The 113,408-nt window shown below is 53.6% G+C and carries 113 protein-coding genes (2 of these 113 running past the window's edge); 66 read left to right on the forward strand and 47 right to left on the reverse strand.

Going from position 1 to position 113,408, the window contains the following annotated elements:
- A protein-coding gene (locus G3I67_RS07335; RefSeq protein ID WP_163653522.1) for a response regulator crosses the window boundary here: on the reverse strand, positions 1-281 show its beginning. Its footprint begins 418 nt before the window's first position; 281 of the gene's 699 nt are visible here — the first part of the coding sequence; the start codon lies at positions 279-281; its stop codon lies off the left edge, out of view.
- 75 nt (positions 282-356) lie between these two features.
- Between G3I67_RS07335 and G3I67_RS07340 the strand changes: the two genes are divergently transcribed.
- Both G3I67_RS07340 and recQ read left to right on the forward strand, forming a co-directional pair.
- Positions 357-1,508: a hypothetical protein gene (locus G3I67_RS07340; RefSeq protein ID WP_163653525.1), complete on the forward strand. Its 1,152-nt coding sequence runs from the start codon at positions 357-359 to the stop codon at positions 1,506-1,508.
- Entirely contained in the window at positions 1,509-3,344 is a 1,836-nt protein-coding gene (recQ, locus tag G3I67_RS07345) for a DNA helicase RecQ (RefSeq protein ID WP_163653528.1), read from the forward strand.
- Positions 3,345-3,381: 37 nt separating this feature from the next.
- On the opposite strand, the gene ruvB is transcribed toward recQ, so the two are convergent.
- On the reverse strand, positions 3,382-4,449 hold the full coding sequence (ruvB, locus tag G3I67_RS07350; protein ID WP_163653531.1) for a Holliday junction branch migration DNA helicase RuvB: 1,068 nt from the start codon (positions 4,447-4,449) through the stop codon (positions 3,382-3,384).
- A gap of 76 nt (positions 4,450-4,525) precedes the next feature.
- Between ruvB and G3I67_RS07355 the strand changes: the two genes are divergently transcribed.
- From G3I67_RS07355 to G3I67_RS07370, 4 genes are read left to right on the forward strand one after another with little or no spacing between them, the layout of a single operon-like run.
- Positions 4,526-5,494 (forward strand): threo-3-hydroxy-L-aspartate ammonia-lyase, encoded by a 969-nt coding sequence (locus G3I67_RS07355; RefSeq protein ID WP_163653534.1) that lies wholly within the window; start codon positions 4,526-4,528, stop codon positions 5,492-5,494.
- A 27-nt stretch (positions 5,495-5,521) separates the two neighbouring features.
- Positions 5,522-6,436: a complex I NDUFA9 subunit family protein gene (locus G3I67_RS07360; RefSeq protein WP_163653537.1), complete on the forward strand. Its 915-nt coding sequence runs from the start codon at positions 5,522-5,524 to the stop codon at positions 6,434-6,436.
- A gap of 60 nt (positions 6,437-6,496) precedes the next feature.
- Positions 6,497-7,522: an NAD-dependent epimerase/dehydratase family protein gene (locus G3I67_RS07365; protein ID WP_163653540.1), complete on the forward strand. Its 1,026-nt coding sequence runs from the start codon at positions 6,497-6,499 to the stop codon at positions 7,520-7,522.
- Between the two features lie 14 nt (positions 7,523-7,536).
- On the forward strand, positions 7,537-8,505 hold the full coding sequence (locus G3I67_RS07370) for a Bug family tripartite tricarboxylate transporter substrate binding protein (protein WP_235931779.1): 969 nt from the start codon (positions 7,537-7,539) through the stop codon (positions 8,503-8,505).
- Between the two features lie 22 nt (positions 8,506-8,527).
- Here G3I67_RS07370 and ruvA read toward each other — a convergent pair whose 3' ends face one another.
- Genes ruvA through G3I67_RS07400 form a run of 6 tightly spaced genes read right to left on the reverse strand, consistent with a single transcriptional unit; the run spans position 8,528 to position 13,855 of the window.
- A complete protein-coding gene (gene ruvA / locus G3I67_RS07375; protein ID WP_163653546.1) occupies positions 8,528-9,100 on the reverse strand; it encodes a Holliday junction branch migration protein RuvA in 573 nt (190 codons plus the stop codon).
- 35 nt (positions 9,101-9,135) lie between these two features.
- The gene (gene ruvC / locus G3I67_RS07380) at positions 9,136-9,687 is read right to left on the reverse strand and encodes a crossover junction endodeoxyribonuclease RuvC (RefSeq protein ID WP_163653549.1); all 552 of its coding nucleotides are present in this window, start codon (positions 9,685-9,687) and stop codon (positions 9,136-9,138) included.
- 15 nt (positions 9,688-9,702) lie between these two features.
- Positions 9,703-11,292 carry a bifunctional phosphoribosylaminoimidazolecarboxamide formyltransferase/IMP cyclohydrolase gene (gene purH, locus G3I67_RS07385; protein ID WP_163653552.1) on the reverse strand — a complete coding sequence of 530 codons (1,590 nt, stop codon included), beginning with the start codon at positions 11,290-11,292 and terminating at the stop codon, positions 9,703-9,705.
- A 58-nt stretch (positions 11,293-11,350) separates the two neighbouring features.
- A complete protein-coding gene (locus G3I67_RS07390) occupies positions 11,351-11,596 on the reverse strand; it encodes a helix-turn-helix domain-containing protein (RefSeq protein ID WP_163653556.1) in 246 nt (81 codons plus the stop codon).
- Positions 11,597-11,612: 16 nt separating this feature from the next.
- Complete coding sequence (dusB, locus tag G3I67_RS07395) at positions 11,613-12,659, reverse strand: tRNA dihydrouridine synthase DusB (protein WP_163653559.1); 1,047 nt, start codon at positions 12,657-12,659, stop codon at positions 11,613-11,615.
- Between the two features lie 35 nt (positions 12,660-12,694).
- The gene (locus G3I67_RS07400) at positions 12,695-13,855 is read right to left on the reverse strand and encodes an FAD-dependent monooxygenase (RefSeq protein WP_163653561.1); all 1,161 of its coding nucleotides are present in this window, start codon (positions 13,853-13,855) and stop codon (positions 12,695-12,697) included.
- A gap of 84 nt (positions 13,856-13,939) precedes the next feature.
- Between G3I67_RS07400 and G3I67_RS07405 the strand changes: the two genes are divergently transcribed.
- Entirely contained in the window at positions 13,940-14,434 is a 495-nt protein-coding gene (locus G3I67_RS07405; protein WP_203583574.1) for a hypothetical protein, read from the forward strand.
- A 3-nt stretch (positions 14,435-14,437) separates the two neighbouring features.
- Here G3I67_RS07405 and G3I67_RS07410 read toward each other — a convergent pair whose 3' ends face one another.
- Entirely contained in the window at positions 14,438-15,784 is a 1,347-nt protein-coding gene (locus G3I67_RS07410) for an aminopeptidase P N-terminal domain-containing protein (RefSeq protein WP_163653576.1), read from the reverse strand.
- Between the two features lie 102 nt (positions 15,785-15,886).
- Here G3I67_RS07410 and G3I67_RS07415 point away from each other — a divergent pair, with 102 nt between their 5' ends.
- A complete protein-coding gene (locus tag G3I67_RS07415; RefSeq protein WP_163653578.1) occupies positions 15,887-16,735 on the forward strand; it encodes a cytochrome c oxidase assembly protein in 849 nt (282 codons plus the stop codon).
- Between the two features lie 38 nt (positions 16,736-16,773).
- Here G3I67_RS07415 and galU read toward each other — a convergent pair whose 3' ends face one another.
- Positions 16,774-17,610, reverse strand: a complete 837-nt coding sequence (gene galU / locus G3I67_RS07420) for a UTP--glucose-1-phosphate uridylyltransferase GalU (protein ID WP_163653580.1) — start codon at positions 17,608-17,610, stop codon at positions 16,774-16,776.
- A 95-nt stretch (positions 17,611-17,705) separates the two neighbouring features.
- On the opposite strand from galU, the gene G3I67_RS07425 reads away from it, so the two are divergent.
- Positions 17,706-19,241: a M48 family metalloprotease gene (locus G3I67_RS07425; RefSeq protein ID WP_163653596.1), complete on the forward strand. Its 1,536-nt coding sequence runs from the start codon at positions 17,706-17,708 to the stop codon at positions 19,239-19,241.
- Positions 19,242-19,244: 3 nt separating this feature from the next.
- On the opposite strand, the gene G3I67_RS07430 is transcribed toward G3I67_RS07425, so the two are convergent.
- From G3I67_RS07430 to G3I67_RS07440, 3 genes are read right to left on the reverse strand one after another with little or no spacing between them, the layout of a single operon-like run.
- On the reverse strand, positions 19,245-20,366 hold the full coding sequence (locus G3I67_RS07430; protein WP_163653599.1) for a YheT family hydrolase: 1,122 nt from the start codon (positions 20,364-20,366) through the stop codon (positions 19,245-19,247).
- A 15-nt stretch (positions 20,367-20,381) separates the two neighbouring features.
- Entirely contained in the window at positions 20,382-20,804 is a 423-nt protein-coding gene (locus G3I67_RS07435; RefSeq protein WP_163654097.1) for a YybH family protein, read from the reverse strand.
- 21 nt (positions 20,805-20,825) lie between these two features.
- Entirely contained in the window at positions 20,826-21,041 is a 216-nt protein-coding gene (locus G3I67_RS07440) for a zinc-finger domain-containing protein (protein ID WP_163653601.1), read from the reverse strand.
- A 147-nt stretch (positions 21,042-21,188) separates the two neighbouring features.
- On the opposite strand from G3I67_RS07440, the gene G3I67_RS07445 reads away from it, so the two are divergent.
- From G3I67_RS07445 to G3I67_RS07455, 3 genes are all read left to right on the forward strand, one after another.
- On the forward strand, positions 21,189-21,875 hold the full coding sequence (locus G3I67_RS07445) for an AzlC family ABC transporter permease (protein WP_235931805.1): 687 nt from the start codon (positions 21,189-21,191) through the stop codon (positions 21,873-21,875).
- Positions 21,872-22,207 (forward strand): branched-chain amino acid transport AzlD family protein, encoded by a 336-nt coding sequence (locus G3I67_RS07450; protein ID WP_163653604.1) that lies wholly within the window; start codon positions 21,872-21,874, stop codon positions 22,205-22,207. Before G3I67_RS07445 ends, G3I67_RS07450 begins: the two co-directional genes overlap by 4 nt.
- A 74-nt stretch (positions 22,208-22,281) precedes the next feature.
- Positions 22,282-23,754 (forward strand): DEAD/DEAH box helicase, encoded by a 1,473-nt coding sequence (locus tag G3I67_RS07455; RefSeq protein WP_203583575.1) that lies wholly within the window; start codon positions 22,282-22,284, stop codon positions 23,752-23,754.
- A gap of 34 nt (positions 23,755-23,788) precedes the next feature.
- Here the strand turns inward: G3I67_RS07455 and G3I67_RS07460 are convergent, their stop codons facing one another.
- The gene (locus G3I67_RS07460) at positions 23,789-24,175 is read right to left on the reverse strand and encodes a thioredoxin family protein (protein WP_163653607.1); all 387 of its coding nucleotides are present in this window, start codon (positions 24,173-24,175) and stop codon (positions 23,789-23,791) included.
- A gap of 106 nt (positions 24,176-24,281) precedes the next feature.
- Here G3I67_RS07460 and G3I67_RS07465 point away from each other — a divergent pair, with 106 nt between their 5' ends.
- From G3I67_RS07465 to G3I67_RS07475, 3 genes are read left to right on the forward strand one after another with little or no spacing between them, the layout of a single operon-like run.
- Complete coding sequence (locus G3I67_RS07465; RefSeq protein WP_163653610.1) at positions 24,282-25,085, forward strand: EI24 domain-containing protein; 804 nt, start codon at positions 24,282-24,284, stop codon at positions 25,083-25,085.
- 24 nt (positions 25,086-25,109) lie between these two features.
- The gene (locus tag G3I67_RS07470; protein ID WP_163653613.1) at positions 25,110-25,934 is read left to right on the forward strand and encodes a competence/damage-inducible protein A; all 825 of its coding nucleotides are present in this window, start codon (positions 25,110-25,112) and stop codon (positions 25,932-25,934) included.
- A gap of 50 nt (positions 25,935-25,984) precedes the next feature.
- On the forward strand, positions 25,985-26,788 hold the full coding sequence (locus G3I67_RS07475) for an IclR family transcriptional regulator (RefSeq protein ID WP_163653616.1): 804 nt from the start codon (positions 25,985-25,987) through the stop codon (positions 26,786-26,788).
- On the opposite strand, the gene G3I67_RS07480 is transcribed toward G3I67_RS07475, so the two are convergent.
- On the reverse strand, positions 26,775-27,779 hold the full coding sequence (locus tag G3I67_RS07480; protein ID WP_235931781.1) for a tripartite tricarboxylate transporter substrate binding protein: 1,005 nt from the start codon (positions 27,777-27,779) through the stop codon (positions 26,775-26,777). The two genes, G3I67_RS07475 and G3I67_RS07480, sit on opposite strands and share 14 nt — an antisense overlap.
- Before the next feature lie 182 nt (positions 27,780-27,961).
- Here G3I67_RS07480 and phaP point away from each other — a divergent pair, with 182 nt between their 5' ends.
- Positions 27,962-28,537, forward strand: coding sequence for a TIGR01841 family phasin (phaP, locus tag G3I67_RS07485; RefSeq protein WP_163653631.1), 576 nt, complete (start codon positions 27,962-27,964; stop codon positions 28,535-28,537).
- A gap of 78 nt (positions 28,538-28,615) precedes the next feature.
- Here phaP and G3I67_RS07490 read toward each other — a convergent pair whose 3' ends face one another.
- On the reverse strand, positions 28,616-29,539 hold the full coding sequence (locus tag G3I67_RS07490) for a LysR substrate-binding domain-containing protein (RefSeq protein WP_163653634.1): 924 nt from the start codon (positions 29,537-29,539) through the stop codon (positions 28,616-28,618).
- Between the two features lie 117 nt (positions 29,540-29,656).
- Between G3I67_RS07490 and G3I67_RS07495 the strand changes: the two genes are divergently transcribed.
- From G3I67_RS07495 to G3I67_RS07520, 6 genes are all read left to right on the forward strand, one after another.
- The gene (locus tag G3I67_RS07495; RefSeq protein WP_163653637.1) at positions 29,657-31,180 is read left to right on the forward strand and encodes a D-arabinonate dehydratase; all 1,524 of its coding nucleotides are present in this window, start codon (positions 29,657-29,659) and stop codon (positions 31,178-31,180) included.
- Between the two features lie 45 nt (positions 31,181-31,225).
- Positions 31,226-32,197 (forward strand): hydroxyacid dehydrogenase, encoded by a 972-nt coding sequence (locus G3I67_RS07500; RefSeq protein WP_163653640.1) that lies wholly within the window; start codon positions 31,226-31,228, stop codon positions 32,195-32,197.
- Complete coding sequence (locus tag G3I67_RS07505; RefSeq protein WP_163653643.1) at positions 32,197-33,360, forward strand: sialidase family protein; 1,164 nt, start codon at positions 32,197-32,199, stop codon at positions 33,358-33,360. Before G3I67_RS07500 ends, G3I67_RS07505 begins: the two co-directional genes overlap by 1 nt.
- The gene (locus tag G3I67_RS07510) at positions 33,357-34,052 is read left to right on the forward strand and encodes an SDR family NAD(P)-dependent oxidoreductase (protein ID WP_163653646.1); all 696 of its coding nucleotides are present in this window, start codon (positions 33,357-33,359) and stop codon (positions 34,050-34,052) included. Before G3I67_RS07505 ends, G3I67_RS07510 begins: the two co-directional genes overlap by 4 nt.
- Before the next feature lie 74 nt (positions 34,053-34,126).
- A complete protein-coding gene (locus G3I67_RS07515) occupies positions 34,127-35,071 on the forward strand; it encodes a Bug family tripartite tricarboxylate transporter substrate binding protein (RefSeq protein WP_235931807.1) in 945 nt (314 codons plus the stop codon).
- Between the two features lie 60 nt (positions 35,072-35,131).
- A complete protein-coding gene (locus G3I67_RS07520) occupies positions 35,132-35,971 on the forward strand; it encodes an EamA family transporter (RefSeq protein WP_163653653.1) in 840 nt (279 codons plus the stop codon).
- 6 nt (positions 35,972-35,977) lie between these two features.
- Here the strand turns inward: G3I67_RS07520 and G3I67_RS07525 are convergent, their stop codons facing one another.
- Positions 35,978-37,534 (reverse strand): DUF3612 domain-containing protein, encoded by a 1,557-nt coding sequence (locus G3I67_RS07525; protein ID WP_163653656.1) that lies wholly within the window; start codon positions 37,532-37,534, stop codon positions 35,978-35,980.
- A 154-nt stretch (positions 37,535-37,688) separates the two neighbouring features.
- Between G3I67_RS07525 and aceA the strand changes: the two genes are divergently transcribed.
- Positions 37,689-38,999 carry an isocitrate lyase gene (gene aceA / locus G3I67_RS07530; protein ID WP_375539304.1) on the forward strand — a complete coding sequence of 437 codons (1,311 nt, stop codon included), beginning with the start codon at positions 37,689-37,691 and terminating at the stop codon, positions 38,997-38,999.
- A gap of 31 nt (positions 39,000-39,030) precedes the next feature.
- Here aceA and G3I67_RS07535 read toward each other — a convergent pair whose 3' ends face one another.
- Positions 39,031-39,294: a hypothetical protein gene (locus G3I67_RS07535; RefSeq protein ID WP_163653662.1), complete on the reverse strand. Its 264-nt coding sequence runs from the start codon at positions 39,292-39,294 to the stop codon at positions 39,031-39,033.
- A 406-nt stretch (positions 39,295-39,700) separates the two neighbouring features.
- Between G3I67_RS07535 and G3I67_RS07540 the strand changes: the two genes are divergently transcribed.
- A complete protein-coding gene (locus tag G3I67_RS07540; RefSeq protein ID WP_163653665.1) occupies positions 39,701-40,594 on the forward strand; it encodes a transporter substrate-binding domain-containing protein in 894 nt (297 codons plus the stop codon).
- Positions 40,595-40,761: 167 nt separating this feature from the next.
- Positions 40,762-41,235, forward strand: coding sequence for a GNAT family N-acetyltransferase (locus G3I67_RS07545; protein ID WP_163653668.1), 474 nt, complete (start codon positions 40,762-40,764; stop codon positions 41,233-41,235).
- Here G3I67_RS07545 and clcA read toward each other — a convergent pair.
- On the reverse strand, positions 41,183-42,583 hold the full coding sequence (clcA, locus tag G3I67_RS07550) for a H(+)/Cl(-) exchange transporter ClcA (RefSeq protein ID WP_163653671.1): 1,401 nt from the start codon (positions 42,581-42,583) through the stop codon (positions 41,183-41,185). The genes G3I67_RS07545 and clcA overlap by 53 nt on opposite strands.
- 76 nt (positions 42,584-42,659) lie before the next feature.
- On the opposite strand from clcA, the gene G3I67_RS07555 reads away from it, so the two are divergent.
- Genes G3I67_RS07555 through G3I67_RS07570 form a run of 4 tightly spaced genes read left to right on the forward strand, consistent with a single transcriptional unit; the run spans position 42,660 to position 49,083 of the window.
- Positions 42,660-43,262 carry a LemA family protein gene (locus G3I67_RS07555; protein ID WP_163653674.1) on the forward strand — a complete coding sequence of 201 codons (603 nt, stop codon included), beginning with the start codon at positions 42,660-42,662 and terminating at the stop codon, positions 43,260-43,262.
- Between the two features lie 59 nt (positions 43,263-43,321).
- Positions 43,322-44,143, forward strand: coding sequence for a TPM domain-containing protein (locus G3I67_RS07560; protein ID WP_235931783.1), 822 nt, complete (start codon positions 43,322-43,324; stop codon positions 44,141-44,143).
- 22 nt (positions 44,144-44,165) lie between these two features.
- The gene (locus tag G3I67_RS07565; protein WP_163653680.1) at positions 44,166-47,969 is read left to right on the forward strand and encodes a response regulator; all 3,804 of its coding nucleotides are present in this window, start codon (positions 44,166-44,168) and stop codon (positions 47,967-47,969) included.
- Between the two features lie 13 nt (positions 47,970-47,982).
- Positions 47,983-49,083 (forward strand): response regulator, encoded by a 1,101-nt coding sequence (locus tag G3I67_RS07570; RefSeq protein ID WP_163653684.1) that lies wholly within the window; start codon positions 47,983-47,985, stop codon positions 49,081-49,083.
- A gap of 5 nt (positions 49,084-49,088) precedes the next feature.
- Here G3I67_RS07570 and G3I67_RS07575 read toward each other — a convergent pair whose 3' ends face one another.
- The 6 genes from G3I67_RS07575 to msrB all read right to left on the reverse strand — a co-directional run bounded on the left by G3I67_RS07575 (position 49,089) and on the right by msrB (position 54,224).
- Entirely contained in the window at positions 49,089-50,084 is a 996-nt protein-coding gene (locus G3I67_RS07575) for a Bug family tripartite tricarboxylate transporter substrate binding protein (protein WP_163653687.1), read from the reverse strand.
- An 18-nt stretch (positions 50,085-50,102) separates the two neighbouring features.
- On the reverse strand, positions 50,103-52,076 hold the full coding sequence (locus G3I67_RS07580; RefSeq protein ID WP_163653690.1) for an aconitase family protein: 1,974 nt from the start codon (positions 52,074-52,076) through the stop codon (positions 50,103-50,105).
- Between the two features lie 136 nt (positions 52,077-52,212).
- Positions 52,213-52,989: a peptidylprolyl isomerase gene (locus G3I67_RS07585; RefSeq protein WP_163653693.1), complete on the reverse strand. Its 777-nt coding sequence runs from the start codon at positions 52,987-52,989 to the stop codon at positions 52,213-52,215.
- Positions 52,986-53,264 carry a BolA family protein gene (locus G3I67_RS07590; RefSeq protein ID WP_163653696.1) on the reverse strand — a complete coding sequence of 93 codons (279 nt, stop codon included), beginning with the start codon at positions 53,262-53,264 and terminating at the stop codon, positions 52,986-52,988. Before G3I67_RS07590 ends, G3I67_RS07585 begins: the two co-directional genes overlap by 4 nt.
- Complete coding sequence (locus tag G3I67_RS07595; RefSeq protein WP_163653699.1) at positions 53,257-53,829, reverse strand: septation protein A; 573 nt, start codon at positions 53,827-53,829, stop codon at positions 53,257-53,259. Before G3I67_RS07595 ends, G3I67_RS07590 begins: the two co-directional genes overlap by 8 nt.
- A complete protein-coding gene (gene msrB, locus G3I67_RS07600) occupies positions 53,826-54,224 on the reverse strand; it encodes a peptide-methionine (R)-S-oxide reductase MsrB (protein WP_163653702.1) in 399 nt (132 codons plus the stop codon). The genes G3I67_RS07595 and msrB overlap by 4 nt, the downstream gene beginning before the upstream one ends.
- A 53-nt stretch (positions 54,225-54,277) precedes the next feature.
- On the opposite strand from msrB, the gene G3I67_RS07605 reads away from it, so the two are divergent.
- From G3I67_RS07605 to G3I67_RS07635, 7 genes are all read left to right on the forward strand, one after another.
- Complete coding sequence (locus tag G3I67_RS07605) at positions 54,278-54,955, forward strand: energy-coupling factor ABC transporter ATP-binding protein (RefSeq protein ID WP_163653705.1); 678 nt, start codon at positions 54,278-54,280, stop codon at positions 54,953-54,955.
- Positions 54,931-55,554 (forward strand): energy-coupling factor transporter transmembrane component T family protein, encoded by a 624-nt coding sequence (locus G3I67_RS07610; protein WP_163653707.1) that lies wholly within the window; start codon positions 54,931-54,933, stop codon positions 55,552-55,554. The genes G3I67_RS07605 and G3I67_RS07610 overlap by 25 nt, the downstream gene beginning before the upstream one ends.
- 15 nt (positions 55,555-55,569) lie before the next feature.
- On the forward strand, positions 55,570-56,136 hold the full coding sequence (locus G3I67_RS07615; RefSeq protein ID WP_163653710.1) for a biotin transporter BioY: 567 nt from the start codon (positions 55,570-55,572) through the stop codon (positions 56,134-56,136).
- A 115-nt stretch (positions 56,137-56,251) separates the two neighbouring features.
- Positions 56,252-57,418, forward strand: coding sequence for an ABC transporter substrate-binding protein (locus G3I67_RS07620; protein ID WP_163653713.1), 1,167 nt, complete (start codon positions 56,252-56,254; stop codon positions 57,416-57,418).
- A 67-nt stretch (positions 57,419-57,485) separates the two neighbouring features.
- Complete coding sequence (locus tag G3I67_RS07625) at positions 57,486-58,523, forward strand: branched-chain amino acid ABC transporter permease (RefSeq protein WP_163653716.1); 1,038 nt, start codon at positions 57,486-57,488, stop codon at positions 58,521-58,523.
- A 5-nt stretch (positions 58,524-58,528) separates the two neighbouring features.
- A complete protein-coding gene (locus G3I67_RS07630; protein WP_163653727.1) occupies positions 58,529-60,364 on the forward strand; it encodes a branched-chain amino acid ABC transporter ATP-binding protein/permease in 1,836 nt (611 codons plus the stop codon).
- A 2-nt stretch (positions 60,365-60,366) separates the two neighbouring features.
- Entirely contained in the window at positions 60,367-61,134 is a 768-nt protein-coding gene (locus G3I67_RS07635) for an ABC transporter ATP-binding protein (protein ID WP_163654109.1), read from the forward strand.
- A 9-nt stretch (positions 61,135-61,143) separates the two neighbouring features.
- Here the strand turns inward: G3I67_RS07635 and G3I67_RS07640 are convergent, their stop codons facing one another.
- From G3I67_RS07640 to fdxA, 11 genes are all read right to left on the reverse strand, one after another.
- Positions 61,144-61,893: an SDR family oxidoreductase gene (locus tag G3I67_RS07640; protein WP_163653730.1), complete on the reverse strand. Its 750-nt coding sequence runs from the start codon at positions 61,891-61,893 to the stop codon at positions 61,144-61,146.
- 2 nt (positions 61,894-61,895) lie between these two features.
- Positions 61,896-62,900 (reverse strand): branched-chain amino acid ABC transporter permease, encoded by a 1,005-nt coding sequence (locus G3I67_RS07645; protein ID WP_163653733.1) that lies wholly within the window; start codon positions 62,898-62,900, stop codon positions 61,896-61,898.
- Positions 62,897-63,784 (reverse strand): branched-chain amino acid ABC transporter permease, encoded by an 888-nt coding sequence (locus tag G3I67_RS07650; RefSeq protein WP_163653735.1) that lies wholly within the window; start codon positions 63,782-63,784, stop codon positions 62,897-62,899. Before G3I67_RS07650 ends, G3I67_RS07645 begins: the two co-directional genes overlap by 4 nt.
- A 97-nt stretch (positions 63,785-63,881) precedes the next feature.
- A complete protein-coding gene (locus tag G3I67_RS07655) occupies positions 63,882-65,093 on the reverse strand; it encodes an ABC transporter substrate-binding protein (RefSeq protein ID WP_163653739.1) in 1,212 nt (403 codons plus the stop codon).
- A gap of 51 nt (positions 65,094-65,144) precedes the next feature.
- Positions 65,145-65,855: an ABC transporter ATP-binding protein gene (locus G3I67_RS07660; RefSeq protein ID WP_163653742.1), complete on the reverse strand. Its 711-nt coding sequence runs from the start codon at positions 65,853-65,855 to the stop codon at positions 65,145-65,147.
- Positions 65,852-66,625: an ABC transporter ATP-binding protein gene (locus G3I67_RS07665; RefSeq protein ID WP_163653743.1), complete on the reverse strand. Its 774-nt coding sequence runs from the start codon at positions 66,623-66,625 to the stop codon at positions 65,852-65,854. Before G3I67_RS07665 ends, G3I67_RS07660 begins: the two co-directional genes overlap by 4 nt.
- A 115-nt stretch (positions 66,626-66,740) precedes the next feature.
- Positions 66,741-67,379 carry an endonuclease III gene (nth, locus tag G3I67_RS07670; RefSeq protein ID WP_163653745.1) on the reverse strand — a complete coding sequence of 213 codons (639 nt, stop codon included), beginning with the start codon at positions 67,377-67,379 and terminating at the stop codon, positions 66,741-66,743.
- Positions 67,380-67,394: 15 nt separating this feature from the next.
- On the reverse strand, positions 67,395-67,970 hold the full coding sequence (locus tag G3I67_RS07675) for an RnfABCDGE type electron transport complex subunit B (protein WP_163653750.1): 576 nt from the start codon (positions 67,968-67,970) through the stop codon (positions 67,395-67,397).
- A gap of 12 nt (positions 67,971-67,982) precedes the next feature.
- Positions 67,983-69,209, reverse strand: a complete 1,227-nt coding sequence (locus G3I67_RS07680) for a polyhydroxyalkanoate depolymerase (protein ID WP_163653752.1) — start codon at positions 69,207-69,209, stop codon at positions 67,983-67,985.
- 196 nt (positions 69,210-69,405) lie between these two features.
- Positions 69,406-70,248: a ferredoxin--NADP reductase gene (locus G3I67_RS07685; RefSeq protein WP_163653755.1), complete on the reverse strand. Its 843-nt coding sequence runs from the start codon at positions 70,246-70,248 to the stop codon at positions 69,406-69,408.
- Positions 70,249-70,266: 18 nt separating this feature from the next.
- The gene (fdxA, locus tag G3I67_RS07690) at positions 70,267-70,590 is read right to left on the reverse strand and encodes a ferredoxin FdxA (RefSeq protein WP_163653758.1); all 324 of its coding nucleotides are present in this window, start codon (positions 70,588-70,590) and stop codon (positions 70,267-70,269) included.
- Between the two features lie 133 nt (positions 70,591-70,723).
- Between fdxA and pncB the strand changes: the two genes are divergently transcribed.
- The 6 genes from pncB to accD all read left to right on the forward strand — a co-directional run bounded on the left by pncB (position 70,724) and on the right by accD (position 77,578).
- Positions 70,724-71,899 carry a nicotinate phosphoribosyltransferase gene (gene pncB, locus G3I67_RS07695; protein WP_163653761.1) on the forward strand — a complete coding sequence of 392 codons (1,176 nt, stop codon included), beginning with the start codon at positions 70,724-70,726 and terminating at the stop codon, positions 71,897-71,899.
- Between the two features lie 27 nt (positions 71,900-71,926).
- Positions 71,927-72,277, forward strand: a complete 351-nt coding sequence (locus G3I67_RS07700; protein ID WP_163653764.1) for a RidA family protein — start codon at positions 71,927-71,929, stop codon at positions 72,275-72,277.
- The gene (locus G3I67_RS07705; RefSeq protein ID WP_163653767.1) at positions 72,277-74,499 is read left to right on the forward strand and encodes a RelA/SpoT family protein; all 2,223 of its coding nucleotides are present in this window, start codon (positions 72,277-72,279) and stop codon (positions 74,497-74,499) included. Before G3I67_RS07700 ends, G3I67_RS07705 begins: the two co-directional genes overlap by 1 nt.
- A 98-nt stretch (positions 74,500-74,597) precedes the next feature.
- A complete protein-coding gene (gene trpB, locus G3I67_RS07710) occupies positions 74,598-75,797 on the forward strand; it encodes a tryptophan synthase subunit beta (protein ID WP_163653770.1) in 1,200 nt (399 codons plus the stop codon).
- A gap of 15 nt (positions 75,798-75,812) precedes the next feature.
- Positions 75,813-76,700: a tryptophan synthase subunit alpha gene (gene trpA, locus G3I67_RS07715; RefSeq protein ID WP_163653774.1), complete on the forward strand. Its 888-nt coding sequence runs from the start codon at positions 75,813-75,815 to the stop codon at positions 76,698-76,700.
- Positions 76,697-77,578 carry an acetyl-CoA carboxylase, carboxyltransferase subunit beta gene (gene accD, locus G3I67_RS07720; RefSeq protein WP_163653776.1) on the forward strand — a complete coding sequence of 294 codons (882 nt, stop codon included), beginning with the start codon at positions 76,697-76,699 and terminating at the stop codon, positions 77,576-77,578. Before trpA ends, accD begins: the two co-directional genes overlap by 4 nt.
- A gap of 76 nt (positions 77,579-77,654) precedes the next feature.
- Here accD and G3I67_RS07725 read toward each other — a convergent pair whose 3' ends face one another.
- Positions 77,655-80,561, reverse strand: coding sequence for an Rne/Rng family ribonuclease (locus G3I67_RS07725; RefSeq protein ID WP_163653779.1), 2,907 nt, complete (start codon positions 80,559-80,561; stop codon positions 77,655-77,657).
- A gap of 564 nt (positions 80,562-81,125) precedes the next feature.
- Between G3I67_RS07725 and G3I67_RS07730 the strand changes: the two genes are divergently transcribed.
- From G3I67_RS07730 to msrQ, 4 genes are all read left to right on the forward strand, one after another.
- Entirely contained in the window at positions 81,126-82,106 is a 981-nt protein-coding gene (locus G3I67_RS07730; protein WP_203583576.1) for an RluA family pseudouridine synthase, read from the forward strand.
- Positions 82,103-82,765, forward strand: a complete 663-nt coding sequence (locus G3I67_RS07735) for an HAD-IIIA family hydrolase (RefSeq protein WP_163653782.1) — start codon at positions 82,103-82,105, stop codon at positions 82,763-82,765. Before G3I67_RS07730 ends, G3I67_RS07735 begins: the two co-directional genes overlap by 4 nt.
- Before the next feature lie 74 nt (positions 82,766-82,839).
- A complete protein-coding gene (msrP, locus tag G3I67_RS07740) occupies positions 82,840-83,805 on the forward strand; it encodes a protein-methionine-sulfoxide reductase catalytic subunit MsrP (protein WP_163653785.1) in 966 nt (321 codons plus the stop codon).
- A 23-nt stretch (positions 83,806-83,828) separates the two neighbouring features.
- On the forward strand, positions 83,829-84,461 hold the full coding sequence (gene msrQ / locus G3I67_RS07745) for a protein-methionine-sulfoxide reductase heme-binding subunit MsrQ (protein WP_163653788.1): 633 nt from the start codon (positions 83,829-83,831) through the stop codon (positions 84,459-84,461).
- Here msrQ and G3I67_RS07750 read toward each other — a convergent pair.
- From G3I67_RS07750 to G3I67_RS07760, 3 genes are read right to left on the reverse strand one after another with little or no spacing between them, the layout of a single operon-like run.
- Positions 84,407-85,225, reverse strand: coding sequence for an N-acetylmuramoyl-L-alanine amidase (locus tag G3I67_RS07750; RefSeq protein ID WP_375539305.1), 819 nt, complete (start codon positions 85,223-85,225; stop codon positions 84,407-84,409). The genes msrQ and G3I67_RS07750 overlap by 55 nt on opposite strands.
- A complete protein-coding gene (locus G3I67_RS07755) occupies positions 85,222-85,947 on the reverse strand; it encodes an SAM-dependent methyltransferase (protein WP_163653791.1) in 726 nt (241 codons plus the stop codon). The genes G3I67_RS07750 and G3I67_RS07755 overlap by 4 nt, the downstream gene beginning before the upstream one ends.
- Positions 85,944-86,552 carry a Maf family nucleotide pyrophosphatase gene (locus G3I67_RS07760; RefSeq protein ID WP_163653794.1) on the reverse strand — a complete coding sequence of 203 codons (609 nt, stop codon included), beginning with the start codon at positions 86,550-86,552 and terminating at the stop codon, positions 85,944-85,946. Before G3I67_RS07760 ends, G3I67_RS07755 begins: the two co-directional genes overlap by 4 nt.
- Before the next feature lie 75 nt (positions 86,553-86,627).
- On the opposite strand from G3I67_RS07760, the gene G3I67_RS07765 reads away from it, so the two are divergent.
- The 18 genes from G3I67_RS07765 (at position 86,628) to recO (ending at position 102,148) form a co-directional block, all read left to right on the forward strand.
- Positions 86,628-87,206: a YceD family protein gene (locus G3I67_RS07765; protein ID WP_163653797.1), complete on the forward strand. Its 579-nt coding sequence runs from the start codon at positions 86,628-86,630 to the stop codon at positions 87,204-87,206.
- 60 nt (positions 87,207-87,266) lie between these two features.
- Complete coding sequence (rpmF, locus tag G3I67_RS07770) at positions 87,267-87,449, forward strand: 50S ribosomal protein L32 (protein WP_163653799.1); 183 nt, start codon at positions 87,267-87,269, stop codon at positions 87,447-87,449.
- Between the two features lie 50 nt (positions 87,450-87,499).
- Complete coding sequence (gene plsX, locus G3I67_RS07775; protein ID WP_311197063.1) at positions 87,500-88,570, forward strand: phosphate acyltransferase PlsX; 1,071 nt, start codon at positions 87,500-87,502, stop codon at positions 88,568-88,570.
- 8 nt (positions 88,571-88,578) lie between these two features.
- On the forward strand, positions 88,579-89,553 hold the full coding sequence (locus G3I67_RS07780; RefSeq protein ID WP_375539306.1) for a beta-ketoacyl-ACP synthase III: 975 nt from the start codon (positions 88,579-88,581) through the stop codon (positions 89,551-89,553).
- A gap of 22 nt (positions 89,554-89,575) precedes the next feature.
- Positions 89,576-90,514: an ACP S-malonyltransferase gene (gene fabD, locus G3I67_RS07785; RefSeq protein ID WP_163653804.1), complete on the forward strand. Its 939-nt coding sequence runs from the start codon at positions 89,576-89,578 to the stop codon at positions 90,512-90,514.
- A 9-nt stretch (positions 90,515-90,523) separates the two neighbouring features.
- The gene (gene fabG / locus G3I67_RS07790) at positions 90,524-91,261 is read left to right on the forward strand and encodes a 3-oxoacyl-ACP reductase FabG (RefSeq protein ID WP_163653807.1); all 738 of its coding nucleotides are present in this window, start codon (positions 90,524-90,526) and stop codon (positions 91,259-91,261) included.
- A gap of 66 nt (positions 91,262-91,327) precedes the next feature.
- A complete protein-coding gene (gene acpP / locus G3I67_RS07795) occupies positions 91,328-91,564 on the forward strand; it encodes an acyl carrier protein (RefSeq protein WP_163653809.1) in 237 nt (78 codons plus the stop codon).
- Between the two features lie 144 nt (positions 91,565-91,708).
- On the forward strand, positions 91,709-92,938 hold the full coding sequence (gene fabF, locus G3I67_RS07800) for a beta-ketoacyl-ACP synthase II (protein WP_163653812.1): 1,230 nt from the start codon (positions 91,709-91,711) through the stop codon (positions 92,936-92,938).
- A gap of 47 nt (positions 92,939-92,985) precedes the next feature.
- Entirely contained in the window at positions 92,986-93,414 is a 429-nt protein-coding gene (locus tag G3I67_RS07805; RefSeq protein ID WP_163653815.1) for a hypothetical protein, read from the forward strand.
- Entirely contained in the window at positions 93,411-94,010 is a 600-nt protein-coding gene (gene rpoE / locus G3I67_RS07810) for an RNA polymerase sigma factor RpoE (RefSeq protein WP_163653818.1), read from the forward strand. Before G3I67_RS07805 ends, rpoE begins: the two co-directional genes overlap by 4 nt.
- A 12-nt stretch (positions 94,011-94,022) precedes the next feature.
- The gene (locus G3I67_RS07815; RefSeq protein WP_163653821.1) at positions 94,023-94,577 is read left to right on the forward strand and encodes an RseA family anti-sigma factor; all 555 of its coding nucleotides are present in this window, start codon (positions 94,023-94,025) and stop codon (positions 94,575-94,577) included.
- Positions 94,578-94,582: 5 nt separating this feature from the next.
- Positions 94,583-95,569, forward strand: coding sequence for a MucB/RseB family sigma factor regulatory protein (locus G3I67_RS07820; RefSeq protein WP_163653823.1), 987 nt, complete (start codon positions 94,583-94,585; stop codon positions 95,567-95,569).
- A gap of 30 nt (positions 95,570-95,599) precedes the next feature.
- Entirely contained in the window at positions 95,600-97,087 is a 1,488-nt protein-coding gene (locus G3I67_RS07825) for a DegQ family serine endoprotease (RefSeq protein WP_235931784.1), read from the forward strand.
- A gap of 84 nt (positions 97,088-97,171) precedes the next feature.
- Positions 97,172-98,962, forward strand: a complete 1,791-nt coding sequence (lepA, locus tag G3I67_RS07830; protein WP_163653827.1) for a translation elongation factor 4 — start codon at positions 97,172-97,174, stop codon at positions 98,960-98,962.
- 30 nt (positions 98,963-98,992) lie between these two features.
- Positions 98,993-99,892: a signal peptidase I gene (lepB, locus tag G3I67_RS07835; protein ID WP_163653830.1), complete on the forward strand. Its 900-nt coding sequence runs from the start codon at positions 98,993-98,995 to the stop codon at positions 99,890-99,892.
- A 21-nt stretch (positions 99,893-99,913) separates the two neighbouring features.
- The gene (gene rnc, locus G3I67_RS07840; RefSeq protein ID WP_163653833.1) at positions 99,914-100,672 is read left to right on the forward strand and encodes a ribonuclease III; all 759 of its coding nucleotides are present in this window, start codon (positions 99,914-99,916) and stop codon (positions 100,670-100,672) included.
- Positions 100,669-101,559, forward strand: a complete 891-nt coding sequence (era, locus tag G3I67_RS07845; protein WP_163653836.1) for a GTPase Era — start codon at positions 100,669-100,671, stop codon at positions 101,557-101,559. The genes rnc and era overlap by 4 nt, the downstream gene beginning before the upstream one ends.
- Positions 101,552-102,148, forward strand: coding sequence for a DNA repair protein RecO (recO, locus tag G3I67_RS07850; RefSeq protein WP_163653839.1), 597 nt, complete (start codon positions 101,552-101,554; stop codon positions 102,146-102,148). Before era ends, recO begins: the two co-directional genes overlap by 8 nt.
- 79 nt (positions 102,149-102,227) lie before the next feature.
- Here recO and G3I67_RS07855 read toward each other — a convergent pair whose 3' ends face one another.
- The 4 genes from G3I67_RS07855 to G3I67_RS07870 all read right to left on the reverse strand — a co-directional run bounded on the left by G3I67_RS07855 (position 102,228) and on the right by G3I67_RS07870 (position 107,395).
- The gene (locus G3I67_RS07855) at positions 102,228-103,289 is read right to left on the reverse strand and encodes an alcohol dehydrogenase (protein WP_163653842.1); all 1,062 of its coding nucleotides are present in this window, start codon (positions 103,287-103,289) and stop codon (positions 102,228-102,230) included.
- 34 nt (positions 103,290-103,323) lie between these two features.
- A complete protein-coding gene (locus G3I67_RS07860) occupies positions 103,324-104,529 on the reverse strand; it encodes an ABC transporter substrate-binding protein (protein WP_163653845.1) in 1,206 nt (401 codons plus the stop codon).
- 73 nt (positions 104,530-104,602) lie between these two features.
- Complete coding sequence (locus G3I67_RS07865; RefSeq protein ID WP_163653849.1) at positions 104,603-105,769, reverse strand: acyl-CoA dehydrogenase family protein; 1,167 nt, start codon at positions 105,767-105,769, stop codon at positions 104,603-104,605.
- Positions 105,770-105,784: 15 nt separating this feature from the next.
- Positions 105,785-107,395, reverse strand: coding sequence for an AMP-binding protein (locus G3I67_RS07870; RefSeq protein ID WP_163653852.1), 1,611 nt, complete (start codon positions 107,393-107,395; stop codon positions 105,785-105,787).
- 193 nt (positions 107,396-107,588) lie between these two features.
- Here G3I67_RS07870 and G3I67_RS07875 point away from each other — a divergent pair, with 193 nt between their 5' ends.
- Both G3I67_RS07875 and G3I67_RS07880 read left to right on the forward strand, forming a co-directional pair.
- The gene (locus G3I67_RS07875) at positions 107,589-108,536 is read left to right on the forward strand and encodes a Bug family tripartite tricarboxylate transporter substrate binding protein (protein ID WP_163654124.1); all 948 of its coding nucleotides are present in this window, start codon (positions 107,589-107,591) and stop codon (positions 108,534-108,536) included.
- Positions 108,533-109,255, forward strand: coding sequence for an SDR family oxidoreductase (locus tag G3I67_RS07880; RefSeq protein ID WP_163653855.1), 723 nt, complete (start codon positions 108,533-108,535; stop codon positions 109,253-109,255). Before G3I67_RS07875 ends, G3I67_RS07880 begins: the two co-directional genes overlap by 4 nt.
- On the opposite strand, the gene G3I67_RS07885 is transcribed toward G3I67_RS07880, so the two are convergent.
- The 3 genes in view from G3I67_RS07885 to G3I67_RS07895 are tightly spaced (at most 25 nt apart) and all read right to left on the reverse strand, a layout consistent with a single transcriptional unit that may run on beyond the window.
- Entirely contained in the window at positions 109,244-111,811 is a 2,568-nt protein-coding gene (locus G3I67_RS07885; RefSeq protein ID WP_163653858.1) for a cation-translocating P-type ATPase, read from the reverse strand. The two genes, G3I67_RS07880 and G3I67_RS07885, sit on opposite strands and share 12 nt — an antisense overlap.
- A 25-nt stretch (positions 111,812-111,836) precedes the next feature.
- Positions 111,837-113,216, reverse strand: a complete 1,380-nt coding sequence (locus G3I67_RS07890) for an ATP-binding protein (protein ID WP_163653861.1) — start codon at positions 113,214-113,216, stop codon at positions 111,837-111,839.
- Positions 113,213-113,408 carry the 3' end of a response regulator transcription factor gene (locus G3I67_RS07895; RefSeq protein WP_163653864.1) on the reverse strand. The gene runs 467 nt beyond the window's last position, so the window shows 196 of its 663 coding nt (coding positions 468-663); its start codon lies beyond the right edge, outside the window — the gene reads right to left on this strand; it ends in the stop codon at positions 113,213-113,215. Before G3I67_RS07895 ends, G3I67_RS07890 begins: the two co-directional genes overlap by 4 nt.

The raw sequence follows: 113,408 nt of genomic DNA on the forward strand, positions 1-113,408 counted from the left end.
CCAATAATCCTGTCCACTGCCTCATCGCGGGCGGTCAGCAGAATGATCGGAATGTCTTCGCCTTGGGCACGCAAGGTGCGGCAAGCCTCCGCCCCGTCCGTGCCGGGCATCATGCGGTCAAGCACGATCAATTCGGGTTCGAACCGGATAATCCTTGCGGCAAGATCGCTTGCGTCGGGAGCAAGAAGCGTGTCATAGCCATGCTTGTTCAGGTAGTCCGCAAGTAATTGGCGCAGCGCCGGGTCGTCATCGACAACGAGAAGTTTGGTACGTGTTTCCATGCGTGTCAGTGTGCATCCTGATGCCTATTTGGGCAAGTCGGTTGAAATCGTCTGAAATACTCTTAAACGATCGAAATGAGCCATATCGACAGAAAGTACAATACCGTTCTCATGATGTTTTATTTTTCGATGCGTCTCGTTTCTTCTGCTCATGGCGCGTTGCTGGCGCCATTTTGCGTCTTTCTGGGGCTTAATCTGGCGATTCAGGCCGAAGTGCTGGCGCAAGTCCCCGGCTCCCTAGCCAGTCAGCCAGTCACCATCACGCCTGACCGCCCGGGCCTGTCGGTGATTCTGCCTGCACAGTCTTTTCCGGTCGAATCCGAGACACTCGCAAACCGCGCGCAAGAAATGGCGCTGGATCCGCGTGATGAAGATCCGCTGACCGGCATGGTGATCGAACCCGAGCCGCAATATCAATTGGATTGGCAGGCGGGTGTCGACCCATTGCCTGCCGAATACCGTGTGGCGTTGACCGGCATGTTGGGGGTGGGGCCTGCCGTCAGGCTGAATTCAAGCCCTCGGGATGCCGGCTGGGTAAATCAGGCGGGATCGCTGAAGTATCAGCAGGACAATGGCAGCGCGGTGGTTCTGGGACAAATCACGGATTCGGGCGGTTTTTGGGGAAACGCCCCAAGACTAGGGGGCATTCAGGTGACGCGGTTGCCTAACGTCAGCAGTCGGGGCACGCTGATGCCGGGGTCTTTCGGGATGTCGGCCGAACTCGGGATGACGACGCAAGAAGATCTCGGCAGAATCGGTACAGGGGGACTGACTGTCGGGGCACCCTCCGGCCGAGGCAGTGTGCGATTTGGATTAACGCCTGATGTCACGATTGAAAGTCGGGTGCGAACCGGACTGGAAGATCACTCTGTCGGGTTGGGTGGCACCATGGCACTGAGCGACTGGGGATTGTTGCGGCTGAATACGACACAAACCAATCCAACTTCCCTGACACATGCGGAGGATATCGCGTCCTCATCCTGGCGAACCGGGCTCGGAATGCAAGTTAATTTCGATCGACACCAGCTCGAGTCAAGCTATGAGACCGTTCGTTACAACCAGAGCGCGATCGAACAGCGGCTGGGTGTCAAGCACAATTGGTCAGTTTCGCCCAATTTGAAAATGCAGTTTGGCGCCGAACGGGAGCTCGTCAGTGGTGGTTATTCTGCCAGGGTGCAGATGTCTGTTCCGCTGGATGCCGTGGTTAGCAAATGGTGGGGAAACTAAATGCACACTGATTCCCGCGCCGCCGAGGTGCTTGCGCGTGTATTCGGCTATGAGTCCTTTCGCGGCGACCAGCAAGCGATCGTCGATCATGTGATCAGTGGCGGGGATGCCTTGGTGCTTATGCCGACCGGAGGCGGTAAATCCCTTTGTTATCAGGTTCCCGCCTTGGTGCGGGCGGGTACGGGTGTTGTTGTTTCCCCATTGATCGCGCTAATGCAGGATCAGGTCGATGCACTAACCGAGTTGGGCGTGCGGGCCGCCTTTCTCAATTCGACTCAGGACTGGCAGGACGCGCGCGAGGTCGAACAGTCGTTTTTAACGGGTCAATTGGATTTGTTGTATGTTGCCCCCGAGCGCTTACTGACCGAAAGATGTCTTGCTTTGCTTGATCGGGGCAGGATCGCATTGTTTGCAATTGACGAGGCGCACTGCGTCTCGCAGTGGGGCCATGATTTCCGTCCGGAATATTTGGGCTTGTCGATGCTGCACGAGCGATGGCCCGATGTGCCACGCATCGCTTTGACTGCGACGGCGACGGATGCGACCCGTCGGGAAATCGCCGAAAGACTTTCACTGAACGATGCGCGGCATTTTGTCGCCAGCTTCGATCGCCCCAACGTTCGTTACCATATCGTCGAAAAGCAGGACGTGAGACGCCAGTTGCTCGATCTTTTGCGCCAGGAGCATCCGGGTGACGCAGGTGTGATTTATTGCCTGTCTCGCAACAAGGTTGAGGAAACCGCTGATTTTCTGTGCGCAAAGGGGATCACGGCGCTGCCTTATCACGCCGGATTGGGCACGGAAGTGCGTGCGCGCAATCAATCCCGGTTTCTGCGCGAGGATGGCATCGTGATGGTGGCGACCATTGCGTTTGGTATGGGTATCGACAAACCGGATGTCAGATTCGTCGCGCACATCGACATGCCTAAATCGGTCGAGGGGTACTACCAGGAAACCGGTCGCGCGGGGCGGGACGGCTTGCCCGCCACGGCGTGGTTGGCCTACGGATTGCAGGATGTGGTTCAACAGCGCAGGATGATCGACGAGTCGCAAGGCGATGATGCGTTCAGGCGACGAATGGGTAGCGCGCTGGATGCGATGCTGGGTTTGTGCGAAACGGTCTCATGTCGTCGCCAACGCCTGTTGCAGTATTTCGGTCAGACGCTAACGCATGCGTGCGGTAATTGCGACAATTGTCTAACCCCGCCTCAATCATGGGACGGTACGGTTGCCGCGCAAAAAATGCTGTCGGCTATTTACCGGCTCTGGAAAGAGCGGGGGCAGCGATATGGCGCCGGCCATTTGATCGATATCCTGCGTGGCAAGAAAACACCTCGCGTGATCGAAAACGGCCATGACACATTAAGCGTGTTCGGGATCGGTCTCGAATTGTCCGAGCAAGGCTGGCGCAGTCTTTTGCGCCAGCTGCTGGCGCAAGGGTTGCTGGCTGTGGATCACGAGGGTTATGGCACGCTTGCGCTGACCAATGAAAGTCGCGCGGTGTTGAAAGGTGAGCGCACCTTGATCTTGCGTCGGGAGACTGATCGAAAAGAAAAAAACAGCACGACAAATCGCGGCAAGAATTTGCAACCCGATTTGCCTGTCGGGGCACAAGCGATTTTCGAGGCTTTGCGTCAATGGCGTGCGGACATCGCACGCGATCATGGCGTACCTGCCTACGTGATTTTTCAGAATGCCACGTTGCGTGAAATCGCCTTGGCACGCCCCGATAGTCTGAGCGCCTTGGCGCATGTCAATGGCGTCGGAGTCAAAAAACTCGAATCTTACGGAAAATCGATTCTGGAATGCATCGCCGAGTTCGAGGCGGCAACGTGAAATTTGTTGCTTTAGCCAAAAAATTCAGTCAAACGCCTCAGTCAAACAGCGAGCCTTCGCTCGGACTGGTTTTTGGAGGCGTCAGCCCTAGGTGACGCCACGTTGTCTGGGTGGCGATACGGCCGCGCGGGGTGCGCTGCAGGTAGCCATGCTGTATCAAGTATGGCTCGATGACGTCTTCGATGGTGTCCCGTTCTTCGCCGATGGCTGCGGCCAGGCTGTCCACGCCCACCGGTCCTCCGTCAAATTTGTGAACGATCGCCTCGAGCAATTTGCGATCCATCAAGTCAAGGCCCTGCGGATCGACTTCAAGCATCGATAAGGCGGCATTGGCGACCTTGGCGTCGATGGTGCCGCTTGCTTTGACTTGCGCATAGTCTCGAACTCTGCGAAGCAGGCGGTTAGCGATGCGTGGGGTACCGCGCGAACGACGGGCGACTTCGGCCGCACCATCTGGTGTAATAGGTACATTAAGCAGTCCCGCGCTGCGAGTCGCAATGCGAGCCAATTCTTCAGGGGTATAAAACTCTAGCCGTGAAACGATACCGAAGCGGTCGCGCAACGGGTTGGTCAACATGCCGGCGCGCGTGGTCGCTCCCACCAGGGTGAAAGGTTGCAAATCCAGCTTGACGCTGCGCGCCGCGGGCCCTTCACCGATCAGGATGTCGATCTGGAAGTCTTCAAGGGCGGGGTAAAGGATTTCTTCGACCACGGGCGACAAGCGATGGATTTCGTCGATGAACAGGACATCGTTGCGCTCAAGGTTGGTCAGTAGGGCAGCCAGATCGCCTGGTCGCTCAAGCACCGGTCCGGAAGTGGACCTCAGGTTGACACCCATTTCGTAAGCGACGATATTAGCCAAGGTGGTTTTACCCAGTCCGGGCGGTCCGAAGAGCAAGACGTGGTCGAGCGACTCATTGCGATTGCGCGCCGCCGAAATGAAAATCTCGAGCTGGTCGCGCACTCGTTGCTGACCGACATATTCCTGCAAAGCTTTAGGCCTGAGCGCCCGTTCGATGTTTTCTTCGTTGGGCGTGGCGGCTTGGGGCGTCACGAGTCGTGAGGCTTCTGCGCGGGACGAGAGGGAGTCGGACTGGATGGCCATGAAAATTGTGTAATCTGCAGTGAGAACAATCGTACACTATCTGCCTCACTTTCTTCGGACTTGAACAAGGATTCCTATGTCTCTCGCGTTGCCCACCTTTGATGATGTCGTCCGGGCCTCTGAAACTTTAAAGGGTGTCGCACATCGCACCCCTGTCATGACTTCCGCTACCGCCGATCGTCAGACAGGTGCCAAGCTATTTTTCAAATGCGAAAACCTGCAGCGCATGGGGGCATTCAAGTTCAGGGGCGGGTACAACGCAATCGCTAACCTCACGCCCGAACAGAAAAAAACAGGGGTTCTGACCTATTCGTCCGGCAATCATGCCCAGGCGATTGCCTTGGCTGGCAAGCTGCATAACGTTGCCACTATTATTCTCATGCCCGAAGATGCGCCGGCCGCTAAAAAAGCGGCAACAGAGGGTTATGGCGCGACTGTCGTGACATATGACCGCTATACGCAAAGCCGCGAGGATATTGCACGCCAGATGCAAGAGCAAACGGGCATGATTCTGATCCCTCCTTACGATCACAAGGATGTGATTTCTGGCCAGGGAACCGCTGCCAAAGAGTTGTTTGAAGAAGTAGGCGAACTGGATTATTTGCTGGTGTGCCTGGGCGGCGGCGGTCTGTTGGCCGGCAGTGCGTTGGCAGCCAAGGCGCTTAGCCCGGGCTGCAAGGTGTATGGAGTGGAGCCTGAGCTCGGCAATGATGGGCAGCGATCTTTCAGGTCGGGTGAAATCGTTACGATCACTCCACCCAAGTCGATTGCCGACGGCGCGCTGACTCCGTATCTCGGTCAATTAACTTTTGGCGTGATCAAGCGGGATGTGACCGATATTCTGACGGTCACCGATGCGCAGCTTGTCGAAACGATGAAGTTTTTTGCCGAACGCATGAAGATCGTTGTCGAGCCGACCGGCTGTCTGGGTGCGGCGGCAGTGATGAAGGGCGAGTTGAATGTACCGCCCGGTGCCCGGGTCGGTGTGATTCTGAGTGGCGGAAACGTTGATCTGAAGCAGTATGGAGAGTTACTGTCCGCTTGAGTGTCGCCTTTTTTGGTTGAGGTGGATATGCGTATTCTTGTAATTGGTGGTACAGGGTTTGTCGGTCGCGCTGTCGTGTCTCGACTGGTTGCGGCCGGTCACGATGTGCGTGTGCCGACTCGACGGCTCGCTCACGCGCGCGAATTGCTTGTATTTCCTACCGTTACGGTGATCCGGGCTGATGTTCATGACGATGCGACTTTGTCGAATTTAATCGGCGACAGTGATGTCGTGATCAATCTGCCGGGTCTTTTGCATAGTCGGCCCGGCAAGCCTTACGGACCTGACTTCGATCGCGTGCATGTGCAGTTGCCGCGACGGGTTGCGCAAGCGTGCCTCCAGTTTGGCGTGAAGCGTTTAGTGCATGTGAGTGCGTTAGGGGCCGATATCCACGGTCCCAGTCAGTATCTAAGATCCAAGGCCGCTGGAGAGGCTGCGATCGTTGAGGTGTTTGCCGGCCAGGATCAATCTGGATGGACGATTATGCGCCCGTCCGTGATCTTCGGCCCGGGCGATCGTTTCATGAATATGTTCGCTGAGTTGGCCAGATATTTTCCAGTGCTTCCCCTTGCAGGCGCCGGTGCACGCATGCAGCCCGTGTATGTCGGGGATGTAGCGCAGGCTATCGTGAATGTGCTGACGCAACCTGCTTGTGCAGGCATGACTTATCCGTTGGTCGGGCCGCGCGTCTACACATTGGGCGAATTGGTTGGGTTGGCGGCAAAGTGGTCCGGCCACCCCAGAAAGGTGTGGAATATGCCGATGAGCATCGGCCGGTTACAGGCGTTGATGTTTGAATGCTTGCCCGGCGAGCCATTGATGTCTCGCGATAATCTGGATTCCCTCCGGGTCGCCAATGTCAGCCCGGATTCATTGTCGACGGATCTGGGAATCATATCGACGCCGCTTGAGCAGATTGCGCCCCAGTATCTTAGAAAGTAGTATTCAGGGCAGTCGATTAAGAATTCAAATATATATAAAAGAAAAGAGGGGACAAAAAGCATGGCAAATGTTAAGCAGGGCGTCGCTCTGGATATCCGGCAATCCCGGATATTGATTGCGGGTGCCGCCAGCCTGGTCGGATCGCACACCGCGGACTTATTGTTGAAGGAAGGTGCGCGCGAAGTCCTTCTGCTGGATAACTTTTCTTTCGGATCGATGGATGCGATCGCGCATTTGCAGAATGATCCCCGCATCAAGATCGTTCGTGCCGACATGATGCGTTTGCCGGATTTGTTGCAGGCGACTGAAGGGGTCGATGGCGTGATTCATCTGACGGCTTACATGACGCTAGGTTTTTCCCAAACACCATGGCAGGCTGTCGATGTGAATATACGTGGCGTGCAGAACATGCTTGAGGCTTGCCGCGTCAATCGCATCAAAAAAGTAATCTTTGCATCTTCGAATGCCGTTTATGGATACGGTCCCGGCATCAAGGGTGAACTGGTCGAGGAAGGTCCTTTCCATTCTGTCGGTGCGCCTCCTGCCGCAATTCTGTACGGCGCATCGAAAATCATGGGCGAGCAGTTATGCCGTCAATATCATCAGAGCTTCGGCCAGGATTATGTGGTTATGCGTTACTCGACGGTATACGGTGAGCGTCAGCATTATCGTGCCGCTAACTCGCTCTACATCATGGAAACCTATGATTTGGTTCGCCAAGGCAAGGCTCCTGTATTGCCGGGCGATGGTAAAGACACGAAACATTTTGTGCATGTTTCCGATGTCGCACGCGCCAATCTGGCGGCATTGCAAAGTACGGCAACAGATGTGGCGGTCAATGTCTCGGGGCCCGCGCCAATCACTACGGGTGAGCTGGTTCAGCTGGTGCTGGACTACTGCAAGAGCGAGCTCAAGCCTGAAATTCGGCCCGACCCCCCAGGTAAAGTGCGTTTGACCTCGGGTGGTGCGTTTAGCATTCCGCATGACAAGGCCGGGCAGGTGATCGGCTGGAAACCGGTTATCGAAATGCGGGAAGGGATTTCACGCTTGCTTGCCTGGCGCGAGCAACAGGAACGACATTCGTGATTGGAGAAAACTAAATGAAAATGCATTCTATGTTCTCAAAAGCGGTTCTCATTATCGGTCTCGCATTTGCCGGCATCGCTCAAGCGGCTTATCCCGAAAAACCTGTGACGATTGTGGTTCCTTATCCGGCAGGCGGCGCAACGGATGTGGTCGCCCGATTGCTGGCCGAAAAGCTTCCGAATGTCTGGGGACAGCCTGTGATGGTGGTCAATCGTCCGGGAGCAGGAACGACAGTCGCTGCCGAATCGATCGCGCGTGCTCAGGGAGATGGCTACACTCTTTACATGACGACTGCCGCTCATACGATTAGCGCGAGTCTTTACAGCAAACTAAGCTATGACCCGATCAAGGATTTCGCGCCGATTGATCTGGTGTCGACGATTCCCCTGGTGCTCGTAACCAATCCAGCTTTGCCTGCATCGACCTTGTCCGAATTGGTTGCATACGCAAAGAGCCAGAAAAATGGATTGTCGATGGCATCGACCGGAAATGGCACGCCTCAACATCTGGCCGGAGAGTTGTTCAAGGCCAGATCTGGTGCGCAACTAGTTCACATTCCTTACAAAGGCGATTCGCCGATGTTGACCGATTTGGTGGGTGGTCAGGTGCAGATGGCTTTTGTGACATTGTCGGCCGCTTTGCCTTTCATCAAGTCCGGCAAGTTGCGCGCCATTGCATTGGCAAGCGACCAGCGCGCCGAAGCGATCGCGAATGTACCGACTATGACCGAAGCCGGTTTGCCCGGATTTACCGCAGCGACTTGGTTTGGTTTGTTCGGCCCGGCTTCGATGTCAAGTGAACTGATCAACAAGATCTATTCGGATGTCTCAAAAGTGGTGGCCGAGCCTTCGACAACGCGTCGCCTGCTCGAAATGGGCGGCGTGGTGAACAATAGTTCGCCACAGGAATTCAAAAAAGTGATCGATGCGGAAGTTAAAAACTGGGGCGAAGCGGTTCGGTTGTCCGGCGCGCGCGTCGATTGATTTGCGCTGATGGGCCCCGCTCTTAACGGGACAGGCTTTTGAGCGCGAGCCTGATCCCGTCCGAGACACTGACGCCTTCGGGTAGTGTTTTAAGCGCGGCCAAGGCCTCGCGCTCCGAGTAACCCAGTGCGGTCAGTGCATGCAGAATATCTGTTTGACCCCCGTGTGCGATGCTGGGCGTGACGCCCAAGTCCGCGCCAAGCTTGCCTTTTAATTCCAGAAGCAGGCGTTCAGCTGTTTTCTTGCCGATGCCGGGCACCCTGACAAGCAGAGCGGTATCCTGCATCGTAATGGCTTGCGACAAGTCGCTGACGGATAGGCCCGAGAGTACGGATAAGGCGGTTCTGGCCCCGATGCCACTCACCTTGATTAATTCGCGAAACGCCGCGCGTTCTTCGGCTGAAGAAAAACCGAACAATATATGCGCGTCTTCGCGCACGGTTAAATGCGTGAGGAGCGTGACCTGACTGCCCAGCTCCGGCAATGCGTAGAACGTAGTCATGGAGACGTCTATTTCGTAGCCCACGCCTTGCACATCAAGGCCGATGCGCGGAGGTTGTTTTTCATAAAGCGTGCCGGTCAGTCTACCAATCATTGTTGCATCCTAAAGTGTGTCCGGTTATTCGGCCTTCAGCCCAATACGCGTCCTGCGCGCACCCGAGAGCGCCCACGCCAGCTGCGAGCGTGATTGTCGGTCGAGCCGAGTTTTTCGGTGATGGGCGCAATGTGCGCATGGCAAATCGCGCAGGCCAGCGCGTCGGCCGAATCGGGTGCAGGAACACCATCGAGCGAAAGCAGTCTTTGCACCATCATTTGCACTTGCTCTTTCGCGGCTTTGCCCGCGCCAACAACGGACTTTTTGATTTGCAGTGCTGTGTATTCGTGCACGGCAAGGTTGTGATCGGCCAGCGCGCAAAGCGCCGCACCGCGCGCCTGACCCAGTAAGAGCGTAGTGGCGGGGTTGGTGTTCATGAACACGATCTCGAGTGCGGCCACGTCAGGCCGGGTTTGCTCGACGACTTGTCGCAGATTGTCTAGAATCACTTTGAGTCGAAGCGGCAGCGTGATGTCACTGGGGACAACGATCGTGCCGCTGGCAACGTAGGTGAATCTGGATCCTTGTACGTCGATCACACCGAAACCGGTGCGGCGCAGGCCCGGATCGACGCCAAGGATTCGCATTTGGTCAATACCGGATTAGTGACGGAAATGACGCATGCCGGTCAACACCATGACGATGCCATGTTCATTGGCCGCTGCAATCACCTCGTCGTCGCGCATGCTGCCACCGGGCTGGATGACGCAAGTCGCGCCTGCGGCAACCACCACGTCCAGTCCATCACGGAACGGAAAGAACGCGTCGGACGCGACGGCGGAACCTTTTAGGCTCAAGCCGGCATTTTCAGCTTTGATCGAGGCGATGCGAGCAGAGTCGATGCGGCTCATCTGGCCGGCGCCTACGCCCAGTGTCATGCTGTTTGCGCAGAATACGATGGCATTCGATTTGACGAATTTTGCGACTTTCCAGGCAAACATCAGGTCGCGCATCTGCTCGGCGGTCGGTTGCTTGATCGTGGCAACACGCAAGTCGGATTCGGATACAGTATACGAATCTGGCGTCTGGATCAGCCAGCCTCCGCCCACGCGTTTGACATCGATGTCGTTCTGTCCGGCACCCATCGGCACGTGAAGCACGCGTACGTTCTTTTTAGCGGCAAGCAGATCCAGCGCGTCCTGATCGTAGCCTGGGGCGAGCAACACTTCGACGAACTGTGCGCTGACTGCCTGCGCAGTTGCCAAATCGACCTGACGGTTAAAGGCAATGATGCCGCCAAAGGCGGATGTCGGGTCGGTCTTGAATGCTTTCTGATAGGCCTCGACAGGGCTTGCCGCCGTTGCCACGCCGCATGGGTTCGCATGCTTGACGATGACGCATGCCGGCGCCTCGAAGCTGCGAACACAATCCCACGCTGCATCGGAATCAGCGATGTTGTTGTACGAAAGTTCTTTGCCCTGCAATTGCTTGAAGTTTCCGAGCAAGCCAACCGGAACCGTCGGGTCAACATAAAAGGCTGCGTGTTGCTGTGCGTTTTCGCCGTAGCGCAAAACTTGTTGTTTGTGGACTTGCAGTGTCAGCGTGTTTGGCCAGGGGCCGCGAGCCGGTGCGTCGTCCTGTTCTGGTTCGGCTTCGGTCAGGCTGGTCAGGTAGTTGGCGATCGCACCATCGTAAGCTGCGGTGTGTGCATAGACCTTGGTTGCCAGCGATAGACGGAAACCGTAGGTGGTCGAGCCAAGCGTATCCATTTCTTTCAGAACGTTGGCGTAATCGGCCGGGTCAATGACTACCGTCACGCCGCCTTCTTGCGTGCCGTGATTTTTGGCTGCCGCGCGCAACATGGCCGGACCGCCGATGTCGATGTTTTCGATTGCGTCTTCGAAATCGCAGTCGGGGTCGGCAACTGTTTGACGAAACGGATAAAGATTGACGACCAACAGGTCTATGCGATCGATGCCGTGTTCTTTGATTGTTTCGAGATGTTCATCGCTATCGCGGCGTGCCAGCAAGCCGCCGTGAATTTTCGGATGTAACGTCTTGACGCGGCCATCCAGGATTTCGGGAGAGCCGGTGTGTGCGGCCACTTCGGTCACGTTCAGCCCGGCCTGGGCGAGCAATTTCGCGGTGCCTCCGGTTGAAAGCAGGCGAACGCCGCGTTTAGCGAGTTCTTGTGCAAATTCGACGATGCCGGTTTTATCCGAGACGGAAAGCAGTGCGGTTTCGATTTTCATGGAGAGGTCAGGATGGAAAATTAAAAGATGAAATCAATAGGATCCGACTAACGCGAATTCAATCAGTCGGTAGAAGCTTGTATGCGAGCAGTTTTTTTCGCAGCGTGTTTCTCGTGATGCCTAAAAAATCAGCAGCGCGAGATTGATTGTGGTCTGCGCGTTCGAGTGCAAAGGCAAGCGTTGCGCGCTCGACGCAGGAAATCACCATTTCGTACATGCCGCTTGGATCGGCATCGCCGAGATCGTCGACATACTGCTCAAGACTTGCGCGTACGCATTCTTCAAGTAAATTTTTCTTTTTCATGATGGTGGATTGAAATTCAGGCAGCCTTTAAAACTGGCGCGCTTTTTTTGGCATTGTCGCAGTTTGTCGGGCTGGTGTCTGGATAAATTTCGCTTTGAGCGGTAAACCACCGGTCGACACAGGCAAATTGCTCGGAAGTGGATTCTAACCGGTTGATTTTGTCCCGAAAGGCTTGGCCGTCCGGCAATGCTTCCACATACCAGCCGATGTGCTTGCGAGCCGTGCGCACACCTGTCGACTCCCCGTAAAAACCGTAGTGATCCGAGAGGTGATGCATGAGCAAATCGCGCATTTCGCCCCAGGTTGGAGCGGGTAAATGCTCGCCTGTTCGCAAAAAGTGATCGATTTCCCTAAAAATCCATGGACGCCCCTGAGCCGCGCGACCGATCATGACCGCATCGGCCTTTGTGAAGTCGAGTACCTGGCGAGCTTTCTGGGGGCTGTCGATGTCGCCGTTTGCTACTACGGGAATGGTAAGAATTTCTTTAACTGAGCGAATGGTTTCGTATTCGGCCTGACCGTTATACATATCCTCGCGCGTGCGTCCGTGCAGAATCAGTGCGCTGATGCCGCTATCTTGCGCAAGCCTGGCGATGCGAAGTGCGTTGCGTTGCTCGCGACTCCAGCCGGTGCGCGTCTTCAGCGTCACAGGCACGCCAAGGGGGCTGCATGCGCTCACCACGCTGTCCAGAATACGGGCAATCAGGTCCTCATGCCTGAGCAATGCCGATCCCGAGGCGACCTGACAGACTTTTTTTACCGGACATCCCATGTTGATGTCGATGATGCGGGCGCCTTTTTCGATATTGAATATCGCGGCCTGAGCCATCATTTCGGGATCCGCGCCGGCGATCTGCACCGCGATCGGATCGATTTCTCCGTCGTGATTCAGGCGCCGTGAAGATTTGACGCTATTCCAAAGCTGAGGATTGCTTGCCGCCATTTCGGATACGGCGTAACCGGCACCCAGTCGCTTGCATAACTGGCGAAAAGGTCGATCCGTCACCCCGGCCATCGGGGCAACGAAGACATTATTCGGAAGGGACCAGGGGCCAAGTTGCATTTTGAAATTGTAATCGGTGGATTGCGCAGCGAAATTCAGGCGCGCAAACCTTGCAGAAGGTGTCGGGCCAACGGGGCGCGCAACGCGGGAAACATGTCCATTGCAAGCAGGGTTAAACCTGCGGCATGTTCGATCTGGGGCAATCCTGTGGTGAATGCACGTGACATCAGATCGGTCAGCCTGACAGTTACTTGCCTGTCGGATTTGCGCCTTTGCTGAAACCGTTCAAGGTCGCCGATAGGACTGCGCGTTGGATTGACGAGCCATGGCTTTAATGTTTGGGCGAGTGTCGCGGCATCGCGCAAACCCAGGTTCAACCCTTGTCCGGCGACCGGGTGCAAGGTTTGAGCGGCATTTCCGATCGCGACGATTCGTCCGTCCACAAGCTGATGATTCAGGTTGAGTGTCAGAGGGAAGGCCGTAACCGGGCCGTTGATCGTCAGTGTCCCCAGCCGTTCGCCAAACATGTGCGTCAGAGCACCTGAAAATTGATCCGCTGAAAGTGCCTGCAACTCTGCGGCACGAACAGGAGAGCAGCACCAAACGATGGATTGCTGATCGGACGCTTCCGGGTGCGGCAAAACAGCCAGAGGGCCTTCGCGAGTGAATCGTTCAAAGGCCCAGCCACTGCGGGGAAGGCCTGATTTGGCCTGGGTGACAAGCGCCATTTGGGAATAGGTGCGATCGGCTAGTTTGCCGGGACGTCCATCGGCCTGAACGGCCATGGCGGCGCTCACGCGGTTTTGATCTTGATCGATCCGCACACATAAGGAGTCCTGCCCGGTGATTTCGGCGACAGCGCCAGCGAAAATGCGTACGCCTGAAGTCTCGACCGCTTGTCGCAGCGCGGTATGCAACTGGCCGTAACGCACGACACAGCCAAGCTGCGGCACGTCAAAGTCGGTGTGCTTGATCAATGTGTTGCCGAGCCTGCCGCGCTGGGATACGTGAATTGTTCGAATGCCTGCGGCCACGTTCGGAAATCCCTTGAGCGATTCGAGCAATACGCGGCTGCCGTGGTTGATGGCCAGGACACGTGGATCTTTTTCGGGGACATAGCCGTAACTGGCGGCCTGATCGGACTGAAACAGTGCGATGCGATCCGGTCGATGCGTGGCGCGCGCCAGCATCAATGCAAGCGCACAACCGGTCGGGCCTCCGCCCAAAATGGCGATATCGAAATCGGGTTCAGACATAAATTCATTTTAACTTGCGCAAGGAACTACAATTCGGCCTGGTTCAAAATCAGATCAATCATCGAAATCCAGTCGAGTGTCGTGATGTCACAGTCAATTGATTCCGCCGCCGGTTCAGGCGCTACCCCTTCAGCACAACCAGGTTCCACTACTCGGGGCTTTGTCGGCAAAGTCAAACTTGGCCTGCTATCTGCATTGTTTGGCGTGATTGGAGCGCATTGGTGGTTTCTTGGGCGCAAGCGTGCCTGGTTGTTGACGCTGATAAGCATCGGTTTGATGGTGGCCAGTAGCTTCGCCACTGTCTGGTGGGAAAATCCCGCTTTCTTTTTGTTGTTGATCCCGATGGTGGCAGGATTCATCGAGGCCATTGTCTTTTGCCTGATGAGCGACGAGCGTTTCGATGCGCGCTACAACCCGGGCCTGGTTCGTCCGGCGCCTAGCGGGTGGGGCCCCGTTTTGGTTGCCGGATTCACATTGCTGATCGGCACCATCATCCTGATGTTCGGAATCGCGATGATCGTGCTGTATGTCTGGACCGAACTGGGTTGGCTCGACGGTCTGGACCTGACCGCGAATTGAAATTCATCCGCGAATCAGGGCTTCTATTTCATCGGGGTCGACCGGAACATCGCGCGTAATCAGTTCGCATCCGTTTGCTGTGACTATCGCGTCGTCTTCGATTCGGATGCCGATGTGCCAGAATCGTTCGTCCACTTCATCGGTCGGCCTGACGTACAAGCCGGGCTCGATAGTCAATACCATGCCTTCGCTAAGCATGCGCCAGGGCTGATCTTCGTTGGATAAGGGCGGAGTTCGATAGCTGCCCACATCGTGCACATCCATGCCTAGCCAGTGCCCTGTGCGATGCATGTAGAACTGTTGATAGGCGGCGGTTTCAAGCGCGTGTTCGAACGTGCCTTTCAATAGCCCCTCGTCCAGTAGTCCCCGGGTCAGGACCTGAACAGCGGCTTCATGGCCTGCGTTGAAGTGATGCGAAGCCGATGTGTTGGCGATGGCCGCTTGCTGCGCGGCCAGCACGATGTCATACAACGCGCGCTGAGGCCCACTGAATTTGCCGTTTGCCGGAAACGTGCGGGTAATGTCTGAAGCATAACCGTCAAGCTCGCAACCTGCGTCGATCAGCACCAGATCCCCATCGCGCATGATGTCGTGCCCCGCGCGATGATGCAAAATGCACGCGTTTGGCCCTGCCGCCACGATGCTTTCGTAAGCTACGCTCTGGGCACCGTTTTTTCTAAACACTTGCAGGATCTCGGCCTCCAGTTCGTACTCGTGACAACCCGGCCTGACAGCCTGCATGGCGCGTCTATGAGCCAGTGCCGAAATGGATGCGGCTTTGCGCATCGTAGCGAGCTCCACTTCATCCTTGATCAGACGCATCTCGGCCAGTACATCCGAAATATCCAGCCAGTTGGTCGGGTAGGCACGAGCCCCTCTGACTTGTTGGCCTGCCTGTTTGACCCATCCGCGAAGCATGCCGAAAAAGCTTTCATCGGATGGCCGAGACATGGTTGTCATCAGGCGAGGATGGCCAGCCATCAATCGGGGCAGTTCATCGTTGAGTCTGCCTGAGTCGAATGCGGCATCGAAGCAAAAATGCTTTGCCGCTTCTTCGGGTCCCCAGCGCAGTCCGTTCCAGATTTCCAGTTCCGGATGCTTGGGTTCACAAAATAAAATGGATTGGTCTTCGGTGCCGGCGATCAGCACCAGCCAGGCATTGGGTTGAGTGAAGCCGGTCAGATAGTAAAAATCGCTGTCATGGCGATAAGCGTAGTGACTGTCGCGGTTGCGTGTCTTCTCGGGCGCTGTGCCCAGCACTGCGATGCCGCCGCCATGGCGATGCATCCAGGCAAGCAGCTGTTTGCGGCGTTTAATGAAACAGGCGGGATCGGGGGCGAGAAGTGTCATATCGAATCTTTTTTAAATCGAGGCCAATTTGGGCCCCGTAGTCGACATACTACAATCTGATTGCCCGATCGATGCGATTGGGCACAATATTCAAGGTAAAAGATGGATTGGATCGACTGGATGCATTGGGCTGTGCCGTGGGAGTCATCGCCCACGCTGATCGTGTGTTTCGCACTCAGCGCATGGCTATTTGTCCGTGGCCAGCGTGTGCGCAAAATTACCGTCGCGCGTCAGATATTTTTCTGGCTTGGCTGGGTGTCGCTATATCTTTCACTGCACACCATGCTGGATTATTACGCCGAGCGCATGTTTTTCATGCACAGGATTCAGCATCTGGTGTTGCACCATGCCGGCCCCTTATTGATCATGGCGTCCTACCCCGGGTCGGTGATGCGTGCCGGACTGCCTTTAGCCTGGCGAGTCAAGCTGGCGCGATTCAACCGAACTCTTCCCGGACGCTCGCTAATTGCGGTGCTGACTAATCCGATCATCGTGCCGGCCTTGTTCGTGTTTTTGGTGATTGTCTGGCTGATACCCTCGGTTCAGTTCTATTCCATGCTGGACTGGCGTTTGTACCGCTTGATGAACTGGTCCGTGGTGGTGACGGGATTGATGTACTGGAATCTGATTCTTGATCGGCGCCCTTGTCCACCGGCCATCATGAGTCCGGGAGGACGGGTGATTTCACCGATTGTGACGATGGCGCCCCAGATGGTGGCCGGTGCGGTCATCGCGTTCACCGAGCGCGATCTTTATCCCTTATTTGATTTATGCGGCCGTGCGATTGCCATGTCCGCTCAAACAGATCAGATGATAGGCGGTTTGACTATGTGGATTCCGGCTGCGATGACCGAAGTGGTGGGCTTGCTGGTCGCACTGCGCAACATGATGCGCCTGTCGGCCCGGGGGCGATGGGGACTACCCAAGCCCCGCAATATTCCCAAAACCTGATTGACTGCCGGACTTAATCGACCGATGCAGACATCAGGTCAGGGGATCAGGCCGTGATATTTGCGCCCGAGTGCAACGGTTGCCCGGAACATGCCTTCCTTGTTGCCGCAGTCGTAACGAATCCCTTCGTATCGATGTGCGAATACAGGCTTTTCGGACATCAGTGATGCGATGCCGTCAGTGAGTTGAATTTCACCGCCCGCACCAGCCTGGGTCTGGCGCAGATGGTTGAAAATGCCTCCGTCGAGCACATAACGACCGACGACCGCAAGGGTGGAGGGCGCCACTTCGGGTTTCGGCTTTTCGACGATGTGAAGTACCCGCTCAGTGCGAGGGCTGACGGAATCTGTGGCAACGATACCGTATTTGCCGGTTTCGGCCCGGGGCACTTCTTGCACGCCCAGAATGCTTCCTTGGTGGGTCAGCGCAGCATCAATCAATTGACCGATCACCGGGCGATCCGCATCAAGCAGATCGTCCGCCAGCAAGACTGCAAATGGCTCGTCGCCAATGATCGGTGCCGCAGTCAGTACCGCATGACCCAGACCGAGAGGGGCGGACTGGCGGATGTAGATGCAACTGACGTTAGAGGGCAGGATTTCCTGCACCACGGCCAGTAGTTCGTCTTTGCCTTTTTTGGCGAGTTCCGCTTCCATTTCGGGAGCGGAGTCGAAGTGATCCTCGATGGCGCGCTTGTGACGTCCCGTCACGAAAATCAGATCGGTGATTCCGGCAGCCACCGCTTCTTCGACGGCGTATTGAATCAAAGGCTTGTCGACCACAGGAAGCATTTCCTTGGGCATTGCCTTGGTGGCGGGCAAAAATCTAGTGCCGAGGCCGGCAACAGGAAATACAGCTTTGCGAACTGGACGCATATAAAAAGTCAATCCTAGAAGAAGTTTTTGCCGATCTGAGGAACAAAAGGCAACTGCCGCTATCATAAGCGTATGCGATTATCTGCTTCAATTTTATGACATTTAGGTTTTCAAGCCTGATCTTCAAGCGTGGCGTGATTTCTTTGCTGATACCGGCGCTGCTGAATGCGCCGCTGGTTGTTGCGCCGGCGTTTGCCCAGCCCATGGGGGCGCCCACCCTGGGTCCGGCCTCGGCATCGGATTTATCTCCCGGTCTGGAGCGCAAGCTTGGCGAAGCGATCATGGAGCAGGGCAGGCGGGATCCCGATTACATCCAGGATCCTGATGTTTCCCAATATCTGAACAGAATGGCGCGCAAGCTGGCCGCCAATGCGCCAGGTGGCGCGCCCGAAATCGAGGCATTCGGCGTCAGGGATTCAACGATCAATGCATTCGCGATGCCGGGAGGGTTTATTGGCGTACACACCGGCCTGATTGTTTCGGCCGGTACAGAGGCTGAACTGGCAGGCGTGATGGCGCATGAAATCGCCCACGTCACCCAGCGTCACATTGCCAGAGGCCTGACTCAACAGTCCCAGAGCGGTCATATCGCGCTGGCCTCGATTGCAGCAGCACTGATGGCGGCCTTTATCCCCGGTGGTGGCGCCAATCTGGCCGCAGGTTTAGCGGCATTCGGCCAGGCTGCGGCGATTGAGCAGCAACTCGGCTTTTCGCGCGACGCTGAGCAGGAAGCGGATCGCACCGGCTTTGAAATGTTGCGCAAGGCAGGCTACGACCCTAACGGCATGGCTGTGATGTTCGGGCGCCTGATGAAGGCCTCCAATTTGAACGAGGGACGTGGAGGCGGTGTATACGCTTCAACCCATCCGCTCAGCATTCAGCGGATGACCGATATGCAAAATCGACTCAGGCAGTTTCCACAGACACGATATCAAGCCTCGGATGAATTCTGGTTTGTCCGCGCCCGCGCGCGGGTGCTGCAAGCCACCGATCCAAAGTCATTGCGTCTGGCGATCGACGCGATGGAGGAAGAGGCATTGGTCGCCTCACGCGAAAGTGGCTCATTGGCAGGTGTGCGACAGGCTGCCTCCTGGTACGGCATTTCGCTTGCGCAAGCGGCACTCAAGGATCACGCCGCATCCGTCAAATCATTTGCAAGAGCTCAGGGACTGGTGACCAGTTCTCCATTCATCGAACTGCAGAAAATCGATCTCGATATAGCGGGCAAAAACATTCCCGCTGCGTATGCATCTGCAGCGGCTGCAAATAAACGTTGGCCGGATCGTCGGTCCTTTGCGTTACGGGTTGCCCAAACCTTGCAGTTAATGGGCAAGGATCGCGAGGCGGCGACCTTTTTGAAAGAGCAAATCAAGCGTTGGCCTACTGACGAGCCTGTTCTTTACCAGATGCTGGCAAATAGTCTTGAAAAAACAGGCGATCAGGTGGCTGCGCGTCGACAAATGGCGCGTTACTACGAACTGATGGGGGCCTTGCCCGCCGCGGTGACCCAGTTGCAACAGGCCCGCACATTGTCCACCGACTTTTATGAACAGTCCCAGATAGATGTCGATGTCCGTCAGCTTTCGCAAAAGCTCGTCGATAATCGCCGGCAATTGGAAAAATTCAAATAGCGGTTAGCGCTTTTCTGCAAAAAAACGCGCAAGACGGTTAGGCAGCCAGTGCAGGTTACCGGGCATCATTCCCGTCACGAATCCCGTATGGCCTCCGGAGGAGGGTTGATGCAGCAACACGTGCGGCGATGCGTCTTTGGGGCCGGGCAAGGTGGGCTCAGGTAAAAACGGGTCGTTGCGGGCATTCAATACAAGCGTTGGGGTGGTGATGTGCGCCAGCCAAGGTTTGCTTGACGATTGGTGCCAGTAGTCCATAGCATCCCGAAAGCCATGCATTGGCGCCGTATATGCATTGTCGAAGTCGCGCAGATCCCGTGCATTGGAGATTCGGACTATGTCGATCACGCCGGGAAATCGCTGAGCCTTGGCCATGACTTTCGATTTGAGCGTTCTCAGAAAATGTCTGCAGTAGATGTGGCGGTTAAAGAAATTGTCCGACAAGTGATTTCCCGCTGCGACCAGATCAAGCGGAACCGATATACCCGCCGCGGCGGCAAGCCATGACTGATCGCCGGACTCTCCCAGGTATTTCAGTAGCGCATTTCCTCCGAGTGAAATACCGGCTGCATGCCAGGTCGCATTTGGCACCATTGAGCGGACTGTGTCGAGAATGAATCCAATCTCTTGCGTGTCACCTGAATGGTAGGCGCGTGCCAAACGGTTTTCGAATCCGGAGCAGCTTCGGAAATGTGCCACCACGACAACCCACCCCCGCGCCCTGAAATGCTGGGCGATGGATTGGGCATATCTGCTGGCGCTGTTGCCTTCCAGGCCATGCAATAACAATAGTGCCTGGGTGCCCGGTCCGGATTGCGCCAATACTGTTTTGTCTTGATCTGACATCCAGCGTGTCGCAGCCGTTTTTGCGATTAACTCGCTGTGTGACAACCCGGATGGGGTGGAGTCTGTGAGGGTGTTCGCATTATGTGCCTGAGGTTGCGCGATCAGTCCGGGTGCGCTCCAGTCGAAGTCGAGAAAATCGCCATCGGGAGTATCGACTCGGTCGCGAATAAAGCTGAGCCGACCAGTCGGGGCTGCGAGTGCTCCGTAAAGCGTCTGGATTTGTCTATCCGGCAGCCACCAGGGAACAGGGCAGGAAGAAGTATCGAGTTTTGCGTGATGCACAGCAGTGGCCGGTTCTTAATGCAGCAATCCGGGCGCATCGTGCACGTCATGCCTGCCCGCTTCGCTTGGAGCGGCAGAGGCGTGATGCATCACAAGCCTCCAGCCAGTCGGCCCCTTGTGGTAAACATTGGTTGCATAGCAGTACGCCACTTCGGGCGCATCGGTTCCTTGCACGGTGACCTGCTCAACTAATGTGTGCGTCGCGCTCATCATGCTGTGCAGAACGACTGTGCTTGAGGGTCGGATATGCAATCCGCCGTTGGAGAGGATTTCTTGCCAGGCTTCCTTTACAGCGTGCAGCCCAACCAGACGCAAGCCGCCTGGGTGAACGCAGACGATTTCTTCCTCATCGGACCAAATTTGCATCAATCGGGCCAGATCAGCGCGCTCGAGCGCATCGTAAAAAGCGAGTTCGGCTTCTTCGGATGTGGCAAACATCACCGGCATGATTGGGTCGCCCTAGTGGCCGTGAACAACGGCGCCCGGTGCGAGCTTGTAGTTTGTGCCGCAGTAGGGACAGCTTGCTTGACCGGTCTTGGCGACATCCAGAAATACGCGCGGATGCATGCTCCAGAGCGGCGCCTTGGGGCCGGGGCAGTAAATCGGCAAGTCGGCGGCTTCGACCTGCACAGGAGCAACGGATTGGCCCGAACCACCGGAAACTGCGTCAGTCATGACTACTCTCGTGAATGAAAACAATGACTTATTGTAACAAGGGCAGCGGTCTACAATAGCGAAATTCGAATGAATCAACTTAGGCAAATGCAGCAATCCTCAAATAATATCGACGCCCGCGAGCTTAGCCGGATTCGTCGAGCAGCAATGCTTGATGGCGCTCGAGCTGTTGCAACCGGTTTTGTCGCTTTCACGGTTTGGGGTGTCGTGACCGGCGTGGCCATGGTCAAGTCCGGTCTGTCGATCGGGGCGGCTTTGGCGATGAGTCCGATCGTTTATGCCGGCTCCGCCCAGTTGACTTCTCTGCCTTTGATCGCGGCGGGCGCACCGCTTTGGTTGATTTTCACCGCCGGTGTCATCGTCAATTTGCGGTTCGTGATTTTTGGCGCAGCACTGCACCCGTATTTCCGCAATATTCACTGGCCGAAAAGACTGTTGCTTGGTTATCTAAGTGTCGACGTTTCGTTTGTCGCATTTATGCCGCGCTACGTCGATGCATCAAATAAGGGGACAGTCGAGCAGCACTGGTTTTACGTTGGCGCAGTCGGTTCAACCTGGATTATCTGGCAAATCACTTCGGTGATCGGTATTGCATTGGCCAGCTTTGTGCCGACAAGCTGGTCACTGGACTTTGCCGCCATTCTGGCGCTGCTGGCGATTCTGATGCCGCTCGTGAACAACAGGCCGGTCTATGTGTCCATGTTGGTGACCGCCGTGGTTGCCTGGTTGACGCAACCTTTACCGCTGCGATTGGGGCTGCTGATTGCTGTCATTGCCGGCATTTTGGGTGGGATGTGGGCTGAGTCCCGTTTGCGTCGGGAGCGTGCGAAATGAGTTTCGAAGACGTCTACCCTTACGCAGCCATTGTCCTGTTGGGACTTGGTACGGTATTGACCCGTGCCGGTTTTCTGATGATCGGCGACTATATCCCCTTGCCGGAGCGGGTTCGCAGCGCCCTGCGCTACGCTCCGATTGCGGGGTTGACTGCAATCATTGTTCCGGTTTTGCTGCCTTGGGAAGCAGGCTCCCTGCCTCAGTTTGATTTGAAGCTGCTCGCAGCGGTTGTCTCTGTGTTTGTGTTTATCCGCACCCGAAACGCATTCATGCTGATTGCCTCCGGCATGATGGCTTTGTGGAGTTTTCGCTGGATTGTTAGCCTGTTTTAATGATGTCTAGGGGGAATCCCTGACTTTAATCCCCGGGCTGCGTTACACTTACGGGTGATTTCTCAAATAATTCAATGACTTCAAACATACAAACTCCCGTACAGCCCGCGGCTGCGACCCCCACGTTTGCCGACATCGGTTTGCATCCTTTGCTGTTGCAGGCTGTTGCCGATACCGGATATACGACTCCCACACCGATTCAGGCTCAGGCTTTGCCTGAAGTCATGTCGGGCAAAGACGTCATGGGCGCTGCCCAGACCGGGACCGGAAAAACCGCGGCCTTCACTTTGCCGATTTTGCATCGTCTGATGCCTTTGGCCAACACAAGCGCCTCGCCCGCACGTCATCCGGTGCGTGCGCTGATTTTGACGCCTACCCGCGAGCTGGCCGATCAGGTGTACGAGAGCGTGAAACGTTACAGCCTGCTGACCCCCCTGCGATCGACGGTCGTCTTTGGCGGTGTGGATATCGGTCCTCAAAAAGAAGCGTTGCGCAACGGTTGCGAGGTCTTGATCGCCACGCCCGGCCGACTGCTGGATCATGTCGAACAACGCAACGTCAACCTGAGCCAAGTCGGCATTCTGGTGCTCGATGAGGCGGATCGCATGCTGGATATGGGCTTTTTGCCCGATCTAGATCGCATTATGCGCCTGCTTCCGACGCCTCGCCAGACTTTGCTTTTTTCTGCGACTTTCAGCACTGAGATTCGTAAACTGGGCCGCACCTATCTAAATTCGCCTGTCGAAATCGAAGTCGCCAAACGAAACGCGACTGCGGATACGGTGACGCAAATTGCCTATGCGCTTCCCGCTGAATCCAAGCGTGCGGCAGTAGTCCATCTTGTGAAGTCCAAGGGCCTGAAGCAAGTAATTGTGTTTTCGAACACCAAAATCGGCACGGGCCGCCTCGCGCGTCAACTCGAACTTGATGGGGTGCGCGCCGAATCCATACATGGAGACAAGTCGCAGGCTGACCGAATGAAGGCGCTTGAGGCTTTCAAGGCCGGAGAGCTGGAAGTATTGGTCGCAACCGATGTGGCAGCTCGCGGTCTGGATGTAGCCGGCGTGCCTTGCGTGATTAATTACGACTTGCCGCATAGCGCAGAAGACTATGTTCACCGGATTGGCCGCACCGGTCGTGCCGGTGCCAAGGGTGAAGCGATCTCCTTTTTTGCCCCTGCGGAAGAAAAGCTTTTGCTCGAGATCGAAAAGCTGATCAAGGTACCTGTACCTCGCGGCAATCTGCAGATTCCCGAAGAGTTGTTGTCCCGCTCTTCATCGTCCCGTGAAGATAGGCGCGACCGGTCGTACGGCGATCGATCATCCGATCGTGGTTCAAGCCGCAGCTCGGGCTACGATCGTTTCGCTCGTTCCGGTCGCTACAGTGCTCCTGTGAAGCCGATAGACGAATTTTTCACTAAACCCTACGTGCCTTCGCCATCTTCCTCTGCGGCATCGGCGCAAGCTCCAACGCCTGCAACCAAGGCCGGCACGCCTGCCAAGCGCGCAGTCGGATTATTGCTCGGTGGTTCGGTCAAAAAGACCTAAGTGCCGCAGTGCTGATCAAACTCCCGGTTAGAATCTACGCGGTTTTAATCAGGAGCGTGAACAGATCTTCTGGCAACTCGGTCTCCTGCGGCTTGCCAGGCGCCTTCATCGCATCGATCAGTCGGTCCAGGTGTTCGATATGAGGCAAGATGGTTCCCAGGAATCGCACTTTGTCCCCATGCATGATCGCGATGGTCGGAAAGTTTTCGACGTCTTCGTCCCCTAACAATTCCGCATGATCTTCAATATCGATCCAGATGAAACTGGTTCGGTCATGCTTGTCTGAAAGTTCTTCGAATTTAGGCTGGTATTGTTTGCAAGTATCACACCAAGCAGCGCAAAAACAGATCACCAGCGTTTGGCCGGGATCCTGTTCCAGACGTTGCGCCAGCGCCTGCGCACCGGGAAAATAGAGTGTCACCGATTACTCCGTGAAGCGGCCGTACAGACGGGTATGCACACCATACCTGCACGACACTGAATGTTTGTCTATGATAGCTTGTATTTTTCGATAATTTGGATAACCGATGTCGCGACCAATCTCCTATGCCAATCAATCGAGCGACTCCGTCGGCGTGGCCGGCGTGATGACCGCCTTTGGCCGTGCGTTGCGATCGCAGTTTCATCCGCGCATGCTGTTTGCCATGCTGCTGCCCTTCTTTATCATTCTTGGCGCTGCGACTTTATTGCTGGTTTTTGCCATGGGGCCGTTGGCACAATATCTGGATCGCTTGATCAGCGAGTCGACGGTCATCACTGATGTCAATGAATGGTTGATTTCTATCGGTTTGTTTTCCCTGGTTGCATTAAAAGCCTGGCTGATTCCATTATCGACGCTTGTGATTTTGTTGCCATTGTCGGGAATCCTAGGGCTTGCCGTTGCCGCTGTCTGCGTGATGCCGATGGTGTTGACTCACCTGTCGCGCCGCGATTATCCAGACGTCACAATGATGGGACAAAACTCTTTCGTGGTCAGTCTCTGGAATGCGATCTGGGTCAGCGTGCTGTTTGCCGCAGGCTGGCTCCTGACGTTGCCGTTCTGGCTTGTGCCGCCATTGGGTTTTGTCGTTTCAATTTTCTGGTGGACATTCGCTTTTTCTCGCATGATGCGCGTTGACGCGATTGTCGAGCATGCCACCGCCGAAGAGAGACGCTTATTGATTCGTCGCAACAATATGGGTTTCTGGGTGATCGGCCTGGTTTGCGCATTGCTCAACCTGTTGCCCCCCGCCTGGATCGTCCTGCCTGTTTTTTCGGGACTGGTCTTTACGCACTTTGGCCTAGAGTCCTTGCGGCGCCTGAGACAAGAACAAACAACAATCGATGCTTGATGCATACGCCCCTTTGGAGATCTTATGTCAGTTAGTCAATCTCAAGCTCAAAAGTCTTCCAGGCTCGGATTAATCATTGTCGGAGACGAAATCCTGTCCGGTCGCCGCCAAGACAAGCATTTGTCAAAAATTATCGAAATGGTGGGTGCCCGGGGTTTGCAATTGTCCTGGGTGGAAATTCTGTCCGATGATCGGGCGTTGCTGACTGAAGCCCTGCGGCGAAGCTTCGCCAGCGGCGATATTGTCCTGAGTTGTGGAGGCATTGGTGCAACACCGGATGACCATACGCGCCAAGCGGCGGCGGCCGCTTTGGATTTGCCGCTTGAATTGCATCCCGAAGCCAGAGAACAGATCACGTTGCGATGTGCTGAGACTGCGGCGAAAGGACAGGGGTCGGCCGATATGAGTACTCCGGAGAATCTACAGCGCTTGAATATGGGTTATTTCCCGAAAGGAAGCGAAATCATCCCCAATCCCTACAATCGAATTCCGGGTTTCTTTATTCGCAACCATAGTTTTGTGCCCGGGTTTCCCGTTATGGCATGGCCGATGCTCGAGTGGACACTTGATACGCGCTATGCCGATCTGGTTCGCAGCAAACCCTCGGTCGAACAATCGTTCATCGTCTACAACATGCCCGAGTCGCGAATTACGCCGGCGCTTGAGGCCCTGGAGCAAAAGTGGCCCGGTGTGCGCGCATTCAGTCTACCCTCGGTCGGTGAGGGAGGAGGGGCGCCTCATATCGAACTGGGGGTCAAAGGGGACCAGGATTTGGTGGGGGCCGCACTGGAGTACTTGCGTAACGAGGCTGCCCGTCTGGGCGCGAAGTTCGAGCTTGGCTCTTCGTGATAACGTCTTCGTGATAAATTTCGGTTTCATTTCCAACGCAAAACACACACATGTCGCGATCATCGGAAGAACCTCAAGCTGTCGCATCCTCCGATGAGGGTGTGATGGCCATACAGGTGCTTGATCGTGCCACGCGTTTACTCGATGCGTTGGCGGCCGAGTCCGACCCAGTCGCCCTAAAGGATCTTGCCCGGTCGACCGGCCTGCATACATCCACAGCGCACCGCATTTTGAACGATCTGGTCATCGGCCGTTATGTCGACCGCGTCGATAACGGCATGTATCAGCTCGGGATGCGTTTGCTTGAACTGGGATCCTTGGTCAAAGGGCGGTTGAATGTGCGTGAAGCCGCGACTGATGCCATGCGCGCGTTGCATCAGCTGACGGGGCAAACCGTCAACCTTTCAGTGCGCCAGGGCGATGAGATTGTTTACATCGATCGGGCATGGAGCGAAAGATCGGGTATGCAGGTCGTTCGCGCGATCGGTGGTCGCGCGCCCTTGCATCTGACATCGGTTGGCAAGTTGTTTCTGTCCGTCATGGATTCGCGGCAAGTGAAATCCTATTGCGCCCGAACGGCGCTTGCGGGCAATACGGTTAACAGCATCGTCACACCTGAAAAGTTGGAGCAGGAGTTGAATTTCGTGCGCCAGCACGGATATGCGCGTGATAACGAAGAGCTTGAGATGGGGGTGCGCTGCATCGCCGCCGGCATTCACGACGATTCCGGAAAGCTGGTCGCGGGACTGTCGATTTCGGCACCCTCGGACCGTATGCAGGATGAATGGATAGCCCGGCTCACCGAAACCGCGAACCGTATATCCGAAGCCTTAGGTCACATTACTTCAGCGTGATGTTTCGCGACTTGACCAGTTTGCCCCATCTGGCTGTCTCACTTTCGATCAGTTGACCAAACTCAGCCGGCGTATCCGCGTTTGGCGTTAAACCGTCCGAGGCAAGCTGTTCGACCATTGACGGATCGCTCAGTGATTCACGTACCGCCAGATTCAATTTGTCGACGATATGAGGCGCGATTCCTTTGGGTCCAATCAGTCCATGCCAGACCGAAACTTCAAAGTCGGGATAGCCTGACTCCATGACGGTCGGAACGTCAGGCAACGCCGCTAATCTCTTGGCAGTCGTGACAGCCAGGCCTTTTAGCTTGCCGGACTTTACGTGCGGTACCGTGGAAGCTACGGTGCCGAAAATGATTTGAACCTGGCCTGACATGGTATCTGTCAAGGCTGGCGAGGTGCCTTTGTATGGAACATGCAGCACATCGATCTTGGCCGTAGTCAGAAAGTATTCGGTGGCGACGTGCGTGATGCTGCCGTTACCGGCAGAGGCGTAGCTTAATTTGCCCGGTTCTTTTTTGGCCAGGTCGACAAAAGCGGCCAATGATTGAATGTTGGTTGTAGGGTTGGCGGCTATGACAAACGGACCGCTTGCAAGGCGTGCAATCGGGGTGATGTCTTTGATCGGGTCAAACGGCAGCTTATACAGATTCGCATTGACGGTATAGCTGGTTGCTGCGAGAAAGAGCGTGTAGCCATCGCCCGGCGATTTCAGGGCAACCTCGGCGCCAAGGTTGCCGCCAGCTCCGGGGCGGTTTTCGACAAAAACGGTCTGGCCCAGTTTCTGGGTCAGTTTTTGAGCCACGATTCTGGCGATGAAATCGGATCCGCCCCCCGGTGCGAAGCCGACAACGATTTTGATCGGCTTGCTCGGATAGTTGTCGGTATTTTGCGCAAGTCCCAGAGCGGGAATGCACAACATACTGAACGCGACCAGACAAGCTGTCACGCGGGTGAACACACTGTTTTGGGCTGATAGAGGTGATTTCAATGTCTTTCCTTGAGATTTTCCTTAGTCTAAGACAGAAATCTTCAGGGGTCGAGTTGATCACGGTATAGCTATTTGTCGTTTTTTGGTGCAATGCAACAAAAAATTGTTGACTTCGGGTTGAATGCCCTTAAAATGACACTTGTGCAGTGCAACATAATTTACGTTTTCATCAGGAGAACACCATGTCCGCCATTCCTCAGCAAGTTTTGAATAGCCAGAAAGCCGCCATCGACACGCTGGTGGCCGTACAGAACTCCGTTTTCAACGGTTTCGAAAAACTGGTTGATCTGAATCTGAAAGTCATCAAAGCAACGATCGATGACGTTTCGGAAAAGTCGCAGCAAGTTGCTGCCGTTAAAGACGCGCAAGAAGCCGTTGCTTTGTCGTCAAGCTTGGTTCAGCCAGGTACAGACAAAGCCGTTGCTTACAGCAAGCATGTCTATGACATCATTTCTGCCGTGCAAGCCGATTTGGCCAAGCTGGGTGAAACTCAGGTTGCCGAAGCTCAAAAGCATATCAATGATGCTGTTGAGCAAATGACCAAGAACGCTCCTGCTGGTTCCGAGAACGCAGTCGCTATGCTGAAGTCTTCTTTGGCTCAGGCATCGGGCGCGTTTGACGCCATGACCAAGGCAGCAAAGCAAGCGACCGAAGCAGCCGAAAAGAATCTGACGGCAGCCACAAGCGCAACGCTCAAAGCAGCCGGTCAGGCAGCCGAGGCCGCCAAGACCGCAACGCGTGCCCGTCGCGCAGCCTAAGTTGCTGTAAGGTTGAACCGGACAGCCGAATGGTTGTTCGGGCAAAAAAGGCTTCCTGCGGGAAGCCTTTTTACTTTTTTACGCTCGATCCCTCAATATTTCGATCAGTCTTTGCGTGATCGGCGTCAGTTGCCGTCCGCGTACTGTGATCATGCCGACGGGCGGGACGTCGATATCGACATTAAGCTTGATCTGTTTGATGAATCCTTGAGTCGAAAAGTGTTCGGCAACTGATCGAGCCATGAGTGCGATTGCGCTTTGCTCCCTGACAATTGTGATCTGTCCTAAAAACGAAGCGGTTTCGATGACATCTTCTGGTGGTTGCAGCCCATGCCTGAAAAACTGTTGTTCTAGTTTGACTCTGAGTGATGCCCAGGGTGGGGGGACGACAAATCGACTTTCGGTCAGATCCTTCCAGAAGATAGATTTTTTAGATATCAATGGATGATCGGGCTTAGCCACCAGGCACATTGGCTCCTCGTACAATGTTTCGGTTAGCAGGTCCGGCGAGGCGTACCCAGGTTCCAGTCTGCCCACGAACAAGTCAAGTTCACCAATGCGCAATTTGGGTAACAGGTGAGTCAGGTCGCCTTCTTCAAGCAAGATGGTCGCGGCTGCAGATTCGGATTTGAGTCTGGCAATTGCGGGGGTAAGCAATGTCGGCATCGCGACGACCATGAAGCCGACTCGGGTTCGACCTGCGACACCTTTTTCAAGCGCGCTAATTTCATCGCGGGTGCGCTCGTACTCGGCCAATACGGATCGGGCAAAACGAATCAGGGATACGCCTGCGGGAGTGGGTTCGGTTCCGCGCCTTGATCGATCGAAAAGCTGTATGCCCAGCATTTCTTCGACTTCAGACAACATCTTCGAAACGGCGGGCTGGGTAACTGCCAGGAATTCGGATGTGCGGCCAAGGTGGCGAAACTCATCAAGGGCCACCACTAACTGAAGGTGCCTTAATTTAATGTTCGAACGAAGCGCCCGGTCAATTTGTGCCATGGGTAATGATTAATACATAACTTATCACTCATGATTCTATTACGATAAAACATTAGACGGTTATGTTTTAAGTCGGCAACATACCGCATCATCGAAATTCCTGGCATTGAATCCGGCATGACGCAAAACAATCTGATCCGACTGCATGACAACGATAATGTTCTGATCGCCAAAACACCTGTTTCGATCGGACAGGATTTACCCGGGTTGACCGCCAGAGCCCGTGCGCAGGTACCAGCCGGCCATAAAGTGGCCGCAACGCGAATACCCAAGGGTGATCCAATCCGCAAATACAATGCGATTATTGGTGTTGCCGCGCGCGATATCGAGCCGGGCGATTATGTTCACTCCCACAATATCGAGTTGATCGATTTCGAGCGCGACCCAGGGTTTGGCCAGGATGTGCGTGCGGTTGATTACTTGCCTGAAGCCCAGCGCGCCACATTTCAAGGCTATGTCCGGGAGGATGGTCGTGTCGGCACAAGAAACTTCATTGGCATCTTGTCGTCGGTTAATTGTTCCGCCACGGTCATTAGTCGGATCGCGGCACATTTCACCCCGGAGAGATTAAAGGACTATCCGAATGTCGATGGGGTGGCAGCTTTTCCGCAAACAACGGGCTGTGGCATGTCATCGCCAAGTCCTCATTTCGATCTGCTTCGGCGCACGCTGGCAGGATATGCACGTCATCCCAATATGGCGGGTGTGCTGATTGTCGGGTTGGGCTGCGAACGCAATCAGGTTGCTGATCTGGTTGAGTCTCAGGGCTTGGCGAGCGGCCGCATGATGCGAACCTTTGTCATGCAGGATGTGGGCGGAACACAGGAAACGATCGAAGCCGGGATACGCGCGGTTGAGGAGATTTTGCCGATCGCCAATGCATATCAACGCCAAACGGTATCGGCCAGTCATATCAGTATCGGCCTTCAATGCGGCGGATCGGATGGTTTTTCAGGAATCACGGCTAATCCGGCGCTGGGAGCTGCCATGGATATTCTGGTGCGCCACGGTGGCACGGCGATCTTGTCCGAAACGCCTGAAATTCATGGTGTTGAATATATGTTGACCCGACGCGCGGTGTCGCCAGACGTTGGCCAGAAATTGCTTGATCAGCTGGATTGGTGGGCGCAATACACGCGCGGGCATAATGGCCAGTTCAATGGCGTAGTCGGTCCGGGCAATCAGGCTGGTGGTTTGGCAAATATTTTCGAGAAATCGCTCGGATCGGCGATGAAAGGCGGCACGACTCCTTTGCAGGGCGTCTATGCTTACGCTGAGCCCATCGATAAAAAGGGGTTTGTGTTCATGGACTCTCCCGGCTATGACCCGGTGGCTGCGACCGGTCAAATCGCCAGTGGCGCGAATCTGATTTGTTTTACGACCGGACGAGGCTCGATGTTTGGATCCAAGCCCGCGCCGACCATTAAACTTGCCAGCAATACCCCGATGTTCGAGCGACTCAAAAAAGATATGGATATCAATTGCGGAGTCGTCATCGACGAGAACATTACTTTGCCTGAAATGGGCCAACGGATATTCGAAACCATTTTGCGTCACGCATCGGGCGAGCCGACTAAGAGCGAGCTGCTGGGACTGGGGGACAATGAGTTCGTACCCTGGCATATCGGCATCGTTAGCTAAGACCGGACCGGAATCGTAAAGCGTATAAACATAAAGAGAGACACCATGCCAACATTTAATGTTCTCGTGACATCGAAACATCTCGTACCCGAAGCGCGACAGATGCTGGAACGGGCGGGTGCTCAATTGAGTTTCATGGACGAGCCGATTAACGAGGACACCTTGATCGAACAGCTATCGGTCGGAGTGTTCGATGCGGTTTTGCTGCGGGGAAACAAGCCTTTTACCTCCAGAGTGTTAAGTGCCGCAAAGGGACTGAAGCTGATCGCTAAAAATGGAGCGGGTGTCGATAGTGTCGACCTGGATGAGGCCTCGCAAAGAGGAATCGCTGTTGCGGTTGCCGCAGGCGCCAATGCCGATGCGGTTGCTGAGCATTCGATCGCGATGATGCTGGCGCTGATCAGGGATTTACACACACTCAACGCAAAAATGCGTCAAGGCGGATGGGAGGGGACGTCATGGCTTGGGCGCGACTTCAGGGGTTCGGTTGTCGGCATTGTCGGATATGGCAGTATCGGTCGCGGCACGGCGCGCATGGCGCGTGCGTTAGGTGCGCAAGTGATCGTCTTTACGAGAAACGGTCGGGCAGCAGATGATTTCGAGGTCGAAAAAGACTTTGAAAAATTTCTTAAACGTCTGGACATACTTAGTTTGCATTGTCCCTTGACTGCGCAGACTCGCGGATTGATCGGGCGCAAAGAGATTGCAATGCTTAAGCCCGGAGCGTTGATTGTGAACACGGCGCGCGGTGCGGTGATTGATGAGGCCGCGTTGATTGATGCACTATCAGATGGACACTTGGGTGGTGCAGGTCTCGATACATTTCAGGTCGAACCGATCTCGGCCGACAACCCTTTGCTCAAGATGGATCATGTCATTCTGACTCCACATGTTGCCGGCGTGACGCACAGTGCCGCTCAGCGCGTGGCTACCATGACTGCGCAGAACATTATCGATACCTTCGCCGGCAAACCACTACCCGCCGCAAACGTGATGGTCGGCAAGGAGAAAGCATAATGCTGAGCGCGAAACTGAAAATTCACCCCGAAGATCCCGATCGTGAAGTTGCCGATATACCGTCCTTGCGCGTTCAGGCGCATGCGGCAAACCTGATGGTCCTGAAGGACGGCACGCTCGCCTGCGTCTGGTTTGGCGGATCGATGGAGGGGCGTTCCGATATTTCGGTCTTCATGTCCAAACTCGATCCTGTTAATCGTGAGTGGTCGAGTCCGGTTCAATTGTCGAACGATCAGGAACGCTCGGAACAGAATCCGCTTTTGTTTCCCGCACCGGATGGTTCGTTGTGGTTACTGCATACGGCCCAATTTTCCGGCAACCAGGATACGGCGATCGTCAGGCGCAGGATTTCACGGGATGACGGAGCGACCTGGGGAGAAGCGGATGTTTTGAAAGACTTGCCAATCGGCGCGTTTGTCCGTCAACCGATCCATGTCCATACCGATGGAAGCTGGTTATTGCCGGTATGGGACTGTCGCGTGATGCCGGGACAAAAATGGGACGGAAGTTACGATGAAAGCGCGGTGATGCGATCGACCGATCAAGGTGCGAGCTGGCAGCGCATTCTCGTGCCCGATAGCGTTGGTTGTGTGCACATGAGCATCGTGTCGGCTTCGGACGGGGGGTTGTTGGGATTTTTCAGAAGTCGCTGGGCGGATCACATATACAAGACGCGAAGCGATGACGGCGGTTTGAGCTGGACCTCGCCTGTGCAAACGGTGCTGCCAAACAATAACTCGTCGATTCAGGCGTTGCGATTGGCCGATGGACGCTTGGCCATGATTTTCAACGATAGCAGTGCTGCTGATGCGACAGAAAGACGTCAATCCCTGTATGACGAACTTGAAGATGATGAGCACAGCGAATCCAAAGATGCGCCTAAAACACAGCAAAATACGGAGCGTCGCGCATTCTGGGGTGCGCCACGTGCGCCGATGACGCTTGCGATATCAGAGGATGACGGGTTGACTTGGCCATGGCGTCGAAACCTGGAGGTTGGCGATGGGTGGTGCATGAGCAATGATTCGGCGCGCAGCTTGAATCGCGAATATTCATATCCCACACTCAGGCAGGCGGCAGATGGATCATTGCATGTGGCTTATACGGTGTTCAGAAGGCATATCCGTCATGCGCGGGTGATGCCGGATTGGATCCTGGCATGAATGCCCATCCGCGTGCCGTCATTACCGGATGTAGCTCAGGCATCGGGCTGGCGATAGTGCAACGTTTGATTGCCGATGGCTGGTCTGTTGTCGGTGTGAGCCGAACGATTCCGGACTTCAAGCATGCGCGTTTTAGTGTTGTGCAGGCCGATTTGTCGCATACAGAGAGTTTGCCCAATACTTGCACCCAAATTGTTAGTGATGGCGCACCGGTGCAGGCGTTCGTCCATGCCGCGGGGTTCATGCGCACTGCAGCCTTAGGCGATCTCGATGGTGAAGATGGCCGTGCGATGTGGAAAGTGCATGTGTTAGCTGCTGAAATCATGGCGAATCAATTGATTTCACGCATGCCCGATGGCGCCAGAATAGTTTTGATTGGCAGTCGTGTGGCCAATGGGGCGCCGACGCGAAGTCAGTATGCAGCCACCAAAGCTGCCATGATAGGCATGGCGCGATCATGGGCGGCCGAGCTCGCGCCGCGTGGCATCACCGTAAATGTGATCGCGCCGGGGGCAACGGATACCCCGTTTTTGCGAGATCCGGCCCGCGCGAACACGGCTCCCAAGATGCCGCCGATTGGAAGATTTGTACAAGTTGAAGAGGTTGCAGCGCTGGCCGCATTTGTTGTGGGCCCTCAAGGCGGAGCGATGACAGGGCAGCATCTTGTCATGTGCGGTGGTGCATCGCTTTGATGTTTTGATGTTGATGGTTTACGAAATTGATCAGGAGACACGATATGAAAAATAAATTTCTTGGATTGCTGGGCATGATTGGAAGTGCTTTATTCATTATGAATCCAATGATGGCTTCGGCGCAGAATTATCCGAACAAGCCTGTCAAAGTCATTATTCCTTTCCCGCCCGGCGGCACACTGGATGCGATTGGCCGTCAGCTTGCACAGAAATTGAGCACTCAACTCGGCCAGCAATTTATTGTCGAAAACAAGGCGGGAGGTAATGGCACGATAGGCGCCGATGCGGTTGCCAAGGCAACAGCCGATGGATACACGCTGTTGTTCAATGCTTCGACTTTCACTACCGCACCGATGACGATGAAGCAGGTGCCATACACCGTTGAAAAGGATTTTGCGCCGATTGCCCTGGTGGCAAAAGCACCTTTGACGGTCGCGATCAACAAAGACTTGCCGGTCAAGGATCTCAAATCATTGATGGAATATGCAAAAGCCAATCCGGGCAAGCTGGCATTTGCAGTCGGCTCGGTGGGGTCGGCCGGGCAGATGGCCACTGAGCTGCTTAAAAAGAACGGCGGGCTCGACTACACCATGATCCCTTACAAAGGCACTGCTCCGGCTTTTCAGGATCTGATTGGTGGACAAATCGATGGATTCATCGACCCCATTCTGGGTTCGTTGCAGTATCACAAGGGCGGCTTATTGCGTGTCGTGGCCGTGACTTCGGCCGAGCGCACTCCGAATCTGCCCGATGTGCCGACCGTTGCCGAAACGATTCCAGGATATGAGTTTTACAGCTGGTATGGATTGTGGGCGCCCGTTAAAACTTCAAGTGAAATTCAGTCGTTACTTAATGCCGAAGTGAATAAGGCATTGGCGTCCGACATGAAAGAAAAGCTGACTCAGCAAGGGCTGACCGTATCGGGCGGCAGCATTGAAGATTTCAAAAAGTTCCAGGCCGAAGACATGGTAAAGTCGAAAAAAATTATTGACGAGGCGAATATTCGACTTGTGCAATAAGCTTGCGATCCAGATTGAATGGGGGTGGCAAAACTGGATAGGGGCTGAATTTTGCTAAGCATGAGTTGGACCGTCATGATCGTCATTCTAGTCGGGGCGGTCCTTCATGCCTCATGGAATGTCTTGATTAAATCAAGCGAAGACAAGATTCTCGATACTGCGGTCATCCATCTGTTTTGTTCATTCATCGCGCTGCCGTTCTTTATTGCGTTCGGCTTTCCGTCGGTGGAATCCTGGCCCTATCTATTCGCATCGTGCGTCATTCATATCGCCTATTACTTCGCTTTGGCGCATGCCTATCATCACGGTGAACTCGGACTGACTTATCCCCTGATGAGAGGGGCCGCTCCACTCATGGTGGCGGTGGGATCCTATATATTCGTGGACGATGCGGCCATCTCGCTGAAGGGATGGTTTGGGGTTGTGTTCATTTGCATCGGCGTATTGGTGCTGGGCTTGTCGGCAGGGATGTTGCAACATCGTCGTGCGATCTTAACGGCGCTTGCGAACGCGGCAATCATCGCCCTCTACACCTTGTTTGACTCTCAGGGAGTGCGTCTTTCGGATCATCCCAGTCAATATATTGCCGCGTTATTCGCCTTGGATGGCTGGGCTTTCGCCTTGTGGGTCTTTTATATCCGCGGGGAAAAATCGATCGATTACCTGAAAAAGCGCTGGAAACTGGCATTTGGTGGAGCCATGGCATCGATCGGATCATACGCGATCGCGCTATGGGCCATGACCGTCGCGCCGGTCGCATCGGTCGCGGCTTTGCGTGAAACATCCGTGCTGTTCGCCACGCTTCTTGGCGCATGGTTTTTCAAGGAAAAACTAACTCAAAGAAGGATGTTCGCGGTATTAGTCATCATTGCCGGTGCTGTGATGGTGAGACTGGCCTGAGCGCGCTTATTTGGCTGTCTGAATCAGGATTTCTTTCTTGATGTCTTCGACTGTTTTATTGGATGATTTTCCGTGATGGTTGCATTGATGATCACGGGGACAATTCAAGCTGCGCGGACAGATGATCCGCGCAGGCTGAGCAAGTGCGTCTTCAATCCAGCCAATACTTAGAATATTTGCGATCGCACGAATCGAGTTGGCGGCGGCCACTCCCACTTTGGCTTCACCACTTTTTTTGACGCAGAGCTCACCGATTCCTTGCACGATATCGTTGCCATTTGCGTCATTGGAGATCAAAGCGGGTCCCAAATTGACTCCGACCGATAGAACATGCTGCAGTCCGGACATGTCTTTAGTGTGCAATGTATGGCAACAATAGAGTTGCCACTCATCGTTTTCGCGAATCACCGATAGTTGTGAGCTTGACGTATTCAAAGGTTTTTCGGTCATCCTGAACACCGCCCAGTTGGGGCAGGGATCCTTGGCTTCCGTCATGTTTCCCCATGGCAGGGGGATGCCATTGCCTCGATATACCGCCCGAAATCGGCCAGCGGATGTCGCGTCAAAAAAATGCCAGTGCGGATAGTTCGAGACTTTTGTCATCCGTCGCATCATGGCGGCGGGCGTGAGTTCTATCTTTTTGCCTGCCTCGAGACGATGTCGTTCGCGGTTCAGAAATCTTCGGAATGGAATTTTCGGGCAAAGCAGCGCGCCCGCAAAAAAACTGCATTCGAAATCTCGCCATGCAAGCAACACATCGCTTGCATCGATGTTCGTGTTGATGGGCAACCCGCTGTCCGGACTTTCATCGAATTCACCACCTGTTGCGTGTACGGATTTGAGTCCATCACCTCCGTGCAAGACTTTGTGTCCAAGATGTGATGCCAAGTCGAATTTGAGACGTGCCGGATCTTTTTCAAGCGCTTTATTCAGATAGATAATGCCGGGCGGTTCGTAGAACGAACGAATGACGCTTTTGACGCTTCGCTCTTTATCGCGAGCCATGACAGGCTTGCGCTCGAACCATCTGATTTCAAGGCCGTGCTGCTTGCATAATGTCATCAAGCGGTCTACAGACAAAGGAAATTCCCGATTGCCGATTTTTTCGGCCATACGTTCCAGGTCGGGATATTCGTTATGCGAAGTTTCCTGATGCGATCTGATAAGAAGATGTGCGAACTGACGTCCGGTTGTTCCGGTTTGCAGCAGCAATTCGGGAATGGCGGCCTGAAGCAGGTCTTTAGTAAATAGAAACGCCGGATCGAATGGGATGCGAGTCATGCCGCCAGTTGCGGGTTTGGGCGCAGATGGCAAAGCAGATGTGTTGTGATCGAGAAACCAATTGATCGGTCTTTGAAAAATGTCGGCAATGATCGACAGGATTTCGGGCGATGGATTGCGCGAGCCATTTTCGATCATGCTGAGATAGGAGGTCGAAGGTGCCTTTTGCGGATCGATTTCGGCGCAACGCGAAGATAATTCTTCAAGCGTAATGCGATGCTCTTTGCGTAGGTTGCGCAGCTTTGTACCCAGAAAATGGTTGTTTCGGTTGAGCTGATCCATGAGGGATTCACCTTCAATAAGTGAAAATATCTTTGTGAAATTTCTGAAAAATAATTTTGTGAAATTCACATTGTGAATTTTTATTATATGGAATTCACAATATTTTTACACTAATGTCTCTCCAACGATTTACACAACCTAGGAGATAGACATGTTGAAAAAGCACTCAGCCGCAATCGAGGCCATCAAGGAAGATTGGGATGAAAATCCACGTTGGCGCGGTATCAAGCGCGATTACAGCGCAGAAGATGTGTTTCGTTTGCGCGGTTCGCTCATGGTGGAACATACCTTGGCGCACCGTGGCGCCGAAAAGCTCTGGCGCCTGCTCAATGAAAAGCCCTTCATCAATACGCTGGGTGCCTTGACGGGCAACCAGGCCATGCAGCAAGTCAAGGCCGGACTGCAGGCTATTTATTTGTCTGGCTGGCAGGTCGCCGCCGACAATAACGATTCAGGGCAGATGTATCCCGACCAGTCTTTGTATGCTGCATCAAGCGTGCCTAGCGTAGTCAGAAAAATCAATAATGCCTTAATGCGAGCCGATCAGCTTCATCATGCCGAAGGGGATGATTCGATCGATTGGTATGTACCGATTGTTGCCGATGCCGAGTCGGGATTCGGTGGCGTGCTCAACGCCCATGAATTAATGAAGGCCATGATTACGGCAGGTGCGGCTGGTGTCCACTTTGAGGATCAGCTGTCGTCTGTGAAAAAATGCGGTCATATGGGTGGCAAAGTACTCGTGTCAACACAGGAAGCGGTGCAGAAACTCGCTGCGGCACGACTGGCTGCCGATGTCATGGGTGTGCCGACCATTTTGCTTGCGCGCACCGATGCCGAGGCAGCAACGCTTGTAACCAGTGATATTGATGAAAACGATAAACCGTTTTTGACTGGAGAGCGATCAAGCGAGGGTTTCTATCGTGTACGAAACGGTATAGATCAGGCGATTTCACGCGGGCTTGCTTACGCGGCCTATGCTGATATGGTCTGGTGCGAAACCGGCACACCTGATCTGGCATTTGCAAAGAAGTTTGCCGAAGCCATCCACAAAGTCTATCCCGGCAAGCTGTTAGCGTATAACTGCTCACCATCGTTTAACTGGAAGCGCCATCTTGACGATGCGACAATTGCAAAATTCCAGCGTGAATTAGGCGCAATGGGATATAAGTTCCAGTTCATTACGCTGGCCGGATTCCATTCGTTGAATTACGGCATGTTCGAGCTGGCACGCAAGTACGCAACGGATGGCATGGCGGCCTATGCCCCGCTTCAGCAGGCAGAGTTTGCCGCAGAACGCTATGGATACACCGCAACCAAGCATCAGCGTGAAGTCGGAACGGGCTACTTTGATGCGGTGACTCAGGTGATTCAGGGTGGAGCTTCATCGGTGACCGCATTGACAGGGTCAACCGAAGAAGAACAGTTTCATGATGCACCAGCGGTGAGCCTGGCGGTTGCTTGATGCAGCCAGCGTGATCAAGCGCGGTACGTTCTTAAACGTGAATGTATCGCGCGATGAAGAATACCCCCGCAAAGGAAATACAGATTACGCCCGTCATCCAGGTGATCATTCGCCAGGTACAGGCATTGATTTCCTGATGAATGGTGCCGGTCAGTTTCAGTTCAAGATTTTTCAGGTCCTCTTTGGTGGCAAGTGTCGGAAGAATCTTATCGAAACGGGTTTCGAGGTGCCTGACATCTTCTTTAGTAGCTAGTGTCGGCAAGATCGTGTCATAGCGAGTTTCGAGAGTGGCCATTCTGGATTCCATTTGCTGCCTGCGTATGTGAAAAAGTGCGCATGATAATCAAGTGCGTTAATCATAAGCACACTACAGGCTCAATATGTCCGCCTGCAAGCCATCGGTTACATGCGGTTTCAAAGTAAATAATTTTGTTATTAGATTTGTTCGTGAAATATTTATCCTGATGCATAGGATTGTCGCTAAAAAAATTAGTTTTTATATATCCTCTGATCAGTTGAAATATTGAGAAGATAATCGGATTTGATAAAAGTCAAATATGGGGACGAACAGTCCATTGACCGCTCAAAAATTAAGTCGCACCATCAAGTCACTTTGTATTGTTCGATGTGATCAATAAAGTCCGCATGGAACACACGAAGGTTGAAGCATAGAAAATATTCTTATCTCATGGAGAGTAAAAATGAATACTCGACAATTGAAATTTTCTGCGACGGTGATGACTTGTCTGGCTGCCGCAACGATGTCGGCTCAAGCGCAAACACTCAACAAGATCAATGATTCAAACAAGATCACGGTATCTTACAGAGAGTCATCGATCCCTTTCAGTTATGTTCCCGCGCCGGGTGCCAAGCCGGTGGGTTTTGCGGTGGATATGACGGATGTGATTGTGGCGGACATCAAGAATCAACTTAGAAAACCGAATCTTGAAGTTGGCCTTATTCCCGTGACAGGACAGAACAGGATTCCGTTGCTGGTCGATGGTACGTACGATCTGGAATGCGGGTCAACGACAAACACCGCAGCGCGTGGCAAGGAAGTTTCGTTCGCGATCAGTCACTTTTATGCCGGAACAAGATTGCTTGCGAAAAAAACTTCTAACATTAAGGACTATGCCGATTTGAACAAAAAGGTCGTATCCAGCACCGCTGGCAGCACGAATGAGAAGGTGTTGCGTCAGTACGCCACGGACAAAGGCATCGATGTGCAGATGGTATACGGCAAAGACTATGACGATGCATTCAGAATGGTCGAGTCTGATCAGGCTGTCGCCTTTGCAATGGATGACATCCTGCTGTTCGGCCTGATGGCCAATTCGAAAAATCCGGCGTTATTCGAAGTGGTGGGCACGACGCTTCAGCAGGAGCCCTATGGTTGCATGATGCGCAAGGATGATCCCGAGTTTAAAAAACTGGTTGACGGAACGATCTCGCGTTTGATGCAGTCTGGGGAGTTTGCCAAACTTTATGCGAAATGGTTTGAGTCGCCGATTCCGCCCAAAGGGATTGTGTTGAACATGCCCATGAGTGCGCAATTGAAAAGCAACATGAAGGCTTTGAGCGACAAGCCAATGTGAGATGCTCGACAAGTGATAGTTAGACCCGAGTGGCGTTGTCAGAAATCCCTTATGGTTGTGCGCATCAGATCCCTGTTAAGGCCTTCCCGAAGCACCAGCGCTGCAAGTGAAGTTCAAGGCCTTTTGTGTCATCATGTGGACACAAAAGGCCTTATTGTTTGATATCCATGTTAAGTGTTCGAATTGCACAATTTCCGGATGACCTGGAGCCTGTCAAAAAGCTGTTTCGCGAGTACGCCGATAGTCTTGATATCGACCTCGAATTCCAGGATTTCGAAACTGAGCTTGCTTCTTTGCCGGGTAAGTATGCGTCTCCCGAAGGGTGCGTGCTTTTGGCATGGCATGATGGCCAGGCGGTTGGCTGCATCGCTTTGCGACCAATTGACTCCGATACCTGCGAAATGAAGCGTTTATACGTCAGGCCGGACCGACGATCCCTGCAGTTGGGTCGCAAATTGGTGCAACAGTTATGCGACGAGGCTCGCGGCATGGGCTATCGCAAGATGTGTCTGGATACGATTCCCTCCATGGCCTCCGCGGTTCGTCTTTATCAGTCGTTTGGATTCAAGCCTATCGCGCCTTATATCTTCAACCCTTTGGAGGGGGCGATGTTCTTAGGCCTGGACTTGACGGTTGCGTGAGGCGCATTCTGTCGAGCAGCGAATCGTAGATCGGCTCGCCGCGCAATAGCGTGGCCACCACAACAGCCGCTACGCATGCAATCAATAACGGAATCGTTAAGCTGACAAGTCCGGTCATTTCAATCACCAGCAAAATGCCTGTAAAGGGGGCACGCACAACCGCGGTAAAAAACGCGGACATGCCGACCACGATAAAGGCGACGGGATCAACTGGTTGGGTCGTGATTTGTGCATGATTCAAGCCTGTGGCGCATAACACGCCTACTAACGCGCCGACCAGCAGCAACGGAGCGAACAGCCCGCCCGGCGCACCCGCGCTGTAACACACCACACCCAGAGCCCAGCGAACGAGCAAGAGAAAAAGAATTGCCTGAATTGTCAGGTCACCGTTAAGGAGGGATTGAATTTGTGCCTCGCCTCCACCGACCCAGTCGGGTCGGACCCAGGCTAGTCCGCCAACTAGCGCGCCGATGATTCCTGCTTTGATTTCCGGTGCAATTCGGGGCGCATTTGCAAATACATTCATCCCCGAGACGATGCATTTGTTGTAGAGCACGCCGAAACCGCCAAGAACCACCCCCAATAGGGCATAGGTCCACAGAATTTGTGAAGGTTGCGTAAAAACACCGTGTGTGTGGAATTCAACCTCGTTGCCATAGAAGCTGCGAAATACGCTCATGCCGGTCGCAATCGCCGCCAAGGTTACGACCATGCGGCGCAGCGTCATTCTGCGAGATACTTCTTCAAAGACGAAGGCGGCTCCGGCAAGTGGGGCATTGAATGCGACGGACAAGCCGGCACCTGCGACTGCTGTATAAAGCATGAACTGGTCTGCTCGCGCCAGTTTCGAAATTTGACCGCAAACGTGACCAATGACACCTGCCATTTGTATGGTCGGGCCTTCGCGACCAAGAGCCATGCCCGGTGCCATCGCGAGAATCCCGCCGATATACTTGATCGGGAGCACCCGAAATCTGGCTGGCGAGGCTTCATGGCGCATAACGGCTTCAACGTGTTGCACTCCGCTGCCGGAAGCTTCTGGAGCCATTCTGATCAGGCTTCTGGCAAGTGCGACGCATGTCGCGCCGATGAGCATCGCGAGAAGCCAGCCGGGCATCCATTGTGCCGGCGAATGATCTCGCCAGGCAGTAAGCATGCCGGAGAATAAAGTGCCCGAATACTCGAGCATCCAGCGAAAACTTCCCCCTATCAGCCCTACGAACAATCCGGCAAAGGCAGCCACCAATGTCAGGGGGATGAGTCCCTTGATCAGCGAATCAAAAGATTCCCGCCCTTCATCGGTTTGCGTCCCGGTTTTGTTTGCGCCGAAGTCATCAATTTTTTCCATAATTACGAGGCTAATGTATCGATTCCGGTATTTTAAGAACTAAACTTGCATTGACTCTTTGGATAGTGAGCTTCTCATGCGTAAATTCTTGACTCTGTTGATGATACTGGCAACAGTGAGCCTTTCGGGATGTGGATACAACACATTTCAATCGACCGACGAACAGGTCAAGGCTGACTGGGCAGAAGTGTTGAACCAATATCAACGGCGCGCAGACCTCATCCCGAATCTGGTGAATACAGTTAAGGGCGAAGCCGGTTTTGAACAGGACACGCTTACTAAGGTTGTCGAGGCGCGTGCCAAAGCTACCGGCATACAGGCGACCCCCGAACTGGTGAACAATCCGGAAGCTTTTAAGAAGTTCCAGGCGGCCCAGGGTGAGCTCACCGGGGCACTGAGCCGTTTGTTGATGGTTTCCGAGAACTATCCTGCCCTTAAGTCCAATCAGAGCTTTCAGGAGTTGCGCGCACAACTGGAAGGGACGGAGAATCGCATCACTGTCGCGCGCAACCGCTACATCAAGTCCGTTCGCGAATACAACGTAGCGGTTCGGTCGTTTCCTTCAAACTTGACGGCTATGGTTTTTGGTTACAAGCCTAAGGAAACATTCACCGTCGAAAATGAAAAGGAAATCTCGAAGCCTCCCGTCGTTAATTTCGAGAAAGCCCCTGCTAAATAGACAAGCCGACTTCCATGCATATACCGAGTCTTGTTCGGAATCTGTTTCTGATATGGACCATGATGTTGTCCTGGCAGACTTGCGCCGAAGTGCCAGTTCCGGCGTTGACTTCGCATGTGATCGATCAGACTGGTACGCTGTCACCCGACCAGGTTCGCAACCTGGCGCAATCCTTGCGCGCCTTCGAAGTGCGCAAGGGAAGCCAGATTGCGGTGTTGATTGTTGCGTCGACCCAGCCCGAAACAATCGAGCAATATGGAATTCGTGTCGCGGATAGATGGAAGCTGGGTCGTAAAAAAATCGATGACGGCGTCATCCTGATTGTTGCTAAAAATGATCGCACAGTTCGAATCGAAGTCGGTTATGGATTGGAGGGTTCACTCACCGATGCGCTAAGCAAGCGCATCATCGAGGGCGTGATTCTTCCGGCGTTCAGGAGGCAACAATTCTATGAAGGAATCGCGGCCGGTGTTGGTCAGATTCAGAAAGTGATCGATGGCGAGGCATTGCCTGCGCCGGTGGCGGGTACGAATCAGCAAGACGACGGGTGGTTGGGTTACTTGCCTATCCTTTTTGTGATCAGCATATTTGTAGGCGGATTTTTTCGCCGATTGTTCGGTCGCCTTATTGGTGCCGGCGTGGCCGGTGTAATCGTCGCAGTGATAGGGTGGATGTTGGCCGAGATGATTCTCGTTTCATTGTTTGCAGGCGTGATTGCATTTTTGTTCACATTGTCCGGCGTGAGCTTGGGGCGAGGCATGTCATCCGGTTTTCCGGGAGGGCCGCGTGGGCCCGGTTCGGGAGGCGGGATGTCCGGAGGGGGCGGCATGTCCGGAGGTGGTGGCGGGTTCGGCGGCGGCGGCTCGTCGGGTCGATGGTAGCCATCAAGCATGACTTGCATAAATGGAAAAAATTTTGGGCGATTATTTGAGTTTCTTTACCGGCACACCGAATCCCGATGATATTTATGTCGGGCAATATCAGCATTGGCTCATCATTGTTTCTGTCGCTGTCGCAATATTTTCGGCTTATGCAGCCTTCATCATAGAAAATTATTCCGAATCGATTCCTTCCGGAAAGGTTCGCAATACGCTGATCAATCTGGGCGGCGTAGCAATGGGTACGGGAATCTGGGCGATGCATTTCATTGGCATGATCGCTTTTGACCTGCCTGTCGATGTCGCTTATGACCCTTGGATTACCGCGCTTTCGATTTTGCCGGCCATTGTTGCGAGCATTTTCGCACTGCATTTTCTTGCAAGAGGCGAACCCGGGATATGGGGGTTGTTGGCTGCTGGCGCTTTGTTTGGCGCAGGGATCGGGGCAATGCATTACACCGGCATGGCGGCAATGGAGATTGAAGGATACATACGCTATCAGCCTTCCATGTTCGGTTTTTCGATCATTGTGGCAGTTGGATTGTCTTTTATCGCTCTCTGGTTTCGCTTTTACATGAGTAAAGTGTTTGCCGGAACCGATGCATTTGCGATTCCGCTGTCTGCTGTTGTGATGGGGTTGGCGGTCACGCTGACGCATCACGTCGCCATGCATGCAGCCTATTTTTTCAAAAGCCCCCATGCTGAATCCAACGTATTGGTAGGAATCGATCCCCATCTGCTTGTACTGGGTGTGGTTATCGTGTCGACTTTGATCACCATTTTGATTTTGATGGTTGTTCTCAATGAAACCTCAAGGCAACGCGCATCGAGTCGTGCTCTTGAGGAAACCGATGCCTGGTATCGCAAAATGATCGACTCTGCACCGGATGGCGTAGTCGTTGCGAACACGGACGGCACCATGACGATCGTGAATGTCAGACTTGAGTCCATGTTCGGTTTTAGTACGGGTCAATTGATCGGTCAGTCGTTCCAGCGTCTGGTGCCGCTGAGTATCGACTCCAAGTCCCTTGACACCACCGGAATCTTTGCGTCGCTACTGAACTCGCACTCGGGTTCCGGGACGATAGAGTTGACTGGGTATCGTCGCGATGGGGTTCAGTTTCCCGTTGAGATCGGATTCTCGGAGTTACCTGAAATCGGGCGATATCGTGAAACTATATTCATTTCAGTTCGCGATATTACTGAACGAAAAAATGCGCAGCGTCAAATCTCGCTCCAGAATGAGTTTTTGCAGAAGTTGATGGATAGCGCGCCTGTGGGTGTGGCGATCACATCGAATGCAACAGTGCGTTTTGCCAATCCTCGCGTCAGGGAGTTGGTCAATTTGAAAGTTGGAGACCGATCCGAATCCATCTATGTCGACCGTACCGATCGTGAACATTTGATTGAGGAATTGTCCCGATCCGGTTTTAGCGACAGCAAGTATTACAGGATGTATGGCCCGGACGGCCGGGTGCGGGACATCATGGCGAGTTTTTTTGCGTCGGATTATCAGGGAGAGCCGGCAATCTTCGGGTGGCTAATTGATGCAGACAAAATCAAGGCGGTCGAACGCGAGATGCAACGAGCCAAGGAAATCGCCGAGGAAGCCACCAATCTCAAATCAAGCTTTCTCGCAAACATGAGTCACGAGATTCGAACTCCAATGAATGCGATCATTGGCATGACACATCTTGCCTTGAATACCGATTTGGATCCGCGCCAACGCGATTATCTGAACAAGATACGGGCATCGGGACAACATCTGCTTGGCGTGATTAACGATATTCTTGATTTTTCGAAAGTTGAAGCCGGAAAGCTCAGCATCGAGCATATCGATTTCGAGCTTGAAAATGTTCTTGAAAACGTGACTTCGCTCATCTCCGAGAAATCACTCGCGAAAGGACTGGAAGTTATTTTCGATATTGATCCGGATATGCCCAGTACATTTGTCGGCGATCCTTTGCGCCTGGGTCAGATTCTGATCAATTATGCGAACAATGCAGTCAAATTCACTGAAAAGGGTGAAATCTCCATCATTGTCCGTATTCAGGAAATGCAGGATGACGAAATCGTTTTGTATCTGGCTGTGCGCGATACAGGAGTCGGTTTGAGTCCTGAAGAGCAATCCCAACTGTTCCAGAGTTTTCATCAGTCCGATAGCTCGACGACTCGCAAGTTCGGTGGGACCGGGCTTGGGCTGGCGATCAGCAAGCGAATCGCGGAGTTGATGGGTGGAACAGTCGGCGTCCAAAGCGAACCGGGTAAGGGCAGCACATTCTGGGCAACGGTGCGTTTGGGCAAAAGTAAGCGCATGCCGCGCAGATTGGTGTTGAGTCAGGATTTACAGGGTCGAAAAGTTCTCATCGTCGATGACAATGAGAATGCGCGCGTTGTCCTGCGTGGCATGCTTGAACAAATGAAGTTCAAGGTTGACGATGTGAGCTCCGGTGCGCAGGCCCTGAACGCGATCAAGTGGGCCGATCATTCATCTTCCCCCTACGAGCTGGTTTGCCTTGACTGGGAAATGCCGGAAATGGATGGCTTGGAAGTCGCGAAGAAAATTGGCAAAAGCGGCTTGAAACATGCTCCCCATTGTTTGATGGTGACCGCTTACGGACGTGAAGATGTTGTTGAAGCGGCGCGTCGACTGGGGGTGGACTATGTGGTCAACAAGCCTGTCAGCGCATCTGTTCTGTTTGACAATATCGCGAAGATTTTCGGACAGCAAGTCGCCTTGTCAACCCTGGATGATGGCAACGATCAGCAGAATTTATCCGAGCGCCTGAAGGGCATTCGGGGCGCCCGCGTGTTGCTCGTCGAAGATAATGAAATGAATCAGGATGTGGCGAGCGAACTTTTGAAGCAGGCAGGATTCGTCGTGGATGTCGCTGAAAACGGCCAGGTTGCCATCGACAAGATCAAGTCGGGTTCTTACGCGCTTGTGTTGATGGATATGCAAATGCCGGTGATGGATGGCGTGTCCGCCACGATTGAGATCAGAAAAATGCCCGACTTCGCAAAGCTCCCCATTGTTGCGATGACGGCGAATGTGATGCAAGCGGATCGTGATCTTTGCCTGCAGGCCGGAATGAATGACCATTTGGCCAAGCCGATCGAGCCGAATGCGCTTTGGGCGACCATGCTTAAGTGGATTAGCCCAACATTAGACGGGCAGACTCGGGACTTGGCGCAGTCAGTCAAGTCCCCGCTTGGTTCTTTCGATGAGGATTCGGGCATACTTGCCAAAATTGAAGGATTGGATTCCCGGGATGGAATTCGCCGGGCCATGGGTAAATTGCCTTTTTATGTTTCACTACTTAGAAAGTATGTGGCCGGCCAGCGGGATTTCCGTCAGCGATTTAATCGGGCTGTTGGGGAAAAAGATTACGAGCTTGCCGAAAGACTTGCGCATACACTGAAATCCGTTTCAGGCAATATCGGGGCAGGAGCGATTCAGTCGCTTGCTTCCCGTTTGGAAGCGGCGATCAAAAGCGGTCGTCCCCACGAGGAGATCACTCGCATGCACCTCGAAGTTTGCGCTGCCCTTGAAATCATGCTGGATGAAATCGATCAAAATATCCTGCAAAAACAGTATGAACCTGACCGTGTGACCGATTCGGCGGAGCTTGATGGGATCTGTAAAGAACTGATCGATAGTCTCGAGGATAATGATGCCTCTGCAGTCGAGATTTTTCAGAATAACAGGGATGTATTGAAAAGTGCTTTTCCAGAACAGTATTCGGCAATTGAAAATGCAGTCTCTAGCTTCGATTTCGACACAAGTCTTGATTTGTTGAAGCAGGCAAGAAGCGAATGGCGAAAGTGAGATCCATAACAAGATGACAAGTCCTGTGATTCAGAATCAACGTCCAACCATATTGGTTGTCGATGACACCCCGGATAACCTGGTGTTGATGAACGACCTGTTGCGAGACACCTATCGTGTCAAGGTCGCTAACAATGGCGAAAAAGCCCTATCGATCGCGAAGTCCGACTCACCTCCGGATTTGATTCTTCTGGATGTGATGATGCCCGGCATCGATGGGCACGAGGTTTGTCGTCGCTTGAAATCGGATCCCGCGACGCGAGATATTCCTGTGATCTTTCTGACGGCCAAATCCGAAATCGAAGACGAAAGAATCGGACTTGAGCTAGGAGCGGTGGACTACATCACCAAACCGATTAGTCCTCCCATTGTGATGGCGCGGGTAAAGGCGCAACTCACGCTTAAAGCCGCGCACGACTTTTTGCGAGACCAAAATCTCTATCTTGAAGAGCAGGTCGCAAAACGATCCCAGGAAGTCGCGGCGATTCAGGACGTGACCATCATGGTGATGGCATCGCTAGCCGAAACTCGCGATACGGACACCGGCAACCATATTTTGCGCACACAAAGCTATGTCAGAAGCCTGGCCGAACACTTAAGGGATCATCCCCGATTTCGGGACTATCTGACCGAAAGCAATATCAAAATGCTATTCAAGTCCGCTCCGTTGCATGATATCGGTAAAGTCGGCATCCCCGATCATATTCTTCAGAAACCGGGTCCTTTGACAGTGCAAGAGTTTGAGGTGATGAAGTCGCATACGATCTTGGGCAGCGAAGCGATCTCTCATGCGGAGCAATCGCTTGGGGTGGATGTTGATTTTCTTCATACTGCAAAGCAGATTGCGCGGTCTCACCAGGAGAAATGGGATGGTTCAGGGTATCCGGATGGGTTGTCTGGCGACGATATTCCTATTGCAGCCAGACTGATGGCCGTGGCCGATGTCTATGATGCCTTGATCAGCCGTCGAGTCTACAAAGAGCCGATGCCCCATGAAAAAGCCATCCTGGTGATTCAGGATGGCCGGGAAAAGCATTTCGATCCGGATATCGTCGATGCTTTTATCGAAATCAACGAAGAGTTCAGATCGATCGCGACACGCTATTCGGATTGAGTGTTTTACTGAGGCTCGATGCCTGCCGCTTTCACAAGCTTGGCGTACTTTTCAAGCTCGCTTTTGAAGTAAGTCGCTGTTTCTTCGGTGGATCGAATCTGGATCCTATTTCCCTGCCTATCCATAGCGGCCTTTGTTGCCGGATCATCAAACGCGGCCACGATGCCTTGATGCACGCGTTTGGTTGTGTCGGCACTCATTCCCTTGGGGCCAATGATCGCAAACCACGCTTCGACGACGTAGTCAGGCATGCCTTGCTCGACAAATGTCGGTATTTCGGGGGCGTTCGGGATGCGTTGGGCATCGCCTACGCCGATTGCACGCAATGCACCGGATCTGATGTGCTGCAGAACACTTGGCAATGCCAGCGTACCAAAGTCGACCTGACCCCCAAGCAAGTCCGTAACCATAGGCCCGACACCTTTATACGGAATGTGGCTGGCCTTGACCTTAGCTTGTTCCAGATACATTTCGGTCGCGAGATGCAGGATTGTTCCCGTGCCGCTTGAAGCAAAATTGTATTTGCCCGGATTTGCCTTCAGTAACGCGATCAATTCCTGGCTGTTCTTAGCCGAAACTTTTTGCGGATTCACGACAATCACCAGGGGCGAGCTTCCAATTGTGGCGATCGGCGTGAAGTCGGTCGACATATTGAAGGGCAATGATTTCAGCACGCTTGGCAGAATCACCACATTGTTGGAAACCAAAGAAAGCGTTGAGCCATCGGGTGCGGATTTGGCTAATGTTTGCAATCCAAGAACACCGCCTGCGCCGGGTTGGTTTTCCACGATGACGTTTGCGCCTAAGCTTTTTGAGAAGGCGGGTTGCGCCGCACGTGTAATCGCGTCGACGCCCGATCCTGTCGCATTGGGTAGAACAAATCGCACCCCTCGTTCACTCTGGGCGAAAGCCAAAGGCGCGAATTGCGCCATTGACATCGCCAGGCCGGCACCAGTGGTCTTCAGAAGAAATTCGCGCTTATTCATCAGTTTTGTTGTCATGGGGATCTCCAATTTCCTTTAATTTTTTGAAGCGTTCATTTTTTGCAAGCCATCGAATGAAACTATTTTTCCGGCCATTGCGCTTGCCGCAATGGTGGGTGGACTTCCGAGCCATACCTGTCCGGGACCGGAGCGTCCAGGGAAATTACGGTTGATGGCGCTGATGGTGATTTGACCTTCGTGATCCGAGGATCCCGGGCCGCAATTGCCGCAGGCGCCGCAAGACGGCTGCAGAATTGTTGCGCCAACACGTTCGAATACCGGCATGTAACCTTTTTCAATGCAATAGTCCCTGACGGCTGTCGTGCCAAACTGGAGAAACAATCGCACATGGTCGGGTTTTCGAAATCCGTGCTGCAGTGCCCAGGAAAACACCGAGTGATAATAATCAAAATCTTCGCGCTTGCCGGCAGTGCACGATCCACCGTACGCAATGTCGATGCGGATGTCTTCGGTCAATTCGGAAACCGCAACCCGATTGCTCGGGTCTCCGGGTTTGGCCAGAAGAGGTTCAAGAGCCGAGCAATCAACGCGAATTATTTCGGGATAATGCGCATCGGAGTCGCTTTTCATCCATGGTTCGATGACAAAGTCGATTCCCCGGCGCGCCTTAAGAAAGGAAACCGTTTTTTCATCGGGCGCAACGATTCCCGTAAAGCCGCCTAGTTCGGCCACCATGTTGGTCAGTGTTGCCCGCTCATCGATCGAAAATGCCTTGGTCACCGGGCCGGTGAATTCGAAAACTTTCCCAATGGCAGAGCCAGCTTTGATATCAGGTAGCGCGAGCAAATGAAGAACCACGTCTTTTGCAGTCACCCCTGGCTTGATCGCGCCTTCAAGATCGATACGAATGATGTCGGGTACGGTAATGCGCACAGCGCCGGTCACGAAGGCATTCATCATGTCCGTTGTTCCAACGCCAAAGGCTAGGCAGCCAAGCGATCCGCTGTGCGGCGTATGTGAATCGGTGCCCACAACGACTTGACCGGGTAGCGCGTAGTGTTCGGCAATCATCGCGTGCGAAATGCCGGCAACATTGCTTCCGTCATCAAGCGCGGCTTCTTCATCGGTGAGAGTGGTGTGACAGTGCAGGTTGTAGTCGGCCACGAAATCACGCTGTGCCTGCCGCATGCCATGTACGTTTTGAATCAACCCCCCGCGGATATGGGCGGGGCTTTTGGCTACATAAGAGGTGTGATCCTCGAACAGGACGATGCTTTCGGGCTCAAGCAGTTTGACGGGTTTCCCGAAAGTCGTATGAAGCAGATGCGCCCCCATGCCCGTATAGTATTCATGAATGAATCTGCGATCCGCCCGGACAAATCCACCTTGTCCGACTACGGGCGTATCGGATGTCAATGGTGTTTTCAACCAATGGCGCCTGAGGATTTTTTCAAACAAAGTCTGACCGGTTGTTGTTTCCGGTTGTGGCGATACGCGAACTTCCTGCATATATTTGCGACCGAACTCAAGCAAACCTCCGCACTTGAGGATCTCGGCTGCAAGGGCGTCACGTCCGGCCACCAGTTCATCGATTGTGATTTCTTCGCCACGCTCAAGTTTGCCGATCAGACTTAAATCGGTCGACGTGAACAATCCGATGTTGTCGGCATTCTGACGATAAATGCGCTCGAAACTTTTGGCGATAACCAGCTTGATACCGGCAAGTTTTTCGGCCGCGGGACTATGCTCTCTTGAGGATCCTTTGCCGTAACGACTGCCTGCGATCGTGACGCAGAAGCCGGCATTGCGAACCGAATCCGTTTTGAATGGGAAGGTGTCGCCACTTTTGAAACCGGTGTAGGTATAGCGTCCGAGCTTGTCATCGTAATGCGTCATGATGGGCAAGGGTGTGATTTCATCCGTGGATACATCATCGCGCAGGGTGCCTGCCTCGATTGCCGTGACATCTTTACCTGACACTTGCTGCTGCATGATTTCAGGTTTTGTACTCAAAAAGAGTAGGCGCCCTGTTAGTTTGAAAGTTTGCATGTCTCTGTATATTTTTTGATTTATTTTGAACCACCATTCCGGGCATTCATTATTGCCATGACAAGAATACTTGACCTTCAATTTAGGGGCAAAAAAAAGCCGCTCTATGAGAACGGCTTTTGATGCTGACCTGTTTTTACTGAATCTTTGCCTTTTCGCGCAATTCTTTCTGATAGTCCGCCAGAGCCTGTTGGCGCATCATCTCTTCCAGTTGCGGCTTCACCTGCTCGAGCGTTGGAATTTCGATCGGACGTGCGTTGATGACTTCGATCACGTGCCAGCCGAATTGGGATTGCACGGGCTTGTCGGCCAGTTGTCCTTTTGGTGTGGCGGCGACGGCTTTCGCAAAAGGTTCAACGTAATTCGTTGCGGGGGCCCAACCCAGGTTGCCGCCTTTTTCGGCGCTGCCGGGATCTTTAGAGTTTTTCTTGGCTAGATCTTCGAATTTTGCAGATTTGCTTTTCAGCTTGGCTTGAAGATCGTTTGCGGTTTTTTCGTCTTCAACGAGGATGTGACGAACTTCGTACTCGGTCTTGCCGGATTCGGCTTGCTTGAGTTTGTCGTATTCGGCAGCGACTTTAGCGTCGGTGACTGGGTTTTTCTTCAGGTAATCGGCCATCAGCGCGCGCACGAGAATGCCCTGGCGAGCCAGTTCCAGTTCGGTCACGACAGTCGGATCCTTGGCGATACCGGCTTTTTCGGCAGCCTGAACCATGATTTGGCGATTGATCAATTCCTGCTTGACCTGTTCACGAAGCTGGGGCGAGTCGGCACCACCCTGGGATACCAGCAATTTGACGAATTGGTCCACACTGCTTTGAGTGATGGCTTTGCCGTTTACGGTTGCGACGTTTTGGGCATAAATCGGAGTAGCGACCACCACGGCGGCGGCCAGCATAACGAGACGTTTCATGTGTTTCCTTTGGATGACGCCCGGGTTGTCAACGCTAGAGCGTGAATCGGGTATGGGATTAAATCGCGCAAAAGATCATACACCAGCCGATGCTGCGCAATCATCGGCTTGTCGTTAAAGCATTCTGCCACGATTGTGGCCCGAAAATGGCTTGCCCCGCCTTTGCTGCCTGCATGGCCGGCATGAAGATGGGATTCGTCCACGAGTTCGAGCTTCATGGGTTTTAAGTCTTGGAGTCGCTCGAATAGTAAATCGTAATGTGGGTTGTTACTCATGACGACCTGATTTTCCCGGAAGTCCCTCTGGTTGCTCGATGTGTTTGCCCAACCAGATGGATTGACCTATGACGAAGACGATCAGCAGGCCCATCAGGCCAAATGCCTTGAAACTGACCCATTGCTCGAGTGAAAAGTAGCCCGAAAAAGCGACGAACAGATTAATGGCACCCGCAGCGAGGAAGAACAGAGCCCAACTTAGGTTCAGTTTGCTCCATGCCTCATCGGACATGGCAATTTTTTCGCCCAGCAGCTTTTGCATCAGGTTGCTGCCCATCAGATATTTACCCACTAGCAGGGCAGAACCGAAAAGCCAGTACAACACGGTTGGCTTCCATTTGATGAAGGTGTCATCCTTCAAATAGAGCGTGGCGCCGCCGAAAACCAGGATGACGCCAAGATTGATCCAGAGCATGGCATCGATTTTTTGTCCGCTGAACTTGACCCAGACGATTTGCGCGATCCCGGCGACCATGGCGACACCCGTTGCGACATAAACATCGAAAAATTTGAAAGCAATGAAAAACAGCAGCAGTGGAAACAGGTCGAATAAGAATTTTTTCATGTTTTGATGGGTTCGAACGTCAATGAGAGGGAGTTGATGCAATATCTCAGGCCCGTTGGCGGCGGTCCATCCGGAAAAACATGACCAAGATGGCTGTCGCAGACATTGCACATGACTTCAGTCCTGATCATCCCATGGCTTTCGTCTATTTGCTCTTTGATGAGTTCAGGGCGGATTGGTTCAAAATAACTTGGCCATCCACAACCTGCGTCAAACTTGGTATCCGATGCAAACAAGGCCGTACCGCAGCATACGCAACGGTAAATTCCATATGCATGGTGATCCCAAAATCGTCCGGTAAACGCTCGTTCTGTCCCTTTTTGTCGGGTAACGTAATATTCTTCGGCCGAAAGCTGGGTTTTCCATTCGGCATCGGTTTTCGTGACTTTTTCCATAAATGTCTTTGAGTGCCGTTTTTTCAAAAGGTTCTGGGTCATAATCGACTGCCATGTTAATCGAGTTTAAAAATGTTCAGGTACGACGAGATGCCCGCGTCGTACTTAGCGGAATCGACCTGTCCCTGACTGAACACCGCATCGGCATCATCGGGCCAAATGGATCGGGCAAAAGCAGCCTGATTCGGCTGATCAACGGCCTATTGCAGCCCGAAACGGGAGCGGTTTGCGTGGCTGGCCTCGATACCCGACGGGAATCGGCTGAGATCCGTCGTCTTGTCGGTTTCGTGTTTCAAAATCCCGATAACCAGATCATCTTTCCGATCGTGCATGAAGATATTGCTTTTGGCCTCAAACATCGGGAGCCTGATACCCGTCTGAGGGCGCAGCGGGTGGTTCAATGTCTGGATCGCCTGGGCATTGCATCTTTGCACGACCGCGTCATCCACGGGCTGTCCGGCGGGGAAAAGCAATTGGTCGCGCTTGCGGCCGTACTGGCGACAGAACCTGAGTTGCTTGTGTTTGACGAACCTACCACGCAACTGGATTTGCGCGCGCGCAATCATTTCGAGCGCACATTGGCAGGCCTGAATCAGCAAGCGATTCTGGTCAGTCATGATCTTGAATTAATCCGTGGCATGCAAAGGGTATTGGTCGTGCTGGATGGTCGAGTTGTGTTCGATGGCGAGCCTGATGCTGCCATCGAATGGTACTGCGAGCATTGCGGGTGATCGGCTCGCAGCATATTCCCGGACGCAGTTGGCTGCATCGACTTGCCGCCGCCCCGAAGCTTGCCCTTTTGATCATGCTTGGCCTGGTTTTAATGTGGACCGACCGGCTGATCGTTCTTCAGTCGATTTTGGTGGCGCTTATTTTTATGGTTGCGAGTGCCGGCATAGGCTTCAAAGTGTTATGGCCGCAAGTGCGGCCGATGATTCTTTTTCTTTTGGCGCTTGCTGCCTACACGGGCTGGATGCAGTCGCCCGTGGAGGCGTATGCCCTGATATTGCGTTTATCCGCTCTGATGCTAGCCGGCGTCATCGTCACGTTGACGACATCCTTGATGCAAATGATGCGGGTGCTGGAATCCCTGCTGATGCCTTTGGAGAAAATCGGGTGGTTGAGGGCTGACCGGGTCGCACTTGCCTTTGGCTTGACGCTCAGGTTGATTCCCGAGCTTTCCATACAATGGCATGAAATTCGCGAAGCACAGGCTGCCAGAGGGATAAATGCCAGTATTTTGACTTTGTGCGTTCCAATGTTGATGCGCACATTAAGGCGTGCTGAAGAAATTGCCGAAGCCATCGATGCGCGTGCTTCCGATAGATAGACCAAAGGAACTCATTTGAATACTAAGGATTTGGTGCTTGTCGCTTTGTTCACGGCGCTGGTTGCCGTGATGAGTTTGATTCCACCCATACCGATGCCTTTGATCCCGGTTCCGGTCACGCTTCAGACTTTCGGGGTGATGCTGACAGGGTTGATTCTGGGACCCCGCAAAGCCGGAGTGGTTTTGTCGCTGTATGTCCTCATTGCCCTGGTCGGGTTGCCGGTATTACCCGGCGGCCGAGCCGGGCTGGCCGTGCTGATGGGACCGACCGGAGGGTTCCTATTAGGCATGATTCCCGGAGCGTTTTTGACCGGACTGATTGCCGGACAGGCCCCAACCCGTATAGGACCTGCCGACAAAACTGGCGTTTTTTGGCAGGTGGCCCGATTATGGTTGGCCAGTGTGTCAGGCGGTGTACTGCTGGTTTATCTGCTAGGTATCCCATGGTTGGCGTATGTGGCCAAAATGGATTTGCAAAAGGCGGGATTGCTGATGCTGGCATTTATCCCTATCGATCTGCTCAAAGCGCTGCTCGCGGCTGTGATTGCCCAGCGGGTGCGGCGTTATCAGGGATTATCCTAGGCTCATTACTCTTTAATTTGATACGCTTTCAAACCTATAATCGATTTTTTTGTATAACGTTGACAAAAGCAGACTGCCCGCAACGGGAGCCGATCCTCTAACAGGAGACAATCAGATGCATCAAAAGAGTTCAATTTCTACCCGCCTGACCCTTGCGCTCGCACTTGTGTTTCCCTTGACTGTCATGGCTCAGGTCAAGGTTGGCGTGACGCTGGCGACGACAGGTCCCGCTGCCTCGCTCGGCATTCCGGAGCGCAACACGGTTGCACTTTTACCAAATGAAATCGCCGGCCAGAAAGTTGAGTACATTGTTCTGGATGATGCGACCGATACGACCCAGGCTGTCAAAAATACGCGCAAACTGATCACCGAAGACAAAGTGGACGTGGTGATTGGTACATCGGTTACGCCGGGATCTTTGGCGATGATCGATGTGGCGGCCGAATCCAAAGTGCCGATGATCAGCGTTGCGGCTAGCGCGCGCATCGTCGACCCCATGGATGACAAGCGCAAGTGGGTGTTTAAAACTCCCCAGAACGATGCCTTGATGGCGACCGCGCTGGCCGATGCCATGAAGAAAAAGAATTACAAAAAGCTTGGTTTCATCGGTTTTGCAGATGCATACGGTGACGGATGGTTGGCTGTGATGAAGGACGCAGCTCAGAAACAAGGTATTGAAATTGTCGCGGTCGAAAAGTATGCGCGCAACGATACAAGCGTGACGGGCCAGGTGTTGAAACTGGTTGGTGCCAAGCCAGATGCGATTCTGATCGCTGGCGCCGGCACACCCGCCGCCTTGCCGCAAAAGGAGCTGATTGCCCGCGGTTACAAGGGGCAGATTTTCCAGACGCACGGTGCTGCCAATAATGATTTTCTGCGAGTCTGCGGCAAGGACTGCGAAGGCACTATGTTGCCGGCCGGCCCGATGCTGGTTGCATCCCAAATGCCTGACAGCAATCCGGTGAAGGCTTCGGCGATGGATTACGTGAAGAAGTATGAAGCGGCGCACGGGGCCGGTTCGATCAGTACCTTTGGCGGACATTTGTGGGATGCCGGGCAATTGGTGGTGACCGCAGTCCCGGTTGCCCTGAAAACAGGCGCAAAGCCCGGGACTCCGGAGTTTCGTGCCGCGTTGCGCGATGCAATCGAAAACGTCAAGAATCTGCCGGTATCACACGGTGTATTCAACATGTCCCCGACCGACCACGCCGGGTTTGATGATCGTGCCCGCGTGATTGTCAAAGTCGATGGGGGTAAATGGGTTTATCAGCCTGGCCTATGATCCGTCAGGTTGTTTTGTTGGCGCACTTCCGACTTCAGGAGTGCGCCTTTATATTTGGTAGAAAAATATGGACTCCACCATTGCCCTGATTCTGACGCAGGATGGCATCGTTAATGGCGCGATATACGCGCTGCTTGGCCTTGCGTTGGTTTTGGTGTTTGCCGTGACGCGCGTTATTTTCATTCCCCAGGGCGAGTTTGTTGCTTTCGGTGCGTTGACGCTGGCAATGTTGATCGAAAACAAAACGCCCGGCACCATGTGGTTGTTGCCCATCGCGGGTGTGGTCGTGTTTTTGATGGAGTTGGGCGAAGGGATTCGCCAACAGGCATGGAAAAGTCTTGCTAAAAGTTTCTTCTGGTTTGTCGTGATCCCGCTTGCTTCTCTTTGGGTGATACCGGCGGTGGCCGCCGCTAAATTACCGTTGTGGGCCGATGTCTTGCTTTCGCTTGTTATCGTGATTCCGCTGGGACCCATGCTTTATCGAATTGTTTACCAACCTTTAGCCGAAGCGTCGGTTCTGGTGCTGTTAATCGTTTCGGTCGCCGTACATTTCGCGTTGACGGGGCTGGCGCTTGTATTTTTCGGCGCCGAAGGGTGGCGCACCCCCGCGTTTGTGGAAGGTACGGTGAATTTCGGTTTTGGAGACTGGTCGGCTCAAAGTCTTTTTGTTGTGCTGACCAGTGTGGCTTTGATCGTGGCGCTTTGGCTGTTTTTCGGCCATACGCTTTACGGACGCGCTTTGAGAGCGACTGCGGTGAATCGACGCGGCGCGCGCCTGGTCGGTATCAGCACCACAATGTCAGGCAGGCTGACTTTCACGCTCGCGGCTTTCGTGGGCGCACTATCGGGCATGCTGATCGCGCCAGTTACCACGGTTTATTACGACACCGGTTTTCTGATTGGGCTGAAAGGTTTTGTTGCTGCGATCATCGGCGGGCTGTCGAGCTATCCGATCGCGTCAGTAGGTGCATTGGCCGTCGGGTTGCTTGAATCATTTTCTTCGTTCTGGGCCAGTGCGTATAAAGAGGTCATCGTTTTCACGTTGATCATTCCCGTATTGCTGTGGCGATCGCTGACGACGCATCACGTCGAGGATGAGGAGTAATCGCCATGAAAAAACGCTTTCCCTTTATCCTCTTTATCTGCGCGCTGGTTTTATTGCCTTTACTGCCGGACACCCCGGAATTCTGGATCACGCAACTGAACTACATCGGACTTGCCTCGCTGGTAGCGCTTGGCCTGGTGTTGCTAACCGGTGTCGGCGGTTTGACATCATTTGGTCAGGCCGCATTTGTGGGTCTTGGCGCGTACACCACCGGATGGTTCACGACACAATATGGGGGCTCACCTTGGGTCGCTTTGTTGATTGGCTTGATGTTGACCGCGATATTGGCGTTTTTGATCGGCGCGATCACGCTACGTTTGTCTGGCCATTATCTGCCGCTCGGAACGATTGCCTGGGGACTCTCCCTGTACTATCTTTTCGGCAATATCGAGTTTCTGGGCAAACATGATGGCATCTCCGGCATCGAGCCATTGACCCTATTTGGCTTGTCACTCGCACCGGGAAGACATATCTATGTGTTGATCTGGATGATTGTGCTGCTATCGGTCTGGACCATGCACAATCTGCTGGATTCAAGACCCGGGCGCGCAATTCGCGCGCTCAAGTCGGGTGCGGCCATGGCCGAATCTTTCGGGGTCAATACCGCGGCCTACAAGATCATCATATTCGTCTACGCGGCGCTTTTGGCTTGCCTGTCGGGATGGTTGTACGCCCACATGCAGCGCGCTGTCAGTCCGAGCCCATTCGGCTTGAATCACGGCATCGAATATCTTTTCATGGCCGTAGTGGGTGGAGCAGGGTATGTCTGGGGGGCTTTGCTAGGGTCCGCCTTGATCATCACTTTGCGTGATCAGATTCAGAATGTCCTGCCCAAACTGCTCAACACAAACGCCAACTTCGAATTGATTGTTTTCGGCATCCTGATGATTCTGGTGTTGCAGCGGGCAAGAGATGGCTTGTGGCCGATACTCCAAGGCGCGTGGACCCGCATAATCGCTTCGGACAATGTAAGGAATCGCCCGTCACCGCCGCAGGCGCCTGCATTGCTGCAACGCGCCCGACCCAAAGCGGGGGATCCCGTTCTGGTCGTGGATGCCATTCGCAAAGAGTTCGGCGGGCTGGTTGCGGTTAATGACATTAGCTTTAAGGTGCGGGCGGGTGAAATCGTTGGCTTGATTGGTCCGAACGGGGCGGGTAAAAGTACAACCTTCAATTTGATCACCGGCGTGCTGCCGGCCACAAGCGGTCAAGTGTCTTTCATGGGGGCACGGATCGATGGCATGAGCGCGCGTGAGATCGCCAAGCGTGGAGTCGGGCGCACATTTCAGCATGTTCAGTTGCTACCCAATATGACAGTGCTTGAGAACGTTGCCCTGGGAGCGCATTTGCGTTCGCATGTGAATGTGGTCGAGGGAGCTCTGCATCTTGACCGGTCACGCGAGGCGCAATTGCTTCACGAGGCTGCGGTTCAGCTTAATCGGGTGGGACTAGGGGATTATCTGTACGAACAGGCTGGCAATCTTGCCCTGGGTCAACAACGTATTCTGGAAATCGCCCGGGCACTGGCGGCTGATCCGGTTCTGTTGTTGCTCGATGAACCGGCGGCCGGATTGCGCTACAAGGAGAAGCAGGAGCTTGCGCAAGTTCTGACACAACTGCGTGATGGTGGAATGAGTATTTTGCTGGTTGAGCACGACATGGATTTCGTCATGCGATTAACCAATCATCTGGTGGTCATGGATTTTGGCACCAAGCTCGCTGAAGGATTGCCTGCGGATATTCAACAGAATCCGGTCGTGCTCGAAGCGTACTTGGGCGGAATCGACGATGATTTGGAAATCGATGTCCAGGCGTCTTCAGCGACAAGGAGTGTGTCATGAATATGCATTCGGAAACTTCGGACGCGACCGTTTCGTCCGGGCTGTTGAGCGTGAGCGGATTATCGGCAAGGTACGGCAAGGTGAATGCTTTATCCGAAACCACGCTGATCGTACCTGCCGGAAGCATTGTCACCGTCATTGGTGCAAACGGCGCGGGTAAGTCCACCATGCTGAATGCCATCATGGGATCATTGCCTGTCAATGGGTTTGCCGCAGGACAGATCCGGTTTCTCGATCAGGATGCGAGTAATTGGCTTGTCGAAAAGCGTGTTGCCGCAGGGATGTCTCTTGTTCCGGAAAAGCGCGAACTTTTTTCAAGCATGTCGGTTCAGGATAATTTAATGCTTGGGGGGTTTAGGCGCTATCGGGCAGGCGAAAAGGACTGGAAAGATACGATTGACGAGGTATATGCCTTGTTTCCCCGGTTGAAGGAGCGTTATGCGCAACAGGCGGGTACCCTTTCGGGTGGCGAGAGGCAAATGCTTGCGGTCGGTCGGGCACTTATGGCAAAGCCGCGTCTTCTGATGCTTGATGAGCCCAGTTTGGGACTGGCACCGCGCATTGTGAGAGAGATTTTTCACATTATTGCGCGACTCAGACAGTCGGGCGTGTCTATCTTGCTGGTTGAGCAAAACGCCAGGGCGGCGCTTCAGGTCGCCGATTATGGCTATGTGCTTGAAACGGGTTCCGTGGTGATGGAAGGGCGGGCCCAAGAGCTGGCCGGTAACCCCAGAGTGATTGAAAGTTATCTGGGGTTGGGCAAGCACTAAGCCGGGGGATTACCGTCCACCGGCGACTTCGATGACTGAGCCGTGCACATAGGATGCGGCGTCCGAGGCCAGCCAGATGACTGCTTCGGCCACTTCCTCAGGCAGTCCTGTGCGACCCATTGGGACGCCGGTTTTTGCCAGTTCGTGCATCTTTTCGAGACCGCCTCGCGGTGCATGAATTTCGGTATCGATCAGGCCCGGACGAATGCCATTGACGCGAATGCCTTCAAGACCGACTTCTTTGGCAAGTGCGAGATTGAAAACATCTATCGCGCCTTTTGATGCCGCATAAACCGACCCGCCAGCGACAGCAGCAGCCAGCCTTGCTGCGACCGAAGACATATTGATGATGTTGCCGCCGCGACCACCATGCGCCGTGGACATGCGCCTGACAGCTTCGCGACAACAATAGAACGCGCTAAACACATTCGCTTCGAACGTTTTGATCAGATTTTCTTCGTCGAGTTGATCGACCCTGTAGCTCGCCAGTATGCCGGCGTTGTTCACCAACACATCCAGCGTGCCGAGTTTTTCGTCCAGTTCTTTGAAGACCCGCGTCACTTCCTCGGAGTTGCCGACATTGCCTTGTATGGCAACAGCTTCGCCACCCCCAGATCTTATCTTTCGGACAACTTCTTCGGCTGCTTCTTTACTGTTCTGATAGTTGACGGCAACGCGATAGCCTTCTTTGGCTGCCCGTAATGCGATGGCGGCGCCAATTCCACGCCCGGCGCCGGTGACAAGCATGATTTTTTTCATATTCAATGGGCCGTGGAAATTGTCGGAACTTTACCGCCTTTGCGGCGCTCGACCCAGGCATTGAATTCGCCCACCAGGCCCCGCCGGAATGACAAAACGCAGACAATGAAAATCAATCCGATCACAATGGTGACCGATTCACCCAGACGAGTGAACCATTCGATTCCGGTTGTCTTAGTCAACCATATGCCCATGTCACCCACTTTGTTTTCAAGCATGACGATGATCAACGCGCCGATGACCGGGCCGACAAGCGTACCCATGCCGCCGATCAGTGTCATCAGAATCACGAGGCCGGACATCTGCCAGGTGGCATCCGAAAGTGTGGCCGAAACAAAAACCAGCATCTTTGCGGACCCGGCCAGACCGGCCAGCATGGCCGACAAAACGAATGCCAGAAGCTTGAATTTTTCGACATCGTATCCGAGAGAAATGGTGCGGGCCTCGTTTTCGCGGATCGCCTTGAGCACTTGCCCGAAGGGCGAATGAACTGTTCGCCAGATCAGGAAATAGCCGAACATGAACAGACCCACGATGACATAATAAAGATTCACGTCGTTTTTCAGATTGATCAGCCCGAACAATGTTCCGCGGGGTACGCCCTGCAAGCCATCTTCACCACCCGTGAACTTGGCCTGCAGAAAGAAAAAGAACACCATCTGGGCCAAGGCCATGGTGATCATCGCAAAATAAATGCCGCTGCGGCGGATGGCGAGCAGGCCCATTACAAAGCCAAGCACACCTGCAACGGCGACGCCGAAGAGAATGCCGAGTTCGGTCGAGAATCCCCATACCTTCATGGCGTGAGCCGAGGCATAGGCTGCGGCACCCAGAAAAGCGGCATGCCCAAACGAGAGCAAACCGGTAAAGCCCAGCAGCAAATTGAATGCGCAGGCAAAGAGTGCATAACACATGATCTTCATCGCGAAGACAGGGTAAATGCCCAACATGGGAACAGCCAACAGAAAGGCTGTGAATGCAATGTATCCGAGCGTTTGACGATTCATTTTTCTTTCCCGAAAAGCCCGGCGGGACGCAAGAGCAGAACGATAGCCATGATGATGAAAACAACAGTACTGGATGCTTCGGGCCAGAATACTTTGGTCAGGCCTTCAATCACACCCAGACTCAAACCAGTCACGATCGCACCCATGATCGAACCCATGCCGCCGATCACGACAACTGCGAAGACGACGATGATCAGGTTTGACCCCATAAGTGGCGAGATTTGCAGTACGGGAGCGGCAAGAACGCCTGCGAAGCCTGCCAGGGCAACACCGAAACCGTATGTCAGCGTCACCATCAGTGGCACATTGACTCCAAATGCCTCGACGAGCCGGGGATTTTCGGTTCCGGCTCGCAGCAATGAACCCAGTCGCGTGCGTTCGATCACAAACCAAGTGGCAAAGCAGACAACTAACGAGGCAACCACCACCCAGGCGCGATAGTTAGGAAGCACCATAAAGCCCAGATTGGTTGCTCCCCTGAGTGCATCAGGGGTTTGGTAGGGCATGCCCGATACGCCGTAAAAGCTTCGCAACAGACCTTCGAGCAGTAAGGTGATGCCGAATGTCAGCAGCAGCCCGTATAGATGATCAAGCTTGTACAGATGCTTGAGCAGGGTTTTTTCGATCAGGATGCCGAACAATCCGACCAGGATAGGGGATAGCGCCAGCATGACCCAGTAGTTCAGACCAAAGTAGGACATGCCCATCCATGCCAGGAACGCGCCCAACATATAAAGCGCGCCATGCGCGAAGTTAATGACGTTGAGCAGGCCGAAAATCACGGCCAGACCAAGTGAAAGAATGGCGTAGAAGGATCCGTTGACCAGGCCGAGCAGTAGCTGGCCCAGAAACGCCTGGATAGGTATCCCGAAAATTGTAGTCATCGTATGTGAATCAGCAAAAGGACGCGCTTGGAGTTGACATCCGTACAGTCGGAGGCGGGCATCGGCCGATGGATTCGGTCAAGCCCGCCTCAGGGTTTTATTTCTTGATGAAAGGACATGTCGATTCGGCCAGGCTACCGTAGACCTGATCGCCGGGCAGAGTGGCGATGATCTTGTAGTAGTCCCATGGGCCTTTGGACTCGGCAGGTGTTTTGACTTGCATCAGGAACATGTCATGAATCATGCGGCCGTCCTGGCGCACATAGCCGTCCTTGGCGAAGAAGTCATTGATCTTGTTCGACTTCATCCACTTCATGACGGTGTCGCCGTCATCGGTGCCTGTAGCCTTGACCGCATTCAGGTAAAAAGTGACCGATGAATAATCGGCAGCTTGGATCATCGAAGGCTTGCGACCGATTTTTGCCTCGAATTTCTTCGACCATTCGCGGCTGGCTTCGGACTGGTCCCAGTACCAGCCATCAGTCAGATACATGCCTTGCGTTGCTTTCAAGCCAAGTGAATGAATGTCGTTAATGAAAATCAGCAAACCGGCCAGTTTCATGGTCGAGGTGACGCCGAATTCATTTGCGGCTTTGATCGAGTTGATCGTATCGCCACCGGCATTAGCCAGGCCGAGAATCTTGGCGCCGGATGCTTGAGCTTGTAGCAGATAGGACGAGAAATCGGAGGTTGAAAGCGGTGCGCGAACCTGACCTTTGATTTCACCGCCGGCGGATTTCACCACCGCAGCCGTATCACGCTCCAGTGCATGACCAAATGCATAGTCGGCAGTGAGGAAGAACCAGGACTTGCCGCCGTCTTTTACAACAGCGCCACCGGTGCCGCGAGCCAGCGCAACCGTGTCATATGCGTAGTGCACGGTGTAAGGCGTGCAACCTTTGCCGGTCATGTCGGATGTTGCCGAACCGATCGAGATGAATGGCTTTTTCTTGTCGCCCGCGACTGCCGCCATCGCCAGGTTGGTTGCGGAGTTTGTGCCGCCAATCAGCATGTCGAGTTTTTGTTGATCAAACCATTCGCGCGCCTTGGCCGAAGCGATATCGGCTTTGTTCTGGTGGTCGGCAAACAGGAATTCGATTTTCTTGCCGTTGACTTGACCGCCAAAATCGGCGATGGCCATCTTGATGGTTTCCACGCCTGCCGGGCCGTCGATGTCGGCATAGACGCCTGACATGTCGGAGATGATGCCGATGCGAACCACATCATCGGAGATGTTTGCCGCGGCGTTTGCGCCAAAGCCGGCGAGTATCAGTGTTGCGAGCGTGTGTAGCTTGGTGCGTGATTTCATTTGAAGCTCCTGTTGATACAGCGTGTGTTGTCGTTAATAGGGTGGGCGTGTTTAGACACCCAGCAACTCGTTTAAAGTGTCCTGTTTGCTTGCAAGTTCCGAAGCGTTGAAGTGTTCGACGATTTCGCCATGCTCCATGACATAAAACCGGTCGGCAAGCGGAGCGGCGAAACGAAAGTTTTGCTCGACCATCACGATTGTGTATCCCTTGGCCTTGAGTGTTTTGATCATGCGTGCCAGCGTTTGAACGATCACCGGAGCAAGCCCTTCCGAGATTTCGTCAAGCAAAAGCAGATTGGCGCCGGTACGCAGAATCCTGGCCACGGCCAGCATTTGCTGCTCACCGCCCGACAAGCGCGTTCCGGGAGAGTGCCGACGCTCAAGCAGGTTTGGAAACATTTCGTAAATTTCCTGCAAAGACATTCCGCTGCCGACCGGACCGACGGGTGGCGGCAGCAGCAGGTTTTCTTCGCAAGACAGCGTGGCGAAAATGCCTCGCTCTTCCGGGCAGTAGCCGATGCCGAGATGCGCAACTTTGAATGTGGGCATGTCGATCGATTCGGTACCGTGGATTTTGATCGAACCCTTGCGCGAACCGGTCAAACCCAGAATCGCTCGCATGGTCGTTGTGCGACCGGCTCCGTTGCGTCCCAGGATCGTGACGACCTCACCTTTGTTAACGGTTAGGTCAACGCCATGCAGAATGTGGGATTCACCGTACCAGGCATGTAGCCCCGATATCTCAAGTGCTGGCGTACTCATGCATGCGCTCCTTGCAGTTCACCCTCGGTTGTTCCCATGTAGGCTTCCATAACAGATGGGTCACGCGATACATGGGCGTAATCACCTTCGGCCAGAACGGCGCCTCGGGCGAGCACGGTGATGGTGTCCGCAATCGAAGAGACCACGTTCATATTGTGCTCGACCATCAGAATGGTTCTACCCTTGCTGACGCGCTTGATCAGTTGCGTGACGCGATCCACGTCTTCATGTCCCATGCCTTGGGTAGGCTCGTCAAGCAACATCAATTCTGGTTCCATGGCGAGAGTCGTGGCGATTTCGAGCGCACGCTTTCTGCCGTAGGGCAGACTTCCGGTGATTTCATGCGCAAAGCTGCCCAGATCGACTTCCTCGAGCAGAGCCAGGGCGCGCTCGTTGAGCTGGTTCAGGCAAGACTCGCTCTTCCAGAAATGAAAAGACAACCCGGTTTGTCGCTGCAGACCGATGCGAACATTTTCCAAAACAGTCAGATGGGGGAAAACCGCGGAAATCTGGAAGGAACGGATAATGCCGCGCCTTGCGATTTGTGCCGGCTTGTCTCCGGTGATATCGATGCCGTTAAAAGAAATCTTGCCGCGTGTGGGTGACAGAAATTTTGTCAGCAAATTGAAGCAAGTGGTTTTACCGGCCCCGTTCGGTCCGATCAGTGCATGGATATGGCCACGCTCTACGCTTAGCGAGACGTTGTTGACTGCCACAAAGCCGCGAAACTCTTTGGTCAGGCCGCTCGTTTCAAGAATGATGTCTTTCATCCGGAATCTTATCGGGTTAAGTGTTTTTTAAATCGATGCCGGATTATGTTCGGTTGCAGCAATTTTCTCAATCGGGGTTTGTCATAGGTATTTTTAGGTGTTTTTGTAAAAATTGTTACCTAGGCTTTGTTTTGCTGCGGTATTCACACAGGTCGGCAATGCCGCACTGGGGGCATTTGGGCGACCGCGCAACGCAAATGTAGCGGCCGTGCAAAATGAGCCAATGGTGGGCATCTTGTCGAAATTCGTCAGCTACGAATTTTTCGAGTTTCTTTTCCACAGCGATGACGTCTTTTCCCGGTGCAATGCCTGTCCGGTTCGACACTCTGAAGATGTGCGTGTCGACAGCGATTGTTGGTTGCCCGAACGCCGTGTTGAGAACGACATTGGCGGTTTTTCTTCCCACTCCGGGCAAGGCTTCGAGCGCTTCCCGGTTTTGAGGCACCTGGCTATTGTGCTGTTCAATCAGAATTTTGCAGGTGGCAATCGTGTTTTTGGCCTTGGTTTTGTAAAGACCGATTGTTTTGATGAAATCCTCCAGGCCAGCTTGACCGAGTGAATAAATCGCCTCCGGTGTTGGGTAGGCTGGAAACAATCGTCGGGTAGCAATGTTCACCGACTTGTCGGTTGCTTGCGCCGACAGCAATACTGCGATCAGTAACTGAAATTCGTTTTGATATTCGAGCTCGGTTGTCGGATGGGGGTTGGCGGCACGAAAGCGAGTGAAAATTTCGCGACGTTTATCGGCGTTCATGATCGGCAAGCCACGTTATTGTTGACGTCTTGCGCGCGCGCGAAGAAGGGCTTGTGCGATGGCTGCCTGCTTATCGACAAGCGCAACGGGCTGCGGTTCTTCCTCTTTTTCTGGTGCGCTGAGCCTGCGCTGGCGTTTTTCATATCGTTCGCGTGCAAGCATGGCATCATCCGTTGTCCATTGCCTAGCGGGTTCAACGGCCACCATCGTGATGCAATCAACCGGGCATGGAGCAACACATAAATCGCATCCCGTGCAGTCCGACTGCAAAACGGTGTGCATGAACTTGTTCGCACCAAGAATCGCGTCGACTGGACATGCTTGAATGCAGAGGGTGCATCCGATGCAATGCTGCTCATCGATCACAGCGACTTGCAAAGGAATGTGTCGACCACAGGATTCGTCCAGCGCAATAACGGGGAGCTCAAGTAGGCGGGCGAGCGCAGCGATACCGGCATCTCCGCCGGGCGGACATCTGTTGATGTCCGCTTGTTTGTCGGCGAGAGCTTGCGCGTAAGGTTTACAACCGGCGTAACCGCATTTTGTGCACTGGGTTTGAGGCAGTAAGGCGTTAATTCGATCAACTAGCATGCAACAATCAAATTAAGCCTGTCGAACAAACTCGGCGATTTGCGGGCAGATAGTGGTGCGCCAGCGACGACCAGAGAAAATACCGTAATGACCGCACTCTGGCGCCGTGTAATGCTTTTTGCGCTTGGCCGGGATGCCCTTGCATAAATCATGCGCGGCGCGCGTCTGACCTTCGCCTGAAATATCATCCAGTTCGCCTTCAATCGTAAAAAGCGCAACCGACTTGATATCGGCAGGTTTGACTAGTTTGCCATCGACTTCCCAGGTGCCGTTCGGTAGAGCGAATTCCTGAAAAACCATTCGGATCGTATCGAGGTAGAAGTCGGCCGACATATCCAGGACTGCGTTGTATTCGTTGTAGAAACGACGATGCGCCTCTGCGTCTTCGTCATCTCCTCGCAACAGGTCAAGATAGAAGTCGTAGTGCGCTTTCACATGGCGATCCGGATTCATCGAGATAAAGCCGGCATGCTGCAAAAAGCCCGGATATACGCGTCGTCCAGCGCCGGGATAATTGGCTGGAACGGTGTGAATCAGTTTTTCTTCGAACCAGTCGAAAGGCTTGGTTGTGGCCAGACGATTGACTTGAGTAGGTGAGCGACGTGGGTCGATGGGGCCTCCCATCATCACCATGCTGCGCGGCAGGCAAGGATCTTTTTCGCTTGCCATCAAAGAGATTGCGGCCAGCACCGGAACGGTAGGCTGACACACCGACATGACGTGTAGATCAGGTCCGAGGAAACGGACGAACTCCTGCACATAACGGACGTAATCGTTCAGGTGGAATGAACCGTTGACGGCCGGAACCATACGGGCATCAATCCAGTCGGTTACATAAACCTCATGATTAGGCAAAAGCGCACGTACGGTGTCTCGCAACAAGGTTGCATGATGTCCCGACATTGGGGCGACCACCAAAATTTTCGGATCGGCGCGACGGATTTTTTCTGCAACGTCGCGCTTGAAGTAAACCAGATTACAGAATGGCAGTTGATGAACGGTTTCTTCATTCACCGCAACCGATCTTCCGTTGATTTCGGTGAAGGGGAGTTGCCATTCAGGCTTTTCGTATTTCTTTCCCAGGCGATGCACAAGCTCGTAGCCTGCGGCGAGTTGTCTGGCCATTGGCGTGTAGGCCAATGGGCTCGCAGGATGTGAGAATAATTTAGAACCAACATCTGTGAATGCGGCGAGGGGCGACATCATGGCCCGATGCATTTCATGCAGTTGATAAAGCATGTAAGCGTTCCCTACGAGATAAGAGAATTAAAGCCGGATAACAAATTGTCGTTAAAATTGCTGTGCTGCAACAAAAATAAAATGTAGCACATAGCTGTTAATCCTACCAAGAGATTGATCACAACAGGTAGATATTTGTGTTAGGGCAGACCCTATATATGGTATTAAATTATTTTTAACTTCTTGGTTGTTATTTTTACCAGTAGTTTTCGACAGCCAGATTCCCGGGGATACCGCGTCGTCCGGCCGCAAAGTTTCTCAGGCTCAAGAGCTTGCGCATATCAGTCACCATGGCCGGATTGCCGCAAAGCATGATGCGTGAGGATGCAGGATCCAGCGCGCAGCCCGCACGTCGTTCAAGTTCGCCCGACTCGAGCAAGTCTGTCAGCCTGGCAGGCGCAAGCGTCGTGCGGGGCAAACTGGGCGACCACGCCGGATCAATATTCTCGCGCGAGGCCATTGGCAGATAAATCAGCTGTCCGCCCCCAGAGTCTTTACGGCTTTGCTGCAAAGCAAGTAACTCGTCCCGATATGCCAGTTCGTTTGAGTGCCGAACGCCGTGAACCAGGATGACGCGTGAAAAACGCTGCCAAGTCACGGGATCGCGCAACATGGGGATATAGGCGGACAGACCGGTGCCGGTCGAGACAAGCCAGAGATCCCGGCCATCCACAAAGCGTTCCAAGGTCAGAAAGCCAAAGCTTGTCTTGTCGACCCAGATCGTATCGCCTTCGCGCAATCGTGAAAGTTCGGGGCTGAATTTGCCTTCCGGTACGGCAACGGCAAAGAATTCGAGCTCGGATTCGCCGGGATGCGAAACCATGGAATAGGCGCGCCATTCGTTTGGTTCGCGATTGGCTGCATCGATGGCCGGCTGGTCTACAGCGAGTCCAAGCCTGGCGAATTGGCCTGGGATAAAGCGGAAAGCGGGATCACGCGTGATGCGCAGCGAAAAAAGCTTGTTCGACTGCCAGGTGATGCGCGAAGTGACCCGTTGACGAGTGTATTTCGGATCTGCTGGTGTTGCTGCGTCGGTCATGGATGTCAAACGTTCGGATCAGCGCTCGAGTAAAGCCAGTTTGCCCTCTTTGCCGTTCCAGTCGTCGGCATCCTCCGGTGGTTTTTTGGACCGGCTAATGCTTGAAAAAACGGGGGTGAGCTCTGCATTCAGGGCAATGAATTTCATCTGATCCTGAGGCACATCCTCTTCGGCGAAAATCGCGTTGGCAGGACACTCGGGGATGCAAACCGCGCAGTCGATGCATTCATCCGGATCGATGACGAGGAAGTTGGGACCCTCGCGGAAACAATCCACCGGACAGACGTCAACGCAGTCTGTAAATTTGCATTTGATACAGTTTTCAGTAACGACGTGAGTCATGTCTTTAACCTGTCAGCTAGGAAATATCGATGTAAGTTCGCTCATTTTAACCAAAGAGCGGTTTTATCGTTGTGGATGTCCCTGATATGAGTGGTGGCTGTGCTATGGTTTGGAAAAACCATCAAAAATCATCATGATCATTAAATCGCTGCTCGATACAGATCTGTACAAGTTCACGATGATGCAGGTTGTTTTGCATCATTTTCCGGCCGCGCAGGTTGAATATCGCTACCGCTGCCGTACGCCAGGCGTCAATTTGCGTCCTTATCTGGATGAGATCCGCCAGGAAATCCATTCGCTGTGCCAACTGCGCTTCAATGATGCGGAACTCGCCTATTTGGGGAGCTTACGATTCATCAAAAGTGATTTCATCGATTTTTTGGGCCTTTTCCATCTGCCTGAAAAATGCATTCATGTTGAGCAAGGCGATCTAGACGGGGAAATCGCGATTACAGTGATCGGCCCTTGGCTGCATACGATTTTGTTTGAAATTCCTGTCTTGGCGATTGTTAACGAGGTGTATTTCAGGAACGTTTGTCCCGAACCCGCTTGGGAAGAGGGGCGCAAGAGACTCGAGAACAAGATGAATCTGGTGCTCGAGGCATCGGATTTGAGTGATTTTCGGGTGGCCGAATACGGTACACGCAGAAGGTTTTCACACGCCTGGCATAACGAAGTGGTCGCCACCATGAAGTCCAAAATGGGTGAGCATTTTGTCGGCACAAGTAACGTATTGTTCGCTATGCAACATGGCGTGCTGCCTTTGGGCACGATGGCCCATGAGTATTTACAAGCATGTCAGGCGCTAGGTCCTCGATTGCGGGATTCGCAAGTGTTCGCCTTGGAAACATGGGCGAAGGAATATCGCGGCGATCTTGGAATCGCCTTGTCCGATGTTTATGGCGTATCGGCTTTCCTGCGTGATTTCGACATGTATTTTTGTAAACTTTTCGATGGCGCCCGACATGACTCGGGCGATCCTTTCGATTGGGGCGAGCGGATGATTGCCCACTATGAAGCCAATCGCGTGGATCCACGAACCAAAACGCTGATTTTTTCCGATGCGCTAACATTTCCCAAAGCGATTGAGCTGGCACGCCGTTTTTCCGGCCGGTGCAAAGTCTCTTTTGGGATCGGCACCAACCTGACCAACGATTTGGGACACAGTCCGCTGCAGATCGTCATGAAAATGGTTCGCTGTAATGGTCAGCCTGTCGCAAAGGTTTCGGACGCACCTGAAAAAACCATGTGCGACGATAAAGCTTACCTGGCGTATTTGCGCCAGGTATTTGAATTGCCCCCTGCCTAATTGATTTATCTGGATGAAGGAGTTTTTATGAGCAGTATTGCCCGTACCAATGTCGGCAAGCGACTTTCCGACATGGCTGTTTACAACGGTGTGGCCTATCTGGCCGGTCAGGTTGCCGAGGATCCTTCCCAGGATATTACCGGGCAGACGACCCAGATTTTGAATACGATCGACCAGTTGCTGGCATCTGTCGGATCGGACAAGACCCGTTTGCTGATGGTCCAGATTTTTGTTGCCAACATGAAGGAGTTCGATGGCATGAACAAGGCCTGGGATGCTTGGGTTCCTGCTGGTAGCGCCCCTCCTCGCGCGACGATCGAAGCCCGTCTGGCTAGTGCCGACTACAAAGTTGAAATCGTGGCGACAGCAGCTGTCTAATGGATGATTCACTGATCGTCGGACTTGGTGCTGACGATCAGGCGTTACTACAAAAAGTGCTTGACTGGGCGCAGCCCCAATTTGCGGACCGGCAAGCAACGACCGGCGAACGACTGATCGATCATGCCCTGGGCACAGCTCGCGTGCTTGCGGAAATGCATGCGGATGTCGCGACGCGTGCGGCCGCCTTGCTTATTGCACTTCCTGAGGCGTTGCCGACCAAGCAGATGGATCCTGTTACGCAGCAATTCGGGACTGAGATCGGAAAGCTCGTGACTGGCACGCGTGCGTTGCTCAGGCTCGGTACGATTGCCGGCGGTGCCAGTCAGGTTGCGACCGACTCGGCCGGCCAGAAAGAAAAGTTGCGCAAAATGCTGCTGGCCATGGCCGCTGATTTGCGCATCGTTCTCATCAGATTGGCATCTCGCTTGCAGACGTTGCGTTGGCACGCTTCTTCCAAGACAGCTTGCGACCCGGCCATGGCGCGCGAAACGCTTGATTTATATACCCCCTTGGCGAATCGACTGGGAATTTGGCAGGTCAAGTGGGAAATGGAGGACTTGGCGTTTCGTTTCACCGATCCTGTTCGCTACAAGGAGATTGCCGGTCTTTTGGAAGAGAAGCGTGTCGAGCGTGAAAAGTTCATCGCGCGAACAGTCGGCCAATTGACTGAAGCGTTGCAAAAAATGGGCATCGCTGCGGATGTTTCCGGTCGACCCAAGCACATATACAGCATCTATAACAAGATGCGTCACAAGCAATTGGCCTTCAGTCAGTTATTCGATCTGCGGGCGTTGCGTTTGATCGTTCCCGATGAGCGGGCTTGCTATGCTGCGTTGAGTCTGGTGCATGAGTTATGGACACCGGTGCCGGACGAGTTTGACGACTACATCTCGCGCCCCAAGCCAAACGGCTATCGCTCCTTGCACACCGTGGTCGCCGATGAAGCAGGACGACCTTTCGAGGTTCAGATCCGCACGACTGCAATGCATGAGTTTGCCGAGTACGGAATGGCTGCGCACTGGCGTTACAAGGAAGCCGGTGCGCGATCTAATCAGATGCATGCTTCGATGACTCAGGCATCCGAGCAGTACGACAGGCAATTGGCCTGGATGCGCCAGTTGCTTGCTTGGAACACTGATGCAGGTAAACAGTCGGATTCCCGGTCCAGTCCGTCACAGGACTCCTCGCAGCGAATGGTCAAGCCGTCCGCCGAATCAACCGAAGACCGTATCTATGTGTTGTCTCCCCAGGCGAGAGTCATCGAATTGCCGCAAGGTGCGACTCCAATCGATTTCGCCTACCACTTGCACACTGATCTTGGACATCGCTGCCGCGGCGCAAGAATCGATGGACAGATGGTTCCGCTGCAGACTCAGTTACAAACCGGCCAAACGGTGGAAATTGTCACGACCAAGTCCGGTGGCCCATCGCGTGACTGGTTGAATCCGCATCTTGGATTTTTGGCCAGTCCGCGCGCACGTGCCAAGGTTCGCGCCTGGTTTAATGCCATCGAGCTCCAGCAGCGCATTACCCAGGGTCAGGCATTGGTCGAAAAAGAATTGCAACGGCTTGGCAAGACTGCGATCAATCTGGAACAGTTAGCTCAGCAGCTCGGCTTTGCCCAGGCCGAAGATTTGTATGTCGCCGCAGCCAAAGAAGAATTCAGCCTGCGCCAGATTGACGCCGTGTTCCAGCCGGTCGAGCCTGAACAGGAGATTCGCCCGGAGTCACTTGTCACGCATGCTCCCAGGTCGGGACAATCCGCCAAGCAAGGCAAGGACGGCGTGCTGGTGGTTGGGGTGGGTTCTTTGATGACCCAGTTGGCGCGTTGCTGTCGTCCGGCGCCACCCGATGTCATTTCCGGGTTCGTGACCAGAGGGCGGGGCGTATCGATCCATCGCTCGGATTGCTCGAGCTATTTGGCTTTGGCCGCGAGACAGCCCGAGCGAGTGATAGAAGTTGCTTGGGGGAATCAGGTTTCAACCGCGGTGTATGCAGTGGACCTGAGCGTGCGCGCGCAAGATCGTTCCGGATTGTTGCGCGACTTGTCCGAGGTGTTTGCGCGTCTGCGCTTGAATGTGATCGCAGTTAATACCCAGAGCAAGGCATCCCTTGCCCACATGGTTTTCACCGTGGAAGTCCACGATGGCGCGGAACTGACCCGTGCCTTGTCCGCCTTATCGGATGTGGCGGGCGTGCTGAGTGCGCAAAGACGGTAGCATTTGATTCTTTCCAGTGGTTATTTTGCCTGTTTTTCAATGAGTAGACTGCTAAAATCGTCCTCTTGACGTTTTTTGCGTATTTAGGAGATTTCTTCTTGAAACCCTATGACTTTCCCGATGCCAAAGGGCATTTTGGTCCTTACGGTGGCATATTCGCAGCCGAAACCCTCATGCAGGCGATCGAAGAGTTACGCCTTGCATATGAAAAGTATCGCAATGATCCCGAGTTTCTGGCCGAGTTGCATTACGAGTCGAAACACTTTGTGGGACGACCTACGCCTGTTTATCATGCTCGCCGCATGTCCGAACAACTGGGCGGGGCGCAAATCTGGTTCAAGCGCGAAGACCTGAATCACACCGGCGCTCACAAAATAAACAACAGCCTGGGTCAGGCGTTGCTGGCCCGCCGCATGGGTAAAAAACGCATCATCGCCGAAACGGGAGCGGGGCAGCATGGTGTTGCAACGGCCACCGTCTGCGCGCGTTATGGCATGGAATGCGTGGTTTACATGGGAAGCGAAGACGTCAAGCGGCAGTCGCCCAACGTATTTCGCATGAAGCTGCTGGGCGCTACCGTTGTTCCGGTCGAATCCGGCTCGAAAACGCTCAAGGACGCGTTGAATGAAGCCATGCGCGATTGGGTGACGAATGTGGATGACACTTTTTATATCATTGGTACAGTTGCCGGTCCGCATCCGTACCCGATGATGGTTCGAAATTTTCAGTCCGTGATCGGCACCGAAGCGATTGAACAAATGCCCAAGTATGCGGGCAGACAGCCTGACTACGTATTGGCATCCGTTGGTGGCGGTTCGAATGCCATGGGAATTTTCCATCCGTATATTGCACATGAAAATGTCAAGCTCATTGGCGTCGAGGCTGCCGGTGAAGGTGTTCAGTCCGGTAAACACTGCTGTTCGCTCACACAAGGCAGCGTCGGCGTGTTGCATGGCAATCGAACTTACGTCCTGCAGGACGAAAACGGTCAGGTTATCGAAACGCACTCTATTTCGGCCGGACTGGATTATCCCGGCGTCGGCCCTGAACATGCCTGGTTGCAGGACAGCGGTCGCGCTTCATATGTCGGCATTACTGATGACGAAGCCCTGGCCGCTTTTCATCAATGCTGCCGCATCGAGGGCATCATTCCCGCACTCGAATCATCTCACGCCCTGGCGTATGCCTCGAAGTTGGCGCCAACACTTTCCAAGGATCAGATCATCCTGGTGAACTTGTCTGGTCGTGGCGACAAGGATATCAATACCGTCGCGACGCGCGCCGGTCTGGTGCTTTAAAGGTTTTCATCCCCCATGTCTGAACAACAAGATCGTATCTCCGCCGCTTTCGCCAGAGCGGCGGTTCAAAATCGCGCCGCGCTTATTCCATACATCGCCGCCGGCAATCCTTTGCCCGAATCCACAGTGCCGCTCATGCATGCATTGGTCCAGGCGGGCGCAGATGTAATCGAACTCGGCATTCCCTTTTCCGATCCCATGGCCGATGGCCCGGTCATTCAGCAGGCCGCCGAGCACGCGATTGCCCAGGGCATCGGGTTGCGGCATGTTCTGGACATGGTGGCCGAGTTTCGACAGAAAGACACTGTGACGCCTATCGTATTGATGGGTTACGCCAATCCGATCGAACACATGGGTCAGGCCGCATTTGCCGAGAAGGCATCAAAATCCGGTGTGGATGGGTTACTCACGGTTGATTACCCACCTGAGGAAGTCGATGATTTCGTTCGATTGCTCGAGCAGCATCGAATCGCGCCGATCTTTCTGCTCGCGCCGACTTCGACCGAGGAGCGCATCCGGGCGGTCGGCAAGGCGGCTCGAGGTTATGTGTATTACGTATCCCTCAATGGCGTCACCGGGGCAGGGCATTTGGACACGACGGATGTTGCGAACCGCTTGAAGCGAATTCGCCAGCATGTGTCGTTGCCCGTTGGTGTCGGTTTCGGCATCAGCGATGCCGAGAGTGCATCCAGCATCAGTCTTGTCGCCGACGCAGTGGTGATCGGCAGCAAACTTATCAAGACGATGACGCAAGCCTGGACAGGATTGCCGGCCGCGCAACAATCCCAGGCTGCCATCACGGCCGGAGCCGAATGGTTGAAAGGGATATCACAAGCACTTGAAGTCGCGCGACCTGCCGGGCATCAAGTGACTGCATCATCAAATTCGGGAGATACCAAATGAGCTGGCTAGGAAAACTTCTTCCCCCGAGAATCAACAAAACTCAGCCAACCGAGGTCGCAACCAAGCGCGTCCCGGAAGGTTTATGGGTTAAATGTCCATCTTGTGAGTCTGTTCTCTACAACGAAGACCTGGCGGCTAACCTGCATGTGTGTCCCAAATGCGATCACCATATGCGCATTGGTGCCCGTGCCCGAATCGAGTCGCTACTCGACTTGGAAGGACGGGTCGAAATAGGCGCAAACACTCGTTCAATGGATCCGTTGAAGTTCAAGGATTCGCGTAAATATCCTGATCGTCTGCAAGAAGCTGTGAGTCAGACCGGTGAGGCTGATGCACTCGTCGTTGTCAGTGGAGCTATTCGAGGCGTTCCTTGCGTATTGTCCTGCTTTGAATTCGAATTCATGGGCGGATCGATGGGCTCGGTTGTCGGCGAGCGTTTTGTTAGAGGGGTGCAAGCTGCAATCGATCAGCGCGTACCTTTCATCTGCGTGGCCGCATCGGGTGGAGCAAGAATGCAAGAAAGCCTGTTTTCACTGATGCAGATGGCAAAAACCAATGCAATGCTGACCCGACTTGCTGAAATCAAGATGCCCTTCATCAGTATCCTGACTGATCCTACGATGGGAGGCGTATCGGCCAGTTTTGCTTTTATGGGGGATGTCGTAATCGGTGAACCCAAGGCTTTGATCGGCTTTGCCGGCCCCCGCGTCATCGAGCAGACCGTTCGTGAAAAGCTTCCGGAAGGTTTCCAGCGATCCGAATTTTTACAACAGAAAGGGGCGATCGACATGGTGCTCGATCGTCGCCAATTACGCGAAGAGCTGGCTCGCTTAATGGCTATCATGACCAACCAACCGATGGATGTCGTGTCTGCATAAACGCTCAAACACGACAAACAAGAGCACCAAACAAAAAGCCCGTCATTGACGGGCTTTTTGCTTCATCAAAACAGAATCAGATCTGCTTGATCGTCTCGACCTGAATCAGCGGCTCATTGGAGACGGGAACGACCGGTTTGGGTGCGCGACCCAGTTTCACCGAAATCACTTTTTGATTGGCAAGTGCTTCGGCCACGCGAACCGGATCGCTTTCGACCCATTGAAGTCCAGCTGACTGAACAATTGCGTGCAATGCTGTCGTATCGAGAGGCGCTTTCGCTGTCGCAACGGGGGCAACAGGAGCCGTCACTGCAGGCACAACCGCACTGGTAGTAGCAACAGCAACTATAGTTGCGGGTTCGGCCACGGTTGCTGCAGGTGTGGTCTGAACGGAGACAACCGGCGTAGGCGCAACGACTACAGCGGGAGCGATCGCAACAGGCGTGACTGGAGCAGGTTCGTTCGAGGCGGGAGCAGTGACAACCGGAGCTTCAGTTGCAACAGGTGCAGTCACCGCTACCGGTGCAGCCGTTGTCACAGGCGCGGCATATGCAGCAGGTGCTACAGGTGCTACAGGTGCTACAGGTGCTACAGGTGCTACAGGTGCAGCCGTTTCAATGGGCGCGAATTGTGCATGGCTAATCGGTTCTAAGTTGTCCTGTTGCTGATCCTGAGCATCTGATGTCGAGCCATCTTCGGACCCGCGACGACCGCGGCGACTGCGGCGACGACGACGCTTACGCTCGGGATCGCCCTGATCTTCCTCTTCCGGATGGCCGGATTGATCTGGACCGTTGAGTAGCGTTGTTGGCTCTTCCGTCACTGATTCAGGACGTGAAACTGCCGGGCGACGCTCCTGACGCTCCTGGCGCTCCGGTGTGGCTTGCGCAGCTGATTCGCTTGCCTGGACCTGGGTGCCTTCATTCAGTTCGACCTTGTTTTCAATGCCATCATCGCGACGATTGCGCCCGCGTCCGCGACGGTTGCGACCACGCTGATTGTTGTCATCGCCCTGTTGATCGTTGGCAAGATCAGTGCGATTCTGCGCTTGACGCTCTTCGTCTTTAGACGTGCGAGTGTTGCGACGATTGTCCTGGTCTACGTTGCTCTCTGCGTAACCATTGCGATTGTCGCTTCGGTTGTCGCCACGATTGTCATTGCGGCGGTTGCGGCCCTGGCCTCGCCCTGTGTGACGATTGCGATCACCTTGGCTGTGACGATTGCGATCGCGACCTTCGGGTTTCATGGGTTCTTCTTCCTTGACCTCAGGGCTTGCTCCGCCGCCAAGCCAGCCTAGCAGACGCTTGAACAAACCGGGTTTGGATGCTTGTTGAGTGTCATCGCCGTTTTTGGCGGCAGGTGTGGAGGAAACGGGCGCAGGCTGGGCCGGAGTAATGCTCTTGACCAATGCTTCGGGTTTAGCCTTCACTTCCTGCTCTTTGGGCGCCCAGCTCATATCGGTCGAGGGTGCATCCACGAGTTCGAAGCTAGTTTTCAAATCCTCAAGGCGAGGGTCGTCGTGGCGCAGGCGCTCGATGTGATGATGCGGTGTCTCGAGGTGGCGGTTCGGGATCAGGATCAGATTGACCTTCAGGCGAGTTTCGATCTTCGTGATGTCCGAACGTTTTTCGTTCAGCAGGAAGGTGGCGACATCAACCGGCACCTGCGCGTGAACCGCTGCCGTGTTCTCTTTCATGGCCTCTTCCTGCAGCAAGCGCAGAACCTGAAGCGCACTGGATTCGGCATCGCGAATGACGCCGGTTCCATTACAGCGAGGGCAGGTAATATGCGAGCCTTCGTTCAATGCCGGGCGCAGTCGCTGACGCGAAAGTTCCATCAGGCCAAAGCGGGAAATCTTGCCCATCTGAACACGAGCGCGATCGAAGTGCAACGCGTCGCGCAGGCGATTTTCCACCGCGCGCTGATTTTTAGCGTCTTCCATGTCGATGAAGTCGATCACGATCAGACCACCCAGATCGCGCAGTCGCAATTGGCGAGCCACTTCATCGGCGGCTTCCTGGTTGGTGCGAAGCGCTGTTTCTTCGATGTCTGCACCGCGAGTTGCGCGGGCGGAGTTCACATCGACTGCAACTAAGGCTTCGGTGTGATCGATCACAACCGAGCCGCCCGAGGGCAGTTCAACCGTACGTGAATAAGCGGTTTCAATCTGATGTTCGATCTGGAATCGGGAAAACAGCGGCACATCGTCGCGATAGCGTTTGACCCTCGACACGTTGTCCGGCATGACCACGCTCATGAACGCGGTGGCTTGATCGGCGATATCGTCGGTATCAATCAGGATTTCGCCTATTTCAGGCGAGAAATAATCACGGATGGCCCGAATGACGAGACTGGATTCGAGATAAATGAGGATTGGGGCGGAATTATCCTTGGCTGCGCCATCGATGGCGGTCCAGAGTTGCATCAGATAAGACAGGTCCCATTGCAGTTCTTCGACCGTTCGACCGATACCTGCGGTGCGGGCGATAATGCTCATCCCTTGGGGGATGTTGAGCTGATCCATCGTTTCGCGCAATTCCTGACGGTCTTCGCCTTCGACGCGGCGCGACACGCCGCCGCCGCGAGGGTTGTTCGGCATCAGTACCAGATACCGGCCGGCCAGTGAAACGAATGTGGTCAGGGCTGCGCCCTTATTGCCGCGCTCTTCTTTCTCAACCTGTACGATCAGTTCCTGGCCTTCGCGCAGTGCGTCCTGAATTCGGGCGCTGCGAACATCCACGCCTTCCTTGAAGTAAGTGCGGGCGATTTCCTTGAAAGGCAGAAAGCCGTGACGCTCCTCGCCGTAGTTGACGAAACAGGCTTCAAGGCCTGGTTCAATACGGGTGATGACGCCCTTATAAATATTGCCTTTGCGCTGTTCGCGTCCGGCGGTTTCGATATCCAGATCGATCAGTTTCTGACCGTCCACGATTGCCACGCGCAGTTCTTCCTGGTGCGTGGCGTTAAACAACATACGCTTCATGAGATGGTTCTCCGTTTGATGGCACGCCGAAAGATCGGCGCGCAGCCTTGGGTGAGCTGGCTGCGAAAACGGAAACGAACAAGAGGGCGTCGCACGCATCGCGCGCGGCGGAAGGTCTTAGGCCGGCACAGCGCGCATAAGCACGCGGGGTTCATTCAGCAGGAAGGACAAAGTCAGAGTCACAGTTGTGGTTGACAGAAAAAAATGCTGATTAAGAACATCAGGCGAATCTTATTCAAGCGCCTGGTGCAGGAATTAACGACTTTTTCTTGCTTTTGTTTCAGTATCGCCGCGGTTTGCCCGGACACATTTCAAGCGCGGGCGAAATGTAAAAGCCGCATGAATCATCGCGAAAAGGCGCGGTTCAAGAGCTAGGTACATCGCAACAACGCGCTCGTAGAGCGTTCCGGTCCAACCAGCGACCAGTCAACCGGTAGGGGAGGAGAGCAAGCGGGTACAATACGAGTCCGCGATCCAGACGGAGACGCGACAACAAATGCATCTCGACGCCGGAGGGCTATCCGATCCCTTACAGGCTTCGCGGATTATAAGCCGCTTTTGGCCATGCGCAAAGAATCCTCAATTTCCAGACCATTATCGACCCCATCTCCTACCCCGGTGCAATCTCCCGCGGTCCGGATGATCGAGGTCACCGAAGAGCAAGACGGACAACGCCTGGATAATTTCCTGATGCGTGTCTGCAAGGGCGTGCCCAAAAGCCATATTTATAAAGCTGTACGGGGCGGCGAGGTTCGGGTGAACAAAGGGCGCGTCTCTCCGGACGATAGGCTGAGCACAGGGGATATTGTCCGAGTCCCGCCGATGAGATTGCCGGATCCGGGAGCAAAAAGGGCGGTTCCCCCCGGCGAATTCCCCATCGTTTACGAGGACGAAGGGCTTCTGGTCATTGATAAGCCTGCCGGTGTGGCGGTGCATGGCGGTAGCGGAGTATCTTTCGGGGTGATCGAGGCGTTGCGTGCCTCCCGGCCGCAGGCTCGGTTTCTGGAGCTAGCGCATCGGCTAGATCGTGAGACTTCAGGGTTACTTTTGATTGCAAAGAAACGCAATGTTTTACTTAGTCTACATGAAATGTTCAGAAAATCTGAGGGGCGCAAGCATTATTTTGCCCTGATCGAGGGTGACTGGGTCAATGACCGCCAGCATATCCGCTTTGGATTGACAAAGTGGACGACCCAGACGGGAGAGCGTCGCGTCAAAGTCGATGAGGCAGGTCAGGCAGCCCATACGATCATTTCCCTGGTCAAACGTTTCAAGGGGTATAGCCTGGTCGATGCCGAACTTAGAACAGGTAGAACGCATCAGATTCGTGTACATTTAGCCGCCAGTGGTTTCCCTATTGTGGGAGACGATAAGTATGGCCGTGACCAGACCAGGGCGGCTTTTGCCCGGAAAGGCTTCTCGAGAATGTTTTTGCACGCACATCGCCTAGAAATGCTTCATCCACTGACAAAAGAACCTATGGTGCTCGAGGCGGCCTTGCCCAAAGCCTGCAAGAAACTACTAGACGAGTTGGACGCGCAATGAAGCCTTATTCCGTGGTGATCTTCGACTGGGACGGCACGCTAATGGATTCGACCCATAGCATCGTGACCGCCATTCAAGGAGCATGCCGGGATCTTGAGTTGCGGGTGCCGACTCCTGCCGAAGCCAGCTGGGTAATCGGTTTGTCGCTTGAGCCTGCTTTGCGACGTGCCGTGCCGGACCTTACCAAGTCGATGGAGCCTCTCTTTCTGGAGCGCTATCGCTATCATTACCTTGCGCGCGACACCAAATTGAAGCTGTTTGACGGCGTGCCCGAAATGCTGGATGAGCTGAGGGCCGCCGGTGCAACGCTTGCAGTGGCAACAGGCAAAAGTCGGGTCGGTTTGAATCGGGCTTTGTCTTCGACCGAGCTGCACAACAGGTTCGCCGCCACGCGCTGCGCCGATGAAACTTTCGGTAAACCTCATCCCGCAATGTTGCATGAGTTAATGGATGAGCTGATGGTTGATCCACAAGAGGTTGTGATGGTTGGCGATACGTCGCACGATCTGAACATGGCATCGAACGCCGGCGTTCATGGATTAGGTGTCACTTACGGCGCCCATCCCGAGGAAGAGTTGCGCAATTGCACCAATCACGGCATTGTTGGCGATATCCCCTCTTTGCGGGCATGGTTAATGGACCGAATCAAGCCGGTCTGAGCGTTAAATACGAGATCAATTTTTTCCGTTGGTCTCAACGTCTGCACTAAGATTGTCGCGTCAAGGGGTTGTTTATGTCGTCATATCGATATCCTCGCATTCGTTCATCTGAAATTACACCCGAAGAAGTTTGGAAAAGTCGTCGTCAGTGGATGATTGCCGCCGGGGCGGCAACACTGGGGGCGGCAACCCAAGCTTGGCCTGTTGCCGCTCGGGCCAGCACTGCGGCAACTGCAGCCTTGCAGGCGCGTCCTTCCGCACAATATATGTTGATGGAAGCAAAAACATCCGAGAAGGATGCAACTTCCTACAATAATTTTTACGAATTCGGGATGGATAAAGATGATCCGAAACGTTATGCGGACAAGTTACGCACTTCACCCTGGACATTGACGATTGAGGGCGAAGTTGTTTCGCCAATGACTTTCGATTTGGATGGCTTGCGCAAACTGGCGCCTCTTGAAGAGCGTATTTACAGGCTGCGTTGCGTCGAGGGTTGGTCCATGGTTATTCCATGGATTGGATATTCATTATCGGCGTTGCTCAAACAGGTGCAGCCGACCGGTAATGCGAAATACGTCGAGTTCATTTCAGCCATGCAACCCGAAAACATGCCGGGATTGCGCGGCTCTTCCATCGACTGGCCTTATACGGAGGGGCTACGACTGGATGAAGCCATGCATCCTTTAACGTTGCTGACGTTAGGTATGTATGGAAAAGTTCTGCCAAACCAAAATGGTGCGCCCGTCCGACTGACTGTTCCCTGGAAGTATGGTTTCAAGTCCGCTAAATCGATCGTCAAGATTCGTTTCGTCGAAAAGCAGCCGGTAAGTAGCTGGATGAAGTCCATACCAAGTGAATATGGTTTTTACTCCAACGTGAACCCCGAGGTTTCGCACCCTCGGTGGAGTCAGGCAACAGAGCGTCGTATTGGTGAAGACAGCCTGTTCGCACCCAAACGAAAGACTTTAATGTTTAACGGTTACGGGCAAGAGGTCGCCTCGCTTTATCAAGGCATGGATTTGCGCAAGAATTTTTAAGGGCAGCCTGTTTACGCTTCATCATGAAATCCGTATCGCCGCAATTCATCGATCGAGCCAAGCCGGTGTTGTTTTTGCTTGGGGTGTTCCCCTTGTTCCGATGGATTTGGCTGGGCTTTGAACAGCAATTGACCGCGAACCCGATCGAGTTTCTGACTCGATCTTCCGGGACCTGGACTTTAGTTTGCCTGTTGGTCACGCTTTCGATCTCTCCTTTGAGGCAATGGTTGTCACAGCCATTGCTATTGCGGTGGCGTCGCATGTGCGGGTTGTTTACGCTTTTTTACGGCACACTGCATATGCTGACCTGGGCATGGTGGGATCAGGGTTTTGATTTCGTTGCGATGTTCTCGGATATCTTGAAGCGCCCCTTTATTCTGGTTGGCGCGTTGGCGTTTTTGGGATTGACGTTGCTTGGATTGACATCAACCAAAGGTTGGATGCGCAGGCTGGGTCGCCATTGGCAAACATTGCACCGCCTGGTCTACCTGATCACGCTGCTGGCGATTTTGCATTATTACTGGCACAAGTCCGGCAAAAGCGATTATTCGACTGTGTTGATTTACGCGGCGGTGGCCTCTTTTCTGCTTTTGTGGCGGATTTATCGCAGGCTGGTTCCTGTCGTTGGCAATGCCAGCAAGCGTCCCGCTGTTTGAGCGTCAGGCTTGCCGGTGACGGCGTCAGGTCGATAATGCATTTGAAATGCAGCGATGACATGACGGGTGTTCGCGTCCATGATCCCTGTTTCCGTAATCTGGTATCCAACGCGCTTTAGCTGACCTTGCCACCATTTTGCATCCGGCAGGCCTTTCTTGTTGAAGTCCGCTTCGTATTTTGTCGCCGCGGATTCGTCGTACCAACGTCCCAGACCCGCTTGCGCCAATTGCTTCCATGGAAACGACGGGCCCGGATCCTGTTTGCGCAACGGAGCCACATCACTATGTCCGACAATATTCTCGGGCCTGATGTCATGGCGCTTGGCAATCTCTTTGGTCAGAGCGATGACCGCATTGATTTGATTCGCGGGGTAGGGGGCGCCCATATTGCCGCTATTGTTTCGTTCCCAGCCCGGATGGACAATCTCGATCCCGATCGAGCGCTGGTTAAGATAGGTACGTCCGTACCAGCTGCTTTCACCTGCGTGCCAAGCGTTACGGGTTTCATCGACAAGCCGATAGACTACCGGCGGATTGTCATCCGTCACCAGATAGTGGGCGCTGACATCACGATTGGTCAGCACCATCAGTGCGGTTGGCTTGGACGAGGCGGTGTAGTGGAGCACGATCATTTCGACTCGGCTGTTTTGGCCGGTCGACTTCATCGAGTCATTCAGCTCGTAGGGACCGCGCGAAGCGCAACCGGCCAGGATCGCGAGTATTAAAAAGAATGCAAATCGTCTCAGTTGAATCAAAATCATCATTGGGCCAAAAACAGGAATAGTGTCGGGTGCTTGTCGAGCGCAGGGGGCGGTTGGGTTTTCCATTGTGCAACCGTGAGCGTGCGGATCCATTCTTCGGATGTCGTGATCGATCGGGCAACACACAGCCTGGTATTGCCTTTCAAATTGCCGAGCAGGCCCGCGAACATGGCGTTGTTGCGATATGGTGTTTCGATCAGCAGTTGCGTTTGCTTGTTTTTTGCCGAGTTGTTTTCCCATAGTTTGAGTTGTTTTGCCCGCTCGGTGGCATCAACGGGCGCATAGCCATGAAACGCAAAGCGTTGTCCGTCCAGGCCGCTTGCCATCAGGCCAAGCAAGATGGATGAAGGTCCAACCCACGGCTTGACGTTCATGCCCCAATTGTGGGCAATCGTGACCGCGCGCGATCCGGGGTCGGCAACGGCGGGACACCCCGCTTCGGAGACCAGGCCGATATCCTGGCCTGATTTAAGGGGGCGTAGCCATTCTTCGAGTGTCGTGTTCTCTACGCGCGGGCCAAGCTCATGGATGGTGATTTCCTGAAGCGGGCGCGCCAATTGCATCAGTTTGAGAAACGCGCGCGCTGTTTTTGCATTTTCGGCGATGTAAACCGACAATCCGCCGGCGACGGACTGGACTGCCGAGGGCAACCAATCGTTGATCGGCGCATCTCCTAGTCCGACGGGAATCAGGTGAAGGGTGGCTTTTGGCTGGGGTGAAGTCATGGTGTTGTCACTTTCGCGTGCAAAAGGGGGTCCAGGCCGCATTGCGTCAGCATCCCGGTCAGTGCGATCAAAGGCAAGCCGATGATCGAGGTGGGGTCGTCGCTTTGCATGCTTTGCATCAGTGCGATCCCAAGGCTTTCCGCCTTTGCGCTGCCTGCCGTGTCAAGTGGCTGGTCGATTTGTATGTAGCGTTCGATGGCTTGCTCGGACAAATTTCTAAAAATGCATACTGTGGGCACATTGATGCTTTGTATTTTTGCACCCTGAACAACAGCCATCGCGCTGTGAAATACGACGCGCTGTCCTGAAAGGTTTCTGAGTTGTTCTCGCGCAGCCTGAATGGTGCCGGGCTTGCCCAATGGTTTATCCATGAGCGAAGCAGCCTGATCCGCCCCGATGACGATGCGCCCGGGATGTCGAGCTGCGACGGTGCGGGCTTTCAGAATCGCCAGGCGGATGGCCAGATTTTCGGGCGTTTCTCCCGGATTGGGGGATTCATCCACGTCGGGGGAGTCCGAAATGAAAGGGATTCTGAGCCTTTCAAGTAGTTCCCGACGGTAAGGCGAACTGGAGGCAAGGACAAGTTCAATAACGTCCGATGACATGATGGGCATTGACGATTAGAGGGTAAACGCGCTATTATCTCTTGCTTTGCTGCTTTTATGGAAGTGCAGAACATAATGCAGAATCAGTGTGTGTTAGGGTTGCCGGGCTACATTGATGCTTTCGAGTTCGCACGTCGCGGTCAGTCCCAGACAGGTGTGATCGGTATCCATCGTTTCCAGAGACTGCTTGATGGTTTGCGTGAGCAACCGGTGTCTGAGTTGGTGGATTTGCCCGGAGCACCGTCTATGCCGGGTTTGGTGAAATACACGGTCACCGGCAGGGTGAGTTCGGCCGGTAAGTCCCAGTTGCTGCTGCATGTCCAGGCGCAATTGCTACTCGATTGTCAGCGTTGTCTGGATGACATGGTGCATGTGATTGATCGTCATACGGTTTTCGAACTTGTGCGGCGCGAGTCGGATATCGATGAGTCGCTCAATGAGGATGATGACGATGCGCCTGAGCAGATTGTCGGATCGCGCAAATTTGATTTGCTTGATTTGATTGAAGATGAATTGATTTTGGAAGTGCCTTATGTCCCGCGCCATGAAGTATGCGTGGACATGACCAAATCGGGAGGAGATCCTCCCGGCGAGGTTGAAGAAAAGCGTCCATCCCCGTTCGCGGTGTTGGATCAGCTCAAAAACAAGAGTTAACCGAGTTATTACGAAGAAGATGGTTGGCGTATACAATGTCGCCAATCTACAGGAGTTGTCATGGCTGTTCAGCAAAACAAAAAGTCCCCGTCAAAGCGCGGTATGCACCGTTCGCACGATTTCTTGACCAATCCTGCGACCGCAGTTGAGCCTACAACAGGCGAACAGCATATCCGCCACCATATCAGCCCAACCGGCTTTTATCGTGGTCGCAAGGTCCTCAAGACCAAGGCTGACGAGTAAATCGCGGCTGACGGGTCTTTGCGTCTAAACGCGCTGCGTTGCATCATCACGTGACTTCCGTCATTCGTATCGCAATCGACTGCATGGGCGGTGATGCCGGAGTTCCGGTGACCGTTCCTGCCGCCTTCGATTTTGCCCAGCGTTTTCCGGATACGCATCTGTTGTTGGTCGGATTGCCCGATGCACTTGCAGATGCAGTTGCCACCGTTGGCAAGAAGTATCCGGGCGTTACCCCTGATCGCTACAGCTTGATTGCCGCCTCCGAAGTCGTTCAGATGGATGACCCTGTTGAGGTGGCATTGCGCCGTAAAAAAGATTCCTCCATGCGTCTGGCGGCCCAAGCCGTCAAGGATGGCTCGGCGGATGCCTGCGTGTCCGCAGGCAACACCGGTGCCTGGATGGCGATTTCGCGCTACATCCTTAAAACACTCAATGGAATTGATCGTCCGGCAATCGCGACGGCCTTGCCCAATCATACGGGTCGTTCGACAACGATGCTGGATCTTGGGGCGAATGTCGATTGCACGCCGGAGCATCTGCTTCAGTTTGCCATTATGGGTGTGGCGCTGGCTAAAATTGGATTGCCCGACAGGGAGCCGACTGTCGGCTTGCTCAACATCGGCGAAGAAGTCATAAAGGGCAACGAGATCGTCAAGCGTACGGCTGAACTCTTGCGCGAGAGTCCCTTGGACTTTTATGGCAATGTCGAGGGAGACGATATCTTTAAAGGTACTGTGGATGTTGTTGTGTGTGATGGTTTTGTCGGTAATGTCGCACTTAAAACCGCTGAAGGCCTGTCACGTATGCTGGCGGGAATGATTCGCGAAGAATTCAACAGAAATATTTTTACGAAGCTGATGGGGCTTTGCGCCATGCCCGTGCTTAAGCATTTCCGTAAACGCGTCGATAGTCGTCGCTATAACGGTGCGGCACTGCTTGGCTTGCGAGGTGTCGTCATCAAAAGTCATGGTTCCGCTGACGCATATGCGTTTGGGTTTGCACTGCAGCGCGCTTACGATGCAGTGCAAAGTGGTCTGCTTTCGCGCACCACCAGGGCAATTGCCGACATGACGCACATGCCTCAAAGCTTCGAAACAGATCGATCCGGAGATCCTGCATGAGTGCATGCATGCCATTTTCACGTATTGTCGGAACTGGTAGTGCCTTGCCGCCAAGGTTGGTGAGCAATCATGATTTGGCGGCTGAGCTTGCAACCCGTCAGATTGAAACTTCCGATGACTGGATTGTCGAGCGTACAGGTATTCGTCAACGCTACATTGCTGATCGTGGCGTCAAGACCAGCGCATTGGCAACCGATGCCGCGCGACTTGCATTGGCGGACGCGCAAGTTGATGCAAGTGAAGTCGACTTGATTATTGTTGCCACATCCACGCCCGATTTTGTATTCCCAAGCACAGCCTGCCTTGTTCAGGCCAATCTGGGCAACAAGGGCGCAGCCGCTTTTGATGTCCAGGCGGTCTGTAGCGGTTTTGTCTATGCGCTTACAACAGCAGACAGTTTCATTCGCGCCGGGCGTGCCCGTTGTGCAGTCGTGATCGGCGCAGAGGTCTTTTCGAGTATTCTCGATTGGAATGATCGCGGCACATGTGTGTTATTTGGTGATGGTGCAGGTGCAGTTGTGCTGCGCGCTAGTGATTCGCCCGGAATTCTTGCCGCACAGTTGCATGCGGATGGTAGTCAGATGAATATTCTGGCTGCAGCCGGCAACGTTGCCTATGGTCAAGTGACCGGTGATCCCTTTTTGCGTATGGATGGCCAGGCGGTATTCAAGCAGGCGGTCACTGTGCTGGATCGTTCGGCACGCTCGGTCACCAAAGAGGCGGGACTGACACTCGCTGATGTAGATTGGTTGATTCCACATCAAGCCAATTTGCGCATCCTTACTTTCCTTGCGCGCAAATTGGATGTTCCACTCGAAAAAGTAGTTGTGACAGTGGATCGGCATGCTAATACTTCAGCTGCGAGCGTCCCGCTGGCGCTGGACACCGCGCGACGCGATGGAAGAATTCAGCCCGGTCAATTGATTTTGATGCAGGGCGTAGGAGGTGGTTTCACCTGGGGTTCCGTGTTAGCTAGAATGTAATCAAGACTGAGACCATAAGAAAATGAAATTCGCATTTGTTTTTCCGGGGCAGGGTTCGCAATCCGTAGGTATGATGGATGCGTGGTTAGCTCACCCTGCAGCTATGCAGGTTATCGATCAGGCAAGCGCAGCGTTAGGCGAAGATCTCGGAGCGCTGATGGCTCAAGGCCCTGCCGAACAGTTGAACCTGACAACGAATACCCAGCCTGCAATGCTGACTGCCGGTGTTGCCATGTATGAGGCCTGGTGCGCAGCCGGTGGTCCGGTGGCATCAATGATGGCTGGCCACAGCCTGGGCGAGTATGCCGCCTTGACTGCTGCGAAATCCCTCTCTTTGGCGGATGCCGTTCGGTTGGTGCGTATCCGAGCCGATGCCATGCAGGCGGCTGTGCCTGTTGGTACGGGCGCGATGGCTGCCGTGCTTGGGCTGGATGATGATGCCGTACGCGAGGCGTGTAAACAGGGTGCGCAAGGTGAAGTGGTCGAGGCGGTGAACTTTAATGCACCTGCCCAGGTGGTCATTGCCGGTCATGTGGCGGCAGTCGAGCGTGCCATGGCCGCGGCAAAATCTCTGGGTGCTAAACGCGCACTGTTATTGCCTGTTTCTGCTCCTTTTCATTCCAGCTTGTTGAAGCCCGCCGCCGATGTGTTGTCCGGCGCCCTGGCGAAAGTAACCGTTCAGTCGCCATCCGTTGCCGTGATCAATAACGTCGATGTTGCGATCGAACAGGATCCCGCCAAAATTTGCGATGCACTTGTCCGCCAGGCTTGGCATCCCGTACGTTGGGTTGAAATCATTCAGTCAATGAAAGCACAGGGTATCACCCATGTTGTTGAATGTGGTCCGGGCAAGGTATTGTCCGGTATGGTCAAGCGGATCGAGCCCGATCTCATTGCTCTATCCGTGACGGATCCTGTCTCGATGCAGGCGGCAATCGAAGTGTTGGCCCAGGCTGCCTAAGGAATAATCATGGATTTGAAAGATAAAATGGCTTTGGTGACGGGTGCTTCACGCGGAATTGGGCGCGCGATCGCGCTCGAATTGGCCGCAAAAGGGGCAACGGTAGTCGGTACTGCGACCACCGAGTCCGGCGCTCAGGCCGTCACGACGATGCTGGCCCCCTTTGGTGGACGCGGTGTAGTCTTGAATGTCACGGACGTCCCTGCATGTGATGCGCTTATTGATGCGCTAGGCAAAGAGGCGGGTGGTCCTCACATTCTCGTCAATAATGCAGGCATTACGCGCGATAATCTGGCAATGCGCATGAAAGATGAGGATTGGGATGTCGTGCTGCAAACAAATTTGACAGCGGTTTTTCGTTTATCCCGCGCAGTCATGCGCGGCATGATGAAGGCACGATGGGGACGCATCATTAATGTGACTTCCGTCATTGGCTCAAGCGGTAATGCAGGGCAAGCGAACTACGCGGCTGCAAAAGCAGGCGTGGCCGGGATGTCACGCGCTTTGGCCCGTGAGTTGGGTAGTCGGGGCGTGACAGTCAATTGCGTCGCGCCGGGCTTTATCGAAACCGATATGACCAGTTCGCTCGATGAGACCCAGACCTCGGCATTATTAAGTCAAATTCCGCTTGGCAGACTGGGATCGGGTGCGGATATCGCCCACGCAGTCGCATTTTTAGCTTCACCCAATGCATCCTATATCACAGGTACTACCCTCCATGTGAATGGCGGCATGTATATGCAATAGGTTGTAATAGGTTTTTTTTTACCGGTTAGCTATAATTCGCCGGACTTTTTCCCTTTGGAGATTTGCATGGAAAGCATCGAACAGCGCGTCAAGAAGATCGTCGCTGAACAACTTGGCGTTAACGAAGCCGAGATCAAAAACGCATCTTCCTTCCTTGATGACCTGGGCGCCGACTCACTTGACATGGTTGAGCTGGTCATGGCTCTCGAAGACGAGTTCGAAACCGAAATTCCTGACGAAGAAGCTGAGAAGATCACAACCGTTCAGCAGGCAGTGGACTACATCACTTCGCATTCCAAGTAATAATCGGCATGCGGCGTTGGGCGGTTCTCCGCCTTTTGCTGTCAGGCGGTTGGGGTGAGCAATTCTTGCTACGCAGGCATCATGCCATTTTGCGTCAGTAGATTGTTGCCTCTGCCGCCTTTTATTTCACATAAGGAGTGACGCGTGAAACGACGTGTCGTCATTACAGGCCTGGGTATTGTCAGCCCCGTCGGGAACGATATTGCGACAGCCTGGGACAATATCGTTAATGGTCGATCCGGCATCGGACGGATTACACGTTTCGACCCGAGCGCGTTTAACGCGCACATCGCAGGTGAGGTCAAGGGCTTTGATATCACCCAACTGATTCCTGCAAAAGAAGCGCGTACGATGGATACGTTCATCCATTACGGCATCGCCGCCGGCATTCAGGCCTGGAAGGATGCGGGCCTCGAGATTACCGAAGCGAATGCCGAGCGAGTCGGCGTGATTGTCGGATCGGGAATCGGTGGTTTGCAACGTATCGAAGAAACCCAGACCGAGTATCTCGAGCGCGGTCCGCGTCGTATTTCGCCATTTTTCGTTCCCGCTTCCCTGATCAACCTGATTTCCGGGCAGCTTTCGATCATGCTGGGTCTCAAAGGGCCTTCATATGCAGTGGTATCGGCATGTACAACCGGCCTGCACTCAATCGGGGATGCCGCGCGTCTAATCGAATACGGTGACGCGGACGTCATGGTGGCCGGCGGCGCGGAGTCGACGGTTTCGCCTTTGGGCATTGGCGGTTTCGCTGCGATGCGCGCTTTATCCCAACGCAATGATGATCCGACAACGGCTTCACGCCCCTGGGATCGCGATCGCGATGGTTTCGTTTTGGGTGAGGGAGCAGGCGTACTCGTGCTCGAAGAGTATGAACATGCTAAAAAACGCGGTGCGCGCATATATGGCGAATTTGCCGGCTATGGCATGAGCTCGGATGCCCATCACATTACGGCGCCTGATCGTGACGGCCCGCGTCGCGGTATCGTCAACGCCCTGCGCAATGGCGGCATCAATGCGAGCGAGGTTGATTACGTGAATGCACATGGCACTTCCACGCCATTGGGTGACCGTAACGAGACCGAAGCGCTGAAGCTTGCTTTTGGCGAGCATGCCAAGAAGCTAGTCGTTAACTCGACAAAATCGATGACTGGGCATTTGCTCGGAGCAGCCGGTGGAATCGAGGCCGTATTTACGACACTGGCCGTACATCACCAGATTTCGCCTCCGACCATCAATATTTTCAATCAAGATCCAGAGTGTGATCTGGATTATTGTGCAAATGCCGCACGAGAGATGAAGATTGATGTCGCTCTGTCCAACTCTTTTGGTTTTGGCGGAACAAACGGTTCGATGGCTGTACGCAAGCTCTGAGTCATCTGACTTTGCAAATTTCGCTGTCCCGCCCAGAGTGGGCAGCGATGCTTGAGTGGTTAGCGGCGGGCATGGCTTGCATGTCATGCTTGGTCGCTGCCGCTTTTCTCGAGTTTTCCCTATGGCTAGCCATACCGGTTAGCATGTTTCCTTTGGTGGTTTGCCGCATACAGCAGCGTCAGATGTTGGCGATCTCGCATGGTCGTATCCTGCTTGCGAATCCCGCCCGGAGCTGGGTATTGAAAAAAATGGCCGATTCGACAGGCCTGTGTGTTTACCCTATCCATTTCTGGCACCACTTTTTTGGGTTGAGCATGACTTTAAAAATCGGAAATGGCCCCCAAAAAGAGAGCAAGAGTGTCAGAATCATGGTGTGGCGCTGTGAGTTGCCGCCCGAGGTGTACCGTCGACTTTGCGTCATGGTGAATTGGCAGGTGCAGCAGTTACAAAAAGAACAGTGTCTGGAGTCCGAGTGAGCGAACGCGACGTTGATGCCGAGTTGGTTGCCCGTGTGCAGCGAGGCGACCGGCAAGCATTTGATCTGCTGGTGTTGAAATACCAGCGCAAAATCATGCGACTACTGTCGCGCATGATTCGCGACCCCGCCGAAATCGAGGATGTTGCGCAGGAGGCTTTCATCAAGGCCTACCGGGCTTTGCCCCAATTCAGGGGGGAAAGTGCTTTTTATACCTGGCTATATCGAATAGCAATCAATACGGCACGCAACTGGCTCGCGGTCAACAAACGCCGGCCATCGAATTCTTTGGTTCACGAGAACGAAGATGGTGAAACTTTTGACGAAACCGATAACCTAACCGACAGTAGCACACCCGAATCCGAGCTAGCCAGTCGGCAAATCGCCCAGACAGTGAACAAGGCGATTGAAGACTTGCCCGAGGAGTTGCGCAACGCGATTGTGATGCGTGAGATTGACGGAATGAGCTACGAAGATATTGCCCAGAGCATGAATTGTCCGATCGGAACGGTCCGTTCGAGAATATTCAGGGCTCGGGAAGCTATAGCGACCCGATTGCGTCCGATGCTGGGCAATACGGGCGACAAGCGCTGGTAAGGAACTTTTAATATGCAACAGTCAAAACAACATGTCGCAAGTCCGGAGCTCAACCGGGATGAGGTGTCGATCACCATTTCCGCATGGATGGATGGGGACGAGGTTGATCTCGCATCGGAAGTACTCTCTACAGAACACGGTTTGGAGCAATGGAAGTTGTATCACTTGATCGGTGATACCTTGCGAACGCCTGAGCTCGCTGTGACCCGGGGCGAAACTCTTGCCGCGCGTGTGCATGCTGCGGTCGCCGCCGAGCCTGCGATCATCGCCGCACCCAAACCTGTTTCGAAAATCGAGGACAGGCCGCAGCGCAAGGCGCACTGGATAAGACGCTATGGGTTGCCGGGACTGGCTATGGCCGCAGCGGTTGCCTCAGTCATCTGGGTTGCGCGTCCACTGATTGTGCCCGAGATGGGTAACGTCCCGTCACAAATGGCGAATGCGCCTTCGGCTAATGTGATGGCGTCTAATGCGGATATGCCAGCCGTGCGTGATTATGTATCCGCGCACCGCTCGATGTCCGGACCATCTGCCGTCAGACAAGTGTCGTTCGGGGCATCACGGTGATGTCGATGCGGATTCGTTTAACGCGGCGTGCGATCGGTGTTGTGCTGGGCGCGTTGCTGTCGGGCGTATCCGTGCAGGCCTGTGCCCAAAATCCGGATTTGCTCAAGCTGATACAGCGGGCCGCGCATACGCTGAACTACGCGGGCGTATTTGCTTACCAGCAAGGTGGACTGATCGAATCATCCCTGATTGTGCATCAGTTTGATGGCAAGGATGAAAAGGAACGAATCGAACTGCTTAATGGTGCGCCTCGTGAATATATCCGCTTGAATCAGGAAGTATTGAGCCTGATTCCAGAAAATAAAACTGTGATGCGAGAGCGACAGCGCACAGATCGTTTTCCTGCGTTGTTGCTTGCAAACGAACAGGCGCTGGACGCGAATTACAGCGTGCGCACTTTGTCACAAGTTCTGCGTGTCGCCGGCAGGCCATGTGAACTTGTGGATGTCGTGGCCAAGGATGCGCATCGCTATAGCTACAGACTTTGCGTGGATACGCAAACACAGTTGTTGCTTAAAGCACAGACAGTCAATCATCACGGTGTAGTCATCGAGCAGGTTGCTTTCACTCAAGTCAGTATCGGCCAGGATATTTCTCCAAGCATGCTCGAACCCAGTTGGCCAACCGAAGGATGGTCGCAAGTCGATGTGCCTCAGAAAGATGTTGATTTGAAAGCACAGGGCTGGCGCGTGGTACCACCTCCCGGCTATGAAGTCAGTGCGCAAGTCCTGCGTGAGTTTTCCGAAAACAGACAAGTTCAACAAATGGTCTTGTCCGACGGCCTCGCCACAATTTCAATATTTATTGAACCTTATTCAAATGAGCGGTCTGAATACAAACCACAAGGTGCAGCGCAGATGGGTTCTGTGAACATCTATGGGTTGAAAGTCGCAAATTTCTGGTTGACTGTTCTGGGTGAGGTGCCGGCCGCGACCCTGGAGCAGTTGGCGCAGTCGATTCAATACGTGTCCGCGGCGGATTCAAAAAAATAGTCAGCCTAGAACGCGTTTCAAACGGAGTTAATGATGCAAGATATGTATCAGTCTTATGTGTATCAGCCTGCATATCGCTTTCGTCGCGCTATGTTGGGTTTCATGATGTCTCTAGCGTTGATTGCCGGTGGCTTGCAAAGCTATCAGGCGCATGCTCAAGTTTCCGGCTTGCCGGACTTCACCGCGATTGTCGAGAAGGCCGAACCGGCCGTGGTCAATATCCGCACGACCGCCAAGGTCGCGGTGCGAGGTAATGCAGGACAGGACCCGTCCGAAATGTTCCGCTATTTTTTCGGTCCTGATTTTCAACCGCCCGGTGGTAAACAGAGTCCGCAGCCAGGACAGAGAGGCCGTCGTGCAGATCCGGAAGAGCGTTCGGTTCCTCGTGGAGTCGGCTCGGGTTTCTTTATTTCCGAGGATGGCTATTTGTTGACGAATCATCACGTCGTTGCCGATGCGACGGATATTTTCGTGACACTGACCAATGGCAAGGAATTTAAAGCCAAGGTGATTGGTAGCGATGAGCGTACCGATGTGGCATTGCTCAAAATTGATGCCAAAGGCATGGCAACCTTACCGATCGGCAACGCTAAACTGCTTAAAAAGGGTCAATGGGTGATGGCAATCGGCTCGCCCTTTGGTCTGGAGTCGACAGTGACTTCCGGCATCGTGAGTGCGATCGGACGCGACACGGGGGATTATCTTCCCTTCATTCAGACAGACGTTGCAGTCAATCCCGGCAACTCGGGTGGTCCGTTGCTGAACATGAACGGTGAAGTTGTTGGCATCAATGCCCAGATTGTTTCGCGCAGCGGTGGTTTCATGGGTATATCGCTTGCGATACCGATTAACGAGGCCATGGGCATTGTCGAGCAGTTGCGCGCAACGGGTAAGGTCACGCGTGGCCGCATCGGTGTGCAGATCGGTGAGCTCAACAAGGATGTGGCTCAGGCGCTTGGGTTGCCTAAGGCTGAAGGTGCGATGGTCAGTGGTGTCGAGCCGGACGCTCCAGCAGACAAAGCCGGTATTCAACCCGGGGATGTGATCACTTCTTTCGCAGGTAAGCCAATTGTTAAGTGGTCCGATTTGCCCCGTCTCGTCGGAGAGGTGAAGCCCGGAACGGCTGCACCGATCGAAGTTTGGCGCAAGGGCAAGCTGGTCAAGTTGACTGTCAACGTGGGAGAACTGAAGGCTGATCCCAAAGTTGCAGCCAAGGAGGAGGCGAAAGCTGCTGAATTCTCGACAAAAGTACTAGGTTTGGGTGTGGTGGCGGTCGATGCTGAAACTCAATCCAAGCTGAGAATCAAAGGCGGGGTCAAGGTCACCTCCGTTGAAGCCCCGGCCAGTAGTTCCGGCATTTCACAGGGTGACATTATCTTGGCTGCGGGTGATACGGATATTACTAGTCCGGATCAGTTTGCTAAGTTAATCTCAGGACTGGATAAGGCTAAACCGGTTCCGTTGATGGTTCGAAGCGGTGAGCAAACCCGCTGGGTCACCGTTCAGCCTGCCAAGTAAGGCAAGAACGGCTAGAATAGCGGTTTGCCGCAAAAGGGGGCGCGATGCGTCCCTTTTTGCTTAATGGCTAACTGATTAGGCTCTATGCAGCATATCCGCAACTTCTCCATCATCGCCCATATTGATCACGGCAAATCGACGCTGGCTGACCGCCTGATTCAGCGTTGTGGTGGTCTGGCCGCCCGTGAAATGTCCGCTCAGGTTCTCGACTCAATGGATATCGAGCGCGAGCGTGGCATCACCATCAAGGCCCAGACTGCTGCGCTTGAGTACAAGGCTGCCAACGGTCAGATCTATAACTTGAATCTGATTGATACACCCGGGCACGTCGACTTCTCCTACGAGGTCAGTCGATCGCTCTCGGCTTGCGAGGGGGCCTTGCTTGTTGTGGACGCCTCCCAAGGCGTCGAGGCGCAGACTGTCGCCAACTGCTATACGGCGATCGAGCTTGGCGTAGAGGTCCTTCCGATTCTCAACAAAATGGATTTGCCCCAGGCAGATCCCGACAGCGCGCGTGCCGAGATCGAAGATGTGATCGGGATCGATGCGACCGATGCGATTATGGCCAGTGCTAAAACAGGCATGGGCATCGATGAGATTCTTGAGGCCGTTGTGGCCCGGATTCCTCCCCCCAAGGGAGATCCCGAGGCTCCTCTACAGGCGTTGATTATTGATTCGTGGTTCGACAATTACGTCGGCGTTGTGATGCTCTTGCGCATTGTGAATGGCGTGTTGCGTCCAAAGGACAAGATTTCGTTCATGGCAACGGGCGCCGTGCACCTGTGCGAGCAAGTTGGTGTGTTTACGCCCAAGTCGCTTCAGCGACCATTGCTGTCCGCAGGTGAGGTCGGCTTTATCACGGCCGGCATCAAAGAGTTGAAAGACGCTAAGGTCGGTGACACGATTACGCTGGCCGGCAAGCCGGCCGCCGAACCTTTGCCGGGTTTCAAAGAGGTCAAGCCACAAGTGTTTGCCGGGCTGTACCCTGTTGAGAGCAGCGAATACGACCAACTTCGGGATTCGCTCGAAAAGCTCAAGCTCAATGATGCGGCCTTGATGTTCGAACCCGAGGTGTCGCAGGCTTTAGGTTTTGGTTTCCGCTGCGGTTTCCTGGGCTTGTTGCACATGGAAATTGTGCAGGAACGACTTGAGCGCGAATTCGACATGGATATCATCACGACTGCACCATCCGTGGTGTACGAAGTCGTGCTTCGCGACAACTCGGTGATCCATATCGAAAGCCCTTCGCGCATGCCTGATGTGGGGCAATACATCGAAATCCGCGAACCGATCGTGACGGTGACGTTGTTCATGCCCCAGGAATATGTCGGACCAGTGATGACGCTTTGCAATAACAAGCGCGGCGTCCAGATCGACATGACGTATCACGGCCGTCAGGTGCATCTGCATTATGAAATCCCGTTGGCCGAAATCGTGCTCGACTTTTTCGACAAGCTCAAATCCGTTTCGCGAGGATATGCGTCAATGGATTACGAGTTTAAAGAGTATTGTGCGGCCGATGTGGTGAAGGTGGACTTGCTGATTAATTCCGACAAAGTGGATGCCTTGTCATCGATTTGTCACCGATCGAACGCGAGGTATCGCGCGCGTGAAGTCGTGTCCAAAATGCGTGAATTGATCCCACGCCAGATGTATGACGTTGCCATACAGGCTGCAATCGGCGCCGAGATCATTGCACGCGAAAACGTCAAGGCATTGCGCAAGAACGTTCTGGCCAAGTGTTATGGCGGTGACATCACCCGCAAGAAGAAACTGCTTGAAAAGCAAAAGGCCGGTAAAAAACGCATGAAGCAGGTTGGCAGTGTCGAAATTCCTCAAGAGGCTTTCCTGGCTATCTTGCAGGTCGATAATTAATTCGAATGTCAGGAATATGAGGTTGAGTCGATGAGCTGGAATTTCGCCCTGATTCTATTTGTACTGCTGGTCACGACCGGGATCATCTGGACGATGGATCGTTTCTGGCTGAGTCGCGCACGTCGTGCCAGAGTGAATCAAGCACTTGATCTGGCTCGACCCTCGTGGGCAGGCTTGCCGGCAACCGAGGTACAGGCTCGCGAGGATCAAATTCGCGCTGAAATAGGCCATATTCCATGGTGGGTCGAATACGGTGTCAGTTTTTTTCCTGTCATACTTTTCGTGTTTGTGTTGCGCTCCTTCATCGTTGAGCCTTTTCGAATTCCTTCGGGTTCGATGCTTCCGACACTACAGTCCGGTGATCTCATCCTGGTGAACAAATTCACTTATGGAATACGTCTACCTGTTCTGGATGCGAAAATCATCAAGGTAGGATCACCGCAGCGGGGAGATGTGATGGTGTTCCGTTATCCGGTCGATCCTTCGGTGGATTACATCAAGCGAGTTGTGGGATTGCCTGGAGATGAAATCGCCTATCTCGATAAAAAACTGCTGATTAACGGTAAACCAGTCCCTCGCATCAAGGATGGCGATTATCTCGAGCAGGACGGTGTGGCTTATACGGCACACTTTATTCCTCAATTTATCGAGCAGCTAGGCGAAGTTGAGCACAAAATACTCGTCGAAGAGCGTAGTTATCAGGATTTAAGACCAATTTCAAATTTCCCGTATCGTGAAAAGTGCGAATACCTTAGTAATGGCATTCGTTGTACAGTGCCTGAGGGCGTTTACTTTATGATGGGTGACAATCGCGATAACAGTTTGGACAGTCGATTCTGGGGTTTTGTCCCTGAGGCGAACATTGTCGGTCGCGCATTTTTTATCTGGATGAATTTCGGCAATCTGGGACGCATTGGTCGTTTTCACTAAATTGGTCATTTAAAACTTTTAATGTCACTTGCTGCACTTGAGACTTCGCTTGAATATAAATTCACAAAGCCTGCTCTGTTAGAACAGGCTTTGACCCACCGCAGCCATGGTGCGCGTCATAATGAACGACTCGAGTTTCTGGGTGACTCTGTTCTGAACATGGCCGTTGCCGCATTGTTGTTCAATCACTATGGAACGTTGGACGAGGGTGATTTGTCGCGAGTGCGCGCCAATCTCGTTAAACAGGCGTCTTTGGCGGAAATCGCCCAGAAACTGGATTTGTCGCGTTTTCTTCGGCTAGGGGAAGGCGAACTGAAAAGTGGCGGATTTCGTCGGCCCTCGATCTTGGCCGATACGTTTGAGGCGATCCTGGCGGCTGTTTATCTTGATGGTGGCTTTGTTGCTGCCCAGGTTTTGATCGAGCGTTTGTATGTCCCCATCCTTGCCAGCGTGGATCCTTTAACGCTTGGTAAAGACGCGAAAACATTACTGCAAGAGTTTTTACAAAGTCGCAAGTTGGCGTTACCCATTTATAGCGTGGTGGCCACTCACGGAGCGGCTCACAGTCAACAGTTCGAGGTCGAGTGTTCGATCCCCGTGCTGGACATCAAAATCGTTGCGGCCGGATCCAGCCGTCGGGCGGCAGAACAGTCCGCCGCAAAACTCGCGCTTGAGGGCGCAGAGGCGGCGAGCCCCGCACCTGTAAAAAAACGTTCGGCCCGGGCACGTAAAACGGCTCAGTTAACGCTGCCGGTTGCGGTTGCTCAGGAGCTTAAATGACGGAAATCGCTCATCGCTGCGGCTTTATTGCCGTAGTCGGCCGACCGAACGTCGGAAAGTCCACACTGACCAACGCCTTGATCGGAACCAAAATTTCAATTGTTTCGCGCAAGGCTCAAACGACTCGTCATCGCATCCAGGGGGTGCTGACTCGGGATCGTGAGCAGTTCGTATTCGTCGATACGCCTGGTTTTCAGACGCGTCATGGCGGTGCCATGAACAAGATGATGAACCGTGTCGTGACTCAAACACTAGCCGACGTCGATGTCGTGCTTTTCGTTGTCGAGGCGGGCAAGTGGTCTCCCGGCGATTCTAAGCTGCTTGGTTTATTGCATGATCCCAAGAAGACGATTCTTGTGATCAGCAAAATCGATCAGCTTAAGAATCGCGATGAACTCTATCCTTTTGTCGCTCAAATTGCATCGCAGTTCGATTTTGCAGCCGTTGTGCCGGTGAGTTCGACCAAGCGTCATCAACTTGATCAGCTGCTCGACGAAGTAGCCAAGCTATTGCCGGAGAATGAACCTTTCTTTGATGCCGATACGCTGACGGATCGCCCGGTGCGTTTCATTGCCGCTGAATTGATTCGCGAGAAAATTTTCCGTTTGGTCGGCGATGAGCTGCCATATGGTTCGACTGTCGTAATCGAACAGTGGGATGAGACAGAAAAAGGCGTCAGTATCGCAGCTTGCGTCATTGTCGAGCGGGAAACGCATCGTCCGATTTTGTTGGGTGTAGGGGGGTCGCACATGAAGCGAATCGCAACCGAAGCGCGCCAGGATATCGCCAAGCTACTCGACAAGCCGGTTCATCTCGAGATCTATATCAAAGTGCGCAAGGGATGGGCCGAAAAAGAAAGCAGTTTGCGTGACTTAGGTTATGAGTAGACGCGTATTGCGCGTTCTGGATGCGCCGGGTTATGTGTTGCATGCGACAGCCTGGCGGGAAACTTCACTGATCGTTCAAGTATTTTCTAGAGACCACGGTTGGATCAGCATGGTCGCGAAAGGGGCGAAGCGTCCTCACTCCGCCCTAAGGCCGGCGTTGTCCGTGTTTCAGCCCTTGCTTTTGTCTTGGACCGGAGGCGGTGAAATCAAGACGCTGACGCGTGCGGAATGCGCCGGAGTCCATGCGTTGCCCGGACCTGCGTTGATGTCTTGCTGGTATATGAACGAGTTGCTTTTCCGGCTTTTACCGCACGAAGATGCGCATCCCGGATTATTCGACGCTTATGTGATCGCCTTGCAACGACTTGCAGCAGGTCAGCCGGCTGCGGGATCTTTGCGTCGTTTCGAATGGATGTTGCTGCATGAAACAGGGTATGGATTGGATGAGCAGGAACCCGATTTTGATGATCCAGTCAACGAGCCTGAGTTAAGGGCATCATTGCGCGCGCGCCTGTCCGAGCACCTTGCCGACAAGCCTCTGGCGACACGTCAGGTTTTATTGGCTTTGCAGCGTTACCAGTCGCGCTAGATTTGTCCCCGAAATAAAAAGCGCCCAACAGGATTTCCTGACGGGCGCAATTCAAGCGATGCCTGATTAAGTTGTCGGATTAGGCGGTCAGAACGGCGCGTCCGATCACTTTGCCTTCACGCAACGATGTCAATACTTTGTCCGCATCGGCAAGCGGATGCTTGTGAACCGGAACCGGCTTCACTTTTCCATCCCGAACCAGTTTCATCAAGTCATGCATTTCGGCCAGTGAACCGGTGTAACTTCCCAGAATCTGCAGTGCCTTCATAGGAATGAATGCAATTGGCCATGGGGCCGCTCCCCCGAACAGACCAACGATGACGAGCTTGCCGCCTTTGATCAAGCTGTTGAATGCCAAATCGGTAGTGGATGGGGCGCCAACCAGATCGATCACTGCCTGAACCATTTTGCCGCCATTGGCTTTGATGATTTGTTGCGCAGCGTCGGGTGCTGCTCCATCAATCGCGGCCAGGGCGCCTGCATCTAACGCCGCCTGACGTTTAGCTGGATCAATATCCACAACGATTGCGCCGGCGCCACCCTGAGCCTTCAGAATTTCAAGGCACATCAGGCCCAGGCCACCAGCACCCATAATTACGACCGGATGTTTCTGGAAAGTTTTGGCGCCAACCTTGTTCAGGGCGCTGAATGTCGTGATGCCCGAGCATGCGTAGGGCGCAATGACGGCGGGATCGAGATTGCCGATATCGATCAGATATTTGGCATCGGGCACCATGATGTGATCGGCATAGCCGCCGTCGCGGTGCACCCCCAGATACTGCGGGTTGGCGCAATGGTTATCAAGATTGTCTTCAACGCATGCAGGACATTTACCGCATCCGATCCAAGGATAAACCAGATAGTTTTTACCCTTTTCCACACCTTTCGCATCCGGGCCCATGGCAACCACCGTACCTGCGGTTTCATGGCCCATTGTCATCGGTAACTTGATGCCACGATCTTTGAGCGATAGCGTACGGCCATTGCCCAGGTCGTAGCCGCCTTCCCAGAAGTGGATATCACTGTGGCATACACCAGCCGCGCGCACTTCAACCAGAACCTCTTTGCCGGTCGGGGTGGGTGTTTCCCGCTCGATTAATTTCAGCGCGGACTTAAAATCAACTACACAATAGCATTTCATTTTAATTAGTCTCCAGAATCACAGGATTCGATGATTATTTCTTAACAAGCGGGCACTCGCTTTTGTCCAGCGGTACAAACACCTTGTCTCCGGGAATCGTTGCCAATACTTTGTACACGTCGTTCGGACCTTTCGATTCTGCGGGTGTTTTAACTTGAACTTGATAGAGATCCATGATGACGCGGCCATCTTGCGGACGAACCTTCGCGTTTTTGATCAGCTTGCTGTTAACAGGCATTTCACGCATTTTTGCGTTGACTTTGTCACCATCGAAAGTGCCTGCGGCTTTGACTGCTTCAAGATAGTGCATGGTGCCGATGTATGAGAGCGCTTGAACCATTGAGGGGGCGCGTGGATAACCGGTTTTTTCCTGCCAGCGCTTTGTGAATGCGCGGGTGTCGTCGTTCAGGTCCCAGTAAAAGGCCGTTGGAAAACTTAAGCCCTGAGCATTGTTCAGGCCCAAACCTTGCACGTCATTGATAAAGACCAGAAAGGCCAGCAATTTTTGTTTGCCCGTTGACAAGCCAAATTGCTGTGCTTGTTTGATCAGGTTGATCAGGTCGCCCCCGGCACTTGAAATACCAACTACATCGGCACCGGAGGATTGGGCTTGCAGCAAATAAGAGGCGAAGTCGGTTGCTCCGAGAGGATGGCGCGTATTGCCGATTACTTTTCCGCCTTCCTGTTTGACGAAGTTTGCGGCGGTTTCCTCAAGTGTTTTTCCAAAGACATAATCGGTCGTAATGAAGTACCAGCTCTTGCCGCCTTGCTGGATGGTGCCGCGAACCACGGCATTGGCCAGTGCATACGTATCCGGTGCCCATTGAGTGCTGATGTTGGTACATTGAGCGCCACTGAAGTTGCCCGCAAACCCCCCGCTGATGATTGCCGAACGGTTCTTTTCTTTTGCGATGTTTACGCCGGCCAAGCCTGTCGAGCTGGCTCCACCGTCAATCAGGGCGACGACATTCTGCGTGTCAAACCATTTGCGGATCATATTGCCGGCAATGTCGACTTTGTTTTGCGTGTCGCCACCGATGACTTCAATTTTTTTACCCAGTACCGTGCCGCCAAAATCTTCAACGGCCATTCTCGTCGCGATTTCCGACCCTAGACCACCCAAGTCGGAATAAATTCCGGATCGATCATTGGCAACGCCCAGGCGAACAACGTCTTGTGCAAACGCCGATCCGGCGATCAGGCAGCCTGCGAGGGCTGCGGCAATACGGGAAAACTTCATTCTGCTTGTCTCCATTGTTATCGTCCAATCATGAAAAGAAAGACGAATGTTTATCTATCTTACAATCATTTTTCTATCTTGCTTTAGCTTTGATCGTTTCACGCGCGATGACTACCTGCTGCACTTCTGTGGCACCTTCATAAATGCGTAGCGCACGAATTTCACGATATAACATTTCGAGAGGGTGTCCCACCTTGACGCCCAGACCTCCATGCAGTTGAACGCATCGGTCGATGATTCGCTGGGCCGCTTCAGTTGCATACATTTTGGCCATCGCTGCGGATCTTGTCGTTCTTTGTTGAAGGATATCGCGCTCCCAGGCTGCGCGATACACTAGCAATGTTGCCGCATCGACTTCGGTGCACATGTCTCCAATCGCAGCCTGCGTGATTTGAAGATCGCCGAGCGTGCCGCCAAACATTTTTCGCGAGGCTGAGCGCTCAAGCCCCATGTCCAGCGCGGCTTCTGCGAATCCCAGCGCAGCGGCGCCGACTGACGCACGGAATACGTCCAGATTCTGCAGAGCGATCTTGAAGCCCCTGCCGGGATCGTTCAATCGTTGCGAGACCGGGATTTCACAGTCAGTAAATGTAAGAGTCCCGATCGGATGAGGCGCGCACAAGTTAAATCGGTCCGTTACTTTCAGTCCCGGATTGTCCGCATCCACGACAAATGCAGTCACGCCATCGACCTCATCATTCTCGGTCCTGGCGAACACAACATAGAAATCCGCGATTTCGGCATTCGATATCCATGTTTTGACGCCATTGATGCGATAGCCATCTTTTGTTCGCGTCGCAGTCGTGGTCATCGCGGCGGCATCGGATCCTGCTTGCGGCTCGGATAATGCAAACGCAGCCAGCATTTTTCCGGTGGCAACATGTGGTAGATATTTTTGCTTTAGATGCTCCGATCCGAATAGCGAAATCGGACCGCTGCCCAGCCCTTGAAGCACGAAAGCGAAATCAGCCAGTCCGTCGTAGTAACCGAGTGTCTGGCGCAGCAGGCATAAGCTACGCGAGTCAAGACCGGGCAGGATGCCGCCGTATTCCTTCGGAACGCAGTATCTGAGCCAGCCGGCCTCGCCAAGCATGGAGACAAGTTCCTGGCAACGCTGATCCACGCTACCGGTATGAATGCGTGTCGGTAAATTAGCGCGAGACCAGGCATGAACATCGGTATGCAATGTTCGATGTGATTCGTCAAAAAAGGGCAAACTAAGTGAATCGGAATTAAACATCTTAGGAGTCTCAGTCTAATAATTTTCGCTTGCTAGAAGTCGATCGGCCATTTCACGCATTTTGTGTTTCTGGATTTTGACTGCATTGGCACTAGTGATGGATGGGAATTCGGTCAGAACTTCAAATCGTACAGGCACCTTAAAACCTGCCATGCGTCGCTTGCATTCGGCTGTCCATGATTCCGGTTGCGCACTGGCACCTGATTGAAGAATCACAAAGGCCACAGGCAGGATTTTTGTGCCCAGTGTGGCGCCAACCACCTGACATGCCTTTACACCGGGGAGTGTTTCAACAACTTGTTCGATTTCGGCCGGGTTGACCAGAAAGCCGGACAATCTGAACGAATCTCCCATGCGTGTCTGAAACACAAACTGGCGGTCGCTAACGCAATAACCCAAATCACCGGTTTTGAAATAGCCATCATCGGTGACTGCTTTGGCTGTGGCTTCGGGATTGTCCAGATAACCCACCATGTGGCTGGGCGAGTTGATTTCGATTTCACCCGACTCCCCGTTCGGCAGGATTTGTCCCGATTCGGGGTCGCGGACTCGCACGCGCGCACCTGGGTGAATGAGGCGTCCTCCCGCAAGGTAGCGCACGCTGATGTCGCCTTGGGACGGATCGATAGGCTGCGCGGCAACCAGAGCTTGCATTTCACTTGACCCGTACAAGCCTGTGAGCGCGACGTGATTACGTTCGGCTTGCTCAAGCAAGTTAGTGATCGCAGGAGAAAACACAGCGAATCCGAACAGTCGGCAGCTCTCGAAAACCTTGGGCGAGCTGGCTGTCTCGAATAGTTTCAGAATCGATTCATTATTTGCATAGGTGTGCGTGATGCGATGGCGCTCGATTTGCTCCAGCGTGCTGTCGGTATCGGAAACAGGTTCGCACACGACGGTTGAGCCAGTAACCAATCCTCCAGAAAGCGTGCAAAACCCGAACGCGCCGCAAAAAGGAGCGCTTGCGAAAATGCGACTGTGTTCATCGTAACCATAGGCGGCTTTCATGCCGTCGCCATGCGTAATGAGGCTGACATGATCATGCAGCACGAATTTAGGCAGCGAGGTGGTGCCCGAAGTTGTAAAGCACAGAACACCTGCGTTGCCGAATGGCTCGGGGGGCGGGCAGGGCGCATTCAGTTGCGCGTCGAAATTGTGGACATTAAGCTTGCGTGCTGCGATCGCATTGATGGCCGGACTGTCTGGATCGCCCAGGGTGATAACCGCGCGCAATCTTTTCAGAACTTGTTGTTCGACGTCGGCGAGAATCTCTGCAAAGGCAATGCCTTTGAAGTCGGGCCACATGATCAGCCAGTCCGCCTTGCCGCGCTCGATGATGTCGGCAACTTCTTTGCTGCGAAAGCGCGTATTGACCGCAAGCACGGTAGCGCCGAGGTGTGCGCAGGCCAGAAATGACTGAATCCAGGCCAGACAATTGGGAAGCCAGATTGCCACACGATCGTGTGGCTTGATGCCCAGAGTAGCTAGATTTCCGGCAAGTTGACCAACTTGCCGGTGTAGTTCCGAGTAAGAGGTGGATACGTGGCGATCGATCAGGGCGGGATGATTTGCATGGGTTTTGGCCAATGTGGCCAGTCGCTCGGCAAAGTGAGTGGACGAGGGCATGGTGTCTTGTCGATTCCGGTGAAGCCTAGTGTGTTTGCGATGAATTGTTCTTTCAAGCAGAATATTAGGATAGTACCGATTTACGGACTTTAGGCAAATCCTAAAGAGTCCGATATAAGAATTTGAAAAATTTAGGAGCAAATAGATGAATCATCGACGTTTCATGATGCGCACACTGGCAACTGCGGCCATGATGCTTTCTTTGATAGCAGGCATGTCGCAAGTTCAAGCGCAAAATTTTCCGACGCGTTCGTTGACGGTTGTGGTGCCTTATCCTGCGGCTGGTGCGGCAGATATATTTGGTAGATCGATTGCGATGGCGCTTGAAGAAAATCTCAAGCAATCTGTCGTGGTCGAAAACAAGCCCGGAGCAGGTGGCAATCTCGGAATGACATACGTGGCGCGTAGCAAGCCGGATGGTTACACGATTGGTCTGGGTACGATTGGAACCCAATCGATTAACCAGTTCATCTATCCGTCAATGCAGTTTGATCCCGAGAAGGATCTGACACCGATCGCATTGGTGGCCATGACCCCGAATGTTTTGGTGGTGTCGGCTAATTCCCCCTGGAAAAATCTCGGTGATGTGATCAAGGCGGCGCGTGAAGCCAAAGACAAGAAATTGTCTTATGGCACCCCGGGTATCGGATCATCGCCGCATTTGACAGGCGCCTACTTCGAAGCAATGTCTGGCGTTGAGTTACTGCATGTGCCTTTCAAAGGCGTATCCGCTTCGATGCCCGCATTGATAGGCGGACAAATTGATTTGCTGTTTGACAATCTGTCCGGTTCGATTAACCAGATCAATGATGGCTCACGTGTGCGGGGCATTGCCGTGACATCGGCCGAACGCAGCTCGCTTGCTCCCAATCTGCCGACTTTCGCCGAATCGGGTGTGTCCGGATTTGATGTCACAGCCTGGTTTGCGATTTATGTTCCTAAAGGTACGCCCCAACCTGTAGTCGATACATTGATTGAAGCCGCTCGCAAAGGATTGAAGACTGACAAAGTTGCAGAGGCATACAAAAAACTTGCTGCAGTTCCCGGGAACAAGTTTGGTCCCGATCTTGCTGCTTTCGAAAAATCTGAGCGTGCCAAATGGGGCAAGCTCGTTAAAGACAGAGGAATCCAGGCACAATGAAAGGCGCAACTGCATTAGTGACGGGTGGAAGTCGCGGCATTGGCCGCGCTGTGGTGCAACGATTGCTTGATGAAGGCTACGAGGTGTTGAACTTCAGCCGGACCGCCCCCAAGACATTGTTGCCTGGTGAAATCTTCGAATCAGTCGATCTTGGCAACCCTACTCGCACGCGCGAGGCGATCGGAGATTGGGCCGCCAAAAAAGACATACTGAATCTGGTCAATAATGCGGGCATGATTCATGTCGGTAAGATCGAGGACATTACGCTTGAGCAGATCGATGACATGGTCAACTTGAATATGGTTGCCCCGCTGTTATTGACGCAAGGCGTCTTGCCGGCGATGCGGGCCAATCGTTATGGTCGCATCGTCAATATCGGCAGTCGCGCGGCACTCGGCAAATCCGGCCGGACAATATATGGCGGCACCAAGGCGGGCCTGGTTGGGATGACGCGCACTTGGGCGCTCGAAACAGCATCTCAGGGGATTACTGTTAATTTGGTTGCGCCCGGACCGATCGAGACCGAATTGTTCACGGCATCGAATCCGCCGGAATCGCCGCAAACAATCAAGATACGCGAATCGATTCCGGTACAGCGTTTCGGCACGCCTGAGGAGATCGCGCATGCCGTGGCGATGTTTGTCGATAAGCGGGCCGGATTCATGACGGGACAAGTCTTGTATGTCTGCGGTGGCATGTCGGTCGGCTTAACAGGGTGATCTGCGAAACCTGATCCATTTCAGGCCTTCAAGCCAAACCAGGCTAAAGATGCCAAGACTTAGGCACAGCGCGATTTGGCCTAAAGAGAGCGGCTGGAATTTGAACAAGGTGGCAATGGAGGGGACGGTGATCACCGTCCCCAGAAACGCCAAAGTCAGAGCACTCATCCAATGCGCGTAACGATTACTTTGCTTGTCTCGATACGAAAGGATGTGGCGCCGGGAACGATTGGAATAAATCAGCGCCAGGCACGATAAAACAAGCAAGGTAAAGATCATTGTGCGAAGCGTGGCCTCCTGCAAACCCATCGAGCCGGCACTCAAGTAGAGTCCGGACAGAAGCAGGATCAGGCCAACGCCTTGCAATATGCCGTGCAACAGTACGTTTCGATCGAATAACAGATCAAGCGGGCTTCTGGGCTTGGATTGCATTGTTTCACGGTCAAGCGGTTCGGCTTCGAATACGATGGAACACGCAGGATCAATGACTAATTGCAAAAACAGAATATGCACAGGCATCAATAGAATATGCCAGCCCAGCGTGATCGGTAAAAGCGATAAACCGACAATTGGAATATGAACGGCAATGATGAACGCAATGGCTTTGCGCAAGTTCGCAAATACTCGCCTACCATGTTTGACCGCCGTGACGAGGGATGAAAAATCATCATTCAGCAAAACGAGGGAAGCTGCCTCGCGTGCGACATCTGTTCCGCGTCCGCCCATTGCGACACCGATGTTGGCTGCCTTGAGCGCCGGTGCGTCGTTTACGCCATCGCCGGTCATGGCAACAATCTCTCCAGCGTCCCTGAACGCTTGAACAAGCCTGAGTTTTTGTTCAGGTTTGACGCGACAAAACACACGGATTTTTTTGATCTGTTCCTTGAATTGTTGATCATCGAGTGCGGAGATCTGATGACCAGTCATTAAGCAATGGGCATGGTCATCCCCGTCGGGGATGATTCCTGCCTGGGTTGCGATGGACAAGGCCGTTTCGGGATGATCGCCTGTGATCATGACGACTCTGATGCCGGCAGCATGACATTGTGAAATAGCGTGCGGCACTTCAGGCCTTAGGGGATCTTGCAGTCCGATGAGTCCGGAAAATTGAAATTCGAAATCGTGTTGATGTCCGGGCAGTATGTCATCGGAAAATTTGACCTGCGCGACGCCCAGTACGCGCAGTCCTTGTTTTGCCATCCGTTGTACTTCAGTCGATATTCGCTCGGCTGTCGAGGCATCAAGGTGACAAAGATCGATGATGGCTTCCGGCGCGCCTTTTGCCGCGATCATTTTGATTTGAGCATCATTCGATTGCCATACACGGGTCATGGCAAGCAATTCTTTCGATAACGGGTAATCGTGAACGAGTTTCCAGTCCGCATGCAGATGCTCGGTGCCGGTTAATAGTCTTTGGCCACACTCGTTGATGGCCGACTCCATTGGATCGAATGCTTGCTGATGACTGGCCAGAACGGCGAATTCCAATAGGGCATGCAAGTCTTCGGGCAAAGGTTGGTTGCTCTGTTCAAGCGTATCGAAATGATGTCCGTTTTCGGCGCCGCACGACCATAAGTGACGCACTGTCATTCGGTTGGTTGTCAGGGTGCCAGTCTTATCTACGCATAACAAGGTTGTCGCACCCAGTAACTCGACGGCCGGGATGTTGCGTGCGAGGATTTTTTCTTTCGAAAGGCGCCATGCGCTTAACCCCATGAATAGAGTCAGGACGACTGGAATTTCTTCCGGCAAAATAGCCATGGCGAGCGTCAGCCCGCTCAGCAGCCCGACAAGCCACTGGCCACGCAACACGCCGTATGCGAGCACGAGTACACACGCCAGTATCAAGCCTATGATGGCCATGACTCTAACCACATGTTCCGACTCTTTCTGGATCGGCGTGGGCTCTTGATCAATGCCACTAAGCGATTGCCCGATTTTTCCCAGGGCGCTGTGAATGCCCGTCGCCATCACGACGCCGTGACCGGTCCCTTGTGTGATCAGGGTGCCGGAATAAACTTGACTCGGGTTTTCATCGGTTCGTGTACAGCTCGCTGTTTGCGTAACGACCTTCATGACGGGAACAGATTCCCCCGTCAACATGGATTCGTCCACAGTCAGGTTTGAGGATTCGAGTAGTTGGATATCAGCCGGTACACGATCGCCTTCGGACAGAAAGACAAGATCGCCACGCACAACATCGTGTCCGGGTATGCGGCGCAGGTTTTCACCACGCTTGACCAATGCCCTGGGGCTTGAAATATCACGCAACGCTTCGAGCGATCGTTCTGTGCGGCGTTGCTGAAAAAAGGTTGTCATCATCACGATGAGTACAAAGCCCAAAAGCATCATGGCTTCATGAGGATCTCCGAGCAACAAGTAGATGGCCCCACAGGAGATCAGGAGCAGGAATATCGGTTCTGTCGTGATTTCCTTGATCAGGCGCAGCGCGTTTTTTTGTTTCGTATCGGGTAGTGCGTTGGGTCCGTCTTGAGCAAGGCGTTCGCGTGCCTGATGTTCAGTCAAGCCTTCTGGGGCGGGTGGCGACTGTTTCATGAGGAGGCCCTGTTAGCGTGCCGTATTAAAGGGTCAGTATGACACGCAGTCCGCCAAGTGGCGAGGCGGCCAGGCTGAGTTGCCCGTTGTAAAGATCGACCAGCTCTTGCACGATTGCAAGCCCCAGCCCTGTTCCTGGCGTTTTTTCGTCGATACGGATGCCGCGTTGCAAAACCCGATCGTATTGTTCTTGTACAAGTCCCGGACCATCATCGTCAATTGTGATCACGAGTTCAGACCCTTGTCTCGATGTCGAGACATCGATTGTCGATTTTGCCCATTTTGAAGCGTTATCGAGAAGATTGCCAAGTATTTCCTGAAGGTCTTGCGATTCGCCCCTGAATGTCAGATCATCGGATTGGCACTGTAGCCTGAATGTCAGTTCGCGATCGGCGTGCACGCGTTGCATGACGCGAATCAGTTGTTCAAGGTGCGGCCTGACGAGAGTTTCACTAGCCGGCATGCCGGAAGTGGCGGCGGTTCGGGCGCGTTGAAGACGCCAATCGATATGGCGTTGCATCATCGATACTTGTTCTTTGACCAGACGCGGGAGGTCATCGCCGCTATTGTGGGATTGCGAAGCTGCATTGTTCAAAACCGCGAGCGGCGTTTTGAGGGAGTGGGCGAGATCGCCGGTTTGAGCGCGCGCACGCTCGACAACCTGTACGCTGTGATCAAGTACTTGATTAAAATCATCTATCAGAGGCTGAACTTCCTGAGGGAAATTACCCTCCAGTCGTCGCAACGGTCCTGCGTGTAATTTACCAAGTGCTTTTTGCAGTGTCCTCAAGGGAGCCAAGCCGATGATCACTTGCGCCAGCGCGGCAAGTGAAAGCGTCAGGAATAATATCGAAAGAAAAAATACCAACCGATGCGTCCACTCATCAATAGAGTGTTCAAGTTCTTTCGTGCCGGAGGCAATGATCAATTGCCAGACTTGATCCGGATGCTCTTCGAGTCGGATGTTTCGCTCCAGAACCATCAGGCGCGTGTTGTCGGGACCTTTCGTAGTGTGAATATGCAACGACCCGGATTCCATTGATCCAGTATATGCGTCCTTGGGGACTTGAATCACATCTTCCCAAAGTGACCGGGACCGGATCAGGCCTATTTGATTGCCGTGGTTGATTTGCCAGTACAGGCCCGAAAGCGGTTGCGTGAAACGGGGATCGCTCATGGGTGAGGTTAGAACAGGCCTGCCTTGTTGATCGACTTCGAAATTGGCGGTAAGTCGATCCAGGTGGATTTGCATCGATGACTGGAATTGCTTGGTTGCGAATCGACTGAAAGAATTCGTTAAAACAAAACCAGCGATGATCAGTGCCAGACACATTCCAAGCAGGGTGCCTGCGAGCAGGCGTGCACGCAACGATAATCTGAGCGTTGACAGGATGCGTTTGCTCATGAGGGAGAATTCAATCTGTAGCCTAGACCGCGAATCGTTTCGATCAGATCACCTGGGATTTTTTTTCTGAGCCTTCCGACAAACACCTCAATGGTGTTTGAGTCGCGGTCAAAGTCCTGAGCATAGATATGTTCGGTCAAGTCTGTACGTGACACAACCTGATCACGATGATGCATCAGGTAGGAGAGAACC

The organism is Sheuella amnicola (genome assembly GCF_010499255.1).
Classification (GTDB): Bacteria; Pseudomonadota; Gammaproteobacteria; order Burkholderiales; family Burkholderiaceae_B; genus Zwartia; species Zwartia amnicola.

Bases quoted from the DNA above. Each gene is read 5' to 3' on its own strand.
- G3I67_RS07565 (WP_163653680.1), top strand. From the start codon at position 44,166: ATGGAAAAAATTTTGGGCGATTATTTGAGTTTCTTTACCGGCACACCG.
- acpP (WP_163653809.1), top strand. From the start codon at position 91,328: ATGGAAAGCATCGAACAGCGCGTCAAGAAGATCGTCGCTGAACAACTT.
- G3I67_RS07515 (WP_235931807.1), top strand. From the start codon at position 34,127: ATGATTGGAAGTGCTTTATTCATTATGAATCCAATGATGGCTTCGGCG.
- G3I67_RS07665 (WP_163653743.1), bottom strand. From the start codon at position 66,625: ATGAAAGACATCATTCTTGAAACGAGCGGCCTGACCAAAGAGTTTCGC.
- rpmF (WP_163653799.1), top strand. From the start codon at position 87,267: ATGGCTGTTCAGCAAAACAAAAAGTCCCCGTCAAAGCGCGGTATGCAC.
- G3I67_RS07360 (WP_163653537.1), top strand. From the start codon at position 5,522: ATGCGTATTCTTGTAATTGGTGGTACAGGGTTTGTCGGTCGCGCTGTC.
- ruvB (WP_163653531.1), bottom strand. From the start codon at position 4,449: ATGGCCATCCAGTCCGACTCCCTCTCGTCCCGCGCAGAAGCCTCACGA.
- fabD (WP_163653804.1), top strand. From the start codon at position 89,576: ATGAAATTCGCATTTGTTTTTCCGGGGCAGGGTTCGCAATCCGTAGGT.
- phaP (WP_163653631.1), top strand. From the start codon at position 27,962: ATGTCCGCCATTCCTCAGCAAGTTTTGAATAGCCAGAAAGCCGCCATC.
- G3I67_RS07520 (WP_163653653.1), top strand. From the start codon at position 35,132: ATGAGTTGGACCGTCATGATCGTCATTCTAGTCGGGGCGGTCCTTCAT.
- G3I67_RS07560 (WP_235931783.1), top strand. From the start codon at position 43,322: ATGATGTTGTCCTGGCAGACTTGCGCCGAAGTGCCAGTTCCGGCGTTG.
- G3I67_RS07525 (WP_163653656.1), bottom strand. From the start codon at position 37,534: ATGGATCAGCTCAACCGAAACAACCATTTTCTGGGTACAAAGCTGCGC.
- ruvC (WP_163653549.1), bottom strand. From the start codon at position 9,687: ATGCGAATCCTTGGCGTCGATCCGGGCCTGCGCCGCACCGGTTTCGGT.
- recO (WP_163653839.1), top strand. From the start codon at position 101,552: ATGAGTAGACGCGTATTGCGCGTTCTGGATGCGCCGGGTTATGTGTTG.
- G3I67_RS07675 (WP_163653750.1), bottom strand. From the start codon at position 67,970: ATGCTAGTTGATCGAATTAACGCCTTACTGCCTCAAACCCAGTGCACA.
- era (WP_163653836.1), top strand. From the start codon at position 100,669: ATGACGGAAATCGCTCATCGCTGCGGCTTTATTGCCGTAGTCGGCCGA.
- clcA (WP_163653671.1), bottom strand. From the start codon at position 42,583: ATGGAAAAAATTGATGACTTCGGCGCAAACAAAACCGGGACGCAAACC.
- G3I67_RS07885 (WP_163653858.1), bottom strand. From the start codon at position 111,811: ATGAAACAGTCGCCACCCGCCCCAGAAGGCTTGACTGAACATCAGGCA.
- G3I67_RS07435 (WP_163654097.1), bottom strand. From the start codon at position 20,804: ATGTTTGCCACATCCGAAGAAGCCGAACTCGCTTTTTACGATGCGCTC.
- G3I67_RS07495 (WP_163653637.1), top strand. From the start codon at position 29,657: ATGACGCAAAACAATCTGATCCGACTGCATGACAACGATAATGTTCTG.
- G3I67_RS07725 (WP_163653779.1), bottom strand. From the start codon at position 80,561: ATGAAGCGTATGTTGTTTAACGCCACGCACCAGGAAGAACTGCGCGTG.
- G3I67_RS07555 (WP_163653674.1), top strand. From the start codon at position 42,660: ATGCGTAAATTCTTGACTCTGTTGATGATACTGGCAACAGTGAGCCTT.
- msrQ (WP_163653788.1), top strand. From the start codon at position 83,829: ATGAAATCCGTATCGCCGCAATTCATCGATCGAGCCAAGCCGGTGTTG.
- G3I67_RS07400 (WP_163653561.1), bottom strand. From the start codon at position 13,855: ATGTCTGAACCCGATTTCGATATCGCCATTTTGGGCGGAGGCCCGACC.
- G3I67_RS07425 (WP_163653596.1), top strand. From the start codon at position 17,706: ATGACATTTAGGTTTTCAAGCCTGATCTTCAAGCGTGGCGTGATTTCT.
- G3I67_RS07475 (WP_163653616.1), top strand. From the start codon at position 25,985: ATGTCGCGATCATCGGAAGAACCTCAAGCTGTCGCATCCTCCGATGAG.
- pncB (WP_163653761.1), top strand. From the start codon at position 70,724: ATGATCATTAAATCGCTGCTCGATACAGATCTGTACAAGTTCACGATG.
- G3I67_RS07640 (WP_163653730.1), bottom strand. From the start codon at position 61,893: ATGAAAAAAATCATGCTTGTCACCGGCGCCGGGCGTGGAATTGGCGCC.
- rnc (WP_163653833.1), top strand. From the start codon at position 99,914: ATGTCACTTGCTGCACTTGAGACTTCGCTTGAATATAAATTCACAAAG.
- G3I67_RS07820 (WP_163653823.1), top strand. From the start codon at position 94,583: ATGCGGATTCGTTTAACGCGGCGTGCGATCGGTGTTGTGCTGGGCGCG.
- G3I67_RS07630 (WP_163653727.1), top strand. From the start codon at position 58,529: ATGAAAAAACGCTTTCCCTTTATCCTCTTTATCTGCGCGCTGGTTTTA.
- G3I67_RS07655 (WP_163653739.1), bottom strand. From the start codon at position 65,093: ATGAAATCACGCACCAAGCTACACACGCTCGCAACACTGATACTCGCC.
- fabG (WP_163653807.1), top strand. From the start codon at position 90,524: ATGGATTTGAAAGATAAAATGGCTTTGGTGACGGGTGCTTCACGCGGA.
- G3I67_RS07650 (WP_163653735.1), bottom strand. From the start codon at position 63,784: ATGACTACAATTTTCGGGATACCTATCCAGGCGTTTCTGGGCCAGCTA.
- G3I67_RS07815 (WP_163653821.1), top strand. From the start codon at position 94,023: ATGCAACAGTCAAAACAACATGTCGCAAGTCCGGAGCTCAACCGGGAT.
- G3I67_RS07875 (WP_163654124.1), top strand. From the start codon at position 107,589: ATGCTTTCTTTGATAGCAGGCATGTCGCAAGTTCAAGCGCAAAATTTT.
- G3I67_RS07545 (WP_163653668.1), top strand. From the start codon at position 40,762: ATGTTAAGTGTTCGAATTGCACAATTTCCGGATGACCTGGAGCCTGTC.
- G3I67_RS07505 (WP_163653643.1), top strand. From the start codon at position 32,197: ATGCTGAGCGCGAAACTGAAAATTCACCCCGAAGATCCCGATCGTGAA.
- G3I67_RS07680 (WP_163653752.1), bottom strand. From the start codon at position 69,209: ATGCTTTATCAACTGCATGAAATGCATCGGGCCATGATGTCGCCCCTC.
- G3I67_RS07750 (WP_375539305.1), bottom strand. From the start codon at position 85,225: ATGATGATTTTGATTCAACTGAGACGATTTGCATTCTTTTTAATACTC.
- G3I67_RS07645 (WP_163653733.1), bottom strand. From the start codon at position 62,900: ATGAATCGTCAAACGCTCGGATACATTGCATTCACAGCCTTTCTGTTG.
- fdxA (WP_163653758.1), bottom strand. From the start codon at position 70,590: ATGACTCACGTCGTTACTGAAAACTGTATCAAATGCAAATTTACAGAC.
- G3I67_RS07860 (WP_163653845.1), bottom strand. From the start codon at position 104,529: ATGAAGTTTTCCCGTATTGCCGCAGCCCTCGCAGGCTGCCTGATCGCC.
- G3I67_RS07605 (WP_163653705.1), top strand. From the start codon at position 54,278: ATGTTAATCGAGTTTAAAAATGTTCAGGTACGACGAGATGCCCGCGTC.
- G3I67_RS07760 (WP_163653794.1), bottom strand. From the start codon at position 86,552: ATGTCATCGGACGTTATTGAACTTGTCCTTGCCTCCAGTTCGCCTTAC.
- G3I67_RS07415 (WP_163653578.1), top strand. From the start codon at position 15,887: ATGGATTGGATCGACTGGATGCATTGGGCTGTGCCGTGGGAGTCATCG.
- G3I67_RS07635 (WP_163654109.1), top strand. From the start codon at position 60,367: ATGCATTCGGAAACTTCGGACGCGACCGTTTCGTCCGGGCTGTTGAGC.
- accD (WP_163653776.1), top strand. From the start codon at position 76,697: ATGAGCTGGCTAGGAAAACTTCTTCCCCCGAGAATCAACAAAACTCAG.
- G3I67_RS07455 (WP_203583575.1), top strand. From the start codon at position 22,282: ATGACTTCAAACATACAAACTCCCGTACAGCCCGCGGCTGCGACCCCC.
- G3I67_RS07805 (WP_163653815.1), top strand. From the start codon at position 92,986: ATGCTTGAGTGGTTAGCGGCGGGCATGGCTTGCATGTCATGCTTGGTC.
- G3I67_RS07445 (WP_235931805.1), top strand. From the start codon at position 21,189: ATGCTTGATGGCGCTCGAGCTGTTGCAACCGGTTTTGTCGCTTTCACG.
- G3I67_RS07685 (WP_163653755.1), bottom strand. From the start codon at position 70,248: ATGACCGACGCAGCAACACCAGCAGATCCGAAATACACTCGTCAACGG.
- G3I67_RS07390 (WP_163653556.1), bottom strand. From the start codon at position 11,596: ATGAAAAAGAAAAATTTACTTGAAGAATGCGTACGCGCAAGTCTTGAG.
- G3I67_RS07855 (WP_163653842.1), bottom strand. From the start codon at position 103,289: ATGAAATGCTATTGTGTAGTTGATTTTAAGTCCGCGCTGAAATTAATC.
- G3I67_RS07890 (WP_163653861.1), bottom strand. From the start codon at position 113,216: ATGAGCAAACGCATCCTGTCAACGCTCAGATTATCGTTGCGTGCACGC.
- G3I67_RS07570 (WP_163653684.1), top strand. From the start codon at position 47,983: ATGACAAGTCCTGTGATTCAGAATCAACGTCCAACCATATTGGTTGTC.
- G3I67_RS07625 (WP_163653716.1), top strand. From the start codon at position 57,486: ATGGACTCCACCATTGCCCTGATTCTGACGCAGGATGGCATCGTTAAT.
- G3I67_RS07440 (WP_163653601.1), bottom strand. From the start codon at position 21,041: ATGACTGACGCAGTTTCCGGTGGTTCGGGCCAATCCGTTGCTCCTGTG.
- G3I67_RS07490 (WP_163653634.1), bottom strand. From the start codon at position 29,539: ATGGCACAAATTGACCGGGCGCTTCGTTCGAACATTAAATTAAGGCAC.
- G3I67_RS07405 (WP_203583574.1), top strand. From the start codon at position 13,940: ATGTCACAGTCAATTGATTCCGCCGCCGGTTCAGGCGCTACCCCTTCA.
- G3I67_RS07340 (WP_163653525.1), top strand. From the start codon at position 357: ATGAGCCATATCGACAGAAAGTACAATACCGTTCTCATGATGTTTTAT.
- lepB (WP_163653830.1), top strand. From the start codon at position 98,993: ATGAGCTGGAATTTCGCCCTGATTCTATTTGTACTGCTGGTCACGACC.
- purH (WP_163653552.1), bottom strand. From the start codon at position 11,292: ATGAAAATCGAAACCGCACTGCTTTCCGTCTCGGATAAAACCGGCATC.
- G3I67_RS07620 (WP_163653713.1), top strand. From the start codon at position 56,252: ATGCATCAAAAGAGTTCAATTTCTACCCGCCTGACCCTTGCGCTCGCA.
- trpA (WP_163653774.1), top strand. From the start codon at position 75,813: ATGTCTGAACAACAAGATCGTATCTCCGCCGCTTTCGCCAGAGCGGCG.
- msrB (WP_163653702.1), bottom strand. From the start codon at position 54,224: ATGGAAAAAGTCACGAAAACCGATGCCGAATGGAAAACCCAGCTTTCG.
- G3I67_RS07705 (WP_163653767.1), top strand. From the start codon at position 72,277: ATGGATGATTCACTGATCGTCGGACTTGGTGCTGACGATCAGGCGTTA.
- G3I67_RS07450 (WP_163653604.1), top strand. From the start codon at position 21,872: ATGAGTTTCGAAGACGTCTACCCTTACGCAGCCATTGTCCTGTTGGGA.
- G3I67_RS07765 (WP_163653797.1), top strand. From the start codon at position 86,628: ATGCAGAATCAGTGTGTGTTAGGGTTGCCGGGCTACATTGATGCTTTC.
- dusB (WP_163653559.1), bottom strand. From the start codon at position 12,659: ATGCAACTTGGCCCCTGGTCCCTTCCGAATAATGTCTTCGTTGCCCCG.
- G3I67_RS07500 (WP_163653640.1), top strand. From the start codon at position 31,226: ATGCCAACATTTAATGTTCTCGTGACATCGAAACATCTCGTACCCGAA.
- G3I67_RS07470 (WP_163653613.1), top strand. From the start codon at position 25,110: ATGTCAGTTAGTCAATCTCAAGCTCAAAAGTCTTCCAGGCTCGGATTA.
- G3I67_RS07410 (WP_163653576.1), bottom strand. From the start codon at position 15,784: ATGACACTTCTCGCCCCCGATCCCGCCTGTTTCATTAAACGCCGCAAA.
- ruvA (WP_163653546.1), bottom strand. From the start codon at position 9,100: ATGATTGGTAGACTGACCGGCACGCTTTATGAAAAACAACCTCCGCGC.
- G3I67_RS07535 (WP_163653662.1), bottom strand. From the start codon at position 39,294: ATGGCCACTCTCGAAACTCGCTATGACACGATCTTGCCGACACTAGCT.
- G3I67_RS07370 (WP_235931779.1), top strand. From the start codon at position 7,537: ATGAAAATGCATTCTATGTTCTCAAAAGCGGTTCTCATTATCGGTCTC.
- nth (WP_163653745.1), bottom strand. From the start codon at position 67,379: ATGAACGCCGATAAACGTCGCGAAATTTTCACTCGCTTTCGTGCCGCC.
- G3I67_RS07465 (WP_163653610.1), top strand. From the start codon at position 24,282: ATGTCGCGACCAATCTCCTATGCCAATCAATCGAGCGACTCCGTCGGC.
- msrP (WP_163653785.1), top strand. From the start codon at position 82,840: ATGTCGTCATATCGATATCCTCGCATTCGTTCATCTGAAATTACACCC.
- G3I67_RS07880 (WP_163653855.1), top strand. From the start codon at position 108,533: ATGAAAGGCGCAACTGCATTAGTGACGGGTGGAAGTCGCGGCATTGGC.
- G3I67_RS07365 (WP_163653540.1), top strand. From the start codon at position 6,497: ATGGCAAATGTTAAGCAGGGCGTCGCTCTGGATATCCGGCAATCCCGG.
- G3I67_RS07580 (WP_163653690.1), bottom strand. From the start codon at position 52,076: ATGCAAACTTTCAAACTAACAGGGCGCCTACTCTTTTTGAGTACAAAA.
- G3I67_RS07825 (WP_235931784.1), top strand. From the start codon at position 95,600: ATGATGCAAGATATGTATCAGTCTTATGTGTATCAGCCTGCATATCGC.
- G3I67_RS07735 (WP_163653782.1), top strand. From the start codon at position 82,103: ATGAAGCCTTATTCCGTGGTGATCTTCGACTGGGACGGCACGCTAATG.
- lepA (WP_163653827.1), top strand. From the start codon at position 97,172: ATGCAGCATATCCGCAACTTCTCCATCATCGCCCATATTGATCACGGC.
- G3I67_RS07585 (WP_163653693.1), bottom strand. From the start codon at position 52,989: ATGAAACGTCTCGTTATGCTGGCCGCCGCCGTGGTGGTCGCTACTCCG.
- G3I67_RS07865 (WP_163653849.1), bottom strand. From the start codon at position 105,769: ATGTTTAATTCCGATTCACTTAGTTTGCCCTTTTTTGACGAATCACAT.
- G3I67_RS07870 (WP_163653852.1), bottom strand. From the start codon at position 107,395: ATGCCCTCGTCCACTCACTTTGCCGAGCGACTGGCCACATTGGCCAAA.
- G3I67_RS07780 (WP_375539306.1), top strand. From the start codon at position 88,579: ATGCCATTTTCACGTATTGTCGGAACTGGTAGTGCCTTGCCGCCAAGG.
- G3I67_RS07610 (WP_163653707.1), top strand. From the start codon at position 54,931: ATGGTACTGCGAGCATTGCGGGTGATCGGCTCGCAGCATATTCCCGGA.
- G3I67_RS07700 (WP_163653764.1), top strand. From the start codon at position 71,927: ATGAGCAGTATTGCCCGTACCAATGTCGGCAAGCGACTTTCCGACATG.
- G3I67_RS07660 (WP_163653742.1), bottom strand. From the start codon at position 65,855: ATGAGTACGCCAGCACTTGAGATATCGGGGCTACATGCCTGGTACGGT.
- G3I67_RS07590 (WP_163653696.1), bottom strand. From the start codon at position 53,264: ATGAGTAACAACCCACATTACGATTTACTATTCGAGCGACTCCAAGAC.
- G3I67_RS07540 (WP_163653665.1), top strand. From the start codon at position 39,701: ATGAATACTCGACAATTGAAATTTTCTGCGACGGTGATGACTTGTCTG.
- galU (WP_163653580.1), bottom strand. From the start codon at position 17,610: ATGCGTCCAGTTCGCAAAGCTGTATTTCCTGTTGCCGGCCTCGGCACT.
- G3I67_RS07355 (WP_163653534.1), top strand. From the start codon at position 4,526: ATGTCTCTCGCGTTGCCCACCTTTGATGATGTCGTCCGGGCCTCTGAA.
- recQ (WP_163653528.1), top strand. From the start codon at position 1,509: ATGCACACTGATTCCCGCGCCGCCGAGGTGCTTGCGCGTGTATTCGGC.
- G3I67_RS07575 (WP_163653687.1), bottom strand. From the start codon at position 50,084: ATGACAACAAAACTGATGAATAAGCGCGAATTTCTTCTGAAGACCACT.
- G3I67_RS07730 (WP_203583576.1), top strand. From the start codon at position 81,126: ATGCGCAAAGAATCCTCAATTTCCAGACCATTATCGACCCCATCTCCT.
- G3I67_RS07755 (WP_163653791.1), bottom strand. From the start codon at position 85,947: ATGACTTCACCCCAGCCAAAAGCCACCCTTCACCTGATTCCCGTCGGA.
- G3I67_RS07510 (WP_163653646.1), top strand. From the start codon at position 33,357: ATGAATGCCCATCCGCGTGCCGTCATTACCGGATGTAGCTCAGGCATC.
- G3I67_RS07595 (WP_163653699.1), bottom strand. From the start codon at position 53,829: ATGAAAAAATTCTTATTCGACCTGTTTCCACTGCTGCTGTTTTTCATT.